Raw genomic sequence first — 97,924 nt, 5'->3', positions numbered from 1 at the left:
GCCATGCTCAACTCTGCGAGAGTCATATAGCCGCCTCTGTTGTAATGACAACGTTTCGCGGCTATCCTTGAGTTGTCTAGGTTCAAGAATGGCCCCCGTGATGTTGTCAGGTGCATACCTGCAACGTGCGGGGGTTTTCTCTCTCCAGCAACCAATGCCACCAGGGATAAAGCCCCCGCAACATTGCGCCTCACCGGAATCCTTCCGGCTTGCCGCTGATTCTACGATTGCGTTTTACCGTCAGCATCTGGCAATTTTCCTCATTGCGTGATGCCTTCCAACTTAATTTCTTTGTTTACAATAGTTGCAGTTCATATCCGAGCTGACTCCAGACTGGTAGTGAAATGCGCAATTTTGTAGAATTGCGCCTCCTCGCGATCTCCCCAGTGAATCTGCTGTCTCATTCGTTACACACTGCATATTCAACTTCTCTACCAGTTGCGCAAGAGAAGCTGGGGTTATTCATTTTTACGAGGCTGACTTCTTTCTGGACAGGACTTTATGCAGCACAACACACAACCATTACACGATCACAAATTGCCGTTTACGCGCTATGACTTCGGCTGGGTTTTATTATGTATAGGAATGGCGATTGGTGCCGGAACCGTGCTGATGCCGGTACAAATTGGCCTAAAGGGGATTTGGGTATTTATTACCGCTGCAATCATTGCTTATCCGGCAACCTGGATAGTGCAGGACATTTATTTAAAGACACTTTCGGAAAGTGATTCCTGTAATGACTATACAGATATTATCAGTCATTACCTGGGTAAAAACTGGGGAATTTTCCTCGGGGTTATCTACTTTTTGATGATTATCCACGGGATTTTTATCTACTCTCTCTCCGTGGTTTTCGACAGCGCCTCATACCTGAAAACCTTCGGTTTAACCGATGCCGATCTTTCACAATCTCTACTTTATAAAGTCGCTATTTTCGCCGTACTGGTGGCAATTGCGTCTGGTGGTGAAAGGTTGCTATTTAAGATCTCCGGGCCAATGGTGGTGGTCAAAGTCGGCATTATTGTCGTGTTCGGTTTTGCGATGATCCCGCACTGGAATTTCGCCAATATAACCGCCTTCCCACAAGCCTCCGTATTTTTCCGCGACGTCCTGCTCACCATTCCATTTTGTTTCTTCTCTGCGGTATTTATTCAGGTGCTTAACCCGATGAATATTGCCTATCGTAAACGGGAAACAGATAAAGTACTGGCAACTCGGCTCGCGCTGCGTACCCACCGGATTAGCTATATCACGCTCATCGCGGTGATCCTGTTTTTTGCCTTTTCGTTTACCTTCTCAATTAGCCACGAAGAAGCCGTTTCTGCCTTTGAACAAAATATCTCGGCACTGGCACTAGCCGCGCAGGTGATCCCCGGGCATATCATTCATATCACCTCTACGGTGCTGAATATCTTTGCCGTACTGACCGCATTCTTTGGCATTTACCTCGGTTTCCACGAGGCCATTAAAGGCATTATTCTCAATCTGTTAAGCCGAATTATTGATACCCAGAAAATTAACTCGCGTATGCTGACTCTGGCAATTTGCGCTTTTATCGTCATTACGTTGACGATTTGGGTTTCGTTTCGTGTATCGGTGCTGGTGTTCTTTCAGTTAGGAAGCCCGTTATATGGCATTGTGTCGTGCCTGATTCCGTTTTTCCTGATCTCTAAAGTTTCACAACTGAAAAAACTACGCGGGCTAAAAACATGGCTTATCCTGTTTTATGGCATTTTGCTGTGCTTTTCGCCGCTGTTGAAGCTGATTGAGTAAAAGTAACGGGGGCTGCTCACAGCAGCCCCAGACGATGTCGATAGCATTTCAGTACAGCCTGGATATGCTCCTGAGTCATAAAGGACTGTTCATACGTTTCCATAACAATGGCATTTTCTTTACGTATATCCTGAATGAGTTTTTCCAGCAATCTGGGCGCTAATCCCATCGATTCACCCAACAGCAAAAAGTCCTGCCCGATATACTCGCCATAATCACTTTCAAATCCAGGAGCCAGTTCCCGACCGCCTTCTTCTCGCATCAATAACGGCAGCGCCAGATAGTTTGAGAGAAAATATTCCGGATAGGGAGCTACAGAAACAAAGTCATACACCGGCGCTAACGCTGGCGTCAAACCATCGGAGTACACTAAGCCAAAGTTTCGTAAATGCATGTCGTTATTACCCAGCAACCAGGCGTAAACAATGCGACGAAAGAGATCGATTTTAAATGCGATGTTGTCGTTAACATGGGCAATTAAAAATCGGGCCAGCGTTTCATAGCTGACGTATTGCTCGTTATCATTTCCCGTTTTGCCATATTTATCTGTAATCTGCATCGCACCATCAAGCTGCTCCTGATGCACTGGCTGCCCCTTGTCATCCCGGTCATAGCGCCGGATAACAAACGCGTATTCAAGCTCCTCCTCTGATTGTGGTGCAAAACTCAGCAGGCCATGCACAGGTACGTCAAATCCCAAACGAGACATCAATGTCATTGTTGCATGTTCATTTTCGGCCAAACCGGGAAAGTCGGCTGGAGAGGGCTTAAGGATAAAATTTCCCTGATGATCTACGACGCGGAACTCTCCTTCATCCAGCACTAATTGCAATTTGGGCTGGTAACCGGAAATACTCATCCCTTTTTGTTGACGCGGAAGTTCCTGCACAAACTGAGTTCGCGTAAACCCCAGCCGAGGATTCAATTTTGCAGTGCCGCTCAGGCGCTTCAACCCTTGTGTCGAATATCCGCGCTGTTCGTCACGTTCATTCAGCGGCGTTAACAGAATGCGACAATTCGCCATTATTCCTCCCAAGGTAAAATCTGGATTGCCCCCAGCAGATTCTTGCCGTTATCAATAAGCATTCCCAGCGGATCGTTTTCGTCACGATGCTGTATCTGGCTGTAGCGTTGACGCAGCCATCCTTCTGGCGCCAGTGAGGCAAAATAAGGATGCAACGTCTCACTGGGAAACTGACGCTGTGCGACGGGCAGACTGATTGAGATTGCCGGTCCGTGGTAATCCGGGGCGTACTGAAACAAAAAACCACTGTCGTTCTGAGAGAGTTCACCCACTACCTGACCATAGAGCAACACTTTCACTCGTCGATGCATAGTTTCACTCCAAGAACGTTCGCCACCGCAAACACACTGCCGAATTTAACCTGTTCAGGATCCTTAAAAAGTCGCTTTAACGTGGACGTTGAGATCCCCGTTTGTAGTTCAAGGGTGTATAAATCAATGCCCAATTCTTTGCGACGTGCATTCAGTTGTTCCCCCAAATGACGAGGAGTCTCAATGGTCCGGAGGGGGCGTGGTTGACTAATATTCGGCCCCTGAATAAGTTTCTTCTGCAACTCCTGGAGCTGGTCGCCGATCGCTTTCAACTCTTGAGCCAGATTCTGTGACCCCGTGTAGATCATTAAAGAACCTTTCAATTGATTAAAGACAAAAAAAGATCATTTATGGTTAAAGAAGTTCGTTAAGCATCACAAATGAACTATTTTTTATTAATTATTATAATTTAGCTCATATATAATCCATTCGCAACAACAATGGTCAAAAAAGATCTATAAGTGATAGTTAAAGCACAAGAAGGTCATATTTGACATGAGACCAGCATGAAAGCCGGTCTCATCGGGTGGGTTATACAGCAGGCTTCTGCGGATTTTCATCCTGATCAACAGCAAAGCAGGCAACCAGTTGACCGCCGTAGTCTTTTAGCTGCGGCTGCAACTGGGTGCAGGGGCCGAAGCGTCGACGACAGCGGGCGTTGAAGGCGCAGCCCGGCGGTGGATTCAGCGGGCTTGGCAGTTCACCGGTGAGCTTGATGCGCTCGCGGCGATCGTCCGGGTTCAGGCGCGGCGTCGCGGAGAGTAGCGCCTGGGTGTACGGATGACGCGGGTTATTAAAGATTTGGTCCTTCGTTCCCTTCTCCACGCAGCGGCCCAGGTACATTACCATCACTTCATCAGCAATGTGCTCCACCACCGACAGGTCGTGGGAGATAAAGACATAAGACAGCCCCAACTCCTGCTGCAAATCCATCATCAGGTTCAGCACCTGCGCGCGCACCGAAACGTCCAGCGCGGAAACTGGTTCATCGGCAATCACCACATCCGGGTCGAGCATCAGACCACGGGCAATGGCGATACGCTGACGCTGACCGCCGGAGAACATGTGCGGATAGCGGTCGTAATGCTCGGTTTTCAGGCCGACTTTCGCCATCATCGACAGGGCTTTTTCCCGACGCTGTTCTTTGCTTAAGCTGGTGTTAATAAGCAGCGGCTCTTCGAGAATTTGCCCGACTTTTTTACGCGGATTCAGTGAACCATAGGGGTTCTGGAAGACGATCTGGATTTTCTGCCGACGCAGCTTCTGCGCCTGCGGATCGTGCTTGAGCAAATCCTGCCCCTGATAATACAGTTCACCGCCGGTGGGCGTTTCAATCATCGTCAGTAACCGACCAAGCGTCGATTTACCGCAGCCGGATTCACCTACTACCGCCAGCGTTTTGCCACGTTCAAGGTTAAACGAAACGCCATCCAGCGCCTTCACCAGACGTTCCGGCGCGAACATGCCTTTCTTCACCGGATAATGTTTTTTCAGGTCGATAGCCTGCAACAGCGGTTGTTGCGAGGTGGCCTCTTGCGTACTCATAGTGTCGGCCTCCCGGCATCATCAAGTGGGTAATGGCATTTGGACTGACGCCCGTCAGCGAGCATATTCAGCGCCGGTTCTTCAGCGCGGCATTTGTCTGTCGCATAGGGGCAACGCGGGTTAAGCAGGCAGCCGTTCGGGCGGTCGTATTTGCCTGGAACGACGCCAGGCAACGATGCCAGACGTTCTTTGTCCTGAGCAAATTCCGGCAATGCACGCAGCAATGCCTGAGTATACGGGTGACGCGGCGCACGGAAGATGGCGTGGGCATCACCCGTTTCCACCACCTGGCCTGCATACATCACGATGATTTTATGCGCCGCCTCCGCCACCAGCGCCAGGTCATGAGTGATCAACACCAGCGCCATGTTCTCTTTCTGCTGCAACTCCAGCAGCAGTTCGATGATTTGCGCCTGAATGGTCACGTCCAGCGCGGTAGTCGGTTCATCGGCAATCAGCAGTTTTGGCCGACAGGCAATTGCCATAGCGATCATCACGCGCTGGCTCATGCCGCCGGAAAGCTGATGCGGATAAACGTCTAAACGCGAGGCCGGGTCAGGAATGCCGACCTGATTCAGCAGGTCAATCGCCCGCTGACGGCGGGTACTTTTGTTACCGCCCTGATGCACCTTAATCGCTTCCATGATCTGGAAACCCACGGTGTAACACGGGTTAAGGCTGGTCATCGGGTCCTGGAAGATCATTGCCACTTCGGCGCCCACCAGATTGCGGCGCTCTTTTTCTGAGATACGCTGCAAATCCTGGCCGTTAAACTCCAGCTTTTCTGCCATCACGCGGCCCGGATAATCAATCAGCCCCATAATCGCCAGTGAACTGACCGACTTACCAGAGCCAGACTCACCCACAATCCCGACCACTTCGCCCTGTTTTACGCTGTAGCTGATGCGGTCTACGGCGCGGAACGGTGCGCTTTCGTCGCCGAAATGCACCGATAATTTATCTATATTTAATAACGCCATCTCGAACCTCTTACTGCTTCAGTTTGGGATCGAGCGCGTCACGCAGACCGTCACCCATCAGGTTAAATGCCAGCACCGTCAGCAGGATCGCCAGACCCGGGAAGGTCACGACCCACCAAGCGCTTTGCGCGAACTGCAACACATCGGAGAGCATGGTGCCCCACTCCGGTGTTGGCGGCTGCGCCCCCATGCCGAGGAAACCAAGAGCAGCCATATCGAGAATGGCGTTAGAGAAACCGAGCGACGCCTGAACAATCAACGGTGCAAGGCAGTTGGGAAGAATATTGATAAACATCTGGCGCAGCGCCCCGGCACCTGCCACGCGAGACGCGGTGACGTAATCGCGATTCACCTCCACCAGCACGGCGGCGCGGGTTAAGCGCACATAGTGCGGCAAGGCAACGAAGGTTAGCGCCAGCGCGGCGTTACCAATCGACGGGCCGAAAATCGCCACCAGCACCAACGCCAGCAGCAGACTTGGCAGCGCCAGCATGATATCGACCACGCGCATGATGATGTTATCGACCAGGCCGCCGAAGTAACCGGCGACCAGGCCGAGAATAACGCCCATAATCAGCGATAACACCACCACCAGACAGCCAACCAGCAGCGACAAGCGCGCGCCGTACATCAGGCGCGACATAACGTCACGACCGACGTCATCTGTACCGAGCAAGTGCGCCATGCTGCCGCCTTCCTGCCAGGCTGGCGGGGCGAGTAGCGCATCGCGGAACTGTTCCGCCGGGTTATACGGCGCAATCCAGTTGGCAAAGATCGCGATAAACAGCACGATGACGACGTAAACCAGCCCGACAACCGCGCCTTTGTTGCGTTTAAAATAGTGCCAGAACTCCTGTAACGGGGTCATCGGCACCGGTGCGATAATCACTTTATTTTCAGTAACCTGTGACATGATGTCCCCTTACTTCTTATGACGAATACGCGGGTTCACCACGCCGTACAGCAGATCGACCAGCAGGTTGACGAGGATAATCATCGTCGCCACCAGCAATACGCCGCCCTGCACTACCGGATAGTCGCGGCGTTGCAGTGCGTCAATCAACCAGCGCCCAAGACCGGGCCACGAGAAGATGGTTTCGGTCAGAATCGCCCCCGCCAGCAATGTTCCCACCTGCAGGCCGATAACGGTCACCACCGGCAGCATCGCGTTACGCAGCGCATGGACGATAATCACCCGCATCCGGGTTAGCCCTTTAGCGCGCGCGGTGCGGATGTAATCCTCGCCCAGCACTTCCAGCATTGAGGAGCGCGTCATACGAACGATAACCGCCAGAGGAATTGTGCCCAGCACCATCGCCGGTAAGATCATATGGGCGACGGCATCGATAAAGTTACCGTCTTCACCCCAGATAGCGGTGTCGATCAGCATAAAACCGGTTAACGGATTGGAATCATCGAGGAACACCATGTCGCTCACGCGACCGGAGACAGGCGTCAGGTTCCAGTGCACCGAAACCAGCATGATCAGCATCATGCCCCACCAGAAGATCGGCATCGAGTAGCCGGTCAGCGCCAGGCCAACCGCAGTGTGATCGAAAATGGAACCGCGTTTAACCGCAGCCAGCACACCAACCGGAATACCGACTGCCGTAGCAAAAATCATCGCGCAGACACCAAGTTCCAGCGTGGCCTGGAAGCGCGGCACGAACTCTTCCCAAACCGGGATGCGGCTTTTCATCGAAATGCCTAAATCGCCGTGCATTACGCCCCAAATGTAATGGAGATACTGCTGCCACATCGGTTTATCTAAGCCGAGTTCTGCCAGCAGCTGCGCGTGACGCTCTGGGGAGATCCCACGTTCACCCGCCATGATCATCACCGGATCGCCCGGGATCATGTGGACAAAGGCAAATGTGAGAAGGGTAATACCGATAAACGTGGGGATGACGAGTCCCAAACGTCGGAGAATAAACTGCAACATAACCCGGATTCTCTGTAGTGACCCGCAGCCTGGAACTGCGTGTCTGTATTGCTCACAAATCAATTCCCGCCCGTGCCGGACAGGGAATGAAGTATTGCTGCCGGATGGCGCTGCGCGCAGAGGCACAGCACCACCGGGTATGCAGATTGTTGACAAAGTGCGCTTTGTTTATGCCGGATGCGGCGTTAACGCCTTATCCGGCCTACAAAATCGTGCAAACTCAATACATTGCAGAATTTTCGTAGGCCAGATAAGCGGAGCGCATCAGGCAGTTCTGCCTTTGCCATCAGTCTTGTATGGCTTTTAATTATTCGATAGAGACGTTTTCGAAGTGATGTTTGCCTAATGGATCAACCACATAGCCTTTAACTTCTTTGCGTACCGGTTCAAACACGGTGGAGTGAGCGATGATCAGTGCCGGAGCCTGATCGTGCATCACCAGCTGTGCTTGTTTGTACAGTTCAACGCGTTTGTTGTGGTCGTCGGTAGCACGCGCCGGTTGAATCAGATCTTCAAACGGTTTGTAGCACCATTTTGAGTAGTTGGAGCCTTGTTCAGAGGCGGCGCAGCTGAACAGGGTGGCGAAGAAGTTATCCGGATCCCCGTTATCGCCAGTCCAGCCCATCATTACCGTCTGGTGCTCGCCATCTTTCGCACGCTTGAGATACTCACCCCATTCGTAGGTGACGATTTTGGCCTGCACGCCGACTTTCGCCCAGTCAGCCTGAATCATCTCAGCCATGCGGCGAGCGTTCGGGTTATACGGACGTTGTACTGGCATAGCCCACAGGTCGATGGAGAAACCTTTTTCCAGACCCGCTTCTTTCAGCAAGGCTTTCGCTTTTTCAGGATCGTAGGTGTAGTCCTGAACGTCATCGTTATAGCCCCACATGGTTGGCGGGATCAGGTTTTTCGCTGCCACGCCCGCGCCCTGATAAACCGCTTTGATGATCGCGTCTTTGTTCACCGCGTAGGTCAGAGCCTGGCGAACTTTCACGTCATCGAGTGGTTTTTTCTGCACGTTATACGAGAGATAACCGACGTTCAGCCCCGGCATTTCCATCAGGTTGATGGATTTATCCTGCTTCATGCGAGCGATATCTGCCGGGTTCGGGTACGGCATTACCTGGCATTCATTTTTCTGCAATTTAGCGTAACGCACGGAAGCGTCAGGGGTAATGGAGAAGACCAGCGTATCGATCTGCGGTTTGGTGCCCCAGTAGCCATCAAACGCTTTGTAGCGAATACGGGAATCTTTTTGATACTGCTGTAACTGGAACGGACCAGTGCCGATTGGGTTGAGGTCCAGTTTTTCCGGCGTACCGGCTTTCATCATCGCGTCAGCATATTCTTTTGACAGAATAGAAGCGAAGTCCATTGCCAGGTCAGCCAGGAACGGTGCTTCAGGGCGAGTCAGCACAAACTGAACGGTGTTGTCGTCCACCTTTTTCACTTCGCTGATCAGCTCCGGCAAGCCCATGCCTTCGAAGTATTCGTAGCTACCGCCAGAAACTTTATGGTACGGGTTTTGCGCGTTTTTCTGACGATCGAACGAGAACACCACGTCATCGGCGTTCAGTTCGCGCGTCGGTTTGAATTCTTTGTTGTCGTGCCACTTCACACCTTTACGCAGGTGGAAGGTATAGGTTTTACCGTCATCGCTGACTTCCCACTTTTCAGCGAGGCCCGGGATCACTTCAGTGGTGCCAATTTTAAATTCAACCAGACGGTTATAAAGCGGTACGGAAGAGGCGTCATAGGTGGTGCCGGAAGTAAACAGCTGCGGGTTAAACCCTTCCGGAGATCCTTCTGAGCAATAAACCAGAGTTTTAGCCTGAACACTTGCTGCGACGGTCATAGCCACCAGGCTGAGACCAAGCTTCAGCATCCCTGACTTTTTCAAGGAAATACGCATTATTCTGCTCCAATTGTGATGTTTGTTGTTTTAACCCTTTGCAGTGGGTTGTCGCTGCCTGACCTTTTTTGTTTTTTGCCCGGTCGGGTCAACGTTATGAGGTGGGGATGCCGTACTAATTAACATCAGTGTTACAGTGCGGATCCTCCATAAAATGCCCCTCGTGACCTACAATCTGTCAACAGAATGTGAAAACGTCAATACAGCCCACCGGGATTTACACCAATGGTGAGAATCCACAAACAAAGATTAAAAAAACTTCAAACAACTATTTGCAGCAGAGAAATTTGTGCTACGCCAACATAACCAGAACAATCAGCTTAATATTTAGCAACAATTGGTGATTAAGTTTTATGCATTTAATGAAAAAAATCTGAGGAAAAGGTGGATATCTGAGCGATTAATACCATGAACGCTAAACCGCACAGCGGAAAATGCCAGCGCCAGCCATAAGTAACGCAAAAAAAGATTTAAGCAAATATAAAAAAAGACAATGGTTTCTGTCACAAATCCGTTAATGGATAGTGAGATATGGGGCGCAAATTTGGCAGGGAAATGTGTGCTGCCATTGCCTGATGCGACGCAGCCGCGTCTTATCAGGCCTACGTTCGAGCGGGTTACAGAAAGCAAAAAACCAGCCCGTAGGCTGGTTTTTCTAAATTGGTCGGTGATAGAGGATTACTCGCCACTTCGTGGCTCGCCCTGCGGGCCGTTGCTGACGCAACGTTCTCTCGCTTCGCTCGAGTCGAACCTCCCTGCCCCCGGAGGTTCTCGTCCTCATGGGCTACAAATGCAAAAAAGCCTGCTCGCTGAGCAGGCTTTTCGAATTTGGTCGGTGATAGAGGATTCGAACCTCCGACCCCTTCGTCCCGAACGAAGTGCGCTACCAGGCTGCGCCAATCACCGAATGCGGGGCGCATCTTACTGCGCAGATACGCCCTCGTCAATCCCTTAATAGCAAAATGCCTTTTGATCGGCGAGAAACTCAGCAGCGCATTTAGTTAGCTTCTGCTTTCTTCGCCTGAGGGATTCGACACCAGTTGTTGTTTTCGTTGATACCACCGTCCGGTGAAGTATAACCAAGGCAACCTAAAATGGTGTCGTACAGTTCCACATGACGGCGTGGCACTTTTATATCCGCCTCTTTTTTCAGCTGTGCGAATGCCTGCGCGTTGGCCGGATTCTCCAGATATTTATCCGACATCCAGACCATCATCGGTACGCGGAACTGCTCCGGCGGCGCATATTCACGTGGTGTGCCATGCAAGTGCTCACGCTCATTAATTGATTCACCGTGGTCCGCTGCATAGAAAATAATGGCCTTCTTATCGCGGAATTTGTCGATAACCGTGTCGATAAAATGATCAACGTAGGTGATTGAGTTATCGTATGAGTTAATCATCGGCGCTCGTGGGCATTTGCGGTCAATGGCATAGCACTCTGGCTTCCACTGGGCAAACTCACGGGGATAACGTTGAGTATAGTTGTAGTGCGAACCTTTGGTATGCAGGACAATCAGATGCTTACCTTCTGGTTTTTTCTCCAGAGAACGCTCGATTTCATTGACCAGTAACATGTCGTCCACCGCTTTCCCACGGTTACGCGGCTCTGCTGCAATTTGCTCGCGATAGGCAATGTTGTCAGCCATGGTGTTGCTGTAGAACCACATCTCACTCTGCATGGCGTACAAATCAGAGCTAAAGCCCAGCTGTTTGAGAACCGCAAATACGTTCTGCTCTTTAAGCGTACGTTGTGGGTTATCTTCCGTTCCACCTTCACGTACAAACATACAGCGTAGTGATAATTTAGTCGCGGTATCACAAGAATAACCACGGTACATCACCAGGTTTTTCTCTTTGGCCAGCTTCGGCGTGGTATCGCGCTCGTAGCCCAGCATCCCCATATGATCCCAACGCGTAGTTTCGCCAATAATGAAAACCACATAGGTGTCGTCGAGATTTTGCGTCGGGGTATAGGTGAATTTTTTTGCCGGATTCATCAGCGACCGATTGTCTGACGATTCATCCACTTGCGCCCAGGCATACAGCCCCAGCGCAGAAAGCCAGTTCGAAGGCAGATAAGAGTTCGCCAGCACGCCGCCGTAGCTTGGCATATCCACTCCGGCCAAACGGTCTGCACGCTTTTGCACTACATCCATCAGACGAATTGGGCCCCATACCAACAAGCCCGCCAAAAGCACGGTAAGCGCACTACGCCAGCGAGTTTTCGGGGTACAAAGTTGGCGCCAGAAAGTGTCTTGTGAACGGTTCATCCAGATAAATAGCAACGGGATAATACTCACCAGTACAACCCATGCGATAAGCGTCCAGCCAACCACTTCTTTCGACAGGTCAATGTCGGTGGTCATCACCGAAGCAACAATCCCGTAGCCAATCATGACATTCATAAATGTCATGTAGTAGCTGGCTCCGGCAGAAATCAGCACCAGCAATGAAGCCAGCACTTTCCAGGCCGTTCTGCCAAAGAGTGAAATTAAGCGTAAAAAGAAGAAGGTTGCCAGAACCGTCCCTGCCAGTTCGATAACCGCCGAGACGCCATTAAGAAAAGTGAAGTTATGCGCGTAACCGTCAAACCGACGGAAATAGACTGCGCAATTCATAAACAGACCGATATAGACAGCGAGCAAAAAGCTTAGCTTTTGCTGCGTTATCGTTTTGATATATCTCATGCAAACAAACCCTGGAAAAACAGGTGATAACACCCTGCATTATGGCCTTTCAAGCCAGGCAAGGGAAAAGTGCGAAGGTCGTCAGATAAGGAAAATCTGCACACGCTGATAAGTAGACCACAGCAAAGGGAAAAAGTGTGGGGAAAGAGTGTACTTGAAGCACAAATTTACAAAAATACAAGTATGAAAAAAGACTTTAGCGTTACAAAAAGCAGTAGAAAGGGCCAGTTTCCTGGCCCCGAAGATGCGACATTATTCGTACTGTACGGTAAAATCGACCGTTGCATCCGCGCGACCAATGTTTGCATCAGCGCGAACTGGCACATAGCTGGCGATATAGTTCAGTTGATGTGCGCCATCACCGTTAATTGCAAACTCAACCGGTGTCGGTGTCGTATTTTCCGGGAACTGTTGTACTCCCGCGGCGGTTTTGATTTTCAGCCCAACGCCCGTAGCGCCCCCCGCATCCAGCGCAAAAAGATTAGGGTCGTCCGCATTGGGCGTACCATCCATAGTGACGTAGGCTCTGACCACATCGCTACAGTTTTTCAGACCGATGGAAAAAGTAGTGGGATTAAGTTCTGTTCCAATTCTTACCGGCTGTTTAAGGACCGCCCTTCCCAGGTCTACCTCAATATTGTCTTTTACCAGTTCACAAGCACCCTGGCTAATTTTAAGGGTGAATTTCAACGTTCCTTTCGGCCCTAAATCCGTGGTTGCCGCCAGTGACGAAAAGGAAAGAGGCAGCAGACATAACGCAAGTATTGTTCGCTTCATGGCTGTTACTCCAGTTCGACATGCATGGTAGCAATGCCGCTATAATCACCGGCAGCGGGTAATTTTCCGGTCGTGCTAACGGGATAAGCGGTAATTGTGGTTGTCGCTTTGCGTTTGACATCTTCGTACAGCGAACCGGGATTCATTTCTAATAAGCTATTACTGTCATTCGGCTTGAGGATATTACCTTTACCGTCCTCAATGACTGCACCAACATCGGCGTTACCTAAATCAATTGCGCTGGGGTAAGCATTATTCGGTGTTGCATCAATACTGAGATAAATTTTAACGCCATCTGAAATATTATTGCAGTCAAAACTCAGTTCTTTTTGTACCTTCCGAACATTTTGTGGCGGTTGCCCGGCACGCCCTTTAAAGTCATGGGCCTGATATTCTCCGAATGGAATATCCAGCACGGTGCCAGCGGCAAGTTCACAACCTTGAGTGACAGTGATTTTCCCCAAAATACTTACTGTTGCCATTGGAATACTGCCGTAAGATGAAGCTTTTTTTGAACCATAAAGTGCAGCAATTTGAGTTTTTGGAATATCCAGTTCACCAGTAAAAGGCTTGGTTATTTTTATTAATACATTACCTTTACTCCCTGTCGTCCAACCCGTTGACAATCCCCGCGTACACTCCAGACCAAGAGTAACATTATCAATGTCCGTAAATGGAACAATATAATCCCCACGTCTAAAAATATAAATCTTCGTTAATACTGATATATTATTATTCAACTTGTAATAATTTGACTGGGGAGTTGAATCCAAAAGAGTAGATTCTCCTTTAAATCTAGTTACTACTCCCGTTTGAGGTATAGGATCAGGGCACTGACAATAAGCGGAATAAGTATACCCTAGATCAAATGGAATACTGACGATTTTACCTGATTTATTTTCAGTCGGGACCATAATGGTTTGCGTTATATCAAACCAATAGTCGTGAGGTATTCCTGAATCAGTCTGACAGGGTCCCCAATCCGCTGCATAAGTACTCGTAGAAAATAAACTTAAGGTTATTAATACAGCACCAAACACTAATTTCACAAAGCTCATCTGCATATCCTTATTTCTCACATACCGCATTAACCATCACGATAGCCGAATTGTCCTTTTTCTCTGGCAAACGGAACGGCACACGGCAACGTTGCGCCTGCTCATTCCCCCAGCTCACCTGTAACTCGCCCTCTTCCGGCATCCCGCTGATATAGAGCTGCCCCTCTTCACCCACAATGCTGCTGGCTGGTTTGCTGTCATCACTTAATGCTGCGGTAGCACCGAACGGTACAGCGTTGCCATTCGCCTGTTTTAAACTCATCAATACGCGGTAACCAACGCGCGTTTCAAAGCGGGAACGCACAACTGCGCCACGCGTTGGCACGACTTTCTGGAACGCTTCCTGTAGTTCAACGTTTTGCCCCAGCGTGTCGCTACGTAGTTCCACAATGGTTTCACGATATGGCGTGAGATACGGCACCACCGCGTTACCCATCCAGTCAACTTCTACGCCGCTGCTATTAACCACATGTCCACCACGCGCGCCCGGAGCAGAAACAATCGCCAGACTTTCACCTAAGGGCTGCGAAAGCGTTATACCTTCACTGTGAACGATGACACCGCCGCGCACGCCATAGTTAACCTGTTGGTTATCTTTGGAATAGTTATAGCCCATGTCGATGTTGCCAGAGCCACCCATATACCCCATATTGACGCTGCCACTGTAGCCAACGCCATTACTGGTGTAACCCTGCTGAACGTTATAGTTCAGGTTACGATCTTCCAGTAACGTGCCGCTGACAGAGGCCTGTTGCGACGTCCTGCCATTCTGGTCGGTGGTCATGCGATAACTGCTCCACGCGCCCCCCAGAGGGATCGAAACACTGAATGACCACAGGCGATCGTCTTCTTCCCATTCCGGGCTTCTCGTCCAGGTATAGGCCACACTGTAATTCACCCGACCAATATGACCGTGATAACCAGCGCTTAAGGAGTTCTCCTTACCGTCAACGTTCCAGTAATCCTGCTGCGTCATATTGAAATAAACAGAGCCGTAGTCTCCCAGTTGCTGAGTAATGTTGCCCTGTATCTGGCTGCGCTTGTGATAACGACGGTAATCACTGTCGGCGTCACTGCGAACATCGGTCGCTTCCTGGAAGGTGTAATAGCCGCTAGTTGAATACTTGTAGCCCAGCAGGCGCAAGTCAGTGCCGCCGTCAAAACTTTTCGAATAGAGGAAACGATAAGACTGGCCTTCCTCTTTTTCATTGTTGCGTAACTGACTTTTCGCCTGGGTGACATCCACCGATACCGCGCCAATGGTGCCGAAGTTTTTCCCCAGCCCCAGCGCTAAAGCGTTGTAGTCAGCCGATAACAATGCACCACCATAGGCGGTCATTCCCCACGGCAAGCCGTACATGGCGGTAAACTGCCCGAATCGCGATTTATCGCTGTCGTAATTACCCGCACGATACTCACCGGCAGCCAGGCTATATTTCAGATACCCTTCACGCTGAAAAATCGCCACCGCCGAAAACGGCTGGATGAAACGTTGTTCACTTCCGTCGGCTTCTTTAATGATCACCGTCAGGTCGCCGCTGCCGGAGGTTGCGTAGAGATCGTTAATCTCAAATGCGCCCGGCTGAACAAAAGTGCGATAAATGACATAGCCGTTCTGTTCGATACTGACTTCAGCGTTGCTTTTGGCGATGCCGCGCACCACCGGAGCAAAGCCACGCTGGCTGTCCGGCAACATCTCATCGTCAGATGCCAGTAACGCCCCGCGCATTTGTACGCTGTCAAAAATCTCGCCAGGCGTGGCGGTATCACCCAGTGTTATCTGTGACTTGAGTGGAATAATCGCCCGGTTTAACGATGTACCAACGTTATCCCATTGGTTTTTGCCATCGGTACGGTTCCAGATACTGTTATTACGTAAACGCCACGGACCGACGTTCAAACCGCTGCGCAGGTTCAGGTAATAACTGTCACTGGTAGAGTCTGAAGATGAACCTGTTCCTTCATTGCGCCCATTGCTGCCACTAAAGCTGTAATCCAGCAACAGCGCGGGTATTCCTTCGTCCCAGCGAGAAGGATCAACCGTGCCACGAGCGGTCATCATCATTGCCGCCTGCGGGAAGGAAAGATGCAGCGTCTGAGTATTAAAATCAAAGCGGCTGGTGGCCTGGGGAATGATTTCATCAAACGCCACACAGGCTTCCGGTGGTGACATCTTCAGCGCCGGAAAGCTGTCAACACGCACGCCCATTTCTTCCAGTTGCACCCGGCTAAGGCAAGGCATAAGCGACTCACCGCTGGCTTTGCGTTTCGCTTCGCTGGCGGTACTAAAATCCAGCGTCCGGGAAGCCATTTTTTCTTCGTTTACAAACACCGAAACCCGGTATTTACCGGGTATTTGCTGGCCGACAGGTGAGTCGTATACCGACAAGTCGATGTGTTGATCGATACCCTGAACGTTTTCGAGAAATTTAGGGTTAAATTTTCCGCCATACGCAGGTAACGAGCTGGCAATCGTTAATGCCAACAGTGAGAAAGAAAAATGCGCTCTGTAGTGATAGAGAGGTAAATGCATCCAATGCATAGTAAAAGCGCCTTGTAAAAGGATCAGTTAATCGGCTTCGTCAGCATTTCGCCAGCAACACCGAAATCATTAATAATGCTGTATTTCACTTCGTTCGCATTGCCTGTACCGGCTGGAAGGTTAATGTTTAACTTTCCTTTCGCGAGAACCATTCCCGCCCGTTCAATCTTTTGTCCATTAACGGAAAACTGATTAAAGGTCAGGTTATAAGCGGAGTCGTTATTAACCACAATTTGGTTATTTTGACGTTGAAAACGTAACTGCTTCATTGCCTCAAGATTACTTCCCGGTAAGCCTTTCGGACGGTAGAACAACTTCAGACGGGTGCGAACGGCTATCTGTAAGACGTTTTTATTTTCATTTTCAGCGCTTTTCGCAGGAATCGCTTTTACATTAATCCAGTAAACAGATTCACGATCTTTAGGTAAGGTATCTTCAATATTGACGATACGTAAGACGTTATTTTTATCGGGATCAAGTTTGAATAATGGCGGTGTAATAATAAACGGTGTTTTTTTATTGCCATTCACATCATCAATCCATGACTGGATCAAAAACTCTTCATTTTTATTGTGATTTTCAACGGTCAGCGACGCTTCTTTCTTGCCGCCATCATAAATAACACGCGTCGTGCTTAAGGCTATGCCACCAGCAAAACACTGTTGTGCGGTCATTAAAAGTGCCAGCACGGCAAGGCTAATACGTTTCATGATTCGGTCCCTGAGTCATTGGTGCGAATAATGGCAACAGATAATCTGTTGCCATTGAGAGATGATCGTTCCGTCAGGCTCGATTAGTTGTAAGTCAGGTTGAAGTCGACTTCGGCGTTACCGTAACCGATGGTTACTGCATCTTTAGTAGAGACATAGTTAGCGGTGAAATACAGAACGGTCTGGCCTTGTTTCAGAGTAGTTTTGGATTTACCAGTATTCAGTTCAACCAGCGTATTGGTGTTATCATAAATACCAATACCTACGCCAGATGCCGCACCTGGTTCAGTGCTCACAGAAATCAGTTTGCTGTTGTCTGCATCACCAACACCGTTAAAACTGATATCCACATTTTTGAACGTGGAGATATCGCAGTTTTCCAGTTTGATTTTGAACGGAGTTGCTGTGGATTTATCACCAGTAGCAGTAAACACAGACTTGTTCACCTGGCCCAGAACAACTTCTTGTTTTTGAGTGTCTGGAGACACAACACAAGCGGCGTCAACAATCTCACCAGTGAATTTAACAGTACCGTCGCCCGCATCAGCTGCGAATACGGAAGTAGAGGTCAGCGCAAGCGCAGATAAGGCAAACAGAACCTTTTTCATTTATAACTCCATTTATATAGATAAATATGCTTGATGTTGTTCATAACAACGGGGGGCAGATTATACAAATGGTGCTAAAAAATAAAATTATTTTACTGAAGGTGTATTTTGGTAACAAAGTTAAATTTACTTCAACTTCAATGAATTACAAATAACGCATCAAATAGCCACTGTGTTTTTAGGAATATATTTATATTTATGATTTATATTAAATAACAAAACACATTCTTTATATGAATATTATTGCTCATTTAATATTCGATTATAAAAAAGGGAGACGCTGACGTCTCCCTGTGGGATTTATTTCAGTAGCCACATATTTCTAAATATGTGCTTCACGCAATACTTCCTGCTCTGGCTGGCGAATGGTAGTAGAAAGCGCCAGAGACAAAATCAGCAGGGCAAAAATGACGTAGAAAGTCACATAGAAGCCGCCAAACAGTGAGGCGATAAGCGAGCCGCAAATGCTGCCGATACCGAAACCGAGGTAAATCACACCGTAGTTTTTAGCCAGGTTATTAAGACCGAAAAACTCACTGACCAGTGACGGGAACACAGTAATCGTGCCGCCGAAGTTAAACGCCACACAGGCAATCGCCGCAAAGAATGTCACTGCATTCAATGGTGCAAACAGCAGTGCTGCCATACCCACCAGCGAAATCACCTGTCCAATAGTGATGACACGGATACGGGCGATTTTGTCAGACAGAATGCCCAGCACCAGACGACCAGAAAGGTTAGCAATAGAAATAACCGTCACTGCGTTGGCCGCGGAAATTGCATCAAGATGCGCCAGACTCTGAGCAATATCTTTCGCTACACCAATCACATACAGACCGCTCATGCAGGCAGTGAGGAACATCACCGCCAGCATCCAGTATTGCGGTTTACGCATTGACTCGGCCAGAGTGAAATCATTTTCCACCACACCATTATGGGTTTTGACTTCCTGTTTCGGCGCGTCTTTCATTAACGTCGCGCCAAAGACAATCATCACCAGCGCAATCGCGCCCCAAATCACAAAGGTTTTTTCCAGACCCACCGTCTCCAGCAGATGCGAGTCGATAAATTTGAATCCCAGGCTACCCAAACCATAGGAACCAATAGCAAACGCGGAGATCAGCCCTTTACGCTCCGGGAACCACTTCACACAGTTAGAGAGCGTCAGCAGATAACCTGCGCCATCTGCCAGACCAACCAGCACACCAGCGCTCAACCACAGCATCATCAGGCTGTTGGAATGCGCGGTAAGGAAGAAACCTACCCCCAGCAGAATACCGGAAGCCATTGTGACGCGCTTGACACCAAAACGTTCCTGTAACTTGCCAGCAACAGAAGAAGAAATTGCCAGTCCCAGACTCAACAGGCCGAAGGAGAAAGCAACCTGACTGACCGGCGCATCCAGTTTGGCTGAGAGCGCGCCATTAAACAGGCTCCAGGTATAAACTGACCCCAGCGCAAACTGGGTGATAATGGTACCGATAAGGGTTAGCCAGCGGGTACGCTGATAGTTTGAAGGTGTCATGGCAGTGTCCTGCAGTAGTAAATTGGAAGATTCTCTGCCGACAACCATAACGAAGTGCATTTTATGCCAGGGGAAAAACGGCATGAAATGCCATCAGAACGGAATGAAATGCTTTAACTAAGGAATGAATGACATGACAAACATTCATTAAAATTATTATTTGAGTGAGTTAGCACCCACTATCATTACAATAATTGTTATTGCCGGGCTTTGATTGTGACCAATTCGTTAAAATCTGGCGCTAACGCCCATGGTATACAAGTAATCACTATCATTGGCGCTATTCTCCGCCTGGGATAACGCGGCATAGGCGGCAATATGTTGGTTAAGCAACATATCGGCTCCTACGGTCACATCGAGCCAGTTACCATTCTGATTTGTCGCTGTCATGCGACTTAGGCCTGATTGAGCCTTCCAGATATTTTCACCAAATTGCTGGTTGTAGCTGATTTGCGCCCAGGGGCGGAAATCGCCAAGTCGGGAATCAACACGCCAGCCTAACGTACTGACGCTGGCATGCCATAACGGATCGGTCAGCATTGCCGTGCTGTCGCCAAACTCGTTATACATCGAAGTGGTCGTACCGTCGTAATGCAATGCGGCAACCGGACCAGTCGTAACGTGTTCATATAAAGGGAAATTCCAGCCCATACTCATGCTGCTGGTTACATCCGCAGGCGTTTCTTCCGCCAGATTAACGTCCAGTCCCAGCACTCTTTGGCTGCTTTGAATACGTTGCGACAAAATATCGTTGTAATCCGGTTGGTGATCGCTATCCCAGGTGTAACGCTCCGTGGTATGTCCGGGTTGCGTATCAACGATATATTCTTGTTGCCAGGCGTAAGCTGTGTTGAGAAAAAAGGAATTGATTACCACGCTCGCCAGTAGACTTAACGTCTGGCGACCACCACATTTTTTTATGATCATTAACACGACTCCAGGGAAGAGCCGAATTCGGCATTATTATTGTCATTGTATGAAAGATATCGGGCATAGTAGTCCTGTATTAAATATTGACTTTTTCACCGGTGCGTCAAGAAAAGCCGGTGAAATTTTTACGAACAGGTACATAGCGAGGGAAAGTATGGAACGTTGCGGCTGGGTGAGTCAGGACCCGCTTTATATTGCCTACCACGATGAAGAGTGGGGCGTGCCTGAAACTGACAGTAAAAAACTGTTCGAAATGATCTGCCTTGAAGGTCAACAAGCGGGGCTGTCCTGGATTACCGTCCTCAAAAAACGAGAGAATTATCGCGCCTGTTTTCATCAGTTCGATCCAGTAAAAGTTGCGGCAATGCAGGAAGAGGATGTCGAAAGACTGGTTCAGGACGCCGGGATTATCCGCCATCGCGGGAAGATTCAGGCCATTATTGGCAATGCGCGTGCATACCTGCAAATGGAAGAGAACGGCGAACCGTTTGCCGATTTTGTCTGGTCGTTCGTAAATCATCAGCCACAGGTGACACAAGCCACAACGTTGAGCGAAATCCCCTCGTCGACACCTGCCTCCGACGCACTCTCTAAGGCATTGAAAAAACGTGGCTTTAAATTTGTAGGCTCGACGATTTGTTACTCCTTTATGCAGGCGTGTGGGCTGGTGAACGATCATGAGGTTGGCTGCTGTTGCCATCCGGGGAATAAGGCATGATTAGACAAGCGCAACGTTCTGAGCTGCCCGCGATCCTTGAACTGTGGCTGGAAAGCACAACCTGGGGACATCCCTTTATAGAAGAGAGTTACTGGCGTGACTGCATTCCACTGGTGCGTGATGCATATCTTGCTAACGCACAAAACTGGGTGTGGGAAGAAAGCGGTGAATTTCTCGGTTTTGTCAGCGTGATGGAAGGGCGATTTCTGGCAGCGATGTTTGTCGCACCGAAGGCTGTCAGGCGCGGTATCGGCAAGGCGTTAATGCAACATATGCAACAACGCCATCCCCATTTATTGCTGGAGGTTTACCAGAAAAACCAACCAGCGATAAGTTTTTATCATGCGCAAGGCTTTCGCATTGTCGACTGCGCATGGCAGGAGGAAACTCAACTCCCTACCTGGATTATGGACTGGCAGGCGGATCAAACGCCGTAAGCGTAAGTTCAGGGCCGGTGTATTTTTCCAGCCACGCCAGCGCCGTGTTACCTGCACAGCCATTCCCCAGCCGCGAGCTTGGGAGGTCTTTGGTCAGCACATTCACCGCACCGTTCTTACAAATCCCGCCAGCAGTAAAATCCAGATCCGGCCATGCCCCTTCGTGAATGCACATCACACCGGGTTTGATACCTTCGCTAATCACCGCTCCGGCAAGGATTTGCCCGCGTGAGTTCCACAGCCGAACAGTATCGCCATCTTGTATACCGCGCGCCTGTGCATCTACAGGATGAATGGTGACAGGTTCTCGATTTGCCACCGCGTACAATTCGCGCAGGGAACTGTAATTCAACTGACTGTGCAGACGATGCGCCGGATGAGCAGAAAGTACCTGCAACTGTTCCGGTTCGGCGTTGCCCTGCCACTCATCCGGCTCCAGCCACATGGGATGCCCTGGACAATCCGGGTAACCGTAATCCGCGATACGCTGCGAAAAGATTTCAATCTTACCACTGGCAGTTTTTAACGGATGCGCCTGTGGGGCGCGGCGAAAATCAGCAAACCGAATAAACTGTTCGCTGGTTGGGTTTTCTGGCATCTCAATTAACTGGTTGGCTTCCCAGAACTCGTCAAACGGCGGCAAGTGTACCTGCTGACTTGCCCCACGTTGCCGCGCAACGTTATAGAACGTTTCCAGCCATTGCAGCTCACTTTTCCCTTCCGTAAACCGTGTATAGCCGCCCTTCTCCCAGCGCTCACTTAACTCAGCAAAAACATCAAAATCATTACGCGCTTCATCGCGCGGTGGCACTACTTGCTTCATCGGCACCAGATGTTGATTGCTGTAATCACCAGTCATAGTGAGATCGTTACGCTCAAACGAGGTGGTCGCGGGGAGGACGATATCGGCGTGTTTCGCCGCCGCCGTCCAGAAACATTCCGATATCACCACCAGCTCCGGTTTTTGCCAGGCGCGGATCAAGCGATTGGTATCCTGGTGGTGGGTAAAGTTGGCACCGCCCGCCCACCAGATAAAACGAATATCCGGAAAATGTCGGTTCATGCCGTTGTGTTGATACACGCCGCCAGGATTTTCCAGAGCTTCAACAATGCGAGCTACGGGGATTTTATCTACCGCATCGGTGCCCTCCGGCAAACTGCCCTGCATGGATGAAAGCACCGCAGCGCGGCGCGTGGGATTACCACCGTTGGCAAAATGATAAGAAAGCCCAAAACCGCCACCTGGTGTACCGATTTGCCCCAACATTGCCGCCAGCGTGACGAGCATCCAGTGTTTCTGCTCGCCAAACTGTTGGCGTTGCATTCCCCAACCAGCCATCAGCATGGTGGTATTTTGATGGAAAATAGCCGCCAGTTCGCGGATTTTCTCTGCGCCAACACCACAAATCTCTGCTGCCCATTCGGCAGTTTTTGCAATGCCATCGCTCTCGCCCAGCAAATAAGCGGCGAAGACGTCATAACCTGTGGTACAACGTGCCAGAAATGCCTCGTCGTGCCAGCCATTTTCCACCAGCGTATGGGCGATCCCCAGCATCAGTGCTACGTCGGTGCCCATATGTGGAGCTACCCACTCTATTTTGTCGCCAAAGAAATCGACGGTTTCCGATCGCATTGGATCAATGCAGATCAGCTTTTTCCCACTGTCACGCAGTGCACAAAAGTAAGAAAGCCCCTGCTCATCAGACGCATTCCACGCAATTTTCAGCGTATTTAGAGGGTTAGCACTCCACAGCACAACCACATCGCTGTGTTGCAGCACCAACGGCCAGCTGGTCTGCTGTTGATAAACTTCGCTGCCGCCCACAACATACGGCATGATCGCCTGTGCTGCGCCGGTCGAATAATCCCCCAGATGGCCGGTATAGCCGCCTGCCAGCGCCATATAGCGTTGTAACAAGGTTGACGCTTTATGCAGCACGCCATTTGAACGCCAACCGTAGGAACCGGCAAAAATCGACGCCGGACCATAAGTTCCGCGAATACGTTTGTGTTGTTGGTGAATAAGATCCAGTGCCTCATCCCAACTCACGCGAACAAATTCGTCCTGCCCGCGAATTCCTTGTGGATTTTCTGGTGACGCAAGAAAGCCTTTACGCACCATCGGAAATCGCACCCGCGTATTGCTATGAACCTGGTCGCGAACCGCACTCTGCAAGGAGTTTTCCATTCCTGTGGTTAACGCACCACGCGAGGTGAAAACTGTTTCACCGTCGGTTTCAACCAGCATTGGGCCCCAGTGGGCGGCAGTAAGAACAGAATAACGTGAGGATGAGTTGGCCAAACCGAAGGCTCCTGAAAAGTTAGATGTATTGAGCAGTTAAATATTACTTACAAATTTCCGAGTATTCCCAGGAATAATCTTCATGTTCACACGGCATAATCTTCCGCCACGAAACCCGTGGCAAAGAATAAAAAGGTTATTAAGGATTAACAATGAAGAAACGTGTTTATCTTATTGCCGCCGTTGTGAGTGGCGCTCTGGCGGTATCTGGCTGTACAACTAACCCTTACACCGGCGAACGCGAAGCGGGTAAATCTGCTATTGGCGCGGGTCTGGGCTCTCTCGTTGGCGCGGGCATTGGCGCACTCTCTTCTTCGAAGAAAGATCGTGGTAAAGGCGCACTGATTGGCGCAGCAGCAGGCGCGGCACTGGGCGGCGGCGTTGGCTATTACATGGATGTGCAGGAAGCGAAACTGCGCGACAAAATGCGCGGCACCGGCGTTAGCGTAACGCGCAGCGGGGACAACATTATCCTCAACATGCCGAACAATGTGACCTTCGACAGCAGCAGCGCCACTCTGAAACCAGCAGGTGCTAACACCCTGACCGGTGTTGCAATGGTACTGAAAGAGTACCCGAAAACGGCGGTTAACGTGATTGGCTACACCGACAGCACTGGTGGTCATGACCTGAACATGCGTCTGTCGCAGCAGCGTGCAGATTCCGTTGCCAGCGCGTTGATTACCCAGGGCGTTGACGCCAGCCGTATTCGTACCCAGGGTCTTGGTCCGGCTAACCCGATCGCCAGCAACAGCACCGCAGAAGGCAAAGCCCAAAACCGTCGCGTAGAAATTACCTTAAGCCCGCTGTAATCACTTTCATGCCAGGTGGTGATTCAATCACCTGGTATTCTTAGGTTTTCCTGCTTCATTTTTCAGGCTAAGGTGATCGCCTTATCAGTGAATGGAGAGAAGCATGAAGCCGTCCGTTATCCTCTACAAAGCCTTACCTGATGATTTACTGCAACGCCTGCAAGCACATTTCACCGTTCACCAGGTGACAGACCTCACTCCACAGACCGTCGCGCAAAACGCGGAAATTTTTGCCGAAGCCGAGGGCTTGTTAGGTTCAAATGAAAATGTTGATGCCGCGTTGCTGGACAAAATGCCGAAACTGCGTGCCACATCAACTATCTCTGTAGGCTACGACAATTTCGATGTCGATGCGCTTACCGCCCGAAAAATCCTGCTAATGCATACGCCAACCGTATTAACGGAAACGGTGGCCGATACGCTGATGGCATTGGTGCTGTGTACCGCGCGTCGGGTTGTCGAGGTAGCAGAACGCGTAAAAGCAGGCGAATGGACCGCGAGCATTGGCCCGGACTGGTACGGCAGCGACGTGCATCATAAAACTCTTGGCATTGTCGGGATGGGACGGATTGGCATGGCACTGGCACAACGGGCGCACTTTGGCTTCAACATGCCGATTCTCTATAACGCTCGCCGCCACCATAAAGAAGCTGAAGAACGCTTTAACGCCCGTTATTGCGATCTGGATACGCTGTTACAAGAATCGGATTTCGTTTGCCTGATCCTGCCGCTAACTGAAGAAACGCATCACCTGTTTGGCGCTGAACAATTCGCCAAAATGAAATCCTCCGCAATCTTCATTAATGCAGGACGTGGACCGGTGGTTGACGAAAATGCACTGATTGTGGCATTGCAGAAAGGGGAAATTCACGCCGCCGGACTGGATGTCTTCGAACAAGAGCCACTGTCAGTAGATTCACCGCTGCTCTCAATGGCAAATGTCGTCGCAGTCCCACATATTGGTTCTGCTACTCATGAGACGCGTTATGGCATGGCCGCCTGTGCGGTGGATAATTTGATTAATGCGTTACAAGGGAATGTCGAGAAGAACTGTGTGAATCCGCAAGTCGCGGAATAACCGCGACTGCGTGGAGAAAAGCCCGAAAATCTCCCGGGCTTTTACTCTTTATTGGGTTGCAGTTACTGCTGCGGTCCAGGCCTGATTAAACGCCTGATGTTGTGCCGGTAATGGCGCAATCAGTTTGTTATATTCACTCGCCTGCTGCGAAGTCGGGAACTGAATGCCATTCGCCACAAAGCTTACCTGAGTACCCTGCTGGGAAATATAGTCCCCAACCATTACCAGTTGTTGTGTAAAGGTTTGTGCCGCCGGAATCAACGGTTGTAACGCATCAGCCGGTGTCGTCACCACTTTGGTGAATGCCTGATCAAAGACCGGCTTCAGATCATCAGTCTGTTTCAGCGCAGAGTGCGCAGCATCGGCCTGCAACTTCGCATTTTGTAGCTGTTGCGCCAGTACACCCAGCGAACCGTTCATTTCACGCAGCGGACCACTTTGCGTGACATAATCCTGTGGTGCACGAATTGCGTTAACGCTGTCTACAACCGGACGTAGACCGGAATCCATCGCCTGATTCACCTGTTGGGAATAGCCATACAGAATCGCGTAATCAGAGACAAAAGGACCAAATTGTTTTTTCTGATCGGCAGTCAAGGTTGGTAGACGTTCACCGCTACGCATCACTGTATTCTGCAGGAAGTCGATAAACGCTTTACGCTGATCGCCTTCTTTATCAAAACACCCACTCAGGCTAACTACCATTAATAACGCCGCAAGAGGCGCAAACCAGCGAGAGCAGGACTTTCCTGTCGCCATTTTCTTACTCCTTTCACCCAAAAAAAGCGCACAACGACACACGCGTGTCTGACGTGACAAGGATAGTCCAGGACAAGCTTGCAAGATACCCTTTATGCATAATCTTCCTGGGAAAATGATGTAGAAAATGAAGGAAGGTTAATTTGTTGTTTCATTGTTAAAAACAGGCATTGCTATTGCGTTTTTTAGCCAGGACTTTACTTCTCTTAGGTAGGTGAAATTTTCGGAATCTTTACAATCCGGGATTCTGCGAAATATATCGGCATTAATCATATCGTTAGGCAACTATAAGTCACAGTTATTGATAGGCTGAATCGAATCACACTCTGGTTGCTTCCCGCTGAGTCTGTGTTTCCCGACTATTCTTAATGAGCTTCAATGCAATTCACGATCCCGCAGTGTGATTTGAGGAGTTTTCAATGGAATATAAAGATCCAATGCTTGAGCTGTTGAGCAGCCTGGAACAAATTGTTTTTAAAGATGAAACACAGAAGATTACCCTGATGCACAGACCTACGCCCTGTACCGAGATTGAGCAATTACGCAAAGGAACGGGGTTAAAAATTGATGATTTCGCTCGTGTTTTGGGCGTATCCGTTGCGATGGTAAAGGAATGGGAATCCAGACGAGTGAAGCCTTCCAGTGCTGAACTAAAATTAATGCGTCTGATTCAGGCCAATCCGGCATTAAGTAAGCAGTTGATGGAATAGAGTTTTATTAACTTTTTTGATGTTTACGGTCCTGATGACAGGGCCGTTTTCCGACCGATTAATCATAAATTTGAAAAATAATTGTTGCATCCACCTCCAATGCGTGGCTTAATGCACATCAACGGTTTGACGTACAGACCATTAAAGCAGTGTAGTAAGGCAAGTCCCTTCAAGAGTTATCGTTGATACCCCTCGTAGTGCACATTTCCTTTAACGCTTCAAAATCTGTAAAGCACGCCATATCGCCGAAAGGCACACTTAATTATTAAAGGTAATACACTATGTCCGGTAAAATGACTGGTATCGTAAAATGGTTCAACGCTGACAAAGGCTTCGGCTTCATCACTCCTGACGATGGTTCTAAAGACGTGTTCGTACACTTCTCTGCTATCCAGAACGATGGTTACAAATCTCTGGACGAAGGTCAGAAAGTGTCCTTCACCATCGAAAGCGGCGCTAAAGGCCCGGCAGCTGGTAACGTAACCAGCCTGTAATCTCTGCTTAAAAGCACAGAATCTAAGATCCCTGCCATTTGGCGGGGATTTTTTTATTGGAAAAACCGCTTTAAATGTAGAGAAGAACAGTCGCAGGAACAATCCAGATCCGGCACCGGGATGTCGCAATCACGACAGACCGCACCATCACACCCGGAACAATCACAATCATTATTCTTCTTTTTACGTATTACCTCGTTCAGGTGTTGCTTCTGCCTGATTGTCTGTGCCGCAAGTCGGCAATCTGCAAAACGCTGACGTATCTCGCCCCAGCCTGCAATAACACCTTTCTGTTGAATAATCTCTTTGACTGCCCCCGAACATCCCTGCGTTTGGTACAACACACTGTAAGCACAGCGATATCCTTTGCGAGGAGAAAGATGTCGTTGATAAAGCATTATCAACAGTAAAAGCAGTTTATTCATGAAGGCCCCGAACCATTCCTGTTCTCAATTAAAAACCTATTTAATAGCCAAATCCATTCGCATTTTTTAAATAATATTCATCAAGGAAATAAATTAGGGTGCATTGAGAATACCCAACACCGTAAGAAAGGCGGGAATAACTTCCCGCCGAAGACTCTTACTCTTTCAAATTGCAGGCTAAAAATGCCGCCAGCTCATAACTCCCCTGTTTAATATGCAATTCACACAGTGAATCTCTTACCATCCAGGTGAAAAATAAAAGCGTGAAACAAATCACTATTAAAGAAAGTAATCCGTATTTTTGCGGCATTCCCAGCCTCCTGTGTTGATTTCCAACGAGTAAGAGGCTAACCTTATGGTGTTCAGGCATAGAGGTAGCCTCACTTTGATTTATAGTCAGGTGGGGCTTTTCTCTGTCTGCCTTTCGGTGAATACCTGAGACAAACAGTCTCAAGCACCCACAGCTATTCTAGCGTAATAAATTCCTTTCCTCTCCTTAATAAAATCCTAAAAAAATCTCATGAAATTAATATATGAGATAATTTTTATTCAGCAGAAAATTATTAAAGGTAGCTGTATTATTTAGCTATAAAAAAAGCCTGCCAAGTGGCAGGCTATTTAATAACAGTGTTATTACTGCAACAGCGAAATATCCGCAACGCGCAGGAATAATTCGCGCAGTTTTTCCAGCATGGTCAGACGGTTGATACGCAGATCTTTGTCATCAACCATGACCATCACTTTATCGAAGAACGCATCTACCGGTTCACGCAACTCGGCCAGTTCGACCAGCGCATCCTGGTAACGACCTTCAGCAAAGTACGGCTCCAGTTTGTCGCGCAGCACCACAACCTGCATCGCCAGCTTAATTTCTTCCGGCTCTTTCAGGGTAGAGGCATTCACGCGATCACTCAGCACTTCGGCAGATTTCGCCAGAATGTTGGATACACGTTTGTTCGCCGCCGCCAGTGCAGCCGCCGCATCCAGCGTACGGAAGTGCGATACTGCTTTCATACGAGCATCGAAATCTGCCGGACGAGTCGGACGACGCGCCAGTACCGCCTGGATGGTGTCAACAGTGTAACCTTCGTCCTGATACCAGGCGCGGAAGCGACCAAGCATAAAGTCGATAACGTCATCAACCACGTTGGCGTTGGTCAGCTTATCACCGTACAAGCGCACCGCTTCTTCGGTCAGCGTTTGCAGATCAAGGTTGAGGTTCTTCTCAACGATAATACGCAGCACGCCAAGTGCGGCACGACGCAGCGCAAACGGGTCTTTGTCGCCTTTCGGATGCTGACCAATACCGAAGATACCCGCCAGGGTGTCCATCTTGTCAGCAATCGCCAGCGCACAGGCCACCGGGTTAGACGGCAGGTCATCACCGGCAAAACGCGGCTGATACTGCTCGTTCAGCGCAACAGCGACATCTTCCGCTTCGCCATCGTGACGCGCGTAGTGCATCCCCATAACGCCCTGGGTGTCGGTGAACTCGAAGACCATGTTGGTCATCAGGTCACACTTAGACAGCAGACCCGCACGGGTTGCGTGGTTGACGTCAGCGCCAATCTGTTCAGCAATCCAGCCAGCCAGCGCCTGAATGCGGTCAGTTTTGTCGCGCAGCGTACCCAGCTGTTGCTGGAACAGCACGGTTTGCAGGCGCGGCAGGTTATCTTCCAGACGTTTTTTACGGTCGGTGTTGAAGAAGAACTCGGCATCTGCCAGACGTGGACGAACGACTTTCTCGTTACCGGAGATAATTTGCTGCGGATCTTTCGATTCGATGTTGGCGACGAAGATAAAGTTCGGCAGCAGTTTGCCGTCGTTCGCGTACACCGGGAAGTACTTCTGGTCACCTTTCATAGTGTAAACCAGTGCTTCAGACGGCACAGCGAGGAATTTCTCTTCGAATTTCGCGGTCAGAACAACCGGCCATTCAACCAGAGAAGCCACTTCTTCCAGCAGACTTTCGCTTAAGTCAGCGTTACCGCCAATCTTACGCGCTGCTTCTTCGGCATCGGCTTTAATCTTCGCCTTACGTTCTTCATAATCGGCGATGACTTTCCCGCGCTCACGCAGAATCTCCGGATACTGATCGGCATTGTCGATAGTGAATTCCGGTTCGCCCATAAAGCGGTGACCGCGAATCACGCGATCGGACTGAATGCCCAGGATCGTCGCCGGAATAACTTTGTCGCCCAGCAGCAGGGTTACAGTGTGAACCGGACGCACGAAGTGTACGTCAGACGCGCCCCAGCGCATCAGTTTCGGGATCGGCAGTTTCGCCAGCGAAGTCGCAACCATATTCGGCAGCAGTGCTTCGGTACTTTCGCCTTTCACGTGGGCGCGATACAGCAGCCATTCACCTTTGTCAGTGGTCAGGCGCTCTGCCTGGTCAACGGTAATACCGCAACCACGCGCCCAACCTTCTGCCGCTTTGCTCGGTTTGCCTTCGGCGTCGAACGCCTGGGCAATTGCCGGGCCACGTTTTTCAATTTCGCGATCCGGCTGTGCTTCTGCCAGGTTAGCTACTTTCAGCGCCAGACGACGCGGAGCAGCAAACCATTGAACGGTGCCGTGTGCGAGGCCAGCGTTATCCAGCTCCGCAGTAAAGTTCGCAGCAAAGGACTCAGCCAGGCTGCGCAGTGCTTTTGGTGGCAGCTCTTCAGTGCCGATTTCCACCAGAAAAGTTTTCTCAGACATAGCCGCCTCTTACTTATCTTTGTTGCACATCGGGAAGCCGAGGGCTTCACGGGAAGCGTAGTATGCTTCTGCCACTGCTTTGGTCAGGGTGCGAATGCGCAGAATGTAGCGCTGACGCTCGGTGACGGAGATGGCTTTACGCGCATCCAGCAGGTTGAAGCTGTGGGCGGCTTTCAGAATACGTTCGTAGGCTGGCAGCGGCAGCGGATTTTCCAGCGCCAGCAGCTGCTGCGCTTCTTTCTCGTACTGCTCGAAGCAGGTGAACAGGAAGTCCACATCCGCGTATTCGAAGTTGTAAGTGGATTGCTCCACTTCGTTCTGATGGAACACGTCGCCGTAGGTGGTTTTACCCAGCGGGCCGTCGCTCCAGACCAGGTCGTAAACGCTGTCTACGCCCTGAATGTACATTGCCAGACGTTCCAGACCGTAGGTGATCTCGCCGGTAACCGGTTTACACTCCAGACCACCAACCTGCTGGAAGTAAGTGAACTGCGTCACTTCCATGCCGTTCAGCCACACTTCCCAGCCCAGCCCCCAGGCACCCAGCGTCGGGTTTTCCCAGTTATCTTCCACGAAACGGATATCGTGGATAGTCGGGTCCATGCCCAGCTCTTTCAGAGAACCGAGGTACAGCTCCTGAATATTGTCCGGCGATGGCTTAATCACCACCTGGAACTGATAGTAGTGCTGTAAACGGTTGGGGTTTTCTCCGTAGCGACCATCGGTCGGGCGACGAGAAGGCTGAACATAAGCAGCCGCCATCGGTTCTGGCCCCAGCGCGCGCAGACAGGTCATTGGGTGAGAGGTTCCCGCGCCGACTTCCATGTCCAATGGTTGAACAATGGTGCAGCCCTGGCGAGCCCAGTAATCCTGTAAGGTCAGGATCAAGCCCTGGAAGGTCCTGGTATCAAACTTTTGCATATTATTTCGTGCTGGATACGTGTGGATTTAAAGGAAGGGATCAGTATACCCGCTGGATGGAAGATATACAGTACGAAACGGGAAAAAGCAGGGCTTAACGCATGGAAAGATGCAAAAAATGGCCATCTGCGTCAAAAGAACAGACAAACTGCTCTTTCCGGAAGGTATAACCTCGCATTTCGTAGCTTCCCTGGAACTGTTCAAAGGCAGTGACGTCGATTTTTTGCTCACCGGTGTTATAACGTTTTGCTGCCTGACCCTTGCACAATGCTTCCATATTCAATGAACGCAGCGGCTCAACCTTTACCCGCTGTGCTTTCTGCTCGGGTGGCGGTGTCGAGCATCCCACTAACACAATAAGTACCATTGCTGGAAAGAAAGAGTTCATCATCATTAAATTACCGTCTTATTTGCAGGTGAGTCTTATTATTAATATCGGTATAGTGGCTGAATCTAACGAATTTCCTCAAGCCTCTATAAGCTGTAGAGATAAAACTCGGATTATTCCAGTGCACCAGCTGAATGATTTATCGGTCAGACCTTTTTTAACCAGTTACAGAGACACAGATGCAGCCCAAAATTTATTGGATTGATAACCTGCGAGGGATAGCCTGTTTAATGGTGGTGATGATTCATACCACCACCTGGTATGTAACCAACGCCCATAGCGTTAGCCCCGTAACCTGGGATATCGCGAATGTTCTAAATTCTGCCTCCCGCGTCAGCGTGCCGCTATTTTTCATGATTTCCGGCTATCTCTTTTTTGGCGAACGTAGCGCCCAACCACGTCATTTCTTGCGCATTGGCTTATGTCTGCTGTTTTATAGTGTCATCGCGTTGATCTACATTGCGCTTTTTACCGCTATCAATGTGGAGTTAGCGCTGAAAAACCTGCTACAAAAGCCTGTGTTTTATCACTTATGGTTTTTCTTCGCGATTGCGGTGATTTATCTGGTTTCGCCGCTGGTTCAGGTGAAAAACGTTAGCGGTAAAATGTTGCTGGTACTAATGGTGGTGATTGGCATCATCGCTAACCCAAACACAGTGCCACAGAAGATTGACGGCTTCGAATGGCTACCGATTAACTTATATATCAATGGCGATACTTTTTACTACATCCTGTATGGCATGTTGGGCCGCGCCATTGGCATGATGGATACGCAACATAAATCACTGTCGTGGGTGAGCGCCACGCTGTTTGTTGCGGGGGTATTTATTATCTCTCGCGGGACATTATATGAATTACAGTGGCGAGGAAATTTTGCCGATACCTGGTATCTCTATTGCGGACCGATGGTTTTTATCTGTGCAATCGCGTTACTGACGCTGGTAAAAAATACGCTGGATACACGCACTGTTCCCGGGCTTGGGCTGATATCACGCCATTCTTTAGGTATATACGGGTTCCACGCATTGATTATCCATGCGCTGCGTACCCGGGGGATTGAGCTTAAAAACTGGCCAATACTGGATATTATCTGGATCTTCTGCGCCACGCTGGCCACAAGCTTATTACTTTCTGTGCTGGTGCAACGAATCGACCGCAACAGATTCGTAAGTTGAGCAAAAGCCCGGTCACACTGACCGGGCTTACAAGGATTATTCGCTATATTCTTCCTGAACAACCACAGTTTCTTTTGCTGGATTAACTCCAGCATCACGAATATTCTTCTGCACTGCTACTGCACCAAACAAACTTAAAAAGAAGGCCAGACCATAAAACCCTTTTTCGCTGAGTAATAATGTTGCATTCCACAGACCAACTATCAGTAATGCAACAGATATGATAAAGACAACCAGGCAGGTCATATAATAAATGGATGTAGTGGGGATGCCTTCATATTTGTCCCGCACAGTTTTTTGATAAGATGCGGCTGAAAATAGTCCTAGCACCAGAACAGCAAAGTAATATCCTTTTTCATTTAACTGCATTTCCGCATTCCATAGCCCTAATAAATAGGTAACAATACCGCCGCCAAGCGCTATCCATGACACAATGCTAAATGCTGGAGAATAGGTTGATATTTTGTTTTCCATCACAGTATTCCTTTCATTCCTGAATGTGTAAGAGCTTTATGTTGCTCATGCCGAGCGAAACAAACGCATTTGACCAAACAAGCAGACAAAAAAGGCGATGGGGTAGATCACCATTTCATAAGCATTGATAGGTGCATTTAAAACACCGATAAACAACAGACCGATAGTGATTAACGCAACTAACTGGCAGATGCGAATAAACATGTCATCCAGTTGCCCGAGTTTTTCAGCACGAAGATAAGCATAATTGCCAAACGTTCCCGTCATTAACACACCGAGAAAATAGCCTTTGCCGCTTAACAATGGGCATGAGATCCATAGCCCAACCAGATAAACCAACGCCCCGACAACGAATAATAGTTTTGCCACAGTCTTTGAGGTTTTCATAATGATCTCCGTATCTACCAGCGATACATTACGATTAACCAACGAAAGACAAAACTGAAAAATACCATTAACAAATGATTTTCAGAATAAATTCATATTGAATACTAATGAATTGATAATTTATATAGACAGGAATTATCCCTGCCCGGTCAGGCAGGGGATAAGTTTACGCCATTAGTGGCAGAAGTTGCTGGTAGAGACGACGGAATGTTTCGCGTCGTGGCTGATAAGCGGCATGACGCTGCGCGTTCGGTATATGCGACTGCTCTAACGGCAGTTGCGGCAACAATTCACTGAGTGATTTATCTGGATTCACCGCAATCTGCGCCAACCTTGCTGCGCCCAGTGCAGGTCCTACATCACCACCCGTGCGGTAATCCAACTGCTGACCGCTGATATCCGCCAGCATCTGACGCCAGTACTCACTACGCGCTCCCCCACCAATCAGGGTAATACTTTGCGGTTTAATACCGCAGGCGTGCACGACATCCATGCCGTCGGCCAGCGCATAACCCACGCCTTCCAGCACTGCTCGCGCCAGTTCATTAGGGCCGTGTTGATGGGTCAGGCCAAAGAAAACCCCCTTCGCCTGTGGATTATTGTGCGGGGTACGCTCGCCGGAAAGATAAGGCAAAAACCAGATTGGCTCGGCACTTTCATCTGCCTGTTGCGCAGCTGTAATTAAGGCTGGAACATTGCTCAGGCCGGTTAATTTCGCGGCCCAATCCAGACACGATGCCGCACTCAACATCACCGACATTAAATGCCAACGCTGTGGTAATGCATGGCAAAAGCTGTGTACAGCGCTTTCCGGCTTGCTTAAGAACCCTTCACTCACCGCAAAATAAACACCAGAAGTTCCCAGCGACAGCATTGCCTGGTTGGCATCAACCATACCCACACCAACCGCACCAGCCGCATTATCACCGCCGCCCGCGACAACAGGCACTGCCGCCATTCCCCATGCTTTTGCCACCTCGGGTAGCAAAGTCCCAGTAACTTCACTGCCTTCGTATAATGCTGGCATCTGGTCACGGGACAGCTGGCAAGCTTGCAGCATGACATCACTCCAGTCACGCTTCGCGACATCCAGCCACATGGTGCCTGCCGCATCAGACATATCACTGGCAAACTCTCCGGTCATACGCAGACGCAAATAATCTTTTGGCAATAAAACTTTGTCTACCTGACGGAATATATCTGGCTCATGGCGTTGCACCCACAGCAGCTTAGGCGCGGTAAATCCGGGCATCATCAGGTTGCCGGTTATAGCGCGCGAATCCGGGACTCGTGCTTCAAGCAAAGCGCACTCTTGCGCACAGCGCCCGTCATTCCACAAAATCGCTGGACGTAATACCTGCTGCCGAGCATCAAGTAACGTTGCTCCGTGCATCTGTCCGGCAATACCTAACGCCTTAACCTCTTGCAAAGAATATTGTCGCGCAAGCGTTCTCACTGCACGATCAGTTGCCTGCCACCACTGTTCCGGGTCTTGTTCCGACCAGAGGGGATGTGGGCGCGAAACGGTTAGTTTTTCTGTTTGTGAAGCAATTACCTCACCCTGTTCGTTGAGCAGAATGACTTTCACGCCCGATGTGCCAAGATCTATCCCGATATACATAGCGATCGTTCCTTAAAAAATGCCCGGTATCGCTACCGATAACCGGGCCAACGGACTGCACAGTTAGCCGTTATTTGTCGAACAGATAATGGTTTACCAGATTTTCTAACTGCTCCTGGCGACCACTCTGATGCACCGGTGCAAGATTATGTTCCTGGGCATATTTTGCTAAATCCGCCAGTGACATTTGGCCTTTCAGAATTTGCTGGCCCAGTTCGCTATTCCAGCCGGAATAACGTTGCGCTACGCGTTTATCCAGCTCACCGTCTTCAATCATGCGTGCTGCAATTTTCAGCGCCAGTGCCATCGTATCCATCGCGCCAATATGACCGTAGAACAGGTCATATTTATCGGTGCTCTGACGACGTACTTTGGCATCGAAGTTCAAACCACCGGTGGTAAAACCACCCGCTTTGAGAATTTCATACATCACCAGCGCATTTTCTTCCACGCTGTTCGGGAACTGGTCGGTATCCCAGCCCAACTGCGCGTCACCACGGTTAGCATCGACAGAACCGAACAGACCAAGCGCAATGGCGGTGGCAATTTCATGGTGGAAAGAGTGACCCGCCAACGTTGCATGGTTTGCTTCAATATTCAGTTTAATCTCTTTTTCCAGGCCAAACTGCTTCAGGAAGCCGTAGACCGTCGCGGCATCGTAATCATATTGATGTTTGGTCGGCTCTTGCGGTTTCGGTTCGATAAGCAGGGTACCCTGGAAACCGATTTTATGTTTATGATCAACCACCATCTGCATAAAGCGGCCAATCTGTTCACGCTCCTGACGCAAATCGGTATTCAGCAGCGTTTCGTAACCTTCGCGACCGCCCCACAATACATAGTTTTCACCACCCAGTTTATGCGTCGCTTCCATCGCCGTAACGACTTGTGTTGCTGCCCAGCTGAAAACTTCCGGGTCGGGATTCGTAGCTGCGCCCGCACCATAACGTGGGTTAGTAAAGCAGTTAGCGGTTCCCCACAGCAGTTTCACGCCGCTCTCTTCTTGTTTACCTGCCAGCACATCGACCATTTGCGCAAAGTTATTGATGTACTCTTTTAACGATGCGCCTTCCGGGGAAACGTCCACATCGTGGAAACAATAAAAAGGCACATGTAATTTGTGGAAAAACTCAAATGCGACATCTGCTTTACGCTTCGCCAATGCCAGCGCCTCGCCAGGTTGCTGCCAGGGACGGTTAAACGCGCCTACGCCAAACATATCCGCCCCGTTCCAGCAGAAGGTGTGCCAGTAGCAAGCAGCAAAACGCAAATGGTCTTCCATACGCTTACCCAACACCAATTCGTCGGGGTTGTAGTGACGGAATGCTAACGGGTTAGAGGATTTCGGGCCTTCATAACGAACGCGATCGAGCTGGTCAAAATAAGCTTGCATAATGAACTCCATAATCAGGTAATGCCGCGGGTAATGGATGATGTCGTAATATTGGGCACTCCCTTTAAGTTGCTCAATTATGTTATTTCACACTGCTATTGAGATAATTCACAAGTGTGCGCTCGCTCGCAAAATAAAATGGAATGATGAAATTGGGTAATTACTCGAAGAGAAAAATGCAACAAATTCGATTAACCAACAAAAATAAGATCTCGGTCATAAATCAAGAAATAAACGAAAAATCGTAATCGAAAGATAAAAATCTGTAATTGTTTTCCCCCATTTAGTTGCTAAAAATTGGTCACGTTTAACGCGGTGATTGTTACTTTTTAAAGCTACACTCTAACAAAAGAAGGCCTCTGAACCATGAAAATAAAGAACATTTTACTCACCCTGTGCACCTCACTTCTGCTAACCAACGTTGCGGCACATGCTAAAGAAGTCAAAATTGGTATGGCTATTGATGATCTCCGTCTTGAGCGCTGGCAGAAAGACCGGGATATTTTCGTGAAAAAAGCTGAATCTCTCGGCGCAAAAGTATTTGTGCAGTCTGCAAATGGCAACGAAGAAACTCAAATGTCGCAGATTGAAAACATGATTAACCGGGGAGTCGATGTTCTTGTCATTATTCCGTATAACGGACAGGTATTAAGTAACGTTGTAAAAGAAGCAAAACAAGAAGGCATTAAAGTATTAGCTTACGACCGCATGATTAATGATGCTGATATCGACTTTTATATTTCTTTCGATAACGAAAAAGTGGGCGAACTACAAGCAAAAGCGCTGGTCGATATCGTCCCGCAAGGAAATTATTTCCTGATGGGCGGCTCTCCGGTGGATAACAACGCTAAGCTTTTCCGCGCCGGGCAAATGAAAGTATTAAAACCTTACGTCGACTCCGGGAAAATTAAAGTCGTAGGCGACCAATGGGTTGATGGCTGGTTACCAGAAAACGCGCTGAAAATTATGGAAAACGCGTTGACCGCCAACAATAACAAAATTGACGCTGTTGTTGCTTCTAACGATGCTACTGCTGGCGGGGCTATTCAGGCATTAAGCGCGCAAGGTTTGTCAGGGAAAGTCGCCATTTCCGGTCAGGATGCGGATCTCGCCGGCATTAAACGTATTGCTGCGGGTACGCAAACCATGACGGTGTATAAACCGATTACTCTTCTGGCAAATACTGCCGCGGAAATTGCCGTTGAACTGGGTAACGATCAACAACCTAAAGCAGATACCACGCTGAATAATGGGCTGAAAGATGTTCCATCCCGCCTGCTGACACCTATTGATGTGAATAAAAACAACATCAAAGACACGGTGATTAAAGACGGTTTCCACAAGGAGAGCGAGCTTTAAGCGTTACGTCCCTGTCGACAACGGGGACGTGATTTCTCTCCATGCCGCATGAACTGATTGGCTTAGGTGGAGTCGTTATGTCTTATCTACTTGAAATGAAGAGCATTACCAAAACTTTCGGCAGCGTAAAGGCGATAGATAACGTCAGTTTACGGCTAAATGCTGGTGAGATCGTCTCACTTTGCGGTGAGAACGGTTCTGGTAAATCAACATTAATGAAAGTGCTATGCGGAATTTATCCCTTTGGCAGTTACGAAGGCGAAATTACTTTTGCTGGTGAAGTAATACAGGCAAGTCACATCCGCGATACCGAACGCAAAGGTATTGCCATCATTCACCAGGAATTAGCATTGGTGAAAGAGTTGACCGTGCTGGAAAATATCTTTCTTGGCAATGAGATAACCCACAATGGGGTCATGGATTATGACCTGATGACGCTACGCTGTCAGAAACTGTTAGCGCAAGTCAGCTTATCCATTTCACCAGATACCCGCGTGGGTGATTTAGGGCTTGGGCAACAACAACTCGTTGAAATTGCCAAGGCACTAAATAAACAGGTGCGTTTATTAATTCTCGATGAACCAACAGCCTCATTAACTGAGCTGGAAACCACAGTTTTACTGGATATTATTCGCGATCTGCAACAACACGGCATCGCATGTATCTATATTTCTCACAAGCTCAACGAAGTCAAAGCGATTTCCGACACAATTTGTGTTATTCGCGACGGTCAGCACATAGGTACGCGTGATGCAGCCGGAATGAGCGAAGACGATATTATCACCATGATGGTTGGGCGAGAATTAACGGCACTGTACCCAAACGAACCACATACCACTGGCGATGAAATATTACGCATAGAACATCTGACGGCATGGCATCCGGTTAATCGTCATATTAAACGGGTTAACGATGTCTCGTTTTCCCTGAAACGTGGCGAAATACTGGGGATTGCTGGACTGGTCGGCGCTGGTCGCACCGAAACTATTCAATGCCTTTTTGGCGTTTGGCCCGGACAATGGGAAGGGAAAATCTATATTGATGGCAAACAAGTGGATATTCGTAATTGCCAGCACGCCATCGCCCAGGGTATTGCAATGGTGCCAGAAGATAGAAAGCGTGATGGCATCGTTCCGGTAATGGCAGTTGGTAAAAATATTACCCTCGCCGCACTCAGTAAATTTACCGGGGGTATTAGCCAGCTTGATGATGCCGCAGAGCAAAAATGTATTCTGGAATCAATCCAGCGACTCAAAGTGAAAACGTCGTCTCCGGAACTTGCTATTGGACGTTTAAGCGGCGGCAATCAACAAAAAGCGATCCTGGCACGCTGTCTGTTACTCAACCCGCGCATTCTCATTCTTGATGAACCTACCAGGGGTATCGATATTGGCGCGAAATACGAGATCTACAAATTAATTAACCAACTCGTCCAGCAGGGTATAGCCGTCATTGTCATCTCTTCTGAATTACCTGAAGTACTTGGTCTTAGCGATCGCGTACTGGTGATGCATGAAGGAAAACTAAAAGCCAACCTGATAAATCATAACCTGACTCAGGAGCAGGTGATGGAAGCCGCATTGAGGAGCGAACATCATGTCGAAAAGCAATCCGTCTGAAGTGAAATTAGCCGTACCGACATCCGGTGGCTTCTCTGTGCTGAAGTCACTGAATTTACAAGTCTTCGTGATGATTGCAGCAATCATCGCCATCATGCTGTTCTTTACCTGGACTACTGACGGCGCCTATTTAAGCGCCCGTAACGTCTCCAACTTGCTGCGCCAGACCGCGATTACCGGCATCCTTGCGGTAGGGATGGTGTTCGTCATAATTTCTGCCGAAATCGACCTCTCGGTCGGCTCGATGATGGGGCTATTAGGCGGCGTCGCCGCTATCTGCGACGTCTGGTTAGGCTGGCCTCTGCCGCTCACCATTATTGTGACGCTGGTTCTGGGCCTGCTTCTCGGCGCATGGAATGGTTGGTGGGTCGCGTACCGCAAAGTGCCTTCATTTATTGTCACTCTGGCGGGCATGTTGGCATTTCGCGGCATCCTCATTGGCATCACTAACGGTACGACGGTTTCCCCCACCAGCGCCGCGATGTCACAAATTGGACAGAGTTATCTACCCGCCAGCACCGGTTTCATTATTGGCGCGCTTGGCTTAATGGCTTTTGTCGGCTGGCAATGGCGTGGAAGAATGCGCCGACAAGCTTTGGGTTTACAGTCTCCGGCATCTACAGCGGTGGTCGGTCGCCAGGCTTTGACCGCCATCATCGTATTAGGCGCAATCTGGCTACTGAATGATTACCGTGGCGTTCCTACTCCTGTCCTGCTGCTGACGTTGCTGTTACTCGGCGGCATGTTTATGGCAACAAGGACAGCTTTCGGGCGGCGCATTTACGCTATTGGCGGCAATCTGGAAGCGGCGCGACTCTCCGGGATTAACGTAGAACGCACCAAACTTGTCGTGTTTGCTATCAACGGTTTGATGGTGGCCATCGCGGGGTTAATCCTCAGTTCACGGCTTGGTGCAGGCTCGCCTTCTGCCGGTAATATCGCCGAACTGGATGCCATTGCAGCCTGCGTGATTGGCGGCACCAGTCTGGCTGGCGGCGTAGGGAGTGTTGCGGGGGCTGTGATGGGGGCATTCATCATGGCTTCGCTGGATAACGGCATGAGTATGATGGATGTTCCGACCTTCTGGCAGTATATCGTCAAAGGTGCGATTCTGTTGCTGGCAGTATGGATGGACTCCGCAACCAAACGCCGTTCCTGATTTTGATAAAAATTTTCTCAAAACCGGTAACGTGTTGCCGGTTTTGAGTTTTTGCATGATTCAGCAGGAAAAGAACCATGTTTACTAAACGTCACCGAATCACATTACTGTTCAATGCTAATAAAGCCTATGACCGTCAAGTTGTAGAAGGTGTGGGGGAATATTTACAGGCGTCACAATCGGAATGGGATATTTTCATTGAAGAAGATTTCCGCGCCCGCATTGATAAAATCAAGGACTGGTTAGGAGATGGCGTTATTGCCGACTTTGACGATAAACAAATCGAGCAAGCGTTGGCTGATGTCGACGTCCCCATTGTCGGGGTTGGCGGCTCGTATCACCTGGCAGAAAGCTATCCGCCCGTACATTACATTGCCACTGATAACTATGCGCTGGTTGAAAGCGCATTTTTGCATTTAAAAGAAAAAGGCGTTAACCGCTTTGCTTTTTATGGTCTGCCGGAGTCGAGTGGCAAAAGATGGGCAGCCGAACGCGAATATGCTTTTCGCCAGCTTGTCGCCGAAGAAAAGTACCGTGGTGTCGTTTATCAGGGACTGGAAACTGCGCCAGAAAACTGGCAGCACGCGCAAAACCGGTTGGCCGACTGGTTGCAAACGCTGCCACCGCAAACCGGGATTATTGCCGTTACTGACGCCCGGGCGCGGCATATTCTGCAAGTTTGCGAGCATCTGCATATTCCCGTACCGGAAAAATTATGCGTAATTGGCATCGATAACGAAGAGCTGACCCGCTATCTTTCTCGCGTCGCGCTTTCTTCGGTTGCCCAGGGCGCACGGCAAATGGGCTATCAGGCGGCAAAACTTCTGCATCGGTTGCTAGATAAAGAAGCGATGCCGTTGCAGCGGATTTTGGTCCCGCCAGTACGCGTCATTGAACGACGTTCTACGGATTACCGTTCGTTGACCGACCCGGCTGTTATTCAGGCCATGCATTACATCCGCAATCACGCCTGCAAAGGGATTAAAGTGGATCAGGTACTGGACGCTGTCGGCATATCACGCTCCAATCTTGAGAAGCGTTTTAAAGAAGAGGTGGGCGAAACCATACACGCAATGATTCATGCCGAGAAGCTGGAGAAAGCGCGCAGCCTGCTAATTTCAACAACCTTATCAATAAACGAGATATCGCAAATGTGCGGTTATCCATCGTTGCAATATTTCTACTCTGTATTTAAAAAAGCATATGACACAACGCCGAAAGAGTATCGCGATGTAAACAGCGAGGTCCTGCTGTAGCAGGAGGAGAAAAGCCGCCAGGCATGATAAGACGCGCCAGCGTCGCATCAGGTAACGCAGCACAACCACCTGATGCGAGCAAAAGCCTTATCCGACCAACAAGTCGGATAAGGCTCGAGGGAATGCAATTACATATGCGCAGCGATTAACCGCTGGTTATCCTGGTACATCGCGAACAGGTAGTTGTTATAACTCTGTCCCTTCGTTGAATAACCTTTCAGCTTGTGAATCATCGCTGTGGCGGTGATTTCCTGATCAGCTTTACGCAATTGTGCACGTGATTTACGGAACGAAGCGTAAGCCGGGTGCGTATTCAGGTTAGTGACATAGGCGCTCACCGATTCTTTGACAGAACTGAACTGTGAGTAGCCTTTCACTTTACCCGGTGCATTGGTACAACGCCCTTTCATGCACTTCATGCCAAACAGGTTGTTGTTGTTACGCGCCAGCTTCGACGTACCCCAACCACTTTCTGCCGCAGCCATCGTCGCCACCATACTGGTCGGGATAATGTCTACGCGTTCAAGCAGCGTATTCCACGGGATTTTTCGTGTATTACCAGACCACTTCACCTTATAGCGTTTGGCGATGTCTTTCAGACGCGCACGCTCTGCAGGCGACCATTGGCCCTGGTACTGTTTTGAAATCAGCCAGTTACGTTCCGCCGTAATGGCAGCATTTTGGCTGGTAATGTAAGGCATTACGGTCCGGAGAAACGCTTTTTTCCTTGGTGTTCCGGAAGGGTATTTTCGCAAATCAGGAAGTGAACTGCTCTTTGCACTATTGCGAGAATACTCTTGTTTACTGCTTACCTGTTTATTACTAGCTTTGGTTATGTGGGACTTTTGACTCGCTGTTGTCGTGTGCGTTTTCGCTAACACCTCACTCGAAAACATCAGAGTGAGTAACATAAGAATCATCGCCCCATATCGTCGTATGGGAGTCAAAATCATCAGTTCTCCTGGTCGGATTTAATCATTCCAACACCTTATATTTTTCACAAATTTGAGAGTTGAATCTCAAATCATATCAAAAATAGCTGTCAAGAGCACCCCAAGGAATAGTCCAAATCTGAAACTATGTCACGTGTTAACCGTTCAGATTGGCGCTAAATCGCAGAAAATGTGGGGTTTATCGCAAAAAATAAGCTTAAATCTCAGGTGAAATACTCCCCCTTTCGTCTCATCCTGGCGCAATCCTCATCAGGGAGGAGTTTTACCAGTATTATCACTGGCAAACTGGTGAAATTCGCAGCAACAAGGACTCATCCGTTATGAAACTTGCCGCCTGTTTTCTGATACTCCTGCCCAGTGTTGCCATTGCCGCCAACTGGACATCTCAGGGATTTCCCACCTTTGCTGAACAAAGTGCAGGAACATTTGTTAGTCATGCCCAGCTGACCAAAGGTACGCGACCGCTGACGCTAAATTTTAACCAACAATGCTGGCAGCCTGCGGATGCGATAAAACTCAATCAGATGCTTTCTCTCAAACCTTGCGACAGCACGCCCCCTCAGTGGCGATTGTTCAGGAACGGTGAATATACGTTGCAAATAGATACCCGCTCCGGCACACCAACGTTGATGATTTCGGTCCAGAACACCGCCGAACCGGTAGCGAACCTGGCTCGTGAATGCCCCAAATGGGATGGAAAACCACTGACGCTTAATGTCAGCGGCACTTTCCCGGAAGGTACGGTAGTCCGGGATTATTACAGCCAGCAAATCGCGACGGTGAAGAACGGCCAAATAACGTTACAACCTGCCGCCACCAGCAATGGTTTACTTCTGTTGGAACGCGCGGCAACTGACGCACCTGCCCCTTTCAACTGGCATAACGCCACGATTTATTTTGTACTAACAGACCGTTTCGAAAACGGCGATCCCAGCAATGACCAGAGCTACGGACGTCATAAAGACGGCATGGAGGAAATTGGCACTTTCCACGGCGGTGATTTACGCGGCCTGACCAACAAACTGGATTATTTCCAGCAGCTGGGCGTCAATGCTTTATGGATAAGCGCCCCATTTGAGCAAATTCACGGCTGGGTCGGCGGCGGTACAAAAGGCGATTTCCCACATTATGCCTACCACGGATATTACACACAGGACTGGACGAATCTTGATGCCAATATGGGCAACGAAGCCGATCTACGGACGCTGGTTGATAGCGCGCATCAACGCGGTATCCGCATTTTGTTTGATGTAGTGATGAACCACACCGGCTATGCCACGCTGGCGGATATGCAGGAGTTTCAGTTCGGCGCGTTATATCTTTCTGGTGACGAGCTGAAAAAAACGCTGGGCGACCACTGGAGCAACTGGAAACCCGCCGCCGGGCAAACCTGGCATAGCTTTAACGATTACATTAATTTCAGCGACAAAGCAGGCTGGGATAAATGGTGGGGAAAAAACTGGATCAGAACGGATATCGGCGATTACGACAATCCTGGATTCGACGATCTCACCATGTCGCTAGCCTTTTTGCCGGATATCAAAACCGAATCAACTACCGCTTCTGGTCTGCCGGTATTCTATAAAAACAAACCGGATACCCACGCCAAAGCCATTGACGGCTATACGCCGCGCGATTACTTAACCCACTGGTTAAGCCAATGGGTCCGCGACTACGGTATTGATGGTTTTCGGGTCGATACCGCCAAACATGTTGAGTTGCCCGCCTGGCAGCAACTGAAAACTCAGGCCAGCGCCGCACTTCGCGAATGGAAAAAAGCTAACCCCGAGAAAGCATTAGATGACAAACCTTTCTGGATGACCGGCGAGGCCTGGGGCCATGGTGTAATGCAAAGCGACTACTATCGCCGCGGATTCGACGCGATGATCAATTTTGATTATCAGGAACAGGCGGCGAAAGCGGTCGATTGCCTGGCGCAGATGGATACCACCTGGCAGCAAATGGCCGAGAAATTGCAAGATTTCAATGTGTTGAGCTATCTCTCCTCGCATGATACCCGCTTGTTCCGCGAAGGGGGCGACAAAGCAGCAGAGTTATTGTTACTCGCGCCAGGTGCAGTGCAAATCTTTTACGGTGATGAATCCTTACGTCCGTTCGGTCCCACCGGTTCTGATCCCCTACAAGGCACACGTTCTGATATGAACTGGCAGGATATCAGTGGTAAATCTGCCGCCAGCGTCGCGCACTGGCAGCGCATCAGTCAGTTCCGCGCACGGCATCCAGCCATTGGCGCAGGCAAACAAACGGCGCTTTCGCTGAAACAGGGGTACGGATTTGTCCGTGAACACGGCGACGATAAAGTAATGGTCGTCTGGGCGGGGCAACAGTAACTTTTCCGGCTTCCCGTGCGGCAGTACGTCGGGAAGCCACCCAGACTAAAATACCATCCTAACAGAAAACCACAGCATAAAGTGTCAATCCACCGTCAACAGCGTGATTTGCACCCTGGCAAATGTAGCGTTATTGTTACCGTCCATGCTACAGAGTTCGACAGATATCCCGCTATGACATTCTCCCTTTTTGGTGACAAATTTACCCGCCACTCCGGCATTACGCTGCTGATGGAAGATCTGAACGACGGTTTACGCACGCCCGGCGCGATTATGCTCGGTGGCGGTAATCCGGCGCAGATCCCGGAAATGCAGGATTACTTCCAGACACTGCTGACCGACATGCTGGAAAGCGGTAAAGCAACGGATGCGCTGTGCAATTACGACGGCCCGCAAGGAAAGACGGAGCTACTGTCGCTACTTGCCGGGATGCTACGTGAGAAACTAGGTTGGGATATCGAACCACAGAATATTGCACTAACAAACGGTAGCCAGAGCGCGTTTTTCTACTTATTTAACCTGTTTGCCGGACGCCGTGCCGATGGCCGGATCAAAAAAGTACTGTTCCCGTTGGCACCGGAATACATTGGCTACGCGGATGCCGGGCTGGAAGAGGATCTGTTTGTCTCTACGCGTCCGAATATCGAACTACTGCCAGAGGGCCAGTTTAAATATCACGTCGATTTCGAACATCTGCGCATTGGCGAAGAGACGGGGATGATTTGCGTCTCGCGACCGACGAACCCAACAGGTAATGTGATAACCGATGAAGAGTTGCTGAAGCTGGATGCGCTGGCGAATCAGCACGGGATCCCGCTGGTGATTGATAACGCCTATGGCGTCCCGTTCCCGGGCATCATCTTTAGCGAAGCGCGCCCGCTGTGGAATCCGAATATCGTGCTATGCATGAGCCTTTCCAAGCTGGGTCTGCCAGGTTCGCGCTGCGGCATTATCATCGCCAATGAAAAAATCATCACCGCCATCACCAATATGAACGGCATTATCAGCCTCGCGCCTGGCGGCATTGGTCCGGCGATAATGTGTGAAATGATTAAGCGTAACGATCTACTGCGCCTGTCAGAAACGGTCATCAAGCCGTTCTATTACCAGCGTGTTCAGGAAACTATCGCTATCATTCGCCGCTATTTACCGGAAGATCGCTGCCTGATTCATAAACCCGAAGGGGCAATTTTCCTCTGGCTATGGTTTAAGGATTTGCCGATTACCACCGAGCAGCTCTATCAGCGCCTGAAAGCGCGCGGCGTGCTGATGGTGCCTGGCCACAACTTCTTCCCAGGGCTGGATAAACCGTGGCCGCATACACATCAATGTATGCGCATGAACTACGTACCAGAGCCGGAGAAAATTGAGGCGGGTGTGAAGATTCTGGCGGAAGAGATTGAACGCGCCTGGGCTGAAAGCCATTAAAAATTGCCTGATGCGCTGCGCTTATCAGACCTACATAATTTCTGCAATCAATTGAATTTGTAGGTCGGATAAGGCGTTTACGTCGCATCCGGCATAAACAAAGCGCACAATTCCGGCGTTGAATAACGCCGGAAAAACGTTTCAAACAGGCTGCTGCTGTAGCCGCTGACGCTGGATTTTCTCGACATCCATACATTGCAACGCCTGTGTCGGGCAGGCTTCAACACAGGCCGGTCCCGTCGCCCGATGCCAGCACAGATCGCACTTAATCGCCCTCGCCTTTTTGCGCGCCGAAACCACCTCCATCGCACCAAACGGGCAAGCCAGCATACAGCTTTTACAGCCAATACAACGTGATTGTTCAACAAAGATATGCCCATGTTCGCGGCGAATCGCCTCCACAGGGCAGACATTCGCACACGGAGCATCTTCACACTGATGACAGGCTACTGCAGTGGTCCAGGTATGGTCTTTGATGACTCGAATTCGCGAAATAAACTCGCCCGGCGACAACGCAGAGCAATCCTGATTTTCCTGATGCGACACCGCGCAAGCCACTTCACAGGTACGGCAACCGATACATTTCGTCGCATCCGCAATAATAAACCGGTTCATGATCACTCCTTTGCACTAAAACAGCAGAGTGCCAGAGAGCGCCCCTCTACTGCTTTGATCCAACGAAGGAAATGTTAAAGTTTTGTCACCTGTCTAAAGCGTTATGTGATTGCACTCTGGTCGTCTCTGACAGTAAATCCCAGTTCATTAGAGATGGCCTGAGCGGTTTCACGCAGTGGTTTCAGAAGATTCTTCTCCCCTACCTGTTTCAACCGTGATGTCGAAAGCGAAATCGACACGGCATACGGCACCCGTCGATGAATATCAAATACCGGAACAGCAATACAGGAGACACCGAGCTCATTTTCTTCTCTGTCCATCGCTACTCCGCTTTCACGAATGTGCGCCAGTTCGTCGAACATCGCAGGTAACTCGGTAATGGTATTGCGGGTTAACGGCTGGATTTCATTCTGATGGCTTTCCCAGTACGACTTCACGTAGTCCGGGTGACCAAACGCCATGTAGACCTTGCCCATTGCGGAACAGTAGAGCGGCATATGCTGACCAATATAGGCGCGAGTACGCAGCATACCCGTGGTGGGTTCCAGTTTATAAATCAAAATAGCGTGATCATCTTCGCGACTGGAGAAATTAATGGTTTCGCCGGTGGCGATGTTGAGCGTCTCAAGATGCGGGGCTGCGATATGAATGATATTCAGCGAAGACAAAGCCTTTTGACCGACGGCAATAAATTTGGTGGTCAGGCGGTAACTCCCTGCGGCAGGCGCGGTGGTCACATAGCCACAGGACTGTAATCCCTGCAATAAACGATGGACGGTACTTTTGTTTAAACCTGCCAGTTCTGAGAGATGCGCCAGTGGGCAACCGTTTGGATAGTTACTCAAAATCTCAATCAGCATCAACCCACGAAACAGGCTCTGACTTCCGGCTGGACGCTCTTTTTCCTGTGCCATCTCGTTCTCATTTTTTCCCATCGCTTTTTCCCCATTTTGTCGCGTCCTGATGGTAGCGCAAAGTGTGTCGTAGTTCACGATCTCGACAGATAATTTATAACATTTTGATTTATATGATTTTTGAAAATCATGGCGCGGATTGCTTTGTTAAAAAGCGATCGATATATTTGAAATCAAATTTCGCATAGTGGAATTTTAAGCTAAAAAAGCGTTCAAAAAAACAAGGAAGCCAGGGATGAAAGTGACATTTGAGCAGTTAAAAGCGGCCTTTAATCAGGTTTTAATTTCACGTGGCGTTGGCAGCGAAACTGCCGATGCCTGCGCGGAAATGTTCGCCCGCACCACCGAGTCCGGCGTTTATTCCCACGGTGTAAATCGTTTCCCCCGTTTCATTCAACAACTGGATAACGGCGATATCATTCCTGACGCCCAACCCAAACGCGTGACCAGCCTCGGTGCGATTGAGCAGTGGGACGCTCAGCGCTCAATCGGCAACCTGACGGCGAAAAAGATGATGGATCGCGCCATCGAACTGGCTGCCAGTCACGGAATTGGCCTGGTGGCGTTACGTAACGCCAATCACTGGATGCGCGGCGGCAGCTACGGCTGGCAGGCGGCGGAAAAAGGCTATATTGGCATTTGCTGGACCAACTCCATCGCCGTGATGCCGCCGTGGGGCGCAAAAGAGTGTCGCATCGGCACTAACCCGCTGATCGTAGCCATTCCTTCCTCACCCATTACGATGGTCGATATGTCGATGTCGATGTTTTCCTACGGCATGTTAGAAGTTAACCGCCTGGCAGGTCGTCAGCTCCCGGTAGATGGTGGCTTTGATGATGAGGGCAATTTGACCAAAGAACCTGGCGTTATCGAGAAAAATCGCCGCATTTTGCCGATGGGCTACTGGAAAGGTTCGGGCATGTCGATTGTGCTGGATATGATCGCTACTCTCCTTTCTGATGGCGCATCGGTTGCTGAAGTCACCGAGGATAACAGCGACGAATACGGCATTTCGCAAATCTTTATCGCCATTGAAGTAGACAAACTGATCGAAGGCACCACCCGCGACGCCAAGCTGCAACGCATCATGGATTACGTTACCACCGCCGAACGCGCTGACGAAAACCAGGCTATTCGTTTACCCGGACACGAATTTACCACTCTGCTGGCAGAAAACCGCCGTAACGGTATTACCGTTGACGACAGCGTATGGGCAAAAATTCAGGCGTTATAAGGAGATAGACCATGATATCTGGACATATCACGCAGCCTAATCCGTGCCGTTTACCCGCTGCCATTGAAAAGGCGCTCGATTTTCTGCGCGCTACCGACTTCAACGCCCTGGAACCGGGCGTTGTCGAAATCGACGGCAAGAATATTTTTGCGCAAATTATCGACTTAACGACGCGCCAGGTAGAGGAAAATCGCCCAGAAGTACATCGTCGCTATATTGATATTCAATATCTGGCATGGGGCGAAGAGAAAATCGGCATTGCTATTGATACTGGAAATAATAAAGTCAGCGAATCCCTATTAGAACAGCGCGATATTATTTTTTATCACCATTGTGAAAAAGAATCATTTATTCAAATGACGCCCGGCAGTTACGCTATTTTCTTCCCTCAGGATGTTCATCGACCAGGTTGTATTCTGGAAACAGCCTCTGAGATACGAAAAGTTGTGGTTAAGGTCGCATTAACGGCGCTGGATTAACCGAAGACTCTTCTACGCCAGAACGACAAGGTAATGTCATTGCGCTAAATATATATACCCTAAATATTTCAAATCGCATCACATGCAATCTGAAGTATGACGGGTATAGCCTAAAGGAATAGCTATGAAGAAAATACTTGAAGCAATACTGGCGATTAATCTCGCCGTGCTCTCCTGTATTGTGTTTGTAAATATTATTTTAAGATATGGTTTTCAGACAAGTATTTTATCTGTAGATGAATTATCGCGTTATTTATTTGTCTGGTTAACATTTATTGGCGCAATTGTGGCTTTTATGGATAACGCCCACGTTCAGGTCACCTTTCTGGTAGAGAAACTCTCTCCCGCATGGCAGCGACGAGTCGCTCTGGTCACCCATTCCTTAATCTTATTTATTTGTGGTGCACTGGCTTGGGGCGCAACGCTAAAAACAATTCAGGACTGGAGCGATTATTCACCGATCCTCGGTTTGCCCATCGGCCTGATGTATGCCGCTTGCCTGCCCACCAGCCTTGTTATCGCTTTCTTTGAACTGCGTCATTTATATCAACTCATCTCGCGCAGCGATTCTGTTACGCCACCACCGCAAGGAGCTTAATCATGGCTGTGCTGATTTTTCTGGGCTGCCTGTTGGGTGGCATTGCTATCGGTTTGCCTATTGCCTGGGCACTTTTGTTATGTGGCGCAGCGTTAATGTTCTGGCTGGAGATGTTTGATGTCCAGATCATGGCACAAACGCTGGTGAACGGAGCCGACAGTTTCTCCCTGCTGGCGATACCATTCTTTGTGCTGGCGGGTGAAATCATGAATGCGGGCGGCTTGTCAAAACGCATTGTTGACCTGCCGATGAAACTGGTTGGGCATAAACCTGGCGGGTTGGGCTACGTGGGTGTTCTGGCGGCAATGATTATGGCAAGTCTTTCCGGTTCTGCCGTTGCGGATACCGCCGCCGTTGCCGCGCTATTAGTGCCGATGATGCGCAGCGCCAACTACCCGGTCAACCGGGCCGCGGGGCTAATTGCCTCAGGCGGGATTATCGCTCCCATTATTCCACCTTCCATTCCATTTATTATTTTTGGCGTTTCCAGTGGTTTGTCCATCAGCAAACTGTTTATGGCAGGAATTGCCCCAGGCATTATGATGGGCGCAACGCTGATGCTCACCTGGTGGTGGCAGGCCAGTCGTCTTAATTTACCCCGCCAGCAAAAAGCGACAATGCAGGAAATCTGGCACTCTTTTGTCTCCGGTATCTGGGCGCTGTTTCTTCCGGTCATCATTATTGGGGGTTTTCGCTCCGGTCTGTTTACCCCTACCGAAGCCGGGGCCGTTGCTGCTTTCTATGCGTTGTTTGTCGCCACAGTTATTTACCGTGAAATGACCTTCGCCACACTTTGGCATGTGCTAATTGGCGCGGCGAAAACGACCTCTGTGGTCATGTTTCTGGTGGCCTCGGCACAAGTTTCCGCCTGGCTGATTACCATTGCTGAACTGCCGATGATGGTTTCTGATTTACTGCAACCGTTAGTCGATTCACCACGTTTGTTGTTTATCGTGATTATGCTGGCAATTTTGATCGTCGGCATGGTTATGGATTTAACACCAACCGTGTTAATTCTCACTCCGGTATTAATGCCTTTAGTTAAAGAGGCTGGCATTGATCCGATTTATTTCGGTGTCATGTTTATCATCAACTGTTCAATCGGCTTAATTACACCCCCCATCGGTAATGTACTTAACGTTATTTCAGGTGTGGCGAGATTAAAATTTGATGATGCAGTCAGAGGCGTTTTCCCTTACGTATTGGTTTTATATTCTTTATTAGCCGCATTTATTTTTATTCCCGATCTCATCATCCTCCCTTCGAAATGGATTAATTAAAAGGAAAATATTATGAAATTACGCTCTGTAACCTACGCATTATTCATTGCTGGCCTGGCTGGATTCAGTACATCTTCACTGGCGGCGCAATCATTACGTTTCGGTTATGAAACCTCACAAACCGATTCACAACATATTGCGGCGAAAAAATTCAATGAATTATTACAGGAGAGAACCAAAGGCGAACTGAAATTAAAACTGTTCCCGGACAGCACTCTCGGTAACGCACAGGCGATGATTAGCGGCGTGCGCGGCGGCACTATTGATATGGAGATGTCCGGCTCGAATAACTTCGCCGGGTTGTCGCCGGTGATGAACCTGCTCGACGTTCCTTTCCTGTTCCGCGACACCGCCCATGCGCATAAAACGCTTGATGGTAAAGTCGGTGATGACCTGAAAGCCTCCCTTGAAGGTAAAGGACTGAAAGTACTGGCCTACTGGGAAAACGGCTGGCGCGATGTCACCAACTCGCGCGCACCGGTTAAAACGCCTGCCGACCTGAAAGGGCTGAAAATCCGCACCAACAATAGCCCGATGAATATCGCAGCATTCAAAGTCTTTGGCGCTAACCCGATCCCGATGCCGTTTGCCGAAGTCTATACCGGGCTGGAAACCCGCACCATCGACGCCCAGGAGCATCCGATCAACGTCGTCTGGTCGGCAAAATTTTATGAAGTGCAGAAGTATCTTTCTCTGACACACCACGCCTATTCACCGCTTCTGGTGGTAATCAACAAAGCGAAGTTTGATGGCTTAAGCCCGGAGTTCCAGCAAGTGCTTATCTCATCTGCGCAAGAAGCGGGCAATTACCAGCGCAAACTGGTCGCCGAAAATCAGCAAAAAATCATCGATGGCATGAAAGACGCGGGCGTAGAAGTCATCACCGATCTCGATCGCAAAGCCTTTAGCGATGCGCTGGGGAACCAGGTTCGCGACATGTTTGTTAAAGATGTTCCGCAGGGCGCCGATCTGCTGAAAGCCGTGGATGAGGTGCAATAAACCATGACGCAATACTGGCTGGGGTTAGATTGTGGCGGTAGCTGGCTGAAAGCCGGGCTGTATGACCGCGAAGGCCGGGAGGCAGGCGTGCAGCGCCTGCCGCTATGCGCATTAAGCCCGCAGCCAGGCTGGGCAGAGCGCGATATGGCAGAACTGTGGCAATGCTGCACTGCCGTCATTCGCGCCCTGCTTACCCATTCCGGCGTCAGCGGGGAACAAATTGTCGGCATCGGTATCTCCGCTCAGGGAAAAGGCTTGTTTTTACTGGATAAAAACAACAAGCCGCTCGGTAATGCTATTTTGTCCTCGGATCGCCGGGCGATGGAAATCGTTCGTCGCTGGCAGGAAGATGGCATCCCGGAAAAACTCTACCCATTGACCCGACAGACCTTATGGACCGGGCATCCGGTGTCATTGTTACGCTGGTTGAAAGCGCACGAACCGGAACGCTACACGCAAATTGGCTGCGTGATGATGACGCACGACTACCTGCGCTGGTGTTTAACCGGCGTCAAAGGTTGCGAAGAGAGCAATATTTCCGAATCCAATCTCTACAATATGAGCAGCGGTCAATATGACCCGTGTCTCACCGACTGGCTGGGGATCGGTGAAATCAACCACGCCCTGCCACCTGTTGTGGGATCTGCCGAAATCTGCGGGGAAATCACCGCTCAGACAGCCGCACTGACTGGTCTGAAAGCGGGTACGCCCGTTGTCGGCGGTCTGTTTGATGTGGTTTCTACCGCACTCTGCGCCGGGATCGAAGACGAATTTACCCTCAATGCGGTGATGGGCACCTGGGCGGTGACCAGCGGCATAACCAGCGGTTTAGGTGACGGTGAAGCGCATCCGTATGTCTATGGCCGCTACGTTAATGACGGTGAATTTATCGTTCACGAAGCCAGCCCCACCTCTTCCGGCAATCTCGAATGGTTTACCGCGCAGTGGGGAGAAATCTCGTTCGATGAGATTAATCGGGCGGTTGCCAGCTTGCCGAAAGCCAGTGGCGATCTCTTTTTCCTGCCGTTCCTGTACGGCAGCAACGCCGGACTCGAGATGACCAGCGGTTTCTACGGGATGCAGGCCATTCACACCCGCGCGCACCTGTTGCAGGCCATCTATGAAGGCGTGGTGTTCAGCCATATGACTCACCTCAACCGAATGCGCGAACGTTTTACTGATGTTCACACCCTGCGCGTGACTGGCGGCCCGGCGCACTCCGATGTCTGGATGCAAATGCTGGCGGACGTTAGCGGCTTACGTATCGAGCTGCCGCAGGTGGAAGAAACCGGCTGTTTTGGCGCAGCACTTGCCGCCCGCGTCGGCACCGGGGTTTATCGCAATTTCAGCGAAGCCCAACGTGACTTACAGCACCCGGTACGCACCCTGCTGCCGGATATGACCGCGCATCAACTTTACCAACAAAAATATCAACGCTATCAGCATCTCATTGCCGCACTTCAGGGTTATCACGCCCGCATTAAGGAGCACACATTATGAGCCGACCACTTCTGCAACTGGCCCTCGACCACTCATCACTTGAAGCCGCGCAGCGCGACGTTACGCTGTTAAAAGACAGCGTCGATATTGTTGAAGCGGGTACCATTCTCTGCTTAAACGAAGGGCTTGGCGCGGTGAAAGCCTTGCGCGAACAGTGCCCGGACAAAATCATCGTTGCTGACTGGAAGGTCGCCGACGCTGGTGAAACACTCGCGCAACAGGCTTTTGGCGCAGGCGCTAACTGGATGACCATCATCTGCGCCGCGCCGCTCGCCACGGTAGAAAAAGGCCACGCGATGGCGCAACGCTGCGGCGGTGAAATCCAGATAGAGCTGTTTGGTAACTGGACACTGGACGACGCCCGTGACTGGCATCGTATTGGCGTGCGGCAGGCCATTTATCATCGTGGTCGTGACGCGCAGGCCAGCGGGCAACAGTGGGGCGAGGCCGATCTGGCACGCATGAAAGCGCTTTCCGATATCGGCCTTGAGCTTTCCATTACTGGCGGGATTACCCCTGCTGACCTGCCGCTGTTTAAAGATATCCGCGTGAAGGTGTTTATTGCCGGGCGGGCGCTGGCGGGCGCAGCAAATCCGGCGCAGGTGGCTGGCGATTTCCATGCGCAAATCGATGCTATCTGGGGAGGCGCGCGTGCGTAATCATCCGTTAGGGATTTATGAAAAAGCGCTGGCGAAAGATCTCTCCTGGCCGGAGCGGCTGGTGCTGGCAAAAAGCTGCGGCTTTGATTTTGTCGAAATGTCAGTGGATGAAACCGACGAACGGCTTTCACGTCTTGACTGGAGCGCCGCACAACGTGCCTCACTGGTCACCGCGATGATCGAAACGGGCGTTGCTATTCCGTCAATGTGTCTGTCTGCCCATCGCCGTTTTCCTTTTGGCAGCCGGGACGAGGCGGTGCGCGAACGGGCGCGGGAAATCATGAGTAAAGCGATTCGCCTGGCGCGCGATCTCGGCATTCGCACCATTCAACTGGCTGGTTACGACGTCTATTACGAAGACCATGACGACGGCACGCAGCAACGTTTTGCTGAAGGGCTGGCGTGGGCGGTAGAACAGGCGGCGGCATCACAAGTAATGCTGGCGGTGGAGATTATGGATACCGCGTTTATGAACTCCATCAGCAAATGGAAAAAATGGGACGAGATGCTCGCCTCGCCGTGGTTTACCGTCTACCCGGACGTCGGCAATCTTAGCGCCTGGGGCAATGATGTTCCCGCCGAACTGAAGCTGGGCATTGACCGTATTGCCGCAATCCACCTGAAAGACACTCAACCCGTTACCGAGCAAAGCCCCGGACAGTTCCGCGACGTGCCGTTTGGCGAAGGCTGCGTCGATTTCGTTGGCATCTTCAAAACGCTGCATGAGCTGAACTATCGCGGATCATTTCTGATTGAGATGTGGACCGAAAAAGCCAACGAGCCGGTACTGGAGATTATTCAGGCACGGCGGTGGATTGAAGCGCGTATGCAGGAGGCCGGATTTCTATGTTAGAGCAACTGAAAGCCGACGTGCTGGCGGCGAATCTGGCGCTTCCCGCTCACCATCTGGTGACATTCACCTGGGGCAATGTCAGCGCGGTAGACAACACGCGGCAATGGATGGTAATCAAGCCTTCCGGTGTCGAGTACGACGTGATGACCGCCGATGATATGGTGGTGGTTGAGATAGCCAGCGGCAAGGTGGTGGAAGGCAGCAAAAAGCCCTCGTCCGACACACCAACGCATCTGGCGCTCTACCGTCGATATGCAGAAATCGGTGGCATTGTGCATACCCACTCGCGCCACGCCACCATCTGGTCACAGGCCGGGCTGGATCTCCCCGCCTGGGGCACCACACACGCCGATTATTTCTATGGCGCCATCCCCTGCACGCGCCAGATGACCGTAGAGGAGATCAACGGCGAGTATGAATACCAGACCGGCGAAGTGATCATTGAAACTTTCGAAGAACGTGGCAGGAGTCCGGCACAAATTCCGGCGGTACTGGTGCATTCTCACGGTCCGTTCGCATGGGGTAAAAACGCCGCCGATGCGGTGCATAATGCCGTAGTGCTGGAAGAATGCGCCTATATGGGCCTGTTCTCACGCCAGCTCGCGCCGCAGCTTCCTGCCATGCAAAACGAACTCTTAGATAAGCACTACCTGCGTAAGCATGGGGCCAATGCTTATTACGGGCAATAATCTCTCACGCCGGGGCTTCATCGCCCCGGTACTATGAATTGATATACTCCCGTATCCGCACAACACCGCCACTTCGGTTAGCAGCTCGTCTGTTGCAATAGCTCGGTCAGGCTGATGTCCACTGCCATATCCGACATTACATTGATCAGCAAAAGCAAAAACGTTTAACGCAGACGATTATAATCATCAACCATTTCGTTGTACTCGCGTAATGCTTTCGGGAAAGAATCCTGGACCATCCAGCTTGAATTTGCGTCCTGAAGTTGCTCTTTATCCCAGTCAGAGTACGGGACTTTATCTCTGACGCGGCGAACATATTTTTTAGCCTCAAGCTGATACTGGTCTGCCGAAAGGATGAATGAAAAATTCATGCCGCCTTTATCCGCTTCTTTGGCCTGCGCCACCAGCGTTTCCAGTTCAGTCACTTTCTTCATTGCCGCTTCTGCATCAAATTTCTCTTGCGAAATCAGGTTATTAATTTGTTTCGCTGAAATCATGATAGCCAGAGAATAGTAGTGGAATTTTTTCCCTTCTCTTTGTTCAATATTTTTCAGTTCCACAAGCTGGCGCTTATCATTAATTTCCTGAATCGCCGAGTGATAAGATTCCGCAACCGGTTCAAAGGCTTCGATATTTTTCAATAATGCCTGGTGCAGCGTTTTGGCTTTAGCAAATGCGTCGTCTTTATAATTTTCCTGGGTGTAATATTTATCCATTTCATTAATAGTATTCCCCAGCGCGACTGCGGTATTAATATAATTCAACGCTACGCCATCAATAGGTTGCAGCTCAGGCGTTAACGCCACAACACTTTTCACGCCTTTTTCACACTCAGAAAGACTGGATTCACTAATGCCGTAGATGCCATAAACATGACTCTCTTTACCCGTTGGTCCCTGTTTAAAATCTTTCAGCCAGTCAGCATACCGCGCCAGACTGCGCTGTACAGGGATCTGTAACTTGTTATAGCACTTGATATAGACATCCATTTTTTCATCGAAAACCGCTTGTTCATCCACCTCCGGTTGCGCAGGCGTTTCAGGTTTAGCTTCTGCTTTTGCAACGGGAGCTTCAGTAGGTTTTGCTTCAGGAGCTGGTGCGGCAGGTTGACTATTGGCGGGCTGGGGAGTTTCTGTTTCAGTTTTTTTATCATCACATCCGGTGATACCGAGGGCCATTATAGCGATAATAATAGCTGAAGATAATAAATTCCTTTTCATTTAATTGCCTTATAAATATATAGATAAGAGAGTGAATATAATAAAGGAAAAAAGAAAATGTCACTACGCGTGTTTTGTTTATAAATAAATCTATAATATCCACAAAGTGAATGAGTCCTGTAATTTAATCTCTAAATCACAGGACTTATTTTAATTAACGGCACAACCCTGGCGAGAGGGAGTGTCATCTCCCCCCGCCATTAATCACGCACTACATCCCGTAGCGTTCGGCAATAGCGGCATGCTTCTCTTCATTCGCCCCGGCTTCTTTGGCAAGACGCCACCAGCACAACGGGTGTTCCCAGTCAGCGGTCAATTCGTGCAAGGTCTTATCGATATCACCTTTAGAAACTGAACGCGGCGCACTGATAACAAAATAGAACGCGGGCAGAGGATCAGCGCCTTCTCCCTGATGACTATCGGTTAACGTATAGTCATCATTACTGTTGCTCCAGTAGTACCAGTTTCGTTCACGGAGCGCCTCACGGAAGGCATTAAACTGTTCTTCACCAGGCATGACACCTTCGCAGAACCAGGACTCGCCGTACTCGGTCGGGATAATGGTTTTCAGACACCCATAAAGTGGCGTGAAATTCTTCTGCTCTTCTTCGTCTTCAGGTCGGGTGTTCAACATTTCTGCATCGAAAACCACAACCTCATCAACATGTTGCGGATAATCGGTGCGGTAAGTTGGCTCAATGATCCTTGCTGTTACCGGCCCAATACGTTGAGCATAGTAATAGCGGTATTCATAATTTTCCCGGAAGCGGATGTTTAACAGCCCCCATTTTTCATCAATAAAACCTTCGCCTTCCGTGAGTTCGATTTCCAGTTCAGCAGCAATAGCACGAACCAAATCCCATTGTTGCAGGATGCTGGCGGTCGCCATGATATCCCACTGGAGATTTCGAATATCTTCTTCACGGCTAATCATCAGTTGCTGCAATTGCTGTAAATAATCCAGTTGTCGATCCCAGGCTTCCTGTTTTTGTGCTGCCCAGGAGCACATGCGATAAACGCCAACCCACTCACGCCCTTTTTCGTTTTGCAGCAACTGTTGCCCAATCGACTCCAGTTCACTCCAGTCTTCCTGTTGGTTAATCACCCGCGCGCGGAACCACAAGGCCATATGTAGCAGCCCCGCCTGTTCATACTGCTTCGCCAGATGCTCGATAGTTTGCAGATCGTCACGGTGGAGCAAGAGATCCAACAGATCGAAGCAAAGTCCATTATCTTCCTGAAGATGGCTTTCAACGTAGCGTTGCAGGAGTTCAATCGATTCATCAATCGCATTGCAGGCGTTTAACGCATTGACCAGCTTGCCCAGCAATTCCACATCATCAGGCGTGTTCAGATAAGCGCGGCGGAATGTTTCTACGTCTTTTTCTGGATCTGGTTGCGTTTCTTCATCGCTATTTTCAGGTACTTCTACAACCGGACGAGCCAGCAACTCTGCTTCTTTGGCGGCAATTTTTTCACTCAGTTCGAGAAATTCGCGATCGACGCCCAGTAACGCGCGTAATTTTGGCATGTGTCGCTGGGCCAGTTTCATCGCCATTTTGGCAATCCAGACGGATTCGCGCTCCAGCGCCAGGGTAATTTGCAGTTTCGCCAGATCAACCGCTTTGCGGTGCGCCCCGGCCTGCGAACGATGTTCCAATATTTGTTGGATGATGCGCGCCAACTGCCAGCTGTTTCTTTGTGGATGACGGGGAAGTAACACGGTGATTATCTTCACCCACATGCCCCACGAATAGGGGGTCAGATCTGACCAACGAGGCAATTCCTCCCAGACCTCTTCGTCCTGCCCACATAACGCCATGATGTACAGTTTTTTGAGGTGATAACTGATGCGATCACGTCCCCAGTAATCGTTCTCTTTTGCCAGTTCATCAATTAATTTACGTGCTTCATCGTAACGCTGTAGTTCAATCAAAATATCGGCACGGGTATTCAATAATGCTTCAATATCATCATCACCGGATGCTTTAACCGCGTCGATTTGCCGATCCAGGTACGCCAGTGCCTCTTCTACCCTTTTGGAATCTATCAGTGCACTGGCATATTCAGTGGACAAACACTGAAAACAGCTCCAGGTCGGATCAATGCGCGCGATGGTTTCCTCACATACTGCCATGCGTTCATTCGCCCAGCCAGGTGCATCAATATTTTCGTAGCAGGCTGATAAATCCTGGGTAACGCAAATGGACTGCGGGCAATCTTTCGCCTCTTCCCGATGCGCTTTTTCAAACAGCGCTACCACGTCTGGCAGCACCTTTTCACCTTCTTCATAGTTAGTCAGGCGATGGCGCATTTCCCAGTGACCAATAAATATTTCCAGCCACGGATTTTTGGCTACTTGATTCAGTGCTTTCATTTCCGGCAATAGCGAATCGCATTTTTCTATTTGCAGGTGCAAAACACTTTCTGAAAAATCATCAATAAGCTGCGGAATATATTCTTGCCCGGCATCGCGCAACTCCTGACTATATTTGTTGTACCACTCCCATGTATCCATTTTATTTTCCTTGATTAATTAAGACAGGAATAACCTGAGTAAAATCTTCCAGTGCCTGGTGTAAATCCCACTGCTGTTCTTTATTACCGCTGGAGCACAAAATCACTTTCAGCGATTTTAATAACCGTAATGCTGCCGCTGGCTGTTGATGGTGTTGTAAGGAGGTCACCAGTTGCATGACACAGGGGTTATTAAGATTGATATACAGACTTGAGGTTTTAGTCTTTTGGATTTGCGAGGTAAATTGCCGCGCCAGCATTAATGCTGCGGTACTGATACGTTTATCTGCGTCATCCTGTTCGAGTATTTGTTTTAATTCTGCTTCGCGGTCTGGCGTGACCACGAGCGGTAAAACAGCGGGTTCGAAGCGGGAGATAATTAATTGCTCGCCATCGCAGAGATGCTCTTCCAGATAAGCCACCTGCTCTTCGGGTAATTCTGCCAGGCTGAACAACTGCTCATTACCTGTTTGTGTACCGACTTCGATAATCCGGCAGTGATATAACAGCGCCCAACGGCGTAAAAATGGCACCACCGCATAGCGATCGCCACGGGCTACAGGCCGTTGCAGAATATGGAACAACATCTCTTCAAAACCGCCGTCGCGACTTAACAGAATATGAATACTGTTATTAACGCGTAAATCCTTCGCCAGCAGCGCGCCTTTTGACGTTGGCACCTGCAAGCGATCTTTGAGCAAATCAAACAGGCGGTCATCACACAATGCCGCACCCAGCAACGCTTCGTTGTGGCGCATTAATACACGCCGCCAGATTTCTGGCTGATTTTGTGCGAGATCGGACAAACCAGAGATCAGCGCCTCTTTTAACGCTTCTTGTACCGCAACCCAGGTTTCGTCCCGCTGAAGATCTTCCCGGCTCGCCGTCGGCGTCAGTTTCGATGACTCAATCACGCCGCCAATAAATCCGGCCCAGGGCGGTAACAATTCACGCGCTTCATCATCCAGTAACATACCGCGCAAAAACAACGACAGGTTGCGGTTATCGCTGGTGCCGTAGGTCGCGCCATCCTGAATCCATAAAATCCCGACCGCGTCGCTCATTCCCGCGGGCACCACCGGAATGGTGCAAATCGGTTCGAAGGAGGATTCAAACTGCGCGGCAAAGGCGAGATTTTTACGCTGTACTAGCGCACGGTGCATGGTTACGCCTTCGGGGGCAACTTCACGCCACGGTGGTTGAAGTTTATTTACCGGCTCGCTGGCATCGCCGACATAGACCGGTTCGTGCAGCAATATGCAGTAGCGGGAAAGAACGCGGTTCAGCAAATTATTACTCGCCAGATGGCTGTACTCTTCTTTGAGCGTCAGAATCACCTGCGTTCCCGTTTCCGAGGACTGATGCGGCGTAACGGTATATTTTTGCCCGTCGGTAGAGTGGTATTTCCAGCTCTGATCCGGCGTTTGCCAGGATGTGGTCAACACCGTGACCTCTTTTGCCAGTACAAAGGCCGACAAAAAACCGAGGCCGAACATACCAATTAAACCGGTGTTGTCATCCTGCTGGCGCAACATTCGGGTATAACCCACACCTACTGTCGCCAGGAAGCCGTGTATTTCGCTTTCTGTCAGACCCGCACCGGTATCGGTAATGGTGATGGTGGACTTCGCCACGTCAGCCACCACACGAATCGCGTTATCCTTTGGCGCATCGGGCTGCTCAATCCTGCGGCGCACAATCGCATCATGGCCGTTCTGCACCAGCTCGCGCACGGCAACCACGGGTGTGGAGTAAAGATGCTTACTGAGCACCTCAATTAAGCCGTTTAAATTAACTTCTGTAGAATATGAACTGCCAGGTAACTGTAATGTACTCATTTTTCAATACTCATAATCCATCACCTACTATTGAAAATACATTGCTGTTTTTACAACCGGTGCAAGGTTTGTTATTTTCATTCACACATCGGAAACATTTATTTATTGACGCGATGATTAAAACAAAATGTTTTATATAAATAATGATTAATTCTTAAAGGATTAATGCGACTGGAGTATATCGATATGAACCGGAATTAACGAGATAATTTATTGTGGTGAAATTATTATTTAAATGGTGAATAATATATTGAGGATTATTTAATAGAAAAATAAAACCGCAATCCAGAATCAGAATTGCGGTATTTCTTTAATTATGAATCAAACGCTGCGGATGCGTATAAACCGTTGCCCGCCCCGGTTTACAAAAGCCCACCAGCGTCAGATTACAGCGCTCGGCCACTTCCACGGCAAGTGTGGTCGCGGCAGACACCGCAAACAAAATCTCTACGCCACACATCGCCGACTTTTGCACCATTTCATAACTGGCACGACTGGAAACCAGCACCGCACCTTGCTGCCAGCTTTCCCCTTCTTGCGCCCGGCGGCCCAGCAGTTTATCCAGCGCCACATGGCGACCCACGTCTTCATGCCCGCCGACCAGTTCGCCAGATGGCAACATCCAGGCGGCGGCGTGAGTACAACCAGTCAGTTGCCCCACTGGCTGGAAATCATTGAGATGACGTAATGCATCATCCAGTTTGTTGAGATCAAACGTCTGGGTGAACGGCAGCGGCTGCACCGGTTTACCGATGTCGTTAAGCTGTTCCACGCCGCATACACCACAGCCCGTGCGCCCCGCCAGCGCCCGACGACGCTCTTTCAACCCCATAAAGCGGCGACTGGAAAGTTCGATTTGCACTTCCAGACCATTACAGGAAGGAACAACATCCATGCCGAAGATATCGCGTGGGCTTTCGATAATTCCTTCGGAAAGCGAAAAACCGAGCGCAAACAGTTCAAGGTCTTTGGGCGATGCCATCATCACCACATGCGAAATACCGTTGTAGACCAGCGCAACGGGAACTTCTTCCGCCACCTCATCTAACCGTGGGTGTTGTAAATCGTCACGCCGCCATAACTCAATTTGACGAACACCTGTGATATTTGTCACATTTTTGGTTTCTTTTTGCTGTGTTTTTTTCACTTTCTCTTAACCAGATAAGAACACACACACCAACATTATGGTATTCTGTTACAAACCCTTCCTGGATGGAGGGAAATTGAGCCAATTCTGGACCTTTGCGGCCCCTTCCGCAAAGAAAAATAACTCCCACTCCCTGCACACTCAGCAAGCGAATGTAAATGGGACGTGACAATGTCGAAACAAGGAGCAATCCATGCAGGTCAGCAGAAGGCAGTTCTTTAAGATCTGCGCTGGCGGTATGGCAGGCACCACGGCAGCGGCACTGGGTTTTGCACCCAGCGTAGCACTCGCGGAAACCCGGCAGTATAAACTGCTGCGCACCCGCGAAACCCGTAATACCTGCACCTATTGTTCCGTAGGCTGTGGGCTGTTGATGTACAGCCTCGGTGACGGAGCAAAAAACGCCAAAGCATCTATCTTCCATATCGAAGGCGATCCGGATCACCCGGTCAACCGCGGTGCACTTTGTCCGAAAGGCGCTGGCCTGGTGGATTTCATCCACTCCGAAAGCCGTCTGAAGTTCCCGGAATACCGTGCGCCAGGTTCTGATAAATGGCAGCAAATCAGTTGGGAAGAGGCGTTTGATCGCATCGCCAAACTGATGAAAGAAGACCGCGATGCTAACTACATTGCGCAAAACGCCGAAGGCGTGACTGTTAACCGCTGGCTCTCCACCGGGATGCTGTGTGCTTCCGCGTCGAGTAACGAAACCGGCTATTTAACGCAAAAATTCTCCCGCGCGCTGGGTATGCTCGCGGTAGACAACCAGGCGCGCGTCTGACACGGACCAACGGTAGCAAGTCTTGCTCCAACATTTGGTCGCGGTGCGATGACCAACCACTGGGTCGACATCAAGAACGCCAACCTCGTCGTGGTGATGGGCGGTAACGCCGCTGAAGCTCACCCGGTCGGGTTCCGCTGGGCGATGGAAGCCAAAATTCACAACGGCGCGAAGCTGATTGTGATCGATCCTCGCTTTACGCGTACGGCGGCGGTGGCTGACTACTATGCCCCTATTCGTTCCGGTACTGACATTGCTTTCCTGTCAGGCGTATTGCTGTACCTGCTGAACAATGAAAAATTCAACCGCGAATACACCGAAGCCTATACCAACGCCAGCCTGATCGTGCGTGAGGATTACGGCTTTGAAGATGGCCTGTTCACCGGCTACGACGCGGAAAAACGCAAGTACGATAAATCCAGCTGGACCTACGAACTGGACGAAAACGGCTTCGCCAAACGCGATACCACGCTGCAACATCCGCGCTGCGTGTGGAACTTGCTGAAACAGCACGTTTCCCGCTACACGCCAGATGTGGTTGAAAACATCTGTGGTACGCCAAAAGACGCGTTCCTGAAAGTCTGCGAATATATCGCCGAAACCAGTGCTCACGATAAAACTGCCTCGTTCCTCTACGCGCTCGGCTGGACGCAACACTCCGTTGGCGCGCAAAACATTCGTACGATGGCGATGATCCAACTGCTGCTCGGCAACATGGGGATGGCAGGCGGCGGCGTTAACGCCCTGCGCGGTCACTCCAATATTCAGGGGCTGACGGACCTGGGGCTGCTGTCGCAGAGCCTGCCAGGTTACATGACGCTGCCAAGCGAGAAGCAGACCGATCTGCAAACCTACCTCGCCGCCAGCACGCCGAAACCGCTGCTGGAAGGACAGGTTAACTACTGGAGCAACTACCCGAAATTCTTCGTCTCCATGATGAAGGCCTTCTTTGGTGATAAAGCGACGGCGGAAAATAGCTGGGGCTTTGACTGGTTGCCGAAGTGGGATAAAGGCTACGACGTCCTGCAATACTTCGAGATGATGAAAGAGGGCAAGGTCAATGGCTATATCTGCCAGGGCTTTAACCCGGTTGCCTCATTCCCGAACAAAAACAAAGTGATCGGTTGTCTGTCGAAACTGAAGTTCCTCGTGACCATCGACCCACTGAATACTGAAACCTCCAACTTCTGGCAGAACCACGGTGAGCTGAACGAAGTTGACTCGTCGAAGATCCAGACCGAAGTGTTCCGTCTGCCATCGACCTGCTTCGCGGAAGAGAACGGTTCAATCGTTAACTCCGGTCGCTGGTTGCAGTGGCACTGGAAAGGTGCGGACGCCCCGGGGATTGCGCTGACTGACGGCGAGATCCTCTCCGGTATCTTCCTGCGCTTGCGCAAGATGTATGCCGAACAGGGTGGCGCGAACCCGGACCAGGTGCTGAACATGACCTGGAACTACGCCATTCCGCATGAGCCATCTTCAGAAGAAGTGGCGATGGAGAGTAACGGTAAGGCGCTGGCCGATATTACCGATCCGGCAACCGGTGCGGTTATCGTCAAGAAAGGCCAACAACTTAGCTCGTTCGCCCAACTGCGCGATGACGGTACGACCTCCTGTGGCTGCTGGATTTTCGCCGGTAGCTGGACGCCAGAAGGCAACCAGATGGCGCGTCGTGATAACGCCGATCCGTCTGGCCTCGGTAACACGCTGGGCTGGGCATGGGCATGGCCGCTTAACCGCCGCATTCTGTATAACCGCGCCTCCGCAGACCCGCAGGGTAACCCGTGGGATCCGAAGCGTCAGTTGCTGAAATGGGACGGCACTAAGTGGACCGGCTGGGATATTCCGGACTACAGCGCAGCGCCTCCGGGCAGTGGCGTCGGGCCGTTTATCATGCAGCAGGAAGGCATGGGACGTCTGTTTGCCCTCGATAAGATGGCGGAAGGTCCGTTCCCGGAACACTACGAGCCGTTTGAAACGCCGCTGGGAACTAACCCACTGCATCCAAACGTTATCTCGAACCCGGCTGCGCGTATCTTTAAAGACGACGCCGAAGCTCTGGGTAAAGCCGATAAGTTCCCATATGTCGGAACCACCTATCGTCTGACCGAGCACTTCCACTACTGGACCAAACACGCGCTGTTGAACGCGATTTTGCAACCAGAGCAGTTTGTGGAAATCGGTGAGTCGCTGGCGAATAAACTTGGCATTGCCCAGGGCGATACCGTGAAAGTCTCCTCCAACCGTGGCTATATCAAAGCCAAAGCGGTGGTGACCAAACGTATTCGCACGCTGAAAGCGAACGGCAAAGATATCGATACCATCGGTATTCCAATTCACTGGGGCTATGAAGGCGTTGCAAAAAAAGGCTTTATTGCCAATACGTTAACGCCATTCGTTGGTGATGCGAACACGCAGACGCCGGAGTTTAAGTCCTTCCTTGTGAATGTGGAAAAGGTATAACGGAGACGACATATGGCTTATCAATCGCAAGACATTATTCGTCGCTCCGCGACTAACGGTCTGACCCCCGCGCCTCAGGCGCGGGACTTCCAGGAAGAAGTGGCGAAACTCATCGACGTCACCACCTGCATCGGCTGTAAAGCCTGTCAGGTGGCGTGTTCAGAGTGGAACGACATTCGCGATACCGTCGGCAATAACATTGGGGTGTACGACAACCCCAATGATTTAAGCGCCAAATCGTGGACGGTAATGCGCTTCTCGGAAGTGGAGCAGAACGACAAACTGGAATGGCTGATCCGCAAAGACGGCTGTATGCACTGTTCCGATCCAGGCTGCCTGAAAGCGTGCCCGGCGGAAGGGGCAATTATTCAGTATGCCAACGGTATCGTCGACTTCCAGTCCGAGCAGTGCATTGGCTGCGGTTATTGCATTGCGGGCTGCCCGTTCGATATTCCGCGCCTCAACCCGGAAGACAACCGCGTCTACAAATGTACGCTGTGCGTTGACCGCGTGGTGGTTGGGCAAGAGCCGGCCTGCGTGAAAACCTGCCCGACGGGTGCGATTCACTTCGGTACGAAAGAGTCGATGAAAACGCTGGCGAGCGAGCGCGTAGCTGAGCTGAAAACCCGTGGTTACGACAATGCGGGTCTGTATGATCCGGCTGGCGTTGGTGGTACACACGTCATGTACGTGCTGCACCATGCTGACAAGCCGAATCTGTATCATGGCTTGCCGGAGAACCCGGAAATCAGCCAAACCGTGAAATTCTGGAAAGGCATCTGGAAACCGCTCGCGGCTGTTGGCTTTGCGGCTACCTTTGCGGCCAGTATCTTCCACTACGTGGGTGTCGGTCCGAACCGTGCGGATGAGGAAGAGAACAATCTGCACGAAGAGAAAGACGAGGAGCGCAAATGAAACGACGTGACACCATCGTGCGCTACACCGCGCCGGAACGTATCAACCACTGGGTCACCGCCTTCTGTTTCATCCTGGCGGCGGTGAGCGGGCTGGGGTTTTTCTTCCCCTCCTTCAACTGGTTGATGCAAATCATGGGCACACCGCAGCTGGCGCGCATTCTGCACCCGTTTGTCGGCGTGGTTATGTTTGCCTCGTTCATCATCATGTTTTTCCGTTACTGGCATCACAACCTAATCAATCGGGATGATATCTTTTGGGCGAAGAATATTCGTAAGATCGTCGTCAACGAGGAAGTAGGTGACACCGGGCGTTATAACTTCGGTCAGAAATGCGTTTTCTGGGCGGCGATTATTTTCCTGGTCCTGCTGCTGGTGAGCGGTGTGATTATCTGGCGTCCTTATTTTGCGCCTGCTTTCTCAATCCCGGTGATCCGATTCGCGTTAATGCTGCATTCATTTGCCGCAGTGGCGTTAATTGTGGTTATCATGGTGCATATCTACGCCGCCCTTTGGGTGAAAGGCACGATTACCGCCATGGTGGAAGGATGGGTTACCAGCGCATGGGCGAAGAAACATCACCCGCGCTGGTACCGTGAGGTCCGCAAGACAACGGAAAAGAAAGCTGAATGAGTATTCGCATAATCCCGCAAGATGAGCTGGGTTCGAGCGAGAAACGTACGGCGGATATGATTCCGCCGTTATTGTTCCCTCGGCTCAAAAATTTATACAACCGCCGCGCCGAGCGTCTGCGCGAGCTGGCAGAAAATAATCCGCTGGGTGATTACCTGCGCTTTGCTGCGCTTATCGCCCACGCCCAGGAAGTGGTGCTGTACGACCATCCGCTGGAGATGGATCTGACCGCGCGCATTAAAGAAGCCAGCGCACAGGGCAAGCCACCGCTGGATATTCACGTTCTGCCGCGTGATAAGCACTGGCAAAAACTGCTGATGGCGCTGATTGCTGAGCTGAAACCTGAAATGAGCGGCCCGGCGCTGGCGGTGATTGAGAATCTGGAGAAGGCATCGACCCAGGAGCTGGAAGATATGGCCAGCGCACTGTTTGCCTCTGATTTCTCTTCCGTCAGCAGCGATAAAGCGCCGTTTATCTGGGCTGCACTGTCGCTCTACTGGGCGCAGATGGCCAATCTGATCCCCGGCAAAGCCCGCGCTGAATACGGCGAACAGCGTCAATATTGCCCGGTTTGTGGTTCTATGCCGGTGTCCAGCATGGTGCAAATTGGCACCACTCAGGGGCTGCGTTACCTGCACTGCAACCTGTGTGAAACCGAATGGCACGTGGTGCGCGTAAAATGCAGCAACTGCGAGCAGAGCGGCAAACTGCACTACTGGTCGCTGGATGACGAACAGGCCGCGATTAAAGCCGAAAGCTGCGATGACTGCGGCACTTACCTGAAGATTCTTTATCAGGAAAAAGAGCCGAAAGTTGAAGCCGTGGCAGATGACCTCGCCTCTCTGGTACTGGACGCGCGAATGGAGCAAGAAGGCTACGCCCGCAGTTCCATTAACCCGTTCCTGTTTCCGGGTGAAGGGGAGTAATCTCTGACGTTTTCCGGGTGGCGCTGGTCGCCCGGATTACAGCTCATAGGGTGTGACGACACCTGCTATTCCCGCAAAACCTCTCGTATTTTGCGAGGCGTTTTCCAGATATGATGTAACAGTTGCAGTTATTATAAGTTCAGGTAAAACAATCTTGTATTAATACCAGAATAAGGGCATCTGGTTTTTTATATTCAAGAATAAAAAATTTTTGTCATTCCTTATGCTCCTTACACTGATCATCAACACCTACTGTCTCCCCCCTTTGCCTGCCACCCTTTGCTTTACGCACCGGAAATTGCTGATGCTCCAGATATTGCTCTACCGCTTCGCGTAAAATTGCAGATCGTGAAACCTTACGCCAGCCCCTGAGTTTATTCAGCCGTTTAATTGCCTCTTCTGATAAATGAAGAAAAACCGTATTCATCGCCATTGCCACCACCTTACATATATTACTCATTAATGTATGTGCGAAAATTACGCCGGAAAATCATTAAAAAAAAGCGGATTTTTGCATGTTGTTTTGTTTTTGCGAGACGCTTTCCAGATTTTTCACGCCCGTGAATTTCCCTGTATCCATCCAGCAAAAACGGGCGTATAAAGCTGTACATTCATACAGCAAAATGAGTTCTACTATGGCACTGGAAAAAGGAATTGCAGAGTTAGTCGCAGAGTTTATCGCTGCGGGTCGCCCCTCATCGCGTCAACAAAGTATTGCGCAACGCAGGGAGGGCTATATCGCCAGCGCTGTCCTTGCGGGTGAGACAGAAACGCGGGTAGATATTCAGACTATCGAACTTGAAGGGATGACCTTACGAATAGTGTCACCGCTGAATGCCCCGACATTACTCCCGACGATAATTTATTACTACGGTGGCTGTTTTGTTAGCGGCGGGTTCGCAACTCACGACAACCAACTGCGCCAGTTAGCCTATTACGGGCAATGTCGGGTTATTGCCGTCCAGTATCGGCTGGCACCGGAACATACTTTCCCCGCCGCCCATGATGATGCGCAACGAGGTGCAGAATTAGTCTGGCAGCACGCCGAACAACTCGGCGTTGATAAACAACGGATAACCCTTGCAGGCGACAGCGCAGGTGGGCATCTGGCGCTGGTGACCGCTTTGCGATTAAAGCGTGCTGGCAACTGGCAACCGGCACAACTCATTTTAATTTATCCCATGCTTGATGCGACTGCGCATTTCGAAAGCTATATCCGCAATGGTCACGATTACATCATTACACGCGATACTCTACTGAGCGGCTTTGAGATATACCTGCCAGATATTGATCGCAAGCATCCTGAAGCCAGTCCTCTATGGCACGATGATTTTAATGGCTTGCCGCCTGTTCATATCATTACCGCAGAATATGATCCGCTTTGTGATGAAGGCGAAGCGTTGTATCACCGCATGACAGGGCAAGGAGTGCAATGTACCTGCCAACGCTACCCTGGCGTTATCCACGGATTTTTTCAGTTAGGTGGTATCAGCGAGGCCGCGCGTACGGCGCTACGGGATGTGGCCTGGAGAGCGGGAAGGTAGCTCCGGATTCAGATAAAAATTATTTTCAACTTGAAAACATCACAGGTCTGCCTTACAGTGTTTTCAGGTTGAAAACTCGTAATGGAATTACACCATGCATGTTATCAGCCACAAGCCTTTTAACGAGGCGATAAAACGTTTTCCACTTTATGAAGATGCCCTTATTGATTTATTAAATCTTCTTGAAAAAACAACGTTTAGCGATCCGGGTGAGATGAAAAGATATATTTCCTCTCTGGATAACTTTAAGTACAGAGATAAATGGTGGGTGATTAATATTGCAGGCAATCATTTACGACTTATAGCCTATATAGATTTCAGGCTCCAAAAATGTTTTGTCAAACATATTGTTACCCACAACGAATACGACCGACTCACCACCTGGTATCGGAGCCATAAAAATGAGAACACATCACACACCAGCAGAAGACTCGGCCAATTTTGAAACGCTCGTCAGTACCTTCGCCCACGCAGTAAAAGGCATCCCATTATGTGGCCCTAAAGCAGATCAAGAGGAATACCATAATGCGCTGAAACTGATCGAGTTTTTAGTCGATCGTGACGATCTGGAAAACCCTTTATTTGAATTGCTCAGCGCGCGGATCCGCAAATATGAAAATAACGCTCCGGAATTTCAGCATTTCAATCAGCGGTTAGCATCGACCCCACGCGGCGTAAGTCTGTTACGGATCCTCATGGATCAACATGGGCTTAAGGCGGCTGATTTGGCACAAGAACTTGGCTCTAAATCCAATGTGAGTAATATTCTTAATGGTCGCCGGGCGCTCACCGTTCGTCATATCAAGGCGTTAAGCGAGCGTTTTAATCTCCCGGCTGAAGCGTTTATTGATAATTAAAACGCCCTACTCTTCTTCGTTCCCGCCCTCTTCATACGGACCAAATGGCTTCGCGGGCAGAACGATATACGTCCCTTCAAACACCGCGCCTGGCGTCTCATCGCCAAAGATTTCGACCTGCATTTGCACCCGCGCTTTGCGCCCGCGTGCCAGACGGTCAAGATCGCCGCTTAACGCACCGAGGTCGGCTACCGCATGCGGTTTACCGCTAATCGGTTTGCTATAGCGGATATGCGCATCCGCCAGAATAATCGTTCCGCCGAGATGGCGTTCGCGCAGCATCAACCAGATAAGCCCCCAACCGGTGAGCGTAGCCAGCGAGAATAAACTCCCGGCAAACAGCGTGTGGTGCGGATTCTGATTGCCGGTTTCCGGCATGGTGGTGATAAATTTTTGCCCGGTATATTGCTGAATGCGCACGCCCATTTTTTCACTCAGCGGGATATGTTCGTACCACGCTTGTTGCAACTGCGCGCACCAGTCGCCGCGATGCAGAATGTCATCCAGAGTGGCGACGGGTTTAATCATCAAAAAATGGCGGATTGGCGTGGTGGTTGGCGTGGTGATCTCTCCCTGATTAACAAATCCCAGTTTGGCAAAAAACTCTACTGCGTCTTCGCGGGCGCTACAGGTCACGCGCTTAACGCCTTCCTGGCGCGCTACAGACTCCAGGGTCATCGCCATCAGCGTTCCCAGCCCTTTGTCCTGCACGTCGGGATGAACGGCCATAAAGCGAATGGACGCTTCGTTATCGGCATTAATATACAGCCGCCCTACTGCCACCAGATTACCCTGCTCGTCGACGACCATCTGGTGATGCGCCATCGCATCCCACGCGTCGCGTTCCGAACCTTTTGGTTGATGCAGGGGTTTACGCAACATCTCCCAGCGGAACTGATAGTAGCGCTCTAATTCTTCTTCTGTTTGTGGAACCCGAAGGTGATACATAGCGATACTCTCTCTTGTTTCCCGTGACACCCCTGGAAGCTGGCTCATACCTGCAACCAGAATGTCACGGGACCATCATTGACCAGCGATACCTGCATATCCGCAGCGAAGCGTCCTGTTTGCGTGTTCATCTCCTGCTGACGGCAGCGTTCGACGAAATAGTCATATAACGCCTCTGCGCGATCCGGTGATGCGCCTTTGGAGAAGCTTGGGCGCATCCCTCGTTCGGTATCTGCGGCAAGGGTAAACTGGGAAACTACCAGTACACTACCGCCCGCCTGTTGCACGTTGAGGTTCATCTTGCCTTCGGCATCGCTGAAGATACGATAGCCGAGCACACGCTCGCACAGACGGTTTGCTTTCTGTTCGTCGTCATCCTTTTCGACACCCAATAACACCAAAAGTCCCGCGCCAATTTCGCCCGTCACTTCTCCCTCCACGGTGACGCTGGCACGGGTTACGCGTTGAATTAATGCAATCATGGTTCGTCGTCTTCTTCTTGTTCAGCTGCTTGTTTTAGTTTGCGGTATTCCCCGAGAGTGACAGTAATTTCCGCGCCAAGCAAGACGATACACCATGTCCAGTAGACCCAGACAAAGAGAATGGGTATCACCGCCAGCACGCCGTAAATGAGCTGATATGACGGGAACATGGTGATATAAAGCGCGAAACCTTTCTTTCCTGCTTCGAACAGGAGTGCGGCGACAAACGCGCCGACAATCGCGTCGCGATTCGGTACGCGGATGGTGGGAACGATGCTGTAAAGCAACCAGAAGGAGATCCACGACAACAGCAGCGGAAAAATACGCAGCACATTGTCGATGACAGTATTGAGATCGCTCGCCCAACGCAGGGAGAGCAGATAGGAACTGATCGCCAGACTGGCCCCTGCCAGCAGCGGCCCCAGCGTTAAAATCATCCAGTACACAGCAAACGAGTAAATTTTTGGCCGTACCCGTTTACTTCGCCAGATGGCATTCAATGCACTATCGATGGAGTACATCAACAATAACGCCGTGACGATCAGGCCACATGCCCCGACGGCGGTCATCTTGTTGGAATTGGCAACAAACTGTTCAATATATTGCTGGATAACGTCGCCAGTGGCAGGCAGAAAGTTGGCAAAAATAAAGTGACGCAACTGAATGCTGACGTCGGAAAACATGGGAAAAGCGGCGAAAAGCGCAAAAACAACGGCAACCAGCGGCACTAATGAGAGCAACGACACATAGGCAAGATTACCTGCCAGGGTGGTCATGTTGTCCTCATTAATGCGTTGCCAGAGTAGTTTCAGCCAGGCCCATAGCGGACGGGTACGATACCTGGCTTTTTCATGGATGGTTTTTAGCATAACACCTTCGCGAAATAGTCCGGGATGGTGGTTTTATCTTTCACCAGAATACTGGTAATGCCTAGCTGATTTGCTCCTTCTATATTATCGGCGTTATCGTCGAAAAAGATGGTATCGCTGGGTGAAAAACCTTCCGCCTGCAAAACATGCTGGTAAATTCGTGCTTCAGGTTTGCGCATGCCCAGATCTTGCGAAAGATAGATATGGTCAGCAGCATCACGGATTTCCGGGTATTCCTCCGGCCAGAAGGTGGTATGCAGGCGGTTGGTATTGGAAAGCACCACCACGCGATGCCCCTGCTCACGCAGTTTATGCATGATGGCGATCACTTCCGGGCGCAGCGCGACAAACACCGCCTGCCAGCCGTGGGAGAACTGCTCGTAGCTTAGCGGTAGAGCCATCTCATGGCACATCGCCTCTGCGAACGCTTCGTCGCTAATTTCCCCGCGCTCATGCTGATGAAACGCCTCCCCCATATGAAAACTCTTCTTAAGCGATGCCAGCGGAATACGCGTTAAATCGCTCCAGGTTCCCAGCACACGGTTAAAGTCGATATCGACAATCACATTACCTAAATCAAAGATATAGAGCATTTTTGCCTCCTTTCTCGCCACAAGAAATTAACTGTAGCGGGAAAGGATGAGTTTGGCTATGCAGCAATAAGGGTAATCTTGTGACGCTGATTGCGAAAAAGCAGAGTAATTTCACTGGCTTTTTCGCAATAGATGATGGTTAAGATTCAGGCATAAATTGCCAATGGGTTTCAATGAGCAGTGGCTTATCTGGTGCCGCTAATTCCGGCGTTAGTTGCCTGGGTAAGTGGATTAACACAGGTGGCATCAGGCTGTTTATCAAATACCACCAGACTGTTTGCAGAAGAGGTCATGGTCATCGCGAGTTAACCAAGCCACCGTAACTTAACCTTCACCCCGTCATAAAAGACAAAACAGTCGTCCCAAGGGCCAGCTCAATCAGTCTGGTGCAAAAAATTTTGTTTTGCTGGATACGGGCTACGGTTGATAAGGCTGGTATTGTTTTCAATGGCCGGATTAAACACATCCGGCCATTAATCAAGCTTCAGCCGCCAGCATCTCTTTCTTACGTTGACTAATTCGCTTAACCAGCATTACGGAAACCACCGCACCACAGAATGCGAAGCAGGCCATAATGCCAAACACGATTTTGTAGCCAATAATCCCCGGATTTAAATCCAGAATGTAGCCATACAGACTGAAGCAGAACATCGCCGGGGCGTAACCGATAAAGCTACCCAAAGCCATCGCCGCGCCTGTTTTATTTTCAGCAATTTTTGCTTCGCCAATAGGTGCAAAGAATACGGCGCGCTGCGTAAAGACAATCGCGCCAAAGCCCAGCGTACACGCCATCCCTAAATAGACCGGCATGCTTTCGTGCGGCAGCATAATCAACAGTACGAGCGCAGCGGTACTGATGATAAAGGTGTAGCATAGATATTTACTCGGTGATTTCAGGATCTTATCTGAAATCATGCCACCAATCGGTCCACCGATCATTTTCAGACAGTATTGGTTAATGATGCCGTAAGCCCCCACCAGCGCAACGGGTAGCAGATAGATGTTTTTCAGGAATGGAATGAAGAATGTCAGGCCACAGTAAACCGCGTAAACGAAGAAGACGTTGAAAGCGATAAGCCAGATGGTTTTGTCTTTCAGCACCGAGGTCATACTGGTGTTTTGCGATGCTTCGTCTTCTTTTTTCGCCTCCACGGACGGTGCCTCTTCTTTGTCATTCAGTACAAAGAAAATGATAATGCCCACGGCAATCACAATAAGGGAATAGAACCAGATACCCGCTTTAAAGCCCAACAAGCCACTGCCAAACCAGGTAAATACTGCCAACGCAGAAAATGCCACCACGGTATCAACAATGCCACGCCCTGTTTCGAAGAAGCCAAACAAACGACCTTGTTGTTCGCTATTGCCCAATCGACTTACTGACTTGAGCAAGACAGGCCAGTTCATCATGTCGCAGGTAACGCCAAATAGCGCCCAGACAAAGAGGATGCCCCAATAACCTGGCATTGTCGTCAAATAAACACCCAGTAATCCCGTCGCAATGAGGGAGAATGACATGGTGTATCTGCGCGGTAGTTTATCGGCAAAATAAATAGACAGAAAAAAGCCCACTGTGGTGACAAATGAGTTTACCGACATAGCATTACCAATTTGACCATTAGTCAAATGGAAATATTCCTGCATCGGGATATAAAACGCATCTTTCAGCGACGGTAATTTATAAATTGTACCGCCACACAGTGTTAATAGACTAAATAACGCCCATTTCTTTTTCGTGAGCATAACATCCCCTAAGCGATTTTTAAAATCACTGTTTTAAAGGCAATAAGATATCGACCATTCTTATGGAATGGTTTTATTAACTGCGTATGGGTTAAAACTTATTAGTGGTTCAGAAGATGGCTTGCCTCTTGTTTGATTTGTTGTAGTACGTTACGCACATGATTTATCTGATTAATTGCATCTTCTTTTTCTTTACGTAACCGCGTATCCAGTAAATGTTTTTCTGGCAACGGTGTTTCACTCATCTGGCGATAAGGGATCCACGGATTATCATCTTCGTCTTCAAAGCGGAACGCCGGAGCATAATAATCAACCTCTTCTTCCAGGCCATATGCCGTCACCTGCGGCTCATCATCGCCCAGGCAGATAAGGTGCGTTAATAACGCTTTGAATGGCATATCTCCCTGACCTGAAATACAGGCTTTATGGCCCAGACCACCCTGTTCTTTAACAATCAATGCATCTTTGATATGCACCTGGGTAATATGCGGCGCCATCGTTTTTAAAGCGTCCATGGGATGCTCATTTGCATTGATCATGTTCGCAAAATCAAACAGTAAGGAAAGAGATTCCATCTCACTTTCTTTGACCAGCGACACCAGCTCATGGCTTTTTAAATCTTCATGCTGCTCGATCGTAAAAGTCAGGCCGCTGTCCTGATACGTTTCCCGTACATAGGCAATATCGTTAGCGATGATCGATAATACGTCGCGCAAATTACCTTCATAACGTGGATAAAAACGTACGGACGATGCCCCGGTTTTCAACGCGATGGCGACGGCTTCGTCAATAGATGCCTTATCTGAGGCGCTAGTTTCAATATGAATATCAAGGTTCAGACGGCGGGCTTTATCCCCAAAGGCAGAGAGTTCTTTATCGTCCATATTACCAAGAGAAAAACGTTCGCCATCCAGAACATGAATTTTGACGCCCCGCAGATTATTTTCACTCGCGATATCAAGTAAATCAGCAGGCAACACTCTTTCCAGCCGCATATTTAAATGAAAGGCATAGGCATGTAAATAAAGAGGAAGAGTGTCGACACGTTGTAGAATCTTTCTTGCGTTATTTATTGTCACCATAAAACACCTACAGATTAATGATGAGGTCTACGGCCTCAAATCGCCAATATTCAATATCTATCTGGACAATATTGCCTTGCTGGTCAGCGCGATGCTTTTCAATTAAGATCGCAGGCATACCCGCAGAACCGCCAAGATACTTGCTGATATCGCCCGGCATTCTGACGGGTTTGAAAATCAATTTTTTTACTACCGTCTCTTTTTGGTAGCACTTTTCCCAGACTGCAGAAAATGAGTGGTTTTCAAGTTGCTCAGTAAAACCTGGGGCAACTTCAGGATTAATATACGTTTCGTGATAGAAAACTTTATGTCCTTCCAGCGCCCCCCAACCGGTAATGCGGTAGAGTTCGGTTGACGGCGTCACTGCAATCAGTGGCATGAGCGTTTCAGGAATGTCGCGGGTACGTTTTTTCTCAGTAAATCCCCAGGAAGGTTCCCGCCCTTGTTCAATAGCGGCCCGCTGAAAGCTCGCCGACAGCTCCGGGCTGTAATTAAATCGCGGCTGAGTCACGAACCAACCTTTACGATCCTTACGGAAGATTTTGGATTCTGCCTCGAGGTTCAGCAACGCCTGGCGCAGCGTCATACGTTTAATGCCCAGCAGCTCTCCCAGCTCTCTTTCTGAAGGGAGTTTTCCACCCGGCGTGGTGATGCCATCTTTCAACCACCGATCCAGTTTCTCTTTTGCATTTTCTACGGTGGATTGATTTCCCGTCATTGTTTAATCCTTTTGGTTTAAACCAGATGAGGCATCTTACGCTTACGCCAAAAAAGAAAGCAATTAACGGCGTATGACTTTGCTGATAATTGTGACAAAGCTCTCTATTGACGTAACCACAGACTTATAAGGGAGATACTCGCATTGGTGAGCGCTCACGACAGGCAAAAAAAAACCTGCCATCGCTGGCAGGTTTTTTATGACTGAAAAGCGAAATTAATCGTCTTTCGGTGCGCGGTTAGCGCGACGACGATCGTTTTCCGTCAGGTGACGTTTACGAATACGGATAGAGGTCGGAGTCACTTCTACCAGTTCGTCATCATCGATGAACTCCAGAGCTTGTTCCAGAGTCATGCGGATAGGCGGAACCAGAACAACGGCTTCGTCAGTACCGGAAGCACGCATGTTAGTCAGTTTCTTACCGGTCAGGCAGTTTACAGTCAGGTCGTTAGAGCGGCTGTGAATACCGATAATCTGACCTTCGTAAACTTCTGCACCGTGACCGAGGAACAGCTTACCGCGATCCTGCAGACCGAACAGCGCGAACGCAACCGCTTTACCCTGACCGTTAGAGATCAGTACGCCGTTCTGACGCTGACCTACTTCACCCGGACGAACGTCGTCGTAGTGGCTGAAGGTGGAGTACAGCAGACCTGTACCGGAAGTCATGGTCATGAACTCAGAACGGAAGCCGATCAGACCACGGCTTGGGATCACGTAGTCGAGACGTACGCGGCCTTTACCGTCTGGATTCATGTTTTTCAGGTCGCCTTTACGTTCGCCCAGCGCCTGCATTACAGAACCCTGATGCTGTTCTTCAACGTCCAGAGTCACGTTTTCATACGGCTCTTGTTTACGACCGTCGATTTCACGGAAGATAACTTTCGGACGGGATACCGCCAGTTCGAAACCTTCACGACGCATGTTTTCGATAAGAACAGACAGGTGCAGTTCGCCACGACCAGAAACACGGAACGCATCGGCGTCTTCGGTTTCTTCTACGCGCAGCGCAACGTTGTGTACCAGTTCTTTGTTCAGACGGTCCAGGATCTGACGAGACGTTACGAACTTACCTTCTTTACCGCAGAACGGCGAGGTGTTAACGCAGAAGAACATAGAAACGGTCGGCTCATCAACGGAGAGTGCCGGCAGCGCTTCAACGTTTTGCGTGTCGCAAACGGTGTCAGAAATGTTCAGTTCGCCCAGGCCCGTGATCGCTACGATATCGCCAGCTTCCGCCAGATCAGTTTCGATACGTTCCAGACCGAGGTGGCCCAGCACTTTACCGACTTTCGCGTTGCGGGTTTTGCCTTCGCTATCGATGATAGTAACTTGCTGGTTCGGCTTCACTTTACCGCGCTTGATGCGGCCAATGCCGATAACGCCAACATAGCTGTTGTAATCAAGCTGAGAAATCTGCATCTGGAACGGACCGTCAAGGTCAACGTCCGGCGCAGGAACGTGGTCAATAATCGCCTGATACAGCGGGGTCATGTCTTCCGCCATATCTTCATGGTCCAGACCCGCGATACCGTTCAGCGCAGAGGCGTAAACGATCGGGAAGTCCAGCTGCTCGTCGGTCGCGTCGAGGTTAACGAACAGGTCGAATACCTGATCCACAACCCAGTCAGGACGCGCGCCAGGGCGGTCAACTTTGTTGATAACAACAATCGGCTTCAGGCCGTAAGCAAACGCTTTTTTGGTTACGAAGCGCGTTTGCGGCATCGGGCCGTCAAATGCGTCAACCACCAGCAGCACTGAGTCTACCATGGACATTACACGTTCAACTTCACCACCGAAGTCGGCGTGCCCCGGGGTATCAACGATATTGATACGGTAATCATTCCATTTGATAGCGGTGTTTTTCGCGAGGATGGTAATCCCACGCTCTTTCTCCAAATCGTTGGAGTCCATCACGCGCTCTTGGGTTTCGGCACGAGAGTCGAACGTACCGGATTGTTGGAGCAGCTTGTCTACCAGGGTGGTTTTACCATGGTCGACGTGCGCGATGATGGCGATATTACGCAATTTTTCGATCACAACTTTGCCTCAGGCATTAGAAATAGCGCGTTATTGTACACGGATTAATCGCACTACAAAACAGGATCACAAACATCCTCCGCAAACAAGTATTGCAGAGTCCCTTTGTGATCGCTTTCACGGAGCATAAAAAGGGTTATCCAAAGGTCATTGCACCAACATGGTGCTTAATGTTTCCATTGAAGCACTATATTGGTGCAACATTCACATCATGGTGCAGCCCTTTTGCACGATGTTAAGCATGATAACGCCTTTTAGGGGCAATTTAAAAGTTGGCACAGATTTCGCTTTATCTTTTTTACGGCGACACGGCCAAAATAATTGCAGATTTCGTTACCACGACGACAATGACCAATCCAGGAGAGTTAAAGTATGTCCGCTGAACACGTACTGACGATGCTGAACGAGCACGAAGTGAAGTTTGTTGATTTGCGCTTCACCGATACCAAAGGTAAAGAACAGCACGTCACTATCCCTGCTCATCAGGTGAATGCTGAATTCTTCGAAGAAGGCAAAATGTTTGACGGCTCCTCGATTGGCGGCTGGAAAGGCATTAACGAATCCGACATGGTGCTGATGCCAGACGCATCCACCGCAGTGATTGACCCGTTCTTCGCCGACTCTACCCTGATTATCCGTTGCGACATCCTTGAACCTGGCACCCTGCAAGGCTATGACCGTGACCCGCGCTCCATCGCGAAGCGCGCTGAAGATTACCTGCGTTCTACTGGCATTGCCGACACCGTACTGTTCGGGCCAGAACCTGAATTCTTCCTGTTCGATGACATCCGCTTCGGATCATCTATCTCCGGTTCTCACGTTGCTATCGACGATATCGAAGGCGCATGGAACTCCTCCACCCAATACGAAGGTGGTAACAAAGGTCACCGTCCGGCAGTGAAAGGCGGTTACTTCCCGGTGCCTCCGGTAGACTCGGCTCAGGATATCCGTTCTGAAATGTGTCTGGTGATGGAACAGATGGGTCTGGTGGTTGAAGCCCATCACCACGAAGTAGCGACTGCTGGTCAGAACGAAGTGGCTACCCGCTTCAATACCATGACCAAAAAAGCCGACGAAATTCAGATCTACAAATATGTTGTGCACAACGTAGCGCACCGCTTCGGTAAAACCGCGACCTTTATGCCAAAACCGATGTTCGGTGATAACGGCTCCGGTATGCACTGCCACATGTCGCTGTCTAAAAACGGCGTTAACCTGTTCGCGGGCGACAAATACGCAGGTCTGTCTGAACAGGCGCTGTACTACATTGGCGGCGTAATCAAACACGCTAAAGCGATTAACGCCCTGGCAAACCCGACCACCAACTCTTATAAGCGTCTGGTCCCGGGCTACGAAGCACCGGTCATGCTGGCTTACTCTGCGCGTAACCGTTCTGCGTCTATCCGTATTCCGGTGGTTTCTTCTCCGAAAGCACGTCGTATCGAAGTCCGTTTCCCGGACCCGGCGGCTAACCCGTACCTGTGCTTTGCTGCCCTGCTGATGGCCGGTCTTGATGGCATCAAAAACAAGATCCATCCGGGCGAAGCCATGGACAAAAACCTGTATGACCTGCCGCCAGAAGAAGCGAAAGAGATCCCACAGGTTGCAGGCTCTCTGGAAGAAGCACTGAACGAACTGGATCTGGACCGCGAGTTCCTGAAAGCCGGTGGCGTGTTCACTGATGAAGCGATCGATGCGTACATCGCTCTGCGTCGCGAAGAAGATGACCGCGTGCGTATGACTCCGCATCCGGTAGAGTTTGAGCTGTACTACAGCGTCTAAGTGTTTTAGTTGCCGTGGAAACTTTTCGCCTGTCTCTGGCAGGCTTGGGATCGATGGCAAGCACATCACGCCGGATGCGACGCAAATGCGTCTTATCCGGCCTACACGGTGATGATGTGGTAGGCCGGAGCAGGTGAAGTCGCTCTTCAACGTGAAGTTTGTCAGCTATCTGTAGCCCATCTCTGCATGGGCTTTTTTCTCCGTAACTTCTGTGATGCTTCGCGCTTTTTATCCGTAAAAAGCTATAATGCACTAAAATGGTGCAACCTGTTCAGGAGACTGCTTTATGGCAACAGGCACGCAGCCCGATGCTGGGCAGATCCTCAACTCGCTGATTAACAGTATTTTGTTAATTGATGACAATCTGGCGATCCATTACGCCAACCCCGCCGCGCAACAACTGCTCGCCCAAAGCTCCCGCAAATTGTTTGGTACACCGTTACCGGAACTGTTGAGCTACTTCTCATTAAATATCGAGCTGATGCAAGAAAGTCTGGAGGCGGGGCAAGGTTTTACCGATAACGAAGTGACGCTGGTCATCGACGGTCGCTCGCATATCCTTTCTGTGACGGCTCAGCGCATGCCAGACGGCATGATCCTGCTGGAGATGGCACCGATGGATAACCAGCGCCGCTTAAGTCAGGAACAGCTACAACACGCCCAGCAGGTTGCTGCCCGTGATTTAGTGCGCGGCCTTGCGCATGAGATTAAAAATCCGCTTGGCGGTTTACGTGGCGCGGCACAGCTGCTCAGCAAAGCATTACCTGACCCGTCACTGCTGGAATATACCAAAGTGATTATCGAACAGGCGGACCGGCTGCGAAATCTGGTCGACCGTCTGTTGGGGCCGCAGCTGCCTGGCACACGCGTCACCGAAAGTATTCACAAAGTGGCTGAACGCGTGGTGACGCTGGTGTCGATGGAACTGCCGGACAACGTGCGGTTGATTCGTGATTACGACCCCAGCCTGCCGGAACTGGCGCACGACCCGGATCAAATTGAGCAAGTGCTGCTGAATATTGTGCGCAATGCGCTACAGGCGCTGGGGCCGGAAGGCGGTGAAATCATTCTGCGTACCCGCACCGCGTTTCAACTGACCTTACACGGCGAGCGCTATCGGCTGGCGGCGCGAATTGATGTGGAAGATAACGGGCCGGGCATTCCGCCTCATTTGCAGGATACGCTATTTTACCCGATGGTCAGCGGCCGCGAAGGTGGCACCGGGCTTGGCTTATCCATCGCCCGTAATTTGATTGATCAGCATTCAGGCAAAATTGAATTTACCAGTTGGCCAGGTCATACCGAGTTCTCGGTTTACCTGCCTATCAGGAAATAAAGGTGACGTTTATGCAACGAGGGATAGTCTGGGTAGTCGATGACGATAGTTCCATCCGTTGGGTGCTTGAACGTGCGCTCGCTGGGGCAGGTTTAACCTGTACGACGTTTGAGAACGGCGCGGAGGTGCTGGAAGCACTGGCGAGCAAAACGCCGGATGTGCTGCTGTCGGATATCCGTATGCCGGGAATGGATGGGCTGGCGCTGCTCAAGCAGATTAAACAGCGCCATCCGATGCTTCCGGTCATCATTATGACCGCACATTCCGATCTGGATGCCGCCGTTAGCGCCTATCAGCAAGGGGCGTTTGATTATCTGCCTAAACCGTTTGATATCGACGAAGCCGTGGCGCTGGTTGAGCGCGCCATCAGTCATTACCAGGAACAGCAGCAGCCGCGTAATGTTCAGCTTAACGGCCCAACGACCGATATCATCGGCGAGGCGCCAGCCATGCAGGACGTGTTCCGGATTATCGGTCGGCTTTCGCGTTCTTCCATTAGCGTGCTGATCAACGGCGAATCCGGCACTGGTAAAGAGCTGGTCGCTCATGCCCTGCATCGCCACAGCCCGCGCGCCAAAGCGCCGTTTATCGCGCTCAATATGGCGGCTATCCCGAAGGATTTGATCGAATCAGAACTGTTCGGTCACGAAAAAGGCGCGTTTACCGGCGCGAATACCATTCGTCAGGGGCGTTTTGAACAGGCCGATGGCGGCACATTATTCCTCGATGAAATTGGCGATATGCCGCTGGATGTGCAGACGCGTTTGCTGCGCGTGCTGGCAGACGGTCAGTTTTATCGCGTTGGCGGCTATGCGCCGGTGAAAGTGGATGTGCGGATTATCGCTGCCACTCACCAGAATCTCGAACAGCGGGTGCAGGAAGGCAAGTTCCGTGAGGATTTGTTCCACCGCCTGAACGTTATCCGTGTTCATCTGCCGCCGCTGCGTGAGCGTCGGGAAGATATTCCCCGTCTGGCACGCCATTTTTTACAAGTTGCCGCTCGCGAGCTGGGCGTAGAAGCAAAGTTGCTGCATCCGGAAACTGAAGCCGCTCTGACGCGTCTGGCGTGGCCAGGCAACGTGCGCCAGCTGGAAAACACCTGCCGATGGCTAACGGTAATGGCTGCCGGACAGGAAGTGTTGATTCAGGATTTGCCTGGCGAACTGTTTGAATCAACCGTACCGGAAAGCACTTCACAAATGCAGCCGGACAGTTGGGCAACGCTGTTAGCACAGTGGGCAGATCGGGCGCTACGTTCCGGTCATCAAAACTTGCTGTCTGAAGCGCAACCAGAGTTGGAGCGGACATTACTGACTACCGCGTTGCGACATACGCAGGGACATAAACAGGAAGCAGCGCGCTTACTTGGCTGGGGGCGTAACACCCTGACGCGTAAGTTAAAAGAGCTTGGAATGGAGTGATTCAGGCTCGCCATGTAAAGATTGATTATTGAGCGCAAATTGCTGTTATTTTGCGCTTTACTGTTCCGGTAAGTTCAGTATGATCATGCCCGAAAAACGGGGGGAGTGTCATTATGCTGGAATCAATAATTAATCTGCTATCAAGTGGCGCAGTTAACAGCCACACGCCGCAAACTGCCGTTGCTGCTGTGCTGTGTGCCGCAATGATTGGGCTGTTTAGCTGAGTTTCAGATTGCTGATGAAGTGCTCTTTGTTCATGCCGGGTGCGGCGTGAACGCCTTATTCGGCCTATAAAAGCAATAATTTCAACAGGTTTTGCAGGCCAGATAAGCGTAGCGCATCAGGCAATCTTGTTCTCAGCACATTGATGGCGCTTTCGTTTTCTACTTTGTAAACGAAGCGCCATTCACTATTTAAATCACCCGTGAGAACTGCTGCATTCGCGCTTTCTGGCGCAGATAAGTATCAAAGCACATGCAAATGTTGCGGATCAGCAAGCGACCTTTAGCCGTCACCTGAATCCCTTTCTCATCCACATCCACCAGCCCGTCTTCTGCTAATGGGGCGAGCAGCTTGAGATCTTCCGCAAAGTAATCAGCGAAGTGCAAATCCCACTGTTGCTCAATGGGGGCGTAATCCAGACGGAAGTTGCAGATGAGCGACTTAATCACATCGCGGCGAATACAGTCATCGCGCGTTAGCGCAATACCACGCCACAGCGCATTGCCTTGTTCATCCACTTGCTGATAGTACTGCTTCAACTCTTTCTGGTTCTGCGCGTAGCAGTCACCAATCATGCTGATGGCGGAAACGCCCATCCCAAGCAGATCGGTATCGCCCTGGGTGGTGTAGCCCTGGAAGTTACGATGCAGCACGCCTTCACGTTGGGCCACCGCCAGCTCGTCATCCGGGCGGGCAAAGTGATCCATACCGATAAACTGATAGCCCGATTGTGTCAGGAAGGCGATGGTTTCCTGCAGAATATCGAGTTTTTGTTGCGGACTCGGCAAGTCAGCATCTTTGATTTTGCGCTGGGCGGCAAAAATAGTTGGCAGATGCGCGTAGTTAAAGACGCTCAGACGGTCAGGGTTCAGTTCCGCCACGCGTTTCAGGGTAAAGGCGAAACTCTCCGGCGTCTGTTTCGGCAGGCCGTAAATCAGGTCAATGTTGGTGGAGGTAAAGCCAATCTCACGCGCATGGTTAAGCAGCGCAAAGATGAACTCTTCATCCTGCTCGCGGTTAACCAGACGCTGTACTTCTTTGTTGAAGTCCTGCACGCCCATGCTCAGGCGGTTAAAGCCTTCCGCGCGTAAATGATCCAGTACATCCAGTTCGATTTCGCGCGGATCGACTTCGATCGAGATTTCCGCATCGGCATTGAACTGGAAGTTTTCGCGCAACAGCTTCATCAGGCGGCTGATTTGCGCTTTATTCAGGTATGTTGGCGTTCCACCGCCCCAGTGCAGCTGGCTCACCTTGCGCCCGGCAAAAAGCGATGCACGATGGACGATTTCTTGCTCAAGCACGTCCAGATACTGGTCGGCCTTGTGCTGCTGACGAGTCACAATCTTGTTGCAACCGCAGAAGTAGCAAAGTTTATGGCAGAACGGAATATGTACGTAGAGAGATAAGGGACGCTCAGGGTAGCGCGCCACGGCTTGTAAAAACGCCTGTTCGCCGAAGTCTTCTGAAAACTCCAGCGCGGTCGGGTACGAGGTGTATCGTGGCCCGGAATAGTTATATTTCTGGATCAGGGCCAGGTCCCAGTCGATTTGCTGTACAGACATGCTCACTCCTTCCGATGGCGTCTCTGGCGGCTACGGCGTACCGGCGGATGCCCATTTCGGGTCATCAGCCGGTTGCGCAGCCACTTTTGTCGCCGCGACAACCGCTGTAGTTTAACGAATAACCACACCAGATAACATATAACCGGAAGGGTTATCAGCAGAACGGGAAGGCCCATGCAGGCAATCCGTTAGTTGCCCCGCAGCAGACGCATCATGTCTTCTTGCTTCTCGTCTTCTTCCTCTTCTTCGTCGTCGTCATAAGAGAGGCCGAGTTTCTGCATCAGCTCATCAATACGATCCAGCTTGGCATCTACCCAGGATTGCTCTTCGGCACTCAGGGTTTCGCCTGCTTCCAGACGTTCCAGCAGCGCATCCAGACGCTCATCTGTCTCCAGTAACTCCAACTCCGCCTGCGGTGAAAGCATAGGTTTCTCACTCTTCGGTTTGTGCTGTTTGGTGACTTTTTCAGTCACGCCCAATGGAATAGGGGTTTTACTGCCAATACGTGGATCTTTCGGTGCATTCTGGCCCTTGCTACCCGAAGTAGCGCTACCGCCCGCTGCGCGGCTGCCTGGTGCATGACCACGGCGTTTTTTCTGGCGCTTGCGGTCACGAGCTTCCTGATTCAGCTCTTCGCGGGTTTTACGACGCGCTTTTGCATGACCCTTGCTGCGTGAGTTTGAAGATGATGGTTTCATATCAATTCGTCTTTTAGCCGTTTTATTTAGTATAGATTTGCGGCGGAATCTAACAGAAAGCAAGCAAAGAAAAAAGGCGACAGATTACTCTGTCGCCTTTTTTCCTGACTCACAACCCTTAACGGGTCTTACAATCCTTGCAGGCCGCCAACACACCCTGTTTTTCCATTAGCCGGAACATTCCGTGTTGATTCCATTTCCCTTTAGTGACGTCTCCGGACGTTTGTCTTCCTGACCATCCTCTGTCTTCGCCTCCTGGCGCTCCTGACCCTCATCCTGAGTCATTGTTCCTGTTAGCGTCCTCGCTCTATGGGTGCTACTTTACGCTTCTGTGTTAAACAAACAATAAACTATCATCAGTATTTACTCATTTTCAGATTATTGTATAAAACTAATCACATGATTTATTTAGCCTATTTGACATGTGTCGCAGAAATTTCTCTTCGATTTCGCATAAAAACAATCGGCAATGTCTCACAAAGTACATGGTATTTACTTACACCGTTCACGCCGAAAAATCCGTCTTTTATTGTGGTTCAGGTATAATCGCCACAAAGCTTTGACTGACGGAGACGACCGCTTTGACTAATTTGAATTATCAACAGACGCATTTTGTGATGAGTGCGCCTGATATTCGCCACTTACCTTCCGATACCGGGATCGAAGTGGCTTTTGCAGGCCGTTCCAACGCAGGTAAATCCAGCGCGCTGAACACGCTGACTAACCAGAAAAGCCTGGCGCGTACCTCGAAAACACCAGGACGTACCCAGCTTATCAACCTGTTTGAAGTGGCTGAGGGCAAACGTCTGGTCGACTTGCCTGGCTATGGCTACGCGGAAGTTCCTGAAGAGATGAAGCGCAAATGGCAGCGCGCGCTCGGTGAGTACCTCGAAAAACGTCAGAGTCTACAAGGCCTGGTCGTGCTGATGGATATTCGCCATCCGCTGAAAGATCTCGACCAGCAGATGATTGAGTGGGCGGTGGACAGCAATATCGCCGTACTGGTGTTGCTGACCAAAGCGGACAAACTGGCGAGCGGTGCACGTAAAGCGCAATTGAATATGGTGCGTGAAGCAGTGCTGGCGTTTAACGGTGATGTGCAGGTAGAGACATTCTCTTCTCTGAAGAAGCAAGGCGTGGATAAGCTTCGCCAGAAACTGGATACCTGGTTCAGCGAGATGCGGCCTGTAGAAGAAACGCAGGACGGCGAATAATTTTCTAGCCCTTATGCATGTGCCGGATATCGCGTATCTGGCACATAAAATCATGCAAATTCAATGAGCTATTTTCTACCGCAGGCTTGTTAAGCACAATGTATCCGGCAATACGGATCTTTTCTTTCGCACAATAAAAAACGCCCCAGTCATTACTGACTGGGGCGGCTAAAAAATTCAGCCAAATCCGATTACGTGAAGTAAAAGGTCTGAAAGATAGAACATCTTACCTCTGTACCCTACGCGACTAACTTTACTCTTTTTTGTTCAGTTCAGAAAGCACTTTTTGTAATTTTTTTTCAGTTGTTGCATAGGAATTTCTAATACCCATCACAAATCATGGCTAGTTATGTTGCTTAGTTACGAAAAAAAGGCTTGTTAAGGCAAATCTTAGTGCGCCTGATCCCAGTTTTCGCCACTACCCACTTCCACCAGCAAAGGCACATCCAGGCGGGTACAGTTTTCCATCAACTGATGGATCTTCTTCGCTACCGCATCGACATCATCTTTATGAACTTCAAACACCAGTTCATCGTGTACCTGCATGATCATGCGCACGCGCGGTTGCTCTTCCTGTAGCCAGGCATCAACGGCAATCATCGCCCGTTTGATGATATCCGCAGCGGTTCCCTGCATTGGTGCGTTAATGGCTGCACGTTCAGCCGCAGCACGACGTGCACCGTTGCTGGATTTGATATCCGGCAGATAGAGGCGACGTCCGTCCAGGGTTTCAACGTATCCCTGCTCTTTCGCCTGCGCACGAGTGCGTTCCATATACTCCAGTACGCCTGGGTAACGTTCGAAGTAAAGGTCCATGTACTTCTGTGCTTCTTTACGTGGAATGTTCAATTGCCGTGCCAGACCAAAAGCACTCATGCCATAAATCAGACCAAAGTTGATCGCTTTCGCGCTACGGCGTTGTTCGCTGGTGACGGTTTCCAGTGGCAAACCAAACACTTCTGCCGCCGTTGCCCGGTGGATATCTTTTCCTTCTGCAAATGCGGTCAGCAAGCCTTTGTCTCGTGAAAGATGCGCCATGATGCGCAGTTCAATCTGCGAGTAGTCCGCCGAGACAATCACATAATCCTGCGGCGCAATAAACGCCTGGCGGATACGGCGGCCTTCTTCGTTACGCACCGGAATGTTTTGCAGGTTAGGATCGGTTGAGGATAAACGCCCCGTCGCAGTTACTGCCTGGTGATAGGAAGTATGCACGCGCCCGGTTTTCGGGTTGATCATCAGCGGCAGCTTGTCGGTGTAGGTCGATTTCAGCTTCGCCAGGCCACGGTACTCCAGAATCACTTTTGGCAGCGGGTAGTCCAGCGCCAGCTCTTCCAGTACCTCTTCTGACGTTGAAGGCGCACCACCCGGCGTTTTCTTCAGCGGCTTAATACCCTGTTTTTCAAAAAGAATAGTTTGCAGTTGCTTGGTGGAAGAAAGGTTAAATTCTTCACCTGCAATTTCATGCGCTTTCTTTTCCAGCTCAGCCAGACGCAAGGTGAGCTCTTCAGAATGATTGTGCAGAACTTTCGGGTCGATCTTCACACCGTTGCGTTCGATGCGTGAAAGCACCGGCACCAGCGGCATTTCGATGTTTTCGAAGACGTTCAGTGGCCCTTTGTGTTTTTGCAGATCCGGCCACATTTTCAGATGCAGCTGCAAGGTGACATCTGCATCTTCAGCGGCGTAACGTCCGGCCTCTTCCAGGGCAATCTGGTTAAAGGTCAGTTGATTTTTGCCTTTACCAGCAATCTCTTCAAAAGTGATGGTTTTGTGCTTCAACCAACGTTCCGCGAGGCTGTCCATATCGTGGCGACCGGCAACGCTGTTGAGAATGTAGGACTCGAGCATGGTATCAAACGCAATCCCCCGCAGCTCAATGCCGTAATTCGCCAGAATACCGCGATCGTATTTCAGGTTTTGCCCGACCTTCAGCGCCTTTTCATCTTCCAGCAGCGGTTTTAGCAGCTCGAGTGCGCGCTCGCGGGAGATCTGATCGGGCGCATCAAGATAATCATGAGCAACCGGAATATAGGCCGCTACGCCAGGTTCGATAGCAAAAGAAAGCCCTACCAGGTTGGCGGAGATGTTATCGAGGCTGTCGGTTTCGGTATCAAACGCAAATACAGGCGCTTTTTCCAGCTTCGTAATCCATGCTTTTAGAGTTTCTTCGTCCAGAATAGTGACGTAGTTATCGTAAGAAATCGCTGTTGCAGTCACTTCGGGTGTTTCGTCGACAACAATGGTTTCCTGCGGCTTCGCGGCTGGTTTTGCCCCTTTGGCCTGTAACCATTTGCCCGCTTCGACATCAGCAATCCAACGCTTGAACTCATACTTTTTGAACAGTCCCAACAACTCTTCAGCCGCCGGTTGTTGTACTTCCAGTTGTTCGCAGGTCAGTTCCAGTTCAACGTCGGTTTTAATCGTCGCCAGCTGGTAAGAGAGATAGGCCACCTCTTTATTTTGCTCAAGCTTCGCCGCCATTGTTTTCGCGCCGCGGAAGCTCAATCCAGCAATTTTTTCCGGCTCGGCATACAGCGTATCCAGGCCGCCAAGACCTTGTAGCAGTGCCTGTGCGGTTTTTTCACCGACGCCCGGTACGCCAGGAATGTTATCAGAGGAGTCGCCCATCAGCGCGAGGAAGTCGATGATCAGTTCTGGCGGTACGCCGTACTTATTCACCACCTCTTCCGGGCCGAGGATGGTATTCGTCATGGTATTGATAAGCGTAATATTTGGCGTCACCAGCTGCGCCATATCTTTATCACCGGTGCTGATCAATACCGGACGCCCAGCTTTTTCTGCTTCACGTGCCAGAGTACCAATAACGTCGTCTGCTTCTACGCCAGAAACGGCCAGCAGAGGCAGCCCCATCGCTTTTACCATTGTGTGCAGGGGTTCGATCTGCGCGCGCAAATCGTCCGGCATTGGCGGGCGATGTGATTTGTAATGTTCAAACAGTTCATCACGAAAGGTTTTTCCCTTGGCGTCAAAGACCACCGCTGCATGCGTCGGTTGGTATTGCATGATCAGACTACGCAGCATGTTGAGGACACCGTACATCGCACCGGTTGGCTCGCCTGCGCTGTTAGTCAGCGGCGGAAACGCGTGATATGCGCGATAAAGATAAGATGAACCATCTACAAGGATAAGTGGGTTTTGGGGGATCTGAACCATAATGTCCGTGCCTGTTTATCAGATTATGGGTAAAGGATGCCACAGACAGGATGAAAACATGAGTTTTTCACCGCTTTTCGTGAAAATCTTTTGTAGACCTTGTGGATCGCTCGCAAATCGTTATGTGGATAACTTTGTGTATAAATTATTTACATCACTTTTAATTTATTATCATGCTTGTTACAGCATTAGGTTTGTTGTTGTTTTTCATAAAGTTAAAAATAAAAGCATTGCTGGTGATTGAGTAATAGGGATTTTTTCTAATGTGGATAGATATGAATTATTTTTCTATTTAAGGATCATCCGTTATTTGGGCCGTTTTCTGCTAAAATCTGCGCCTTGCGCTTCTTTAGCGCACTGTCTATGGCTAACCTTTTGAATAATTTAATTATGACGAGAATACTCGCTGCGATAACACTTTTGGTGAGTATCGTATTGACCATTTTGGTCACCATTTTTTGTTCTGTCCCGATCATCATTGCCGGGATCGTAAAACTATTGTTACCTGTGCCAGTGATTTGGCGAAAGGTATCGCTTTTTTGTGATTTTATGATGTATTGCTGGTGTGAAGGATTAGCGCTATTACTGCACCTTAACCCACACCTGCAATGGGAAGTTCGCGGACTGGAAGGGCTAAGTAAGAAGAACTGGTATCTGCTTATTTGTAACCACCGCAGTTGGGCTGATATTGTTGTACTATGCGTGTTGTTTCGTAAGCATATTCCAATGAACAAATATTTTCTCAAGCAGCAACTGGCCTGGGTGCCTTTCCTGGGCTTGGCGTGCTGGGCGCTGGATATGCCATTTATGAAGCGCTATTCCCGCGCTTATTTGATACGTCATCCGGAACGGCGCGGTAAAGATGTTGAAACCACTCGTCGGTCTTGCGAAAAGTTTCGCCTGCATCCCACCACGATTGTAAATTTTGTTGAAGGCTCCCGTTTTACTGAACAGAAACACCAGCAAACCCACTCGACATTTAAAAATCTCCTGCCTCCCAAAGCCGCCGGTATCGCGATGACGCTGAATGTGCTGGGTAAACAATTCGATAAACTACTCAATGTTACGCTGTGTTATCCGGACAATAACCGCCAGCCATTCTTCGATATGTTAAGTGGCAAACTGACGCGGATTGTCGTGCATGTGGATTTACAACCTATTGCTGAAGAGTTGCATGGCGACTATATCAATGACAAAAGCTTCAAACGTCATTTTCAGCAGTGGCTGAACACACTGTGGCAGGAAAAAGACCGACTTCTGACTTCACTGATGTCATCACAGCATCATGATAAGTAGCTATAACTCGCCTCCGTATTAGCAGAGGCGAGTTATCATTTTAATGCACTAAACGTCCGGCACGAGACATAAACTCTTCTTCGCTCATCTCCTGCCCGTTAAAAACAACTTTACCTGGCAAATAATGCAGTTGCAGCGAGGCGATATTGTTGTCAATTGTGATTAACTGAAACATCTTACCTAATGTTGCCATTCCGCCGATTTGTTTATCAGCCAGCTTTTGAGCTTTTTCAGCATCCATTCCTTCAGATAAATTAAGCTGTTTAGCTATTTCAGTGACGACATTAATCGGTACATTCATATCCAGATTGAAAGATTTAATATCTTTGTTTGTGGATGATGACGATTGGGCTGGTTCGGCAATACTAATATCCAGATTAGCATTTAGTTCACCGACAGCGTTCTTCCAGCTTACAGGTAGTTTAATGATCGGCTCACTTTTTTGTAATAACGGTAAATACTCTTTGAACAATGCCGTATTCATTGCTTCCAGTGCATCTTCATCATTTGCTAACTCAGGGTGTGCTGCAAGTTGCTTCTGCGTCGCAATGTTGTACTGGATGATAAACTGGCGAACTGCTAAGGGATCAATAGATTCAGCAATCAATGACCATTGACCGCTACCGAGTTGCTGATTCCCTTTTGTTAACTTATCAATTTCGTAACTCAGATTGACATTGATATGATCTTTATCTTTTACGCGCTCTAGTGTGGTTTTCGCGACGAAAGCGTCGAGTTTGGCAACTTCGTTACCGTGATTGACAATGCTAATCTGATTAAATTTCGACTCGCTTTCACCAACCGGAAATTGCTTTTCTTCTAATCGCGTCAGAGAATTAATGGTAAAACTTTTCGCCGTGACTTTATTCATTGGCGATAATTCCAGAACAATATCTTCGACTTTGCCTTCAACATCGAGATTAGACAATGAACTGTCATCACCATTAAAAGTAAACTGACCTTCACCAAAGGAGAGTTTTCCATACGCTGCTGGGGCAACGTCCAGAGTTGTAGAGAAAGAACCGCCAAAGGCGAATCGCAATGTTGCTTCGACGGGCGCTCTATCTTTTGCGGCAATAAATAGCGGTTGTGTCAGTTCATTATTGACTAATTTAACTTTTGCTGCCGCCATAGCAGGTAAGATATTGCCACTTTTTAACATTGATAGGGGCAAGGGGCCATGATCGACATCCACATCAAATGCAATACCTTGTCCTGGCTTGATATTGAGATCTGGCGCACCTTTATCAAAGGTAATAAGCATTTGAAAATGAGAGCTAAAAAAACCTTTGCCAAAGTTTTTATAGCTGGCGGTCATATCATAGGCATGCTCTCCCTTCTTTTTACTGTCGTTAAAATCTTTAATAAATTTTTCGACGCCAGACTGGATTTGAGTCCCTTCATACCATGTTCCACCGCCCCAGATAATGGCTAATGCAACAATAACACCTGTGGCTGACTTACGTATCATTTCTATTATTCCCTGATAAAACAGCAAAACTTTTAATATCCGCGCTTGATATTAAAATGTCCAGAAACGAGGTGAATTATCAGAAAGTATTTATATTGATTAAACAACAAAAAAGCCCGTGAATATTCACGGGCCTTATGTAAATTACAATAAATTATTTTTTCTCAGACAGATATTTTACTGTATCGGCATACTGCTGAACAAAAACATCCATATTGCTGGTATCCATACCCTGCGGATTCAGCTGATATTTACCGTTAACAAACATCGCTGGAACGCCACGCAATTGTACATCTGCAGCCGCTTTTTCTTGCTGTGCGACCAGAGATTTAACAACAAAGCTGTTCCATGCTGCATCATACTCTTCGCCTTTAATACCTGCGTTGATGAAGACATCACGAATGTCGGCCGTAGAGCGAATGGTCTGTGTTTTCTGTACGCCTTCAAACAGTGGTACAGTCACTTTATCTTCTACGCCCAGCGCCATCGCCACAGCCCACGCTTGTGTCAGAGATTGCCCCAGCTCCCCGCCCATGAAGTTGACGTGGTATTTAGTCATCTTCACACCTTCCGGCAGTTTTTTCTTCACATTCTCAGAAATATGCAGAACTTCTTCAAACTGATAGCAGTGTGGGCAGAAGAAAGAGAAAAACTCCAGCACTTGCGGCGCGCCAGCAACCGGCTTTTCCAGCGTGGTGTATTGTTTACCATCTTCATACTGCGCCGCCGATGCGCTAAACGCTAAAACCAAACCAGCCAGCGCCAGCCAAATCTTTTTCATGATCTACTCTCTCCGATTAATACATAGGTGTTAATTGCAAAGGGGGTTCTTGTAGAACTTTTGCCTGTTCTATAAAAGTCGCCGTCTGTCGCAGCCAGTAATCTTCCCCGGTTAACCACGGGAAATTTTTCGGGAACGCGGGATCAGCCCAACGCCGCATTAGCCAAGCAAGATAATAAACCAAACGCATGGCGCGTAAAGGTTCAATCAGTCCGATTTCAGCGGTGTCGAACTCGCTAAATTCTTCATAAGCTTCAATAATAGTTTCTAACTGCATCCGCTGCTCAGCTTTATCGCCATTCAGCAACATCCACAGGTCCTGAATTGCAGGGCCATTACGCGCATCATCCAGATCGACAAACATTGGACCATCGCGCCAGAGAATATTTCCGGCATGGCAGTCACCATGTAATCGCAGAACGGTGAAGTCCTCCCGCCAGTGTGCTGTAACGGCGGTAATAAGCTCATCCGTTGCCTTAAGGAAGGCCGCTTTCAGCCCAGAAGGTATCAGCGTAGCATTTTCAAACAGCTTGCGTGGTTCAATGAGATATTCATTCAGACCGATGGTCGGGCGATGGATAAAAAGCTGTTTGCGCCCCGTCTGGTGCATGCGCCCTAAATAGCGCCCAACCGCTTCCATCTGATCAATATTATCGGCTTCGAACTGACGACCACCGACGCTTGGGAAAACGGCGAAATAAAATCCCTGATGAATCAATAAGGTCTGGCCGTTAAAAGCCAAAGGGGCCGCGACAGGAACTTCGTCGTTTACCAGTTGCAGCGCAAATTGATGCTCTTCGAGGATTTGATCTGCTGTCCAACGTTCAGGGCGATAAAATTTGACGACAAAACGCCGACGATCTTCGTCCTGAAATTGATAGACACGGTTTTCATAGCTGTTAAGCGGGGTAAGACCGGAATCCACCCGGATCCCTTGCTCAAACAGAGCGTCCATGATGGTATCCGGGTGTAGTGTCTGGAAAGTAAAAGCGCTGTTGTTCATCCCATCATCCGGAAAACATTACGAATGATGAAGGATATCATTTCACAATGATTTTGTTGGTAGCGCTTACAAGCTTTTACTCTTTAATTACGCCACGCGCACGTAATAGCGCCGTTTTGAAATCTTCTTCATAATCTTTCTGCAGCCCTGGGATCACCGCATCTTTCGCGGAATCGCGCATTTTCAGGTGATAGATCAGAATGTCATCCGTCAAATCCGCCAGTTCGCCGTCAAAACCTGACTCTTTCGCCAGTTTCTGCAAAAATTGCAGCAGGTTAAGGTCTGGCTCTTTTTGCCAGGCTGGCTGGAGGAGTTCAATAACTTCATTCAGACGTTTACATTTCATAGTAATGCTCCTTACTCTTGAGACAGACACGTTAGCAGGGTCAATCCCACAATAAAAGAGGCGATATCGGTGAATCTGATGACGACGATAACAGGCGTTATACTGGCGGGCGGTAAAGCCAGACGAATGGGCGGCGTAGATAAAGGATTGCTTGAATTAAACGGCAAACCATTATGGCAACATGTCGCTGACGCGCTTATGACGCAGCTGTCTCACGTCGTGGTTAATGCCAATCGTCATCAGGAAATCTATCAGGCAAGTGGTCTGAAAGTAATAGCGGATTCACTGGCGGATTATCCTGGCCCGCTGGCGGGAATGCTTTCGGTAATGCAGCAGGAAGCAGGTGAGTGGTTTCTGTTTTGTCCGTGCGATACGCCTTATATTCCCCAGGATTTAGTCTCCCGGCTTAATCATCAGCGCAAAGATGCGCCTGTAGTGTGGGTCCATGACGGTGAACGCGATCATCCAACTATTGCTCTGGTAAATCGCGCTATTGAGCCGTTGTTGCAGGAATATCTGCAAGCAGGAGAACGCCGGGTAATGGCATTTATGAATCTTGCTGGCGGTCACGCGGTTGATTTTAGCGACCGTAAAGAAGCATTTGTGAACGTGAATACGCCAGAGGAGCTTGCCCGATGGCAGGAAAAACAATGATACCGCTACTCGCCTTTGCCGCGTGGAGCGGCACCGGAAAAACGACGCTGTTGAAAAAACTTATCCCGGTATTATGCGCCAGAGGGCTCCGCCCGGGGCTGATTAAACATACGCATCATGATATGGATGTCGATAAACCGGGCAAAGATAGCTATGAGCTGCGCAAGGCTGGCGCGGCGCAAACCATCGTTGCCAGCCAGCAGCGTTGGGCGCTAATAACGGAGACGCCAGACGAAGAAGCGTTGGATCTGAATTTTCTTGCAAGTCGCATGGATACCTCAAAGCTGGATCTGATTCTGGTTGAAGGGTTCAAGCATGAAGAGATCGCGAAGATTGTGCTGTTTCGCGATGGTGCCGGACATCGACCAGAAGAATTAGTGATAGACAGACATGTTATTGCTGTAGCCAGTGATGTGCCGCTTAATCTTGATGTCGCGTTACTGGATATTAATGATATTGAGGGGCTGGCTGATTTTGTGGTGGAGTGGATGCAAAAGCAGGCCGGATAAGCAAGAGTAGGCTGGAGAAGACGCGCCAGCGTCGCATCCGGCATTTTTTCTGCATCAACGCAA

At 49.8% G+C, this 97,924-nt stretch carries 89 protein-coding genes, 1 tRNA gene, 1 other RNA gene and 2 pseudogenes; 39 read left to right on the top strand and 54 right to left on the bottom strand.

What is annotated here, in order from left to right; translation table 11 throughout:
* Positions 1-501 precede the first annotated feature (501 nt).
* A complete protein-coding gene (locus D9738_RS09995; protein WP_130210096.1) occupies positions 502-1,773 on the top strand; it encodes an amino acid permease in 1,272 nt (423 codons plus the stop codon).
* A 16-nt stretch (positions 1,774-1,789) separates the two neighbouring features.
* Here D9738_RS09995 and D9738_RS09990 read toward each other — a convergent pair whose 3' ends face one another.
* The 7 genes from D9738_RS09990 to dppB form a co-directional block, all read right to left on the bottom strand.
* On the bottom strand, positions 1,790-2,797 hold the full coding sequence (locus D9738_RS09990) for a HipA domain-containing protein (protein WP_130260127.1): 1,008 nt from the start codon (positions 2,795-2,797) through the stop codon (positions 1,790-1,792).
* Positions 2,797-3,108: a HipA N-terminal domain-containing protein gene (locus tag D9738_RS09985; RefSeq protein ID WP_130210092.1), complete on the bottom strand. Its 312-nt coding sequence runs from the start codon at positions 3,106-3,108 to the stop codon at positions 2,797-2,799. Before D9738_RS09985 ends, D9738_RS09990 begins: the two co-directional genes overlap by 1 nt.
* Positions 3,093-3,416 carry a helix-turn-helix transcriptional regulator gene (locus D9738_RS09980; RefSeq protein WP_130260126.1) on the bottom strand — a complete coding sequence of 108 codons (324 nt, stop codon included), beginning with the start codon at positions 3,414-3,416 and terminating at the stop codon, positions 3,093-3,095. The genes D9738_RS09985 and D9738_RS09980 overlap by 16 nt, the downstream gene beginning before the upstream one ends.
* A 223-nt stretch (positions 3,417-3,639) precedes the next feature.
* Positions 3,640-4,653, bottom strand: a complete 1,014-nt coding sequence (gene dppF, locus D9738_RS09975) for a dipeptide ABC transporter ATP-binding subunit DppF (RefSeq protein WP_130260125.1) — start codon at positions 4,651-4,653, stop codon at positions 3,640-3,642.
* On the bottom strand, positions 4,650-5,633 hold the full coding sequence (gene dppD, locus D9738_RS09970) for a dipeptide ABC transporter ATP-binding protein (protein ID WP_001196445.1): 984 nt from the start codon (positions 5,631-5,633) through the stop codon (positions 4,650-4,652). Before dppD ends, dppF begins: the two co-directional genes overlap by 4 nt.
* Before the next feature lie 10 nt (positions 5,634-5,643).
* A complete protein-coding gene (gene dppC, locus D9738_RS09965) occupies positions 5,644-6,546 on the bottom strand; it encodes a dipeptide ABC transporter permease DppC (RefSeq protein WP_130210086.1) in 903 nt (300 codons plus the stop codon).
* 9 nt (positions 6,547-6,555) lie between these two features.
* Positions 6,556-7,575, bottom strand: a complete 1,020-nt coding sequence (gene dppB / locus D9738_RS09960; protein WP_000938857.1) for a dipeptide ABC transporter permease DppB — start codon at positions 7,573-7,575, stop codon at positions 6,556-6,558.
* A gap of 17 nt (positions 7,576-7,592) precedes the next feature.
* On the opposite strand from dppB, the gene D9738_RS24740 reads away from it, so the two are divergent.
* Complete coding sequence (locus tag D9738_RS24740; RefSeq protein WP_165383329.1) at positions 7,593-7,820, top strand: hypothetical protein; 228 nt, start codon at positions 7,593-7,595, stop codon at positions 7,818-7,820.
* Between the two features lie 62 nt (positions 7,821-7,882).
* Here D9738_RS24740 and dppA read toward each other — a convergent pair whose 3' ends face one another.
* From dppA to D9738_RS09900, 11 genes are all read right to left on the bottom strand, one after another.
* Positions 7,883-9,490: a dipeptide ABC transporter substrate-binding protein DppA gene (gene dppA, locus D9738_RS09950; protein WP_130260124.1), complete on the bottom strand. Its 1,608-nt coding sequence runs from the start codon at positions 9,488-9,490 to the stop codon at positions 7,883-7,885.
* Positions 9,491-10,151: 661 nt separating this feature from the next.
* A non-coding RNA gene (locus D9738_RS09945) (RtT sRNA) lies at positions 10,152-10,285 on the bottom strand.
* Between the two features lie 34 nt (positions 10,286-10,319).
* A tRNA-Pro gene (locus tag D9738_RS09940) sits at positions 10,320-10,396 on the bottom strand.
* Positions 10,397-10,487: 91 nt separating this feature from the next.
* The gene (gene eptB / locus D9738_RS09935) at positions 10,488-12,179 is read right to left on the bottom strand and encodes a kdo(2)-lipid A phosphoethanolamine 7''-transferase (RefSeq protein ID WP_130260123.1); all 1,692 of its coding nucleotides are present in this window, start codon (positions 12,177-12,179) and stop codon (positions 10,488-10,490) included.
* Positions 12,180-12,431: 252 nt separating this feature from the next.
* Positions 12,432-12,956 (bottom strand): long polar fimbrial protein LpfE, encoded by a 525-nt coding sequence (gene lpfE / locus D9738_RS09930; protein WP_130260122.1) that lies wholly within the window; start codon positions 12,954-12,956, stop codon positions 12,432-12,434.
* A 5-nt stretch (positions 12,957-12,961) separates the two neighbouring features.
* Positions 12,962-14,014, bottom strand: a complete 1,053-nt coding sequence (lpfD, locus tag D9738_RS09925; protein WP_240731110.1) for a long polar fimbrial protein LpfD — start codon at positions 14,012-14,014, stop codon at positions 12,962-12,964.
* Between the two features lie 10 nt (positions 14,015-14,024).
* Positions 14,025-16,556 (bottom strand): outer membrane usher protein LpfC, encoded by a 2,532-nt coding sequence (lpfC, locus tag D9738_RS09920; RefSeq protein ID WP_130260121.1) that lies wholly within the window; start codon positions 16,554-16,556, stop codon positions 14,025-14,027.
* A gap of 23 nt (positions 16,557-16,579) precedes the next feature.
* Positions 16,580-17,266 (bottom strand): long polar fimbrial biogenesis chaperone LpfB, encoded by a 687-nt coding sequence (lpfB, locus tag D9738_RS09915; RefSeq protein ID WP_130210074.1) that lies wholly within the window; start codon positions 17,264-17,266, stop codon positions 16,580-16,582.
* 83 nt (positions 17,267-17,349) lie between these two features.
* Positions 17,350-17,874, bottom strand: a complete 525-nt coding sequence (gene lpfA / locus D9738_RS09910; protein WP_130210072.1) for a long polar fimbrial major subunit LpfA — start codon at positions 17,872-17,874, stop codon at positions 17,350-17,352.
* Between the two features lie 322 nt (positions 17,875-18,196).
* Complete coding sequence (locus D9738_RS09905) at positions 18,197-19,399, bottom strand: MFS transporter (protein WP_130260120.1); 1,203 nt, start codon at positions 19,397-19,399, stop codon at positions 18,197-18,199.
* Between the two features lie 228 nt (positions 19,400-19,627).
* Positions 19,628-20,326: an autotransporter outer membrane beta-barrel domain-containing protein gene (locus D9738_RS09900; protein WP_130260119.1), complete on the bottom strand. Its 699-nt coding sequence runs from the start codon at positions 20,324-20,326 to the stop codon at positions 19,628-19,630.
* A 157-nt stretch (positions 20,327-20,483) separates the two neighbouring features.
* Here D9738_RS09900 and tag point away from each other — a divergent pair, with 157 nt between their 5' ends.
* Entirely contained in the window at positions 20,484-21,047 is a 564-nt protein-coding gene (tag, locus tag D9738_RS09895; RefSeq protein ID WP_130260118.1) for a DNA-3-methyladenine glycosylase I, read from the top strand.
* Entirely contained in the window at positions 21,044-21,484 is a 441-nt protein-coding gene (locus D9738_RS09890) for an N-acetyltransferase (RefSeq protein ID WP_130210064.1), read from the top strand. The genes tag and D9738_RS09890 overlap by 4 nt, the downstream gene beginning before the upstream one ends.
* Here the strand turns inward: D9738_RS09890 and bisC are convergent.
* A complete protein-coding gene (gene bisC, locus D9738_RS09885) occupies positions 21,453-23,786 on the bottom strand; it encodes a biotin sulfoxide reductase (RefSeq protein ID WP_130260117.1) in 2,334 nt (777 codons plus the stop codon). The two genes, D9738_RS09890 and bisC, sit on opposite strands and share 32 nt — an antisense overlap.
* Positions 23,787-23,938: 152 nt before the next feature.
* On the opposite strand from bisC, the gene D9738_RS09880 reads away from it, so the two are divergent.
* On the top strand, positions 23,939-24,598 hold the full coding sequence (locus tag D9738_RS09880) for an OmpA family lipoprotein (RefSeq protein ID WP_000747625.1): 660 nt from the start codon (positions 23,939-23,941) through the stop codon (positions 24,596-24,598).
* 103 nt (positions 24,599-24,701) lie between these two features.
* A complete protein-coding gene (ghrB, locus tag D9738_RS09875) occupies positions 24,702-25,676 on the top strand; it encodes a glyoxylate/hydroxypyruvate reductase GhrB (protein WP_130260116.1) in 975 nt (324 codons plus the stop codon).
* Positions 25,677-25,724: 48 nt separating this feature from the next.
* On the opposite strand, the gene D9738_RS09870 is transcribed toward ghrB, so the two are convergent.
* Positions 25,725-26,435, bottom strand: a complete 711-nt coding sequence (locus D9738_RS09870; RefSeq protein WP_130210058.1) for a DUF3053 domain-containing protein — start codon at positions 26,433-26,435, stop codon at positions 25,725-25,727.
* Positions 26,436-26,854: 419 nt separating this feature from the next.
* Between D9738_RS09870 and D9738_RS09865 the strand changes: the two genes are divergently transcribed.
* Together D9738_RS09865 and cspA are read left to right on the top strand one after the other, a co-directional pair.
* Entirely contained in the window at positions 26,855-27,145 is a 291-nt protein-coding gene (locus tag D9738_RS09865) for an HTH-type transcriptional regulator (RefSeq protein WP_130210056.1), read from the top strand.
* A gap of 281 nt (positions 27,146-27,426) precedes the next feature.
* Complete coding sequence (gene cspA / locus D9738_RS09860) at positions 27,427-27,639, top strand: RNA chaperone/antiterminator CspA (RefSeq protein ID WP_000014594.1); 213 nt, start codon at positions 27,427-27,429, stop codon at positions 27,637-27,639.
* Positions 27,640-27,692: 53 nt separating this feature from the next.
* Here cspA and yidD read toward each other — a convergent pair whose 3' ends face one another.
* From yidD to D9738_RS09835, 5 genes are all read right to left on the bottom strand, one after another.
* The gene (yidD, locus tag D9738_RS09855) at positions 27,693-28,064 is read right to left on the bottom strand and encodes a membrane protein insertion efficiency factor YidD (protein WP_130260115.1); all 372 of its coding nucleotides are present in this window, start codon (positions 28,062-28,064) and stop codon (positions 27,693-27,695) included.
* A gap of 157 nt (positions 28,065-28,221) precedes the next feature.
* Positions 28,222-28,374: a type I toxin-antitoxin system toxin HokA gene (hokA, locus tag D9738_RS09850; protein ID WP_001135725.1), complete on the bottom strand. Its 153-nt coding sequence runs from the start codon at positions 28,372-28,374 to the stop codon at positions 28,222-28,224.
* 323 nt (positions 28,375-28,697) lie between these two features.
* The gene (glyS, locus tag D9738_RS09845) at positions 28,698-30,767 is read right to left on the bottom strand and encodes a glycine--tRNA ligase subunit beta (RefSeq protein ID WP_130260114.1); all 2,070 of its coding nucleotides are present in this window, start codon (positions 30,765-30,767) and stop codon (positions 28,698-28,700) included.
* Positions 30,768-30,776: 9 nt separating this feature from the next.
* A complete protein-coding gene (glyQ, locus tag D9738_RS09840) occupies positions 30,777-31,688 on the bottom strand; it encodes a glycine--tRNA ligase subunit alpha (RefSeq protein WP_001168544.1) in 912 nt (303 codons plus the stop codon).
* 94 nt (positions 31,689-31,782) lie between these two features.
* Positions 31,783-32,082 carry a YsaB family lipoprotein gene (locus tag D9738_RS09835; protein WP_130260113.1) on the bottom strand — a complete coding sequence of 100 codons (300 nt, stop codon included), beginning with the start codon at positions 32,080-32,082 and terminating at the stop codon, positions 31,783-31,785.
* A gap of 173 nt (positions 32,083-32,255) precedes the next feature.
* Here D9738_RS09835 and wecH point away from each other — a divergent pair, with 173 nt between their 5' ends.
* Positions 32,256-33,251: an O-acetyltransferase WecH gene (gene wecH / locus D9738_RS09830; protein WP_130260112.1), complete on the top strand. Its 996-nt coding sequence runs from the start codon at positions 32,256-32,258 to the stop codon at positions 33,249-33,251.
* Positions 33,252-33,287: 36 nt separating this feature from the next.
* Here the strand turns inward: wecH and yiaA are convergent, their stop codons facing one another.
* From yiaA to xylA, 4 genes are all read right to left on the bottom strand, one after another.
* The gene (gene yiaA / locus D9738_RS09825) at positions 33,288-33,725 is read right to left on the bottom strand and encodes an inner membrane protein YiaA (protein ID WP_130260111.1); all 438 of its coding nucleotides are present in this window, start codon (positions 33,723-33,725) and stop codon (positions 33,288-33,290) included.
* A gap of 45 nt (positions 33,726-33,770) precedes the next feature.
* Positions 33,771-34,112, bottom strand: coding sequence for an inner membrane protein YiaB (yiaB, locus tag D9738_RS09820; RefSeq protein WP_130210044.1), 342 nt, complete (start codon positions 34,110-34,112; stop codon positions 33,771-33,773).
* 166 nt (positions 34,113-34,278) lie between these two features.
* On the bottom strand, positions 34,279-35,733 hold the full coding sequence (gene xylB, locus D9738_RS09815; protein ID WP_130260110.1) for a xylulokinase: 1,455 nt from the start codon (positions 35,731-35,733) through the stop codon (positions 34,279-34,281).
* Positions 35,734-35,803: 70 nt separating this feature from the next.
* Positions 35,804-37,126: a xylose isomerase gene (gene xylA, locus D9738_RS09810; protein ID WP_130260109.1), complete on the bottom strand. Its 1,323-nt coding sequence runs from the start codon at positions 37,124-37,126 to the stop codon at positions 35,804-35,806.
* A gap of 366 nt (positions 37,127-37,492) precedes the next feature.
* Between xylA and xylF the strand changes: the two genes are divergently transcribed.
* The 4 genes from xylF to xylR all read left to right on the top strand — a co-directional run bounded on the left by xylF (position 37,493) and on the right by xylR (position 42,519).
* Positions 37,493-38,485 (top strand): D-xylose ABC transporter substrate-binding protein, encoded by a 993-nt coding sequence (xylF, locus tag D9738_RS09805; RefSeq protein ID WP_130210040.1) that lies wholly within the window; start codon positions 37,493-37,495, stop codon positions 38,483-38,485.
* Positions 38,486-38,562: 77 nt separating this feature from the next.
* Positions 38,563-40,104 (top strand): D-xylose ABC transporter ATP-binding protein, encoded by a 1,542-nt coding sequence (gene xylG / locus D9738_RS09800; protein ID WP_130260108.1) that lies wholly within the window; start codon positions 38,563-38,565, stop codon positions 40,102-40,104.
* Positions 40,082-41,263: a xylose ABC transporter permease XylH gene (gene xylH / locus D9738_RS09795; RefSeq protein ID WP_130210036.1), complete on the top strand. Its 1,182-nt coding sequence runs from the start codon at positions 40,082-40,084 to the stop codon at positions 41,261-41,263. Before xylG ends, xylH begins: the two co-directional genes overlap by 23 nt.
* A gap of 77 nt (positions 41,264-41,340) precedes the next feature.
* Positions 41,341-42,519: a D-xylose utilization transcriptional activator XylR gene (gene xylR, locus D9738_RS09790; RefSeq protein WP_130210034.1), complete on the top strand. Its 1,179-nt coding sequence runs from the start codon at positions 41,341-41,343 to the stop codon at positions 42,517-42,519.
* A gap of 128 nt (positions 42,520-42,647) precedes the next feature.
* On the opposite strand, the gene D9738_RS09785 is transcribed toward xylR, so the two are convergent.
* Positions 42,648-43,472, bottom strand: a complete 825-nt coding sequence (locus tag D9738_RS09785) for a protein bax (RefSeq protein WP_130210032.1) — start codon at positions 43,470-43,472, stop codon at positions 42,648-42,650.
* Positions 43,473-43,792: 320 nt separating this feature from the next.
* On the opposite strand from D9738_RS09785, the gene malS reads away from it, so the two are divergent.
* Together malS and avtA are read left to right on the top strand one after the other, a co-directional pair.
* Positions 43,793-45,823, top strand: coding sequence for an alpha-amylase (gene malS / locus D9738_RS09780; RefSeq protein WP_130260107.1), 2,031 nt, complete (start codon positions 43,793-43,795; stop codon positions 45,821-45,823).
* A 174-nt stretch (positions 45,824-45,997) separates the two neighbouring features.
* On the top strand, positions 45,998-47,251 hold the full coding sequence (gene avtA, locus D9738_RS09775) for a valine--pyruvate transaminase (protein ID WP_130260106.1): 1,254 nt from the start codon (positions 45,998-46,000) through the stop codon (positions 47,249-47,251).
* A 141-nt stretch (positions 47,252-47,392) separates the two neighbouring features.
* Here the strand turns inward: avtA and D9738_RS09770 are convergent, their stop codons facing one another.
* On the bottom strand, positions 47,393-47,866 hold the full coding sequence (locus tag D9738_RS09770; RefSeq protein ID WP_130210026.1) for a 4Fe-4S binding protein: 474 nt from the start codon (positions 47,864-47,866) through the stop codon (positions 47,393-47,395).
* Positions 47,867-47,967: 101 nt separating this feature from the next.
* Positions 47,968-48,801, bottom strand: a complete 834-nt coding sequence (yiaJ, locus tag D9738_RS09765) for an IclR family transcriptional regulator YiaJ (RefSeq protein WP_130260105.1) — start codon at positions 48,799-48,801, stop codon at positions 47,968-47,970.
* A 214-nt stretch (positions 48,802-49,015) separates the two neighbouring features.
* On the opposite strand from yiaJ, the gene yiaK reads away from it, so the two are divergent.
* The 9 genes from yiaK to araD all read left to right on the top strand — a co-directional run bounded on the left by yiaK (position 49,016) and on the right by araD (position 57,071).
* Complete coding sequence (gene yiaK, locus D9738_RS09760; protein WP_130260104.1) at positions 49,016-50,014, top strand: 3-dehydro-L-gulonate 2-dehydrogenase; 999 nt, start codon at positions 49,016-49,018, stop codon at positions 50,012-50,014.
* A gap of 11 nt (positions 50,015-50,025) precedes the next feature.
* Entirely contained in the window at positions 50,026-50,493 is a 468-nt protein-coding gene (locus D9738_RS09755) for a YhcH/YjgK/YiaL family protein (RefSeq protein ID WP_130260103.1), read from the top strand.
* A gap of 124 nt (positions 50,494-50,617) precedes the next feature.
* Positions 50,618-51,091 carry a 2,3-diketo-L-gulonate TRAP transporter small permease YiaM gene (gene yiaM, locus D9738_RS09750; protein ID WP_130210018.1) on the top strand — a complete coding sequence of 158 codons (474 nt, stop codon included), beginning with the start codon at positions 50,618-50,620 and terminating at the stop codon, positions 51,089-51,091.
* A 2-nt stretch (positions 51,092-51,093) separates the two neighbouring features.
* On the top strand, positions 51,094-52,371 hold the full coding sequence (gene yiaN / locus D9738_RS09745; RefSeq protein ID WP_130258798.1) for a 2,3-diketo-L-gulonate TRAP transporter large permease YiaN: 1,278 nt from the start codon (positions 51,094-51,096) through the stop codon (positions 52,369-52,371).
* Positions 52,372-52,383: 12 nt separating this feature from the next.
* Positions 52,384-53,370, top strand: coding sequence for a 2,3-diketo-L-gulonate TRAP transporter substrate-binding protein YiaO (gene yiaO, locus D9738_RS09740; RefSeq protein WP_130260102.1), 987 nt, complete (start codon positions 52,384-52,386; stop codon positions 53,368-53,370).
* 3 nt (positions 53,371-53,373) lie between these two features.
* On the top strand, positions 53,374-54,870 hold the full coding sequence (gene lyxK / locus D9738_RS09735; RefSeq protein ID WP_130260101.1) for an L-xylulokinase: 1,497 nt from the start codon (positions 53,374-53,376) through the stop codon (positions 54,868-54,870).
* Entirely contained in the window at positions 54,867-55,529 is a 663-nt protein-coding gene (ulaD, locus tag D9738_RS09730; protein WP_130260100.1) for a 3-keto-L-gulonate-6-phosphate decarboxylase UlaD, read from the top strand. Before lyxK ends, ulaD begins: the two co-directional genes overlap by 4 nt.
* Positions 55,522-56,382 (top strand): L-ribulose-5-phosphate 3-epimerase, encoded by an 861-nt coding sequence (locus D9738_RS09725; RefSeq protein WP_130260099.1) that lies wholly within the window; start codon positions 55,522-55,524, stop codon positions 56,380-56,382. Before ulaD ends, D9738_RS09725 begins: the two co-directional genes overlap by 8 nt.
* Complete coding sequence (gene araD / locus D9738_RS09720) at positions 56,376-57,071, top strand: L-ribulose-5-phosphate 4-epimerase (protein WP_130260098.1); 696 nt, start codon at positions 56,376-56,378, stop codon at positions 57,069-57,071. Before D9738_RS09725 ends, araD begins: the two co-directional genes overlap by 7 nt.
* 164 nt (positions 57,072-57,235) lie before the next feature.
* On the opposite strand, the gene D9738_RS09715 is transcribed toward araD, so the two are convergent.
* From D9738_RS09715 to fdhD, 4 genes are all read right to left on the bottom strand, one after another.
* Positions 57,236-58,291: a YiiG family protein gene (locus D9738_RS09715; protein WP_130260097.1), complete on the bottom strand. Its 1,056-nt coding sequence runs from the start codon at positions 58,289-58,291 to the stop codon at positions 57,236-57,238.
* A gap of 211 nt (positions 58,292-58,502) precedes the next feature.
* Entirely contained in the window at positions 58,503-60,809 is a 2,307-nt protein-coding gene (locus tag D9738_RS09710) for a tetratricopeptide repeat protein (RefSeq protein ID WP_130260096.1), read from the bottom strand.
* 1 nt (position 60,810) lies between these two features.
* Complete coding sequence (locus D9738_RS09705; RefSeq protein WP_130260095.1) at positions 60,811-62,646, bottom strand: ATP-binding protein; 1,836 nt, start codon at positions 62,644-62,646, stop codon at positions 60,811-60,813.
* Between the two features lie 310 nt (positions 62,647-62,956).
* The gene (gene fdhD, locus D9738_RS09700; protein WP_130260094.1) at positions 62,957-63,793 is read right to left on the bottom strand and encodes a formate dehydrogenase accessory sulfurtransferase FdhD; all 837 of its coding nucleotides are present in this window, start codon (positions 63,791-63,793) and stop codon (positions 62,957-62,959) included.
* Positions 63,794-63,986: 193 nt separating this feature from the next.
* Between fdhD and fdnG the strand changes: the two genes are divergently transcribed.
* The 4 genes from fdnG to fdhE are packed head-to-tail and all read left to right on the top strand — an operon-like array spanning position 63,987 to position 69,510.
* Complete coding sequence (gene fdnG / locus D9738_RS09695; protein WP_130209998.1) at positions 63,987-67,037, top strand: formate dehydrogenase-N subunit alpha; 3,051 nt, start codon at positions 63,987-63,989, stop codon at positions 67,035-67,037.
* A 12-nt stretch (positions 67,038-67,049) separates the two neighbouring features.
* Positions 67,050-67,952 (top strand): formate dehydrogenase O subunit beta, encoded by a 903-nt coding sequence (gene fdoH / locus D9738_RS09690; RefSeq protein ID WP_000331381.1) that lies wholly within the window; start codon positions 67,050-67,052, stop codon positions 67,950-67,952.
* Positions 67,949-68,584, top strand: a complete 636-nt coding sequence (gene fdoI, locus D9738_RS09685; protein ID WP_130209996.1) for a formate dehydrogenase cytochrome b556 subunit — start codon at positions 67,949-67,951, stop codon at positions 68,582-68,584. The genes fdoH and fdoI overlap by 4 nt, the downstream gene beginning before the upstream one ends.
* Positions 68,581-69,510 carry a formate dehydrogenase accessory protein FdhE gene (gene fdhE, locus D9738_RS09680; protein ID WP_000027708.1) on the top strand — a complete coding sequence of 310 codons (930 nt, stop codon included), beginning with the start codon at positions 68,581-68,583 and terminating at the stop codon, positions 69,508-69,510. Before fdoI ends, fdhE begins: the two co-directional genes overlap by 4 nt.
* Before the next feature lie 214 nt (positions 69,511-69,724).
* Here fdhE and D9738_RS09675 read toward each other — a convergent pair whose 3' ends face one another.
* Positions 69,725-69,943 (bottom strand): CopG family transcriptional regulator, encoded by a 219-nt coding sequence (locus D9738_RS09675; protein ID WP_130260093.1) that lies wholly within the window; start codon positions 69,941-69,943, stop codon positions 69,725-69,727.
* Between the two features lie 202 nt (positions 69,944-70,145).
* Here D9738_RS09675 and D9738_RS09670 point away from each other — a divergent pair, with 202 nt between their 5' ends.
* The 3 genes from D9738_RS09670 (at position 70,146) to D9738_RS09660 (ending at position 71,911) form a co-directional block, all read left to right on the top strand.
* A complete protein-coding gene (locus D9738_RS09670; RefSeq protein WP_130260092.1) occupies positions 70,146-71,054 on the top strand; it encodes an alpha/beta hydrolase in 909 nt (302 codons plus the stop codon).
* Positions 71,055-71,148: 94 nt separating this feature from the next.
* On the top strand, positions 71,149-71,499 hold the full coding sequence (locus D9738_RS09665; protein WP_130209990.1) for a type II toxin-antitoxin system HigB family toxin: 351 nt from the start codon (positions 71,149-71,151) through the stop codon (positions 71,497-71,499).
* Entirely contained in the window at positions 71,456-71,911 is a 456-nt protein-coding gene (locus D9738_RS09660; RefSeq protein ID WP_130209988.1) for a helix-turn-helix domain-containing protein, read from the top strand. The genes D9738_RS09665 and D9738_RS09660 overlap by 44 nt, the downstream gene beginning before the upstream one ends.
* A gap of 6 nt (positions 71,912-71,917) precedes the next feature.
* On the opposite strand, the gene fabY is transcribed toward D9738_RS09660, so the two are convergent.
* From fabY to typA, 9 genes and pseudogenes are all read right to left on the bottom strand, one after another.
* Positions 71,918-72,859 carry a fatty acid biosynthesis protein FabY gene (gene fabY / locus D9738_RS09655; RefSeq protein ID WP_001297068.1) on the bottom strand — a complete coding sequence of 314 codons (942 nt, stop codon included), beginning with the start codon at positions 72,857-72,859 and terminating at the stop codon, positions 71,918-71,920.
* A 44-nt stretch (positions 72,860-72,903) separates the two neighbouring features.
* Positions 72,904-73,341 (bottom strand): D-aminoacyl-tRNA deacylase, encoded by a 438-nt coding sequence (dtd, locus tag D9738_RS09650; protein ID WP_000560983.1) that lies wholly within the window; start codon positions 73,339-73,341, stop codon positions 72,904-72,906.
* Positions 73,338-74,210 carry a virulence factor BrkB family protein gene (locus tag D9738_RS09645; protein ID WP_130209986.1) on the bottom strand — a complete coding sequence of 291 codons (873 nt, stop codon included), beginning with the start codon at positions 74,208-74,210 and terminating at the stop codon, positions 73,338-73,340. Before D9738_RS09645 ends, dtd begins: the two co-directional genes overlap by 4 nt.
* Positions 74,204-74,803: a glucose-1-phosphatase gene (gene yihX, locus D9738_RS09640; protein ID WP_130260091.1), complete on the bottom strand. Its 600-nt coding sequence runs from the start codon at positions 74,801-74,803 to the stop codon at positions 74,204-74,206. Before yihX ends, D9738_RS09645 begins: the two co-directional genes overlap by 7 nt.
* Before the next feature lie 139 nt (positions 74,804-74,942).
* Positions 74,943-75,177, bottom strand: a pseudogene (locus D9738_RS09635) (aldose 1-epimerase); the annotation flags it as partial.
* Between the two features lie 103 nt (positions 75,178-75,280).
* Positions 75,281-76,546, bottom strand: coding sequence for an MFS transporter (locus D9738_RS09630; protein ID WP_130260090.1), 1,266 nt, complete (start codon positions 76,544-76,546; stop codon positions 75,281-75,283).
* A 101-nt stretch (positions 76,547-76,647) separates the two neighbouring features.
* A complete protein-coding gene (locus D9738_RS09625; protein ID WP_130260089.1) occupies positions 76,648-77,628 on the bottom strand; it encodes a TIM barrel protein in 981 nt (326 codons plus the stop codon).
* A gap of 7 nt (positions 77,629-77,635) precedes the next feature.
* The gene (locus tag D9738_RS09620) at positions 77,636-78,346 is read right to left on the bottom strand and encodes a GntR family transcriptional regulator (protein WP_130260088.1); all 711 of its coding nucleotides are present in this window, start codon (positions 78,344-78,346) and stop codon (positions 77,636-77,638) included.
* Positions 78,347-78,562: 216 nt separating this feature from the next.
* Entirely contained in the window at positions 78,563-80,386 is a 1,824-nt protein-coding gene (gene typA, locus D9738_RS09615; RefSeq protein ID WP_001514692.1) for a ribosome-dependent GTPase TypA, read from the bottom strand.
* Positions 80,387-80,758: 372 nt separating this feature from the next.
* Here typA and glnA point away from each other — a divergent pair, with 372 nt between their 5' ends.
* The 4 genes from glnA to D9738_RS09590 all read left to right on the top strand — a co-directional run bounded on the left by glnA (position 80,759) and on the right by D9738_RS09590 (position 85,149).
* Positions 80,759-82,168, top strand: coding sequence for a glutamate--ammonia ligase (gene glnA / locus D9738_RS09610; protein ID WP_001271717.1), 1,410 nt, complete (start codon positions 80,759-80,761; stop codon positions 82,166-82,168).
* A gap of 286 nt (positions 82,169-82,454) precedes the next feature.
* Positions 82,455-83,504: a nitrogen regulation protein NR(II) gene (gene glnL / locus D9738_RS09600; protein WP_000190577.1), complete on the top strand. Its 1,050-nt coding sequence runs from the start codon at positions 82,455-82,457 to the stop codon at positions 83,502-83,504.
* An 11-nt stretch (positions 83,505-83,515) separates the two neighbouring features.
* Complete coding sequence (gene glnG, locus D9738_RS09595) at positions 83,516-84,925, top strand: nitrogen regulation protein NR(I) (RefSeq protein ID WP_088563506.1); 1,410 nt, start codon at positions 83,516-83,518, stop codon at positions 84,923-84,925.
* 113 nt (positions 84,926-85,038) lie between these two features.
* Complete coding sequence (locus D9738_RS09590; protein WP_064527982.1) at positions 85,039-85,149, top strand: YshB family small membrane protein; 111 nt, start codon at positions 85,039-85,041, stop codon at positions 85,147-85,149.
* 189 nt (positions 85,150-85,338) lie between these two features.
* On the opposite strand, the gene hemN is transcribed toward D9738_RS09590, so the two are convergent.
* The 3 genes and pseudogenes from hemN to D9738_RS09570 form a co-directional block, all read right to left on the bottom strand.
* Positions 85,339-86,712 (bottom strand): oxygen-independent coproporphyrinogen III oxidase, encoded by a 1,374-nt coding sequence (hemN, locus tag D9738_RS09585; RefSeq protein WP_130260087.1) that lies wholly within the window; start codon positions 86,710-86,712, stop codon positions 85,339-85,341.
* Positions 86,713-86,900: 188 nt separating this feature from the next.
* On the bottom strand, positions 86,901-87,410 hold the full coding sequence (gene yihI, locus D9738_RS09580; RefSeq protein ID WP_130209972.1) for a Der GTPase-activating protein YihI: 510 nt from the start codon (positions 87,408-87,410) through the stop codon (positions 86,901-86,903).
* Between the two features lie 118 nt (positions 87,411-87,528).
* Positions 87,529-87,695, bottom strand: a pseudogene (locus D9738_RS09570) (hypothetical protein).
* A 296-nt stretch (positions 87,696-87,991) separates the two neighbouring features.
* On the opposite strand from D9738_RS09570, the gene yihA reads away from it, so the two are divergent.
* Positions 87,992-88,624 (top strand): ribosome biogenesis GTP-binding protein YihA/YsxC, encoded by a 633-nt coding sequence (gene yihA, locus D9738_RS09565; protein WP_130260086.1) that lies wholly within the window; start codon positions 87,992-87,994, stop codon positions 88,622-88,624.
* Between the two features lie 390 nt (positions 88,625-89,014).
* Here yihA and polA read toward each other — a convergent pair whose 3' ends face one another.
* A complete protein-coding gene (polA, locus tag D9738_RS09560; RefSeq protein WP_130260085.1) occupies positions 89,015-91,801 on the bottom strand; it encodes a DNA polymerase I in 2,787 nt (928 codons plus the stop codon).
* Positions 91,802-92,164: 363 nt separating this feature from the next.
* On the opposite strand from polA, the gene D9738_RS09550 reads away from it, so the two are divergent.
* Positions 92,165-93,097 carry an acyltransferase gene (locus D9738_RS09550; protein ID WP_130209960.1) on the top strand — a complete coding sequence of 311 codons (933 nt, stop codon included), beginning with the start codon at positions 92,165-92,167 and terminating at the stop codon, positions 93,095-93,097.
* Positions 93,098-93,137: 40 nt separating this feature from the next.
* Here D9738_RS09550 and D9738_RS09545 read toward each other — a convergent pair whose 3' ends face one another.
* From D9738_RS09545 to D9738_RS09530, 4 genes are all read right to left on the bottom strand, one after another.
* Positions 93,138-94,568, bottom strand: a complete 1,431-nt coding sequence (locus D9738_RS09545; RefSeq protein WP_130260083.1) for a DUF945 family protein — start codon at positions 94,566-94,568, stop codon at positions 93,138-93,140.
* Between the two features lie 154 nt (positions 94,569-94,722).
* Entirely contained in the window at positions 94,723-95,349 is a 627-nt protein-coding gene (dsbA, locus tag D9738_RS09540) for a thiol:disulfide interchange protein DsbA (RefSeq protein ID WP_064527999.1), read from the bottom strand.
* Positions 95,350-95,365: 16 nt separating this feature from the next.
* Complete coding sequence (srkA, locus tag D9738_RS09535; RefSeq protein WP_130260082.1) at positions 95,366-96,352, bottom strand: stress response kinase SrkA; 987 nt, start codon at positions 96,350-96,352, stop codon at positions 95,366-95,368.
* Positions 96,353-96,428: 76 nt separating this feature from the next.
* Positions 96,429-96,698, bottom strand: coding sequence for a YihD family protein (locus tag D9738_RS09530; protein WP_001295263.1), 270 nt, complete (start codon positions 96,696-96,698; stop codon positions 96,429-96,431).
* Positions 96,699-96,767: 69 nt separating this feature from the next.
* On the opposite strand from D9738_RS09530, the gene mobA reads away from it, so the two are divergent.
* Positions 96,768-97,352, top strand: a complete 585-nt coding sequence (gene mobA / locus D9738_RS09525) for a molybdenum cofactor guanylyltransferase MobA (RefSeq protein WP_130209952.1) — start codon at positions 96,768-96,770, stop codon at positions 97,350-97,352.
* Complete coding sequence (gene mobB / locus D9738_RS09520; RefSeq protein ID WP_130260081.1) at positions 97,334-97,861, top strand: molybdopterin-guanine dinucleotide biosynthesis protein MobB; 528 nt, start codon at positions 97,334-97,336, stop codon at positions 97,859-97,861. Before mobA ends, mobB begins: the two co-directional genes overlap by 19 nt.
* Positions 97,862-97,924 lie beyond the last annotated feature (63 nt).

This window comes from Escherichia sp. E10V5 (genome assembly GCF_004212315.1).
Classification (GTDB): domain Bacteria; phylum Pseudomonadota; class Gammaproteobacteria; order Enterobacterales; family Enterobacteriaceae; genus Escherichia.
This window is presented reverse-complemented; position numbering and strand designations above follow the sequence as displayed.

Coding starts and splice junctions, on each gene's coding strand:
- D9738_RS09675 (WP_130260093.1), bottom strand. CDS start 69,943: ATGGCGATGAATACGGTTTTTCTTCATTTATCAGAAGAGGCAATTAAA.
- wecH (WP_130260112.1), top strand. CDS start 32,256: ATGCAGCCCAAAATTTATTGGATTGATAACCTGCGAGGGATAGCCTGT.
- glnG (WP_088563506.1), top strand. CDS start 83,516: ATGCAACGAGGGATAGTCTGGGTAGTCGATGACGATAGTTCCATCCGT.
- lpfA (WP_130210072.1), bottom strand. CDS start 17,874: ATGAAAAAGGTTCTGTTTGCCTTATCTGCGCTTGCGCTGACCTCTACT.
- srkA (WP_130260082.1), bottom strand. CDS start 96,352: ATGAACAACAGCGCTTTTACTTTCCAGACACTACACCCGGATACCATC.
- D9738_RS09530 (WP_001295263.1), bottom strand. CDS start 96,698: ATGAAATGTAAACGTCTGAATGAAGTTATTGAACTCCTCCAGCCAGCC.
- araD (WP_130260098.1), top strand. CDS start 56,376: ATGTTAGAGCAACTGAAAGCCGACGTGCTGGCGGCGAATCTGGCGCTT.
- mobB (WP_130260081.1), top strand. CDS start 97,334: ATGGCAGGAAAAACAATGATACCGCTACTCGCCTTTGCCGCGTGGAGC.
- glyQ (WP_001168544.1), bottom strand. CDS start 31,688: ATGCAAAAGTTTGATACCAGGACCTTCCAGGGCTTGATCCTGACCTTA.
- xylH (WP_130210036.1), top strand. CDS start 40,082: ATGTCGAAAAGCAATCCGTCTGAAGTGAAATTAGCCGTACCGACATCC.
- yihX (WP_130260091.1), bottom strand. CDS start 74,803: ATGCTCTATATCTTTGATTTAGGTAATGTGATTGTCGATATCGACTTT.
- D9738_RS09625 (WP_130260089.1), bottom strand. CDS start 77,628: ATGGTGACAATAAATAACGCAAGAAAGATTCTACAACGTGTCGACACT.
- dppF (WP_130260125.1), bottom strand. CDS start 4,653: ATGAGTACGCAAGAGGCCACCTCGCAACAACCGCTGTTGCAGGCTATC.
- D9738_RS09665 (WP_130209990.1), top strand. CDS start 71,149: ATGCATGTTATCAGCCACAAGCCTTTTAACGAGGCGATAAAACGTTTT.
- xylB (WP_130260110.1), bottom strand. CDS start 35,733: ATGTATATCGGGATAGATCTTGGCACATCGGGCGTGAAAGTCATTCTG.
- yiaN (WP_130258798.1), top strand. CDS start 51,094: ATGGCTGTGCTGATTTTTCTGGGCTGCCTGTTGGGTGGCATTGCTATC.
- lpfD (WP_240731110.1), bottom strand. CDS start 14,014: ATGAGCTTTGTGAAATTAGTGTTTGGTGCTGTATTAATAACCTTAAGT.
- D9738_RS09710 (WP_130260096.1), bottom strand. CDS start 60,809: ATGGATACATGGGAGTGGTACAACAAATATAGTCAGGAGTTGCGCGAT.
- dppC (WP_130210086.1), bottom strand. CDS start 6,546: ATGTCACAGGTTACTGAAAATAAAGTGATTATCGCACCGGTGCCGATG.
- ulaD (WP_130260100.1), top strand. CDS start 54,867: ATGAGCCGACCACTTCTGCAACTGGCCCTCGACCACTCATCACTTGAA.
- hemN (WP_130260087.1), bottom strand. CDS start 86,712: ATGTCTGTACAGCAAATCGACTGGGACCTGGCCCTGATCCAGAAATAT.
- fdhE (WP_000027708.1), top strand. CDS start 68,581: ATGAGTATTCGCATAATCCCGCAAGATGAGCTGGGTTCGAGCGAGAAA.
- lpfB (WP_130210074.1), bottom strand. CDS start 17,266: ATGAAACGTATTAGCCTTGCCGTGCTGGCACTTTTAATGACCGCACAA.
- xylA (WP_130260109.1), bottom strand. CDS start 37,126: ATGCAAGCTTATTTTGACCAGCTCGATCGCGTTCGTTATGAAGGCCCG.
- yidD (WP_130260115.1), bottom strand. CDS start 28,064: ATGAATAAACTGCTTTTACTGTTGATAATGCTTTATCAACGACATCTT.
- D9738_RS09630 (WP_130260090.1), bottom strand. CDS start 76,546: ATGCTCACGAAAAAGAAATGGGCGTTATTTAGTCTATTAACACTGTGT.
- D9738_RS09835 (WP_130260113.1), bottom strand. CDS start 32,082: ATGATGATGAACTCTTTCTTTCCAGCAATGGTACTTATTGTGTTAGTG.
- cspA (WP_000014594.1), top strand. CDS start 27,427: ATGTCCGGTAAAATGACTGGTATCGTAAAATGGTTCAACGCTGACAAA.
- D9738_RS09715 (WP_130260097.1), bottom strand. CDS start 58,291: ATGAAAAGGAATTTATTATCTTCAGCTATTATTATCGCTATAATGGCC.
- lyxK (WP_130260101.1), top strand. CDS start 53,374: ATGACGCAATACTGGCTGGGGTTAGATTGTGGCGGTAGCTGGCTGAAA.
- yiaO (WP_130260102.1), top strand. CDS start 52,384: ATGAAATTACGCTCTGTAACCTACGCATTATTCATTGCTGGCCTGGCT.
- fdoH (WP_000331381.1), top strand. CDS start 67,050: ATGGCTTATCAATCGCAAGACATTATTCGTCGCTCCGCGACTAACGGT.
- D9738_RS09990 (WP_130260127.1), bottom strand. CDS start 2,797: ATGGCGAATTGTCGCATTCTGTTAACGCCGCTGAATGAACGTGACGAA.
- D9738_RS09620 (WP_130260088.1), bottom strand. CDS start 78,346: ATGACGGGAAATCAATCCACCGTAGAAAATGCAAAAGAGAAACTGGAT.
- yiaK (WP_130260104.1), top strand. CDS start 49,016: ATGAAAGTGACATTTGAGCAGTTAAAAGCGGCCTTTAATCAGGTTTTA.
- avtA (WP_130260106.1), top strand. CDS start 45,998: ATGACATTCTCCCTTTTTGGTGACAAATTTACCCGCCACTCCGGCATT.
- D9738_RS09705 (WP_130260095.1), bottom strand. CDS start 62,646: ATGAGTACATTACAGTTACCTGGCAGTTCATATTCTACAGAAGTTAAT.
- D9738_RS09785 (WP_130210032.1), bottom strand. CDS start 43,472: ATGATTTTGACTCCCATACGACGATATGGGGCGATGATTCTTATGTTA.
- xylF (WP_130210040.1), top strand. CDS start 37,493: ATGAAAATAAAGAACATTTTACTCACCCTGTGCACCTCACTTCTGCTA.
- malS (WP_130260107.1), top strand. CDS start 43,793: ATGAAACTTGCCGCCTGTTTTCTGATACTCCTGCCCAGTGTTGCCATT.
- D9738_RS09995 (WP_130210096.1), top strand. CDS start 502: ATGCAGCACAACACACAACCATTACACGATCACAAATTGCCGTTTACG.
- yiaM (WP_130210018.1), top strand. CDS start 50,618: ATGAAGAAAATACTTGAAGCAATACTGGCGATTAATCTCGCCGTGCTC.
- D9738_RS09870 (WP_130210058.1), bottom strand. CDS start 26,435: ATGGCGACAGGAAAGTCCTGCTCTCGCTGGTTTGCGCCTCTTGCGGCG.
- fabY (WP_001297068.1), bottom strand. CDS start 72,859: ATGTATCACCTTCGGGTTCCACAAACAGAAGAAGAATTAGAGCGCTAC.
- eptB (WP_130260123.1), bottom strand. CDS start 12,179: ATGAGATATATCAAAACGATAACGCAGCAAAAGCTAAGCTTTTTGCTC.
- xylG (WP_130260108.1), top strand. CDS start 38,563: ATGTCTTATCTACTTGAAATGAAGAGCATTACCAAAACTTTCGGCAGC.
- D9738_RS09545 (WP_130260083.1), bottom strand. CDS start 94,568: ATGATACGTAAGTCAGCCACAGGTGTTATTGTTGCATTAGCCATTATC.
- glnA (WP_001271717.1), top strand. CDS start 80,759: ATGTCCGCTGAACACGTACTGACGATGCTGAACGAGCACGAAGTGAAG.
- yiaB (WP_130210044.1), bottom strand. CDS start 34,112: ATGAAAACCTCAAAGACTGTGGCAAAACTATTATTCGTTGTCGGGGCG.
- dtd (WP_000560983.1), bottom strand. CDS start 73,341: ATGATTGCATTAATTCAACGCGTAACCCGTGCCAGCGTCACCGTGGAG.
- D9738_RS09880 (WP_000747625.1), top strand. CDS start 23,939: ATGAAGAAACGTGTTTATCTTATTGCCGCCGTTGTGAGTGGCGCTCTG.
- dppA (WP_130260124.1), bottom strand. CDS start 9,490: ATGCGTATTTCCTTGAAAAAGTCAGGGATGCTGAAGCTTGGTCTCAGC.
- glnL (WP_000190577.1), top strand. CDS start 82,455: ATGGCAACAGGCACGCAGCCCGATGCTGGGCAGATCCTCAACTCGCTG.
- D9738_RS09890 (WP_130210064.1), top strand. CDS start 21,044: ATGATTAGACAAGCGCAACGTTCTGAGCTGCCCGCGATCCTTGAACTG.
- hokA (WP_001135725.1), bottom strand. CDS start 28,374: ATGCCGCAAAAATACGGATTACTTTCTTTAATAGTGATTTGTTTCACG.
- tag (WP_130260118.1), top strand. CDS start 20,484: ATGGAACGTTGCGGCTGGGTGAGTCAGGACCCGCTTTATATTGCCTAC.
- dppB (WP_000938857.1), bottom strand. CDS start 7,575: ATGTTGCAGTTTATTCTCCGACGTTTGGGACTCGTCATCCCCACGTTT.
- D9738_RS09770 (WP_130210026.1), bottom strand. CDS start 47,866: ATGAACCGGTTTATTATTGCGGATGCGACGAAATGTATCGGTTGCCGT.
- yiaA (WP_130260111.1), bottom strand. CDS start 33,725: ATGGAAAACAAAATATCAACCTATTCTCCAGCATTTAGCATTGTGTCA.
- D9738_RS09550 (WP_130209960.1), top strand. CDS start 92,165: ATGGCTAACCTTTTGAATAATTTAATTATGACGAGAATACTCGCTGCG.
- D9738_RS09755 (WP_130260103.1), top strand. CDS start 50,026: ATGATATCTGGACATATCACGCAGCCTAATCCGTGCCGTTTACCCGCT.
- lpfC (WP_130260121.1), bottom strand. CDS start 16,556: ATGCATTGGATGCATTTACCTCTCTATCACTACAGAGCGCATTTTTCT.
- xylR (WP_130210034.1), top strand. CDS start 41,341: ATGTTTACTAAACGTCACCGAATCACATTACTGTTCAATGCTAATAAA.
- fdoI (WP_130209996.1), top strand. CDS start 67,949: ATGAAACGACGTGACACCATCGTGCGCTACACCGCGCCGGAACGTATC.
- D9738_RS09670 (WP_130260092.1), top strand. CDS start 70,146: ATGGCACTGGAAAAAGGAATTGCAGAGTTAGTCGCAGAGTTTATCGCT.
- D9738_RS09865 (WP_130210056.1), top strand. CDS start 26,855: ATGGAATATAAAGATCCAATGCTTGAGCTGTTGAGCAGCCTGGAACAA.
- D9738_RS09905 (WP_130260120.1), bottom strand. CDS start 19,399: ATGACACCTTCAAACTATCAGCGTACCCGCTGGCTAACCCTTATCGGT.
- D9738_RS09660 (WP_130209988.1), top strand. CDS start 71,456: ATGAGAACACATCACACACCAGCAGAAGACTCGGCCAATTTTGAAACG.
- D9738_RS09980 (WP_130260126.1), bottom strand. CDS start 3,416: ATGATCTACACGGGGTCACAGAATCTGGCTCAAGAGTTGAAAGCGATC.
- yihI (WP_130209972.1), bottom strand. CDS start 87,410: ATGAAACCATCATCTTCAAACTCACGCAGCAAGGGTCATGCAAAAGCG.
- dsbA (WP_064527999.1), bottom strand. CDS start 95,349: ATGAAAAAGATTTGGCTGGCGCTGGCTGGTTTGGTTTTAGCGTTTAGC.
- D9738_RS09985 (WP_130210092.1), bottom strand. CDS start 3,108: ATGCATCGACGAGTGAAAGTGTTGCTCTATGGTCAGGTAGTGGGTGAA.
- yiaJ (WP_130260105.1), bottom strand. CDS start 48,801: ATGGGAAAAAATGAGAACGAGATGGCACAGGAAAAAGAGCGTCCAGCC.
- lpfE (WP_130260122.1), bottom strand. CDS start 12,956: ATGAAGCGAACAATACTTGCGTTATGTCTGCTGCCTCTTTCCTTTTCG.
- glyS (WP_130260114.1), bottom strand. CDS start 30,767: ATGTCTGAGAAAACTTTTCTGGTGGAAATCGGCACTGAAGAGCTGCCA.
- D9738_RS09900 (WP_130260119.1), bottom strand. CDS start 20,326: ATGATCATAAAAAAATGTGGTGGTCGCCAGACGTTAAGTCTACTGGCG.
- polA (WP_130260085.1), bottom strand. CDS start 91,801: ATGGTTCAGATCCCCCAAAACCCACTTATCCTTGTAGATGGTTCATCT.
- dppD (WP_001196445.1), bottom strand. CDS start 5,633: ATGGCGTTATTAAATATAGATAAATTATCGGTGCATTTCGGCGACGAA.
- D9738_RS09590 (WP_064527982.1), top strand. CDS start 85,039: ATGCTGGAATCAATAATTAATCTGCTATCAAGTGGCGCAGTTAACAGC.
- D9738_RS09645 (WP_130209986.1), bottom strand. CDS start 74,210: ATGCTAAAAACCATCCATGAAAAAGCCAGGTATCGTACCCGTCCGCTA.
- ghrB (WP_130260116.1), top strand. CDS start 24,702: ATGAAGCCGTCCGTTATCCTCTACAAAGCCTTACCTGATGATTTACTG.